Source organism: Pseudosulfitobacter pseudonitzschiae (genome assembly GCF_002222635.1).
Lineage (GTDB): Bacteria > Pseudomonadota > Alphaproteobacteria > Rhodobacterales > Rhodobacteraceae > Pseudosulfitobacter > Pseudosulfitobacter pseudonitzschiae_A.
In genome coordinates this window covers 57672-171181 of record NZ_CP022415.1, presented here as the reverse complement: position 1 = coordinate 171181, position 113510 = coordinate 57672, and the positions used below count along the sequence as shown (strand labels likewise).

Sequence of the window (113510 nt, the reverse complement as noted above, 5' to 3'; positions counted from 1 at the left end):
AAATCACTGGCCTTCTGCTGGATCGCTCGGTCGATGCGGCGTGGCTGTGCGGCTATCCATTTTTGCAACATACCGATGTCCTTGAGCTTGTCGCTGTGCCAGTCTGGCGCGGCGCCCCCCGGTATCAGTCTTACCTGATCGTCGCAGATGATGATGCCGCAACGGACCTCGCCGCCTTGCGCGGGGGAACACATGCGTTTTCCGACCCCGACTCGAATTCAGGCTATCTTGTCACCGCAACCGATCTGCTTCGAATGGGAAATCGGGTCGAGACATTTTTTGCCCGGTCGATTTTCACATTTGGCCACCGCAACGTGGTGCGCGCCGTAGCCGACGGCCTTGTCCGCTCCGGCAGCGTCGATGGCTATGTGTGGGAGGCGCTGGCCATCATCGAACCAGAACTGACCGCGCGTACACGGGTGGTTGCGAGGTCCGAATGGCTGGGTTTTCCGCCAGTCTGCACAAGACGGGACAGCATCGGGTTCGAGCCGGTTCAGTCGCTGAAAGCCGCGTTGTTGGGTCTCGAGCAGACCGAAGAGGGCCAACGTGCACTGGCAACTTTGCAACTCGACGGATTTCAGCGGGCATCGGCCGCACTGTTTGACGGTATCGCGGCGCGTATGGCTGATCTGGAGCGATAGCGCATGCGGACGCTTGGCCAGCTCCCCCTCTCCATCAAGTTGCCGCTTCTTGCGGCGGCGATGATGGTTCTTGTGGGGGCTGTCGCGTCGCAACAAGTCCTGCGTGCACTGGCGCGGGTTCAGGACGCGCGGGTTCAGGAGCTTGCGCAAATGCACGTCGAAGGGTTGTCGGTGGCTCTTGGACCGTTCGTTTTGCGCCGCGATAACTGGGAAGTGTACGACACGCTCGACCGCGCCTCGAAGGGCGGCGAAGACCAACGGATGATCTTGACAGTGGTGGCTGATGACCGTGGGCGCGTGCTGGCGGCGACTGACCCAAGACGTGTGCCGATGGATAGTGAAATCGACGATCTTGCGCAGAATGCCGTTGCGCTGGAAAACCTGACGGTCGACGGATCAAACCCCGTTCTGCGATTGTTGACGCCATTGGTCTATCAGGGCCGTGCGGTTGGTCAGATCGCAAGCGAACTGGATGTCTCTGACCTGCTATCAGAGCGACGGGGGGCCCTAATGTCGCTGATCCTCGGCAACGCACTGGCAGTCAGTTTCCTGTCGTTGGCGGGCTTTGTTGCTATCCGCAAGATGCTTCGCCCCGTCACCACGCTGGCGCGTCAGATGACCGAAACCCAAGGAGAGCCGCATCTGTTTCCAGCCGCCGAAATTCCACGCGGCGATGGTGAACTGGCGCGTCTTGCGCGCACCTACAACGCGATGGTGGACGCTGTTGCCACCAAGGCCGATGCAGAGCGCCGACTGGCCGAGCGGGAACGGTTTGTTGCGCTGGGGCGTTTGTCATCTTCGCTCGCGCATGAGATCAATAACCCTTTGGGCGGACTTTTGAATGCTACGGACACGATCCGCAGTTATCCTGACCGCCCCGAGGTGGTGCGGCAATCAGCCGACCTTCTGGATCGGGGTCTGCGCCACTTACGCGATGTGACCCGTGTAACGCTGGATCAGAACCGGCTGGATCACGAAGACCGGCCCTTGACGCCGGAAGATTTCGAAGACCTCAAACTTCTGATCCAGCCAGAGGTGTCACGATTGGCGCTGGCTCTGGACTGGTCGGTGCTCATACCGAAAAAAACCTCGGTTGACCTTGCCGCCGGACCTGTGCGCCAGATCGTCCTGAACCTGCTACTGAATGCCTGCATGGCTTCGGGGAACGGCGGAAAGGTTGGGTTGACGGCACAAAACAATGCATGCGGCCTCTCTATTGAGGTAACCAATTCAGGCCCGGAAATGCCGGAGGCTGCACTGGGCCGTCTGATGACAGACGCGCCGCTCTCGCCAGGGGGTGGTGTGGGGCTGCGGCTCGTGCGGGATCTGACGACGGGACTATGCGGGCGGATCTCGTATCGGCGCATCGATGGTCTGACATGCGTGCGCGTCACCTTCGATCGGGCACGAGGTGCTACAGATGCTCAGGAATAGATACATTATTCTGGTCGAGGACGACGAGATCATGGGCGCATCACTGGTGCAGCGGCTGGAACTTGAAGGCGCGCAGGTACTCTGGCTGAAACAGATGGTCCGGGGGCTTGGTGCGATCCGGACGCCGAAACAACCGATCGATGCGGTGATCTGCGATATTGGTCTACCGGACGGGTCCGGAGAAGAGTTGTTTGCGGCGCTGGCCCGCACCGGGACGCCGCCACCGTTCTTGTTCATTACTGGGCAAGGGGGCATAGGTCAGGCGGTTCGGCTGATCAAATCAGGGGCCGCCGATTACGTGACCAAACCTTTTGACATGGCGGTGTTTCTGGAAAGACTCAGCCTGCTTGTCAGGGCCCCTGACAAGCGTTCTCCAGAAGATGACTTTCCTCCTTTACTGGGCGTCTCACCGGCGGCACGAAAGATCGAGACGCTGATCGCCCGCGCTGCGGCAGACTCAAATCCGGCGTTGATCCGAGGCGGTCCGGGAACGGGAAAAGATCTTGTTGCGCGGCGCATCCATGATCTGTCGGATCGTTCTGCGGCACCCTTTGTCAGTGTCAACCTTGCTCGGGAAGCCGACGCGAACGAGGCGTTGTTTGCACCTGGACATGGCTTTGCCAACGTTGGGGAAGGCACGCTTTTTATCAACGCCATCTCCAGAATGACCGCGCAGGTTCAGTCAGACCTGCTGGGCAGACTGGACCACAGTTTCGATGGGCGCCTGATTGCGGCCTGTGGCAATGATTTGGAAACACTAATCGACGAGGGCCGGTTTAGTTCCGAGGTTTTCTACAGGCTGGCGCGGACCGAAATTCCCATTCCGCCACTCGCCAAACGACCCAATGATGCAGTCTGGTTGATGCAACAGCTTTTCCATAAACTTGTCCCCCGTCACGGGCCGGACGTCGAAGGGATCAGTGCGCTGTGTGAGCAGGCCATTCGCAACCACAATTGGCCGGGTGGCGGGCGCGAGGTGCGCGCACGACTGCTGCGTGGTCTTGCCATGGCGACTGGCCCGCTGCTGCAACCGTCAGACCTGTTTCCCGAACGCCTTGCCGCGCCCGATGACCTGATGTCGCTTTCCCAGGCGCGTGATGCCGCCGAAAGTGCACAGATCATCGCCGCGCTTGACCGAACCGGCGGTCAGATCGGTGAGGCGGCAAAACTTTTGCGCATTGCCCGCACCACGCTGTGGGAAAAAATGCAGAAGTTGGGCCTCTCTGGATCCTGACTGTGGCTGCAGGATGTTCGAAAATCCGAACGTGGAAATTTATCAATAAAATTCATGGTATAGCCGCAGTGCAGCATGGGATTTCAGCCCGTAGTCGGGGCTGATGGTATGCAATAGCATTCTGCAGGAGAGATTTTCTTCAGCAAGGGAGGACCCAGCCAATGAAGTGCAACCGTTTGGTCGACGCCGGGCGTCGACAGTTCATGAGAGGTGGCCTGATGGCCACCGCAGGTGCGGCGGCGGCGACCGTCATGACACCAGAACAAGCCAAGGCGCAGGCCTTGGCGCGGGTTGACTACCCGGCTAACCGTCTTGCCAATATCGCGGATCTGGAGGTGAACGAGCCGCTGGATATTGCTTATCCTGACCCTGACAGCCCCGGTATTCTTCTGAAACTCGGGCAGGCCGTCGAAGGAGGAGTAGGGCCGGATAGTGACGTCGTTGCGTACTCGGTTCTGTGCCCGCACAAAGGCTGGATGATGAGCTACAATGCTGATGACAAGACCCTGAACTGCCCAGGCCACCATTCTCGTTTTGATTGCGAAGCCAGCGGTCAACAGATCTGGGGGCATGCCACGCAGAACCTGCCGCAATTCCTGCTGCGGGTCGAGGACAACGGCGACATTTATGCTGACGGTGCAGACGAGCTGATCTACGGCCGCCTGTCGAACGTGTTGTAGGGGAGACAGTACAATGGCTTACAAAAGACAAATCGACCGCCTGCCGATCATCCCCGCGGATGCGCAGGAATTCAACGTGACGTGCCACTATTGCATCGTCGGATGCGGTTACAAGGCCTACACTTGGCCGATGAATCGACAGGGCGGAACGGCCCCAAATCAGAACAAGTTCGGCGTGGACTTGAGCGAACAGCAGTTCATGGAGAGCGAAGCCTGGTACGCGCCGTCAATGTACAACGTCGTGCGTCAGAACGGCAAGGATGTGCATCTGGTGGTCAAGCCGGATTCCGAATGTGTCGTCAATTCCGGCCTTGGCTCGGTGCGCGGCGCTCGTATGGCCGAAAACCGCCCCTCGAAAGTAACCGGTACGCAACAACAGCGCCTGTCCGATCCGCTGGTCTGGCGCAATGGCGTCTGGCAGCCGACATCCTGGGATGACGCACTTGATCTGGTCGCTCGTGTGACGGCACGCGTCATCACCGAAGGATCCGAGGATGATCTGGTCGTGTCTGTCTTCGACCATGGCGGCAGTGCGGGTGGGTATGAAAACACCTGGGCCACCGGCAAGCTGTATTTTCAGAGCATGAGCATCCGGAACATCCGTATCCACAACCGTCCGGCCTATAATTCCGAGGTGCACTCTTCGCGCGATATGGGCGTGGACGAACTGAACAACTCTTATGTCGATTATGAGTTGACCGACACTATCTTTGTCGTAGGCGCCAACCCGATGGAAACCCAAACCAACCTGTACCTCAACCATATGGTCAAGGGTATGCAGAACGGCGCGCGGTTCATCATGGTTGATCCGCGTCGCACAGTGTCTGTCAATTCGGCTGAACTCTATGCCGGCCCGGACAATGTGCTGCACCTTCCGATCAAGGAAGGCACCGATCTTGCGCTTTTGAACGCAATCATGACCGAGATCGTCGATCAAGGGTGGTCGGATTCCGATTTCATCGCCAATTCGACCTTTCAGGACGGGGCGGCCGTTGCACAAGACGAAGCACACCCCGCCAGCCTTGGCAGCCTTGACCACGCAATGGAAGAAATCCGCCTGTCGCTGGACGAGGCCGCCGAGATTTGCGGAGTTCCGGTCGAGGACATCGCCAAGGCCGCCGCATGGATCGCCAAACCCCATGACGATGGCAGCCGCCGTAAGGCCGCACTTGCCTATGAAAAGGGCATCATCTGGGGCAATGACAACTACCGCGTTGTCGGCGCAATGGTGAATATCGCACTGGCCACAGGCAATATCGGCCGTGAAGGTGGGGGCGTATGCCGTTTGGGCGGACATCAGGAAGGTTACTTCCGCCCCGACGAATCTGTTGTGGGTCGTCCGGCAGAGTATGTTGACCAGTTCTTGATCCGGGGCTTGGGCGGCGTGCATCATGTCTGGGCCTGCGACCATCACAAGACCACGATCAACGCATCCGAATTCAAGCGCGCGCACAAGCGCCGGTCGGACATGGTAAAGGATGCGATCGACTCGGCCGCTGGAGGCACCCGTGAACAGTTGGTGGATGCGATCGTCTCGGCCATCAACGCGGGCGGTCTGTTCGTGGTGGATATGGACATCATCCACAGCCAGATCGGCCAGAACGCTCATGTGATCCTGCCGGCCTGTGAATCGAACGAGATGAACCTCACCTCGATGAACGGCGAACGCCGCTTGCGACTGTCCGAGAAATACATGGACCCTTACGGTAATTCGCGGCCTGATTGCCTGATTGCCGCGGGCATTGCGCAGAACATGGAGCGGGTGCTGCGCGACATGGGACAAGATGCCTATGCCGACAAGTTCAAAGGCTATGATTGGGATACCGAGGAAGACGCCTTTATGGATGGCTACGGTGCGAAACACACCGATGTTACTTATGATCGCTTGCGAGATTCCGGCAACAACGGGGTGCAGGAACCAGTAGCGGGCTATGAGAATGGTCAGTTGATTGGAACGGAGCGGCTTTATACTGATGGCGTCTTCACCCGCCACGGTCGCGAAGATGGCAAGGCGTTGTTCTGTGCGTCGGGTTGGCGTGGTTGGCAGGCTGCGGGCAAAGCCCGTGAACAGGCCGCGCACAAGTACTGGATCAACAACGTCCGGGCCAACATCTTCTGGCAGAACCAGTTCCTTGACCAGAAGAACGAGTTCATACAAGAACGCTTCCCCTATCCGTTTATCGAAATGAATCCCGATGACATGGTCGAGGAAGGCCTGAACCCTGGCGATCTGGTCGAGATCATCAACAACAACGGTGTCACGCAGGGCATGGTCTATCCGACTGCCACGGCAAAACCCCGTCAGGTCGCGATGGTATTTGGCTCACCTGCGGGCAGTCAGGGCAACGTGATCAACGCGGGTGTGAACGAACTGGTCTTGCCAAACTACAAGCATTGTTGGGGCGATATCCGAAAGGTATCGAACGCCACGCGCGAAACGGCGGGCATTTCGTTCAAGTCCAAAGAAATTGCTCTGTAATCTCTGAAATTCATCGGCCTCACCCACCAAGGGTGGGGCCATTGCAAATCTGGGGGGGCATGCATGTTACGCCAATCTCAATGTTCCGCTGGAAAAGCGGGGCAAACACTGACCGTCGATGCAGCTCGGTTGCGGGCTATCGCTGCGGCTTGCCCGGTGGCGGATTCCGAAGTGCTTGATTTGGAGAATGCAGAGGGGCGTGTGACGGCATCGAAAATCGTTGCCGCGGCGAACCTGCCTCCGTTTGATAATTCCGCAATGGATGGCTATGCATTCTGCGTCGACGATCTGTCAGGAAACGGACCTTGGACCCTGCCGGTGGCCGACCGCATTGCCGCCGGCGACGGGCGCAACAACGCGCTGAAATCAGGCACGGCTGCGCGCATTTTTACAGGGGCCCCGATGCCGCATGGTGCGGATGCCGTGGTGATGCAGGAAAACATTGTACGAGACGGCGACACTATCACGTTGGAGCAGGCTCCGAGAGTTGGTCTGAATATCCGCCGCCGGGGCGAAGACCTGATGGTCGGCAAGCTCGCCCTTGCCCCCGGTCTGGCCTTGACCCCGCCGCGCCTGGCACTGCTGGCAGGAAGTGGTGTTCCACTTGTGGACGTGAAGCGCCAAGTACGCGTGGCGATCCTGTCCACAGGAAATGAACTGGCAGAGCCGGGGCAGCCGCTCAGACATGGCCAGATATACAACTCAAACCGGGTGCTGCTGCGCGCAACCTTGCGTCGCCTGCCTTGGGTGGATCTGACGGATCTGGGTATTCTGCCCGACGATCCTGCGATCATCCGCGCCGCGATCCGTGATGCTGCAATGCTGCATGACGTAGTGATCTCATCGGGGGGCGTTTCAGCAGGCGAAGAGGACCATATCCTCGATGCGCTTCGGGCTGAACATGCGGATATGGATATTCTTAAAGTTGCGATCCGTCCTGGCAAACCTCTCACCGTGGGTCGACTCGGCCAGTCGCTGTATTTTGGTTTGCCAGGAAATCCTTACGCCGCAGCGATCACCTTTTCCCAGATTGCCCGCCCGGCCTTGCGCCGCGTCGCGGGTCTGACCGAAGAGCCGGACACCTGGATCCCCGCCGTCGCGAGTTTCAACTACACCCGCACGACGGGTCGACGGGAATATGTGCCGGTTACATGGGACAGGCGTGATGCAATGGGCCGCCCGGTTCTGAACCGTCTGGGACAAGGCGCGTCCGCTTCGCTGTCCCCGGTTGCGCAGGCAATGGGTATCGCCGTGATCCCACCTGAGCTGTCTGTGGTGCATCGAGGTCAGCCACTTCAAGTCGAACCTCTTTGCGACTGACCGTTTCTGTACGAGGATGAAATAATTGGAAGGCGTATTTTAACAAGATCAATTTCCTGATGATGATGGTGCCGGGTAATCCAGCAGATAAGATCCAGCTTGAAAACATGCGGCGTGCGATGGGACTGGACAAGCCCGTGAACGTTCAGTTCCTGCTGTAGATCAAACAGGTGTTGGGTGGTCATTTCGGCTATTCAACGGTGAACGGCACACCGGTACTCACTCTGATCTGGGAACGGTTTGGTGTGACGGCCTTTATTGTCCTGGGGGCGATGTCGATCGCGGCCGTCGTTTCGGTTCCACTGGGTATGACAGCGAAATGGAAGCAGAACCGGCTTGCTGACATAGGTATCGTTTCCATTGCGTTCGTTGATGGCGCTCATCGAGATCGGCGTGCTTTCCCGCATGTCCCGATCGGCAACGATCGATGTCTTACGACTGCATTACATTGCCCGAGCGCTTGCCAGTTTATCTTCCAGTATCCCTATTCGTCGCTAGACCCTCGGATCAGAATAGGCGCGACAATCAAAGCAGCACTAAGGCAATCGAAGCTGGGTTCTGAAAAATCAGATCGGCGTGTTACCCAAGTGCTCAAAGACGTGTCCTTGGAGGATCTTGAACATCAGTATCCGCACGTAATGTCGGGTGGACAGCGGCAGCGCGTCGCGATTGCCCGCGCTTTGATCCGGCGTCCGGCATTTGTTGCGGCCGATGAACCCGTGTCGGCACAGAACCAAATAGTCTTGCGTGAATCCCAGCGAATGCTGGCACAGGATTAAATAATGTTCGCAGACCGCAAGGCGTCCAGCTTTTCTTGTGAAATGCCAGCCGCCCGCAGGACCGCTTCTGTATCGGCACCCAGCGACCGGGGCATCAGATCGGACGTGCTGTTTTCGCCATTAGCTTTGAAGCTCATGGTGGGAATGTGGATCGGACCGTCATGCCCGTCTATGCGGATTTCACGGGTCAAACCACGCGCGGCGACCTGTGGTTCGGCCAGCATCTCGTCTAGTCCGCGAATCCGACCCGCCGGCACTGCCGCTTCGGCAAGAATACCTTCCCAATCGGTTGCAGGTTTCGTCAGAAACGTTTGTTCAAGCGTTTCGCGCAGATTCTCCCAATTCGCGTGCCGTTCGGCCACATTTTCCCATCGGGCGTCTTGCAGGATGTCCTCGCGACCGATGGCATGACACATGTTGTGAAATTGTGTGTCATGGTTCGCTGCCAGCATCAGAATGCCGTCAGCGGTTTCAAATGCGCCCGACGAAGGGCTGGCGCTCCAGGCTTCGTTTCCGTTTTGAACGGGCTTCCAGCCGGTGGTCAGATGTGTGCTCATCAACGATGCCATAAGTGTCATCGCAGTATCCAGCATGGCCACATCCACCTGCACGGCGATATCTGTTCGCTCGACCTCGCGCAGCGCTGCGATGATTGCCATAGCAGCGTTCATGCCCGTGGCGTAGTCGATATAAGGAGCACCCACCTTGACCGGACCATCGCCGGGTTTGCCGGTGGTCAGCATGATACCACACATACCTTGAATCACATGGTCATAGGCTGGCCGGTTGCTGAACGGGCCATCCTGCCCGAATGCCGAAATGGAACAATAGACCAGTTTAGGATTGATCTCGCGCAGCGCTTCGAACCCCAGCCCAAGCCGTTCTGCAACGCCGGGTTTGAAATTCTCTACAAAGACATCGGCGTCGGCCAACAGTTGACGCGCGATTGCCAGCCCATCGGGCGACTTCAAGTCGAGCGTGACAGACTTTTTACCCGCGTTGTGCCCCAGAAACCCCAGTGCCATACGCCGTTCTGCCAACTCGGGCAAAGGACCACCGGTACGTGTCCAGTCACCTTCTCCCGGTTTTTCGATCTTGACGACCTCGGCGCCCATCAAGGCAAGTTGATAAGTGGCATAGGGCCCCGCCAGAACCTGACTGAGATCAATCACGCGAATGCCTTTAAGTGGCTGGAACATGGTTTGCTTCACCTTGGGAACAATAAAAGGAAATTAAAGATGCGGCTCAGGAAGGTCGGACAGCCCGAGCCGCAGGCGCTGGTGCGCGCCGTTTACCTGGGTTCGATTCCGGCGCTTTCAAAAATCGACCGGTTCTGCTCGTAGCTTTCGCGGATCTCGGCGGCGGCGGCATCCAGATCTTTGTAGAGGATCGGGATATTTGCCGCAGATACGACCCTGGCAAAATCAGCATCAGTTTCAGCCGCTTTCAAAGCAGTACTCAAACGCTCCAAAGCGGCACGCGGTGTACTTTTGGGAAGGATGAGCGTGGTGCGAGAGTCCATGCCCAGCGGATACCCCGCTTCGTTGATGGTTTCGACCTCGGGGGCCGATGGTTGACGGAACGTGGTCAGCGCGACGATGGATTTCAACTCATCCGGGTATTTGTAGTGAATGCCACCGGATAAAACCAAGGCCACCTGCTTGCCCAGAAGCGCATTCATCATGTCGCCACCACCTTTGAGCGGCACGATATTCACATCCAGCCCCTCTTGTTTGGCGATAACTTCCATGATCATCCGCGCCGTCGGGCTAAGTGACCCGTAACTGAAACCGGGGTTCTCTTTCCCCCAGGCAACGAATTCCGCAAGTGTGTCGTAAGGTGCGTCTTTTTGCGTCGCCAGAGACACTTGATAGGCGGTAATCATGCCGGCGTATTCAAAGTCGTCAGGCTTGAATGTCACTCGCTTCATGACGAAAGGCTCTGTGTTGATCACGCTGTTAGAGTGGAACAGGACCGTGTAGCCATCCGGCTTTGCTTTCTGCAGCTCGTGTGCCGCCAGAATGCCGCCACCGCCCGGTTTGTTAACGACATTGACCGGAACGCCAAGCTGGTCGGAAAGAACTTTGGCCGCGCCGCGCGCCACCAGATCGGTCTGCCCACCTGCCTTATACCCCACAAGCATGGTAAGCGGCCGATCGGGGTAATCCGCCGCACGGGCCGGGACTGCGTTCAGCCCGGTCAGCGCAATTAATGCCACTCCGGCGGCCTTTATAAGCTGTCTTCTGTTGGTCTTGTACATCTGTTTTCCTCCCAGTTTTCAGATTGCGATTGTTAAGTCTGGTCTGCTGTCTTGGAACCGGCCTGTACTAATTTCTGCGCAGCAAGGCGGTTGTTGGTTCGGTTAATCCAGACCACGGTAACAATGGTCAGCACAGCAAAGCCGATGGCGATCGGATGCGCCGGCAGGCGCATCAAATCGTGATCCAAGATTTGCAGAGATTGGCGAAAGGTCAGCTCGAGATTGGGGCCAATGACAAAGCCGATCAAAAAGGTGACAAAAGAGAACTCCAGCTTGCGGGCCAAAAAGCCCAACAGCGCAAAGCCCAGCATGAGATAGATCGAAAACAGCGTATTCGTATCCATGTAGGCTCCAACGCAGCACAGAAACAGCACAACCGGAATAATCAGTCTAATCGGCACACGGATGACCTGCGCGAAAATGCGTTGGCCGGTGTAGCCGACAACCAGCAGAATCAGACTGGCGCAAATCATCGCTGCATACAGATCGGCCACCATCTGCGGCTGCTCTACAAACATCATCGGTCCGGGCGTCAGTCCGTGCAACACCAGTGCCGAAATCAATATGGCAGCGATCACACTGCCCGGAATGCCCAGGGCAAACAGCGGCACAAAGCTTGCCGGCACAACCGCGTTGTCCGCGCTTTCGGCAGCTGCAACACCTTCGATCATGCCGGTGCCGAATTTTTCAGGCGTCTTCGAGGCCCGCTGCGTCGCACCGTAAGACAGAAACGAACCAACGCTGGCACCCAGCCCGGGAAGAATACCGACGAGCGAGCCGATCAACGTGCCGCGACCGATCACCGGCAGGCACCTGCGCCATTCGGACAGCGTGACCCGCCGGTCATCCGGCGTGGTGCTGTCATTGATCTTCTCCGCATCGCTGTCGATCTTGCGGGCATTTCCAGCCTGAATGACCATTTCGGAAATCGCCAGCATACCGATCGCCATCGGCACCAAAGAAATACCGTCGTCCAGTTCCAATAGGCCAAAGGTCATCCGCGGGATAAAGGTTTCGGTTTCGATTCCGATAGTGGCAAAGAAGACGCCGAACGCCGCAGCGATCAGCCCTTTGAGCATGGAACGACCCGCAAGCCCGCCTATGAACGTCAGCGAAAAGAGCAAAATGGCACACAGCTCGACCGGCCCGATCAACAACGCATAGCGCGCCAAAGGCGCCGCCAGAGCGATCAGAACCAGTGTTGAAAAGAAATCACCTATGACCGAGGCGAACAATCCCATCTTCAGCGCTTTTTGCGCCTTGCCCTGTCGCGCCATCGGATAGCCATCAAGTGTCGTGGGCGCTGAGGAAGGCTCTCCTGGTGTATTCAGAAGAATGGCCGAAACCGCACTGCCCGCAGCGCTGCCTTTTGCTATCCCGATCAGCAATGCAATGGCGGCGACCGGATGCAGGTAAAAAGTCATTGGGATAGCCACTGCTACGCCCGTGGCTTTGCCAAGCCCTGGCAAAGCCCCCAGCACATAGCCAAGCGTTACTCCGACGGTCACCCAGAACAAGGTGACCGGCGTGAGGACATTTTGAAAACCGATAAGAAGATGTTCCATACCACGATCACACGATCGCAGTACCGAGCACTTTGTAAAAAAGCGCCCAGATCGCCAGCAGTAAACCTGCAGGCATCAAAACCAATATAAGAGGCCGGTATTCACCCAGCAAAATGAGTGTCCCTGCAATCAGAACCACTCCGGCACCAAGCGGTGTGCCAAGCAAGAACAAGCCCAGACCTACAGCAAAGACCGCAGAAATCTTCAGCAAGGCAATCATCTCGCTGCGTGAAAATACGATTTCGGGCAGCAATGGCGGGTCATCCACCTTGCGCAAGGTTTTTACGATCAGCAACACCGACAGCCCAACAATGAAGATCATCGCCAGATTGGGAACCAGCCGTGGCGAGACATAACCTGCTGGGGCCTGTTCAATTTGCATCGGGATCACAAACGCCAGCATCAACAGTCCAAAGACCGCCAGTACCACCCCTGAAATAAGGTCCGCTCGTTTCACAAAATTCCTCCCGTTTGACAGGCTGTGCGGAAAACCGGTCCGGTGGATCGCACAGCGTTTGTCTTTTGCCGTTGCCAAATTCGTGGCTCCGGCGCTCCCCTACTTCAGGGGTAACGAAGGCCAGTTGAAAGGAGTAGCCGAAAGATTCTTCAATGTGATAGATATTTCTTATGACCATTTCATCCCCTCATCTCGACCGACTTCGTTTGCGCCAGCTTCGTCTGCTCGAGTTGATCGATACCCACCGTTCATTGCGCGCTGTGGGTGAAGTGATGAACCTGACGCAGCCGGCCGTATCGCAGATGCTAAAGGATCTTGAGTTTGCTTTCGGCGTGACGTTGGTAGACAGGTCGGTCCGTGGTGCAAAGCTTAGCCTATTGGGTCAGGTGGCCATGCAGCGGGCACGTACGGGTTTGGCTATTTTTGACAACCTTGCTGCGGACCTACACGCCGACCTGCCGACGGTTGTGCGCGTCGGCACCAATCCGGCTGTCATGCTCAAGCTCGTTCCTTCTGCGTTGCGTCAGATGGAAGCACATCGTGCCAACATACGCTTTCGGATCGAGGCGGGAACTGTCGGCAACATGATGTCGGGTCTGCTAAAGGGCGATCTGGATTGCTATGTCGGGCGTGTAGACTGGACCGCAACACCTGAACAAATGGCTGAAACGCTGCGGTATGAACCTCTGACCGAAACCAGCCTGGAGGTGGCATGCTCGGTCGATCACCCGCTTGCAGGCCGTTCCAGCGTTTCCGCGGCAGAACTGGCACAGTGGCCATGGGCGTTGCCATCGGGCGATACGAACAACCGCAGCAGCATCGAAACGGCTTTTCGCAACTGTGGCGTGACGGCTCCAGTTCCGATTGTCGAAGTTTCGGCCGACCCCACGTCGCTTTTGCGTCTGGCCCAGCGTATTGAACTTCTAATCTGCGTGCCAAAGATCGTTCTGGAAACGCAGGCCGCCGAAGGAAAAATTGTACCACTGGTAACCCCCGACCTTGATTTCCTGCCCATCCAGACCTGTTTTGTCACCCTACGAGAAAACGAAAACCTGCAATCGCTGCACCTGCTTCGCGAGGCGTTGTTGCACGTCTGTATGAAGCATTCGAGCTAGTCGCGAGAAGCCCGCCTTTGGCCAGCTCTTTGAGTAAGTCGTTGAGAACCAGGGCAAGGTTGTTTGTGTTCTAACCAAGCGGCCATGCGTTCACCTTCACAACCTCACGCTGACCAGCCTTGACTATGCGGGCCTCCATCAGTTCGTTAGTGATCGCCCCAATAATAAGAGGGTGCGGAAGCAGAATTTTCTCGGCAGGATAACTGAGAAGGTTCAGATGAAGAAAACATGGGTGTCCTGCGGCAGATTTAGAAGGGCGCGCACGTTTCCGGGCTGTACCGCGAATACGCATGGGCTGGCGCTACAACGATCCGGGCAAGGCGCAAACTCGCCCATAACACCGAAAGAAATCGCAAATGACGCGCTTTCATCGGCAGAGGCATGGGCCGTCGTCAGTGCCGCCTTAAGCCTACCAACTCTGAGGCGGGGACAGCGGTTTGGCTGTCATATTCAGCTCGTTCGCAGCTCTGAGCCTTGCATGGGCTGCCATGCCAAGCGCCTTGCAATCTGCCAATGCACGATCAAACCATTTCTCGGAAAACTCCGTCAACAGATCAGCGGCAAGTGCGGTCTCACCCGCAGACATAAGAACTTCGGCCGAACGCCTGACCCCCGGCAATGCGTTTTCGATGCAAGTCTCGAAGTTGCGCCAATGCCCATCGGTTTCAGGCAGAATGGTATCCTGCTTTTGAAAGGCCAGATGCATCAGTTGTTTAAAGCTGAACACCGCACTATCCCCGCTTTCGATGCCTTGCGGCACAGTCGAGACGGCATCAGGGGTCGTCGGTTCCTTGCGGCGATCCAGAAAGCGTGCGCTTTCGCCCGTCGTCAGATAGCGGTGGCGCGTGTAGGCGTCCGGCACTGAATTCTGACCCAGCCAGACGGGCATCAACGGTGCCGTGACCGGTCCGACAGGCGCATGGTACATCATCCGAAGTTCGGGGTGGGCAGGATGTTCCAGTGGCACGACTTGTCCGTATCCTGCGGTATCGCCGGTCAGCCTGCTGGTCGAGATTGACCAGAAAACGTCGCTCAAGGTGATTTTTCCGGGTTTCTCTGCGCGACGTTGCATCTCCTCCTCGATCCAGACGACGCCGTCCCAACGTCCTTTTCCATCGCCATAAACGCGGTTCACGTCGAACGGTCCCGAAGCCGGATCATACCAGCCGTGGTCGCAAGCGGTCTGGATGAAATGGGCGGGAAACAGAAAATCCTCGGTAGGTGCGCTTGGCACTTCGCCGATATAGCCGGGACGTGACGCGCGGATGCTGTCCGCACCCAGCCGCTCGGCTGCCCATAGCCCCAACCCTCCGGCAAACTCTATCACGACCCAAGCTTCGTCCGGGTCTGCGATGATGTGCGAGTTGCCGCCATAGGTCGAATAGCCGTGTTCGGCAATCAATGCCCCGATCAGATCGACACCTTCACGGGCGGTTCGGGCCCGCTCGACGACGATCCGCGCAAGGTCCGAGTAGTTCGGCCCGGACTGATCCTTCGGGGTCTGGTCGATCAACGCCTTGCTTGAGGTGGACCAGATATCGCGCACGGCGACTCCGTGTTCGTTCAATCCCCCATTCGTCAGCGGCGCAGGCACACCCAGATAATAGCTGTATTCGACACGCATGTTGCGTGCGGTCCTGCGGGCCTGGGGGATCTGGGTCAGATGGCCCGGCATGTCAGCCTGGGGCGTGACGCCCACGGTGATCGTCGCATCCTCGTCGAAGGTCCGCGCCGGTTCGATCGTCAGCCAATGGCTTGAAGGTTCGTCGCCGTAGCCCGCAAGATAGGGAGTGCCGGTGGCAGTATGGGATTTGCCGATATAGATACCGTAGCTCAAATTGTAGATCCTTCTTTTTCGGTGGTGCTGACCGTATCCAGTGGAAAATGGCAAGCATGCGTGCGCCTGTCCCCTGCGGTGACATGAGGGGGCACCACCTTGTGACAGAGTGCGCGGGCATGAGGACACCGCGAGACAAAATCGCAACCCAGAGGCCGGTTCAGCAGGCTTGGCACCTCGCCCTTGACCACCACATGCGTCCTGCGCCGGTCAGGGTCCGGTTGTGGCACACCGCGCACCAGCGTTTCGGTATAGGGGTGCAACGGGGCCGCGAACACTTCGTCTGCGGGCCCCTCTTCGACGATGCGGCCCAGATACATGATGGCAAGCCGGTCGCTTATATGGCGCACCACCGGCAGATTGTGGGTGATGATCAGATAGCCAAGCCCGTGCTCGGCCTGCAAATCCGCCATTAGGTTCAGGATTTCCCCCTGCACCGACACATCCAGCCCGGCTGTGGGCTCGTCCGCAATGACCAGTTTGGGATTAAGCGCCAATGCCCGCGCAACGCCGACACGCCGCGCCTGACCGCCGGAAAGCTCGTGGGGATAGCGCGACAAAAGCGTCTTTGGCAGCCGCACCATATCGGCCAGACGTTCAGCTTCCTGGTCGGGGTCCACATTCCTGATGCCGTGAATTTTCATCGGCTCGGTGATCAGCGCGCGCACGGATTTGCGCGGCGACAATGATCCGACCGGATCTTGAAACATCATCACCATATCGCGCCGGAAGGGTTTGAACGCACTTTCCGCCATGCCCCTGACATCCTGCCCTTCAAACTGCACGGAGCCCCCCTGCGATCCGACGAGGTTCAGGGCAGCGCGCGCCAGCGTGGTTTTGCCTGACCCGCTTTCGCCAACCAGACCCACGGTTTCGCCAGCATGTACCTTGATGCTCGCGTCGACGACAGCGGTGACCCACGGCTGTTTCACGCCGTGCACCTTGGCCCAGACCGGGCCCATCGTGTTGAACTGCACGTTGAGGTCGGCAATTTCCAGCAAGGGTTCGGACGAGATGGTCTTTGCACCGGCGGTGGCCGCAGCGCCGCGTGCCACGGTCAGCACCTCGGGCGGCGGCGGCCAGCTGCTGTCGTGTCCCGGTCCGGCCAAGAGGTGACAGCGTGCATATCCCCCCTGCCCGTCTTCGACCAGCGGCGGCGGCTGGGTCAGGCAACGTGGCATCACCCGCTGACAGCGCGAGGCAAAGATGCAGCCCTGCGGCGGCTGGACAAGATCGGGAATGTCGCCGGGGATAACCGGCAGCCGATGCGATTTCTCTTCGATCCGGGCCGGGTCACATTCCAGAAGCGCACGCGTATAGGGATGACGGGCGTGGTGAAAAATGTCGTGCACATTGCCTGCCTCGACAACCTCGCCCGCATACATCACCACCACCTCGTCGCAGAGTTCCGCGATAAGGCCCAGATTGTGCGAGACAACAACAACCGTCGCTTCGGTCTCGCGCTGCATCTCGCGCAACAGGTGGATGATCTGCGCTTCCATCGTGACGTCCAGCGCGGTTGTCGGCTCATCCGCAAGCAGCAGCTTGGGGCCGGTCAGCATCGCCATGGCAATGCCCGTCCGCTGGCGCATCCCGCCGGAAAAGTTATGCGGATATTGATCGACGCGCATGTCGGGGTCGGGAATTCCGACCTTGTCCAGCATCTCAGTCGCCATCTTGCGTTTCTGCGCCTTGCCCAGTCCGCTTCGGCGATACAGGATATCGCGCATCTGCCGTGCATAGGTCAGGACGGGGATCTGCGACGTCATCGGGTCCTGAAACACGACCGACACGTCCTCGCCCCGCAGCGCCAGCATCTGCTGGGTCGTTCGGGTCAGCATGTCGCGACCCTCAAAGCTGATCTGCCCGCCTGTCACGATGGCATTGCCTGCCAGCAGATCAAGGATCGACCAAAGCACCGTGCTTTTACCCGACCCGCTTTCGCCGACGATGCCCACGATCCGCCCCGGCTGCACCGAGAAACTGACATTGCGCAGAGCTTTGATGCGCCCACGCGCGGTGCGAAATTCGACCGACAGGTCGCGAACATCAAGTACAGGGTCCATGCGTCAGCGTCCTCTGCCCATGCGCGGATCGAAGATGTCGCGCAGCGCTTCGCCCAGAAATGTGAAACCAAGAGTGGTCAGGATCAGCGGAATTCCGGCGGCAACCACCATCCAGGGCGCATCGCGGATGACCAGATAGCCTTCGTTCAGGATCGTGCCCCAGCTTGCCGTGGGCGGCAGAACACCCAGCCCCAGAAAGCTGAGCCCTGCCTCGACCGAGACCACGACCGGCACGTCCATCGCGGCCAGGATCAGCAAGGGTCCGATGACGTTGGGCAGGATATGGTGCCACAGGATCCGAATGGTCGAGGCCCCGAGCGAGCGTTCGGCCTGAATGAATTCCGTATTGCGCAATGACATCGTGGCGGTCCGCGTCACGCGCGCATATTGCGGGATCGACGTGATGATCACGATGGCCAGCACCATTTCCATGCTGGGACCGGTCAAAGCCACCGTGGCCAGCGCCAGAATGATCGTCGGAAAGGCGCGCACCGCATCGAAAAGCAGCAACAGCAGATTGTCCAGCCACCGTGGCCCCAGCCCCGCGATCATGCCCAGCAACAAGCCGATCGCCAGTGACACCGAAACGCCGATTGCTGCGATCTTCAGCGCAACGCGCCCGCCATAGAGCAGACGTGAAAACGTATCGCGGCCCAGTTGGTCCGTCCCCGCGATATGATCCCAGACCGGCGGCGACAGACGGGAAGGAATGTCCATCGTGTTGGGCTCGTAAGGGGCCAGCCAAGGGGCAAAGATCGCGCTGATAAAGAACACCACCACCAGCACAAGCCCGACCACGCCCTGCCAGTTGTGCAGGAACGCCGTTAGTTTCTCGCGGCGCTCGCGCGCTGCGGACTCCCGGATATCGGGGGCCTCGACGATAATGACTTCAGAGGGAATCACGGACACGCGGATCAATCCAAGCAATAAGAAGGTCAGAGAAAAGGACGACGCCCAGGTAGAGTGTGGTCGCGACCAGAACGCCGCCCTGCACAATCGGGAAATTACGCGCCATTACGGAATCGAAGATCAGCTTGCCAAGTCCCGGACGGGCAAAGATGATCTCGGCGAAAACGGCAGCCGAGATCAGGCCGCCGAACCCCATCCCGATCAAGGTGATCGTCGGCAGGATGGCGACGCGCAACGCGTAGCCGAACACGATACGCCGCTGTGTCAGGCCAAAGGCGCGGGCCGACCGGATATAGGTTTCGCCCATCACCTCAAGCATCGAGGCGCGGACCATCCGGGCAAGGTATCCCACCCAACTCAGCCCGACGGCAAAAGCAGGCAGAATGAGGTGCGTGAACTGGTCCGTCAGATTGCCGGGCTCTCCTGCGCCAATGGCCGGAAGCCAGCGCAGATTGACCGCAAAGATCAGGATCGCCCAGATCGAGACAAGAAACGAAGGCACCGCGATGGTGCCCACCGACAAGACGCCGGTGATCCGGTCAACCCAGGTGTTGGGTTTCACGGCGGCCAGACAACCAAGCGGAATACCCAGCAGCATTGCCCAGCCCATCGCCGCAAAGATCAAGGCCAGCGTAAAGCCGATCCGTTCGAGGATGATCGCGGTGACCGGGCGTTCGGTGAACACGTCGATACCCAGATCGCCGGTCGCTGCATTGCCTGCATAGATCGCGAACTGCCGCCAGACGGGTTCGTCCAGATGCATCTTTTCCGCATATCGCGCGATGGCTTCAGGAGTCGCGCGCGGCCCAAGCGCCACCGTTGCCGGATCACCGGGGATCATCTGCAGCAACGAAAACAGCATGAGGACGACAAGAAACACAACGGCAACCGACAGGCCGAGCCGCTTGGTCAGATAGGCGATCACTTAACGAAGTCCCTTTCGTGGCCGATACGCTTCCAGCAATCGATGCCCCGCTGCCGGATGACAGCAGGGCATCAAAACATCAGATCCTTTGGAAACGACGATAATCCAACTCGCCGGACGGTGCCGAGCTGATCTGGATATCTGCCCCGTGCACATAGGCTTCGGGCTCGTGGTTGATCCAGACGTAAGCGCCTGTTTCTTCCATGATATCCTGCATCTTCAGATAGATCTCATTGCGCTTTTCGGGGTCGGATTCTGCCAGGCCCGCATCAAACAACCGGTCGTATTCCGGGTCGGTCCAACGCTCCCAGTTCCAGATGCCCACCTGCGAGGACACGAACCACTGTGCTGCTTCGTAGGGGTCAGGCGTGCCGGCAAAACGCATCGTCCAAAGCTGAAGATCCTGCCATGTATCGCCCGCAGATTCCGAACCCATTTCCCAGAAAGGGCCGCTGTCGAGCGGCTGAATTTCCACCGTGATGCCGATCACTGCCAGATTGGCCTGAATGATCTGCGAGGTCAGCATGCGTTCCTGATTGTTCAGCGTCCGCAACGTCAGGGTCAGCCCGGTCACACCGGACGCGTCCATCAGTTCCCGCGCCTTTTCAGGATCGTAGCTATAGGATTTGGTGGCGTCGCGGTGGCCGATCAAACCGGGACAAACGATCCCGTTGGATTTCGTGGTGGTGCCGGAATAGGCCCCCGCGAGGATCGATTCCACATCCACCGCATGCTGGATCGCCTGTCGCACCTGCTTGTTCTGCAGCTTGGGATGTTCGGTGTTCATGCCCATCCACATGTACTGCAATTCGCCCGCCGTCGTCAGAGACGAGTTGGGCGGCATGGCGGCGGCGTAGCGCGCCATCGTGTCCGCCCCCAGTTCCGTGCAATCAAGCTCGCCCGCTTCATAAGCAAGCTCAGCCGCTTTCACTTCGGTGATGACCTGCAAGGTGACGGTGTCAAAGCCGGGCTTTGGTCCCGTCCATTCCGGGTTCAACGCAAAGGTTGTGCGCTGGCCGGGGATCTGTTCGTAGGTGTACGGCCCGCAGATCGCCGGGAATTTGGTGGTGAATTTGCCGCCCGCGTCTTCTGTCGCCTTCTCGCACAGGATAGCACCCGGACCGTGGCACAGGGTGACCATGAAAAACGGCGCGAAAGGCTTGTTGAGAACAATGGTGCCCGTGCGGTCGCCGGTCACTTCGACATGGTCGAGCGCCTCGAAATAGCCGCCCCAATCGGTGCCTTTCATGCGTTCGTAGGAGTATTTCACATCCGACGCCATCAGCGGCCCGTAGCCGTTCGACCAGATCAGCCCTTCGGTCAGTTCAAAGTCGATATGCGTGGGGTCGCGCTGCTCCAGCTTTGTCACATAGTAAGTTGGTTCCCAGCCGAAGGTGTCGCCGTCACGGGTGTACTGCGCCAGAAAAGGCAAACATTGCTTTTGCGCCTCAACCTCGGTGCCGCCGATCATATAGCCGGGGTCGAGTATCTGGTTGTCGCCATCCAGCCGCAGCCGCAAAAGCTCCGTTCCCTGCGCCCGTGCGCCAAAAGGATAGGCTCCTGCCAGTCCCAAGGTTCCGACCGCAACACCGCTGGCCAGAAATCCCCGCCGCGAAAGTTCGAATTTCTTCATTGTTTGCACTCCCTGATCGCTTGTTGTTTGGTGAAAGCATGTCATATCGCAAGTGCTTCGGCTATTTCGCTCGTATTCGCGACTTGACACTGTATTGGCTTCTATGTGCGAATGGACGCATGAAGAATGATTTCGCCATCAATCTCGGTCTGCTGTGCAGCTATAGGCCCTCGATTGCCGAAGCGTGCCGCCGATTGGGTATGAACCGTCAGCAATTCAACAAGTATCTCGCAGGCCAGACGCGTCCTTCACGCGCGAACATGCGCAAGATCTGCGACTTTTTCGGTGTGACCGAAGCAGAGATTTTGCTGGAGCATCCCAAATTTGAACAGATGATCTTGCTAAGGCGAGTCCCAGAACACTCGGCCGCGCTGGAGAAACCGCTTGAAAAGCTGGAGGGCATATATCGCGAAAGCCAGAAGCTTGATCGGTATGTTGGCTTTTACTACCGCTATTTCTTTTCCTTTGGTAACAAGGGTTTGGTCACGCGGTCTCTTGCCTCGATCCACGAGGTCAGCGGCAGATATTACTGGAAGAACATCGAAGTTTTACGCGACCCCAATACCGGAAAATCAATGGGTCTGAACAAATACGAGGGCGCGCTGTTCTATTTGGCGGATCGTATCTACATCGTCGAATATGAAACACTGGAGAAGAAATCTATAACCCAAGCGACGCTGTACCCAAGTCATCAACACCGCCTGACAAGTCTCGTCGGGATTCAGACCGGCGGCCCGACGCGGCGCGGTCGCAAGCCGGGTGCCTCAAAAGTTCTTCTTGATTACCTCGGTCCTCGGATCAATGTCCGCAAGGCCCTGCAGGACACCGGCTTTTTTCACCCCACGTCCGATCGGATCAGCCAAGATATTATTCCGCTGATCACGAACCGGATGGCAGAGGACAGTTTTGTGTTTGATATCGACGAGCTTTAAAAAATACCGAAGAGCGCTCGAAGCGCTGTGCTATGGACCTACCCGTTGTAGCACTTCAATCTTCCAAGCCTTTTCAAACTGCGGAAATCCAGCGGATTATGCAAGTTAGGGCTCGAAAAATGCGCAACCCACCTTAATATATCGTTCTGCACATCTGGCACCAAATCCCAGAAATGCACTACCGTTGGGTCGGCAAAAGCGGCTTTTATTCCTTGATCACCAACAGCTCGAAGGTCACGCAAACCGGTCCTTCGCCGCGATTGAGATCGCCGCTGAAGATGGTGCCTTCGGGGTCCACACAGGCCAGCGGCAATTGCACGCAAGAGCCGTCGCACACAGTACACCCGTCTAGCAACAAAACCTCGGACAAGGGGGCGGCCATCGGGGGGGCATCGCGAAAGCCCGCTCCGATCAGGCTGCCAATGCCGTGGACTGACGCATTGTCATACGCATCGTCGCTTGCCGCTGGAACCATTGCAAGTGCGGGGACGCTTGGGATTCTCATTCCTCCGTCGATCATGCTTGTCTTTATGGGCGACCTGCTTACGTTGAATCTGGCAAAGTTGTTTGTCGCGGCGTTGATGCCGGGCCTCGCGCTTGCGGGTCTGTATCTGGTTTATTTTGTCGCGATCGCCTGGCTCCGGCCTGAAATGGCGCCTCGGGTGGTAAAGGACGGCACTGAAAAATTCGACGGATGGGGCGAACTGGTCGTGTCGCTTGGTTTGCCGTTTTTGCTGATTGTCGCGGTTCTTGGGTCTATTCTGGGGGGTGTTGCCACCCCGACCGAAGCCTCTGGCGTGGGGGTCGTTGCGGCGCTGCTCTTGGGTCTGGTACGGGGCCGGTTAACCCGTGAAGCGCTGGCCTCGGCGCTTGACGGATCAACCCGCACCATTGCGATGTTATTTTTCATCTTTGTCGGGGCGACTGCGTTCTCCTATGTCTTTCGTCTGGTCGGAGGGGAGCATTTCATTGTCACCACGGCCCGCAGTTTGTCTTTTGGCGATTGGGGCTTGCTTGCAATGATGATGCTTATGATTTTTGTCATGGGCTTTTTCTTTGACTGGATCGAAATCACGCTGATCATGCTGCCGATATTCGCTCCCATCGTGCGGACGATGGATTTTGGCGATCACGTGTCCTCGGCTGACATGATCTATTGGTTTGCCATTCTTGTTTCGGTCAACCTGCAGACCTCTTTTCTTACGCCTCCGTTCGGGTTTGCCCTGTTCTATCTGAAGGGTGCGGGCGGTGCGCATGTTTCGATGGCGGAAATCTATCGCGGCATTATTCCTTTTGTGTTGATCCAGCTTTGCGCATTGGCGTTGTTTGTCTGGCAACCAGCTATTGTCTTGTGGCTGCCAAATGTCTTGCTTGGAAATTGAGTTATGAAACGAATGAAAGACAAGCGCGTTGCTGTTATTGGCGCGGGGTCCGTAGGCAAAGGCTGGGGCAATGAAAAAGCTGCGGCAGTGCGGCTTGCCCGTGAAGGAGCAAGGGTGCTGTGCGTCGACCGCAAGGAAGCTGCAGCATCAGAAACCGCCGAGTTGATCCGGGCCGAGGGTGGAGAGGCGCAGGTTTTATGCGCCGATGTGACCGACAAAGCGGCGGGAGAAATCGTAATGAACGCGATGCAGGCCCATTGGGGCGGTGTCGACGTTCTGGATTATAACGTGGGGATCAGTCAGCGGGGCGGTGTTCTGGAAACCAGCGATGCAAGCTGGGATCAGATTTTTGAAATAAACCTGACGGCGGCCATGCGCCTGACCCGTGCAGTGTTGCCAGCGATGCGCGCGCAGAACGGGGGTGCAATCATCTATGTCTCGTCTCTAGCTGCTGTCTATTCCGCGCCTTACAGCTATGTCTCTTACGAGGTCTCGAAGGCGGCACTGGTCCGTCTGGCCCGTTCGGTTGCGCGTGAAAATGCTCAATATGGGATACGCGCAAATTCGATCCTTCCCGGGATGATCGCGACGCCGCATGTGAATGCCTATGTGGACAAGGAAACCTCGCCAGAAACACTGGCTGCGCAGCGCGCTGCAATGGTACCGATGGGTCGTCAGGGAACCGCTTGGGACATCGCGAACGCCACATTGTTTTTGGCCTCGGACGAAGCAAATTATATCACGGGCGTTGATCTGCGTGTGGACGGCGGGTTGACCGCCTGAAAAGTTGCCGCGCGGCTCTGCATGGCGGCAAAGAGCGGAAAGCCTATTACGACCAGCCAGGGCGGCTGTGATGATGTGACCGCCCCCCGACGGCATCAATGTACCAAGGTGGGTTAGCAGCGATCCACAAAGCCGCGCATTCCGTCGGAGACAATTTGCGAAACTTCACGCAATCTGCGCCTCAAGGCCGCCGCCAGCGATCGCACTTATCAATATCCAACAGGTTCACACAACCAAACGCGGAAAGTTTACATTATTACCTTTCAAGCCTGCTTATACGAACCTTGTGGCCAAGCATCCGCCCCAAAAATCAAACCACCATTATGGGCATCTTCAAGTTATTGGCGTTTCTGGCAGCGTAAGTCGGGGCGCTAGATCTTAGGCGGCCTGCAAGTCACGCGTGATGTCGTCCCAAATCCAGTGGGCATCGGCTCTGGTCTGGCGATAGACAGCAGCTGAAAGTGTATGGCGGCGTGGACGGAAGATGGTTTGAACCTGATCATGAACGGAAAGAAATTGCCGGGCTTGTTTTGGCGATTTGAATCTTCCCTTGATCTTTTCTCGCCGTCGGGTCGGCCTGTGTGATCCTTCGGATCAATTGTTGATGCCCTTGTGGCTGCAGTGCTCTATTCCCGGAGCGAGGTTTTTCAGGGCGCCCCCGTAGCTCCGGAGTTTGTCCGTGACAACAACTCGTGGTTGGCCAAACGCCTTGAACAATTTGCGAAAAGAACCGATTTTCGGCCTGTTTATTGCGCCGAGAATAACGAGGGTGTCCAGCACATCGCCATTGCTATCAACAGCGCGCCACAGCCAATACTTCTGCCCGTTCATTGCAAGGGCAACTTCGTCCAGGTGCCATTTGTCCGCCACTTTGGGCGGTCTCGGTGGATCACCCTAGCATATTGTGATCCAAATTTGGCAGCCCAAGCGCTGATGAGATATTTTGGATGTCAGAGTTTCGGGCATGCAAACACCTACCTTGGACATCAAAGGCATCTCCCTCCGCCCCTTCTCTTTGGCAGACACGCCAGCGATGCAGAAGCATTTTGCAAACTGGAATGTCGTGAAGAGTATCGGGGGCATTCCTTGGCCCTATCCGGCGGACGGCGCACGCTCGTACATTGAGCGACGCCTGAAAGACTCCGTCGAAAAGGAGATTTACTTCTGGGGTGTTTTTCAAAAGCAGCACCCTAAAGAGCTTGTTGGAACAATCGAGTACCGGTTTTTTGACGATGAGAAAGAAAACAGAGGATTCTGGCTGTCCGAGGCTCACTGGGGGAAAGGAATAATGACGGATGCGGTTTCGAAAACGCAGGATTTTGTGTTCTTTGAACTCGATAAGCCGCACTTGTTGGTGAGAAGCCTCTGCACGAATGCGGCATCCAAAGCGGTTAAAGAGAAAACGGGCGCACGTATCATCGGCAAGAGTATAGGTTCATATCACGGCGGGAAAAAAGACGAAGACGTCTGGGAGATCACACTCCCGAGCTGGGCTGTCGCAAGGAACAATCTTTGCTAAGCGACCATTCATCCAACCACAGCGAGCGGCAGCTTTGTCCCCGCACTGCCGCCGTTCATGTTAGTTGGAAGTTCACTAAGCCTTACAAAAAGTGTCAGATGACGGCTTCGATCCCAAATTGACGGGTAGCTACAATGTGAGTGAGCCGCTATTGATCCGACCGTCGAACCCGCAGCTCACCTTCGTTCCAGCCCTTGATGGTGTATCTGGCACACATGCTTACAAGTGGCGCATCCAGTTCTAGTTCTGCAATCTCTTGTAACTTATCTATCGCGCGGCGCTCTTCAAGTTCCAGAGTATGCGCAGCAGCCCAAAGTTGGACGAATAGGTCGTTATCTTCATATAGGGAAAACAACAGTCTATCAGTTCGTGTGGAAATCAAAGCCTTCAGGATCTTCAGCAGTTCATCATACGCATGATTGGTTTTTCTTGCGTCGCCTACCAATGAGAATTTGCCGTGCAGTTCAGCATTTGCCCGATAGCTGTCGACTAGGTTGTTCATAGACATGGAGAAACCTTCCACTCAGCGTTATTTGAAAATCTATCCTACTAAAGTGGCGCAGCCAATGCCCGCTTTGTCAACACTGCCGACACTCGCTCATGGCACAGCGAAAAGCTGCTTTCGACGCCGATCCCTAGGTCAGAGATAATTTCTCGTACCGAGAAATTCCACGAAGATCTGCCTTCCACTTGTCTCACCCCGCGCACCGGTGTTGAATCGGCTATTCTTACAGCGCGCAAAGAACGACCTGAAGAGGCCCTCTCGACGCCAGGCGCAGCGTGAGTTATCTATAATTCATGTTGACCACGAAATCAGAACCTCTTTCAGCTCGGATCAGTCGTGAACTGGCCAGTCGCATCATCTCGGGCCAGATTGTGCCCGGGTCACCACTGCGACAGGATCACATCGCCGAAGAATTCGGCGCCAGCCATGTGCCGGTACGCGAAGCTTTCCGCAGGCTAGAATCGCAAGGATTGGTCGAAAGCGAGCCACGCAGAGGTGTCCGGGTTTCGACGTTCACCATCGCAGAGGTGCGCGAGGTCGCAGAGATGCGCGCCTCTCTTGAGGTTCTGGCACTACGCAACGCTGTGCCAAACCTGAGCAAATCCATATTGGACGAAGCAGAAGACGCCACCCGGGCAGGTGATCATGCGGGGGACGTTCAAGCTTGGGAAGAGGCGAACCGCAGGTTCCACAGGTTGCTTCTGACACCCTGCGAGATGCCCCGACTGCTACGCACGATTGACGATCTGCATATCGCAAGCGCCCGCTTTCTCTTTTCCGACTGGCGCGCAGAATGGGAAACGCCGACAGACCGCGATCATCGGGCTATCCTTGCGGCGCTTCGTACAAACGATGTCGATGCAGCAGCAACCATTCTCGCCCGCCATGTGACGTGGATCGGACAAATGCCCAAGCGAAAGATCCCCGTTCACCATAGCTGATAGCCGAGCACCTGCCGCTACCTGACCTGCTCATAGACCAACTTTCCGAGACCTTGCAGACCAAGCCTGCAAGGTTTTCTTGAATTGTGCGACAGTCTGATGTCATTATTAGCGATAAGACACTAATATTATCTATGATTCGTGAGGAGACACGCATGACGACCGCAAACACAGGCACCGTAGAAGCGCCGACCAGCCATCTGCCCCTGAAACGCCGTTCACTGGCCTGGCAGGTCAGGGCAGTGTTCGTCGGGACGCTGTTTTTGGCGCTGTCTTCGTATATCACGGTGCCGATGTTTCCCGTTCCAGTGACGATGCAGACCTTTGCTGTCGCTTTGGTCGGCGCGCTCTACGGCTGGCGGCTGGGCGGCATCACGATCGTTGCGTGGCTGGCCGAAGGCGCGTTGGGCTTGCCGGTTCTGGCTGGTGGCGCAGCAGGCGCGCACCATTTCGTCGGACCGACTGGCGGCTATCTCGTTGCATTTCCGATTGCGGGTATGGCCATGGGCTGGCTGGCGGAACGCGGATGGAACGGGCAGCGCCTCGGACTGGCCTTCATCGGCATGCTGATCAGCAATGCATTATGCCTTGTCCTAGGCGCAGCGTGGCTGTCTGTCCTTATCGGGGTCGAACAGGCAATCATGGCGGGCGTCGTTCCATTCCTCATCGGCGCTGTTCTGAAATCGGCACTAGGGGCAATGGTCCTCAAAGTAGTGTCAGGCAGGCTGAAGCGCACGGACGTATGACAGTCCGGCTTCGTCCGCATCATCTGCTTTGTATTCTCACCTATGTCGGCAGAGGCTATAGCCCTGCCTTCACCGACAATATGAATGCGATCATTGGGCGCCTGACTGATGGAGAAACAATCGAGATCACTGGCGGTCCCGACGACATCTGCGCGCCGCTTCTCAAGGGACCAGAGCCGCATTGCCATCGCGACAGCGTGACCACGCGCGACCGGGCTGCGGCGCATGACACCAGCGTGCTGCTGGCGCTAACGATTGAACCTGGCACGCGCCTGACACTCGATGGAACACGTATTCGCAATCTGCGCCGCGCGTTTGCGACCAGCCGCATCCGGTCAGCCTGTGGCGGTTGCGAATGGAACGATCTGTGCGGGTCCGTTTCCGCATCTGGCTTTGCCGGTGCAGACTTGTGAGAAGATGGGGCCGGCTGCGGCGTTGCAAGGTAGATGCGCGTAACTGGCTGATCGGCAGCTCCGTCCCGCATCTTACCAGTTCGCGACCCGCGCAGTGAAGGTCAGCTATCGCAGATTTGTGCCAAGGGCTGTGGGTCCGCTTCGGGTTGACAGCGGTCAACCGAAGCGGCGCCGAAGGCCGGTCCGGGTCAAAACCGGGTGCCACACCTCCGCACGGCACCTGTTGAGCCCAAGGTAACCGATGCATGCCCATGCACGAACGCCTGCAATGCGCCGGCGTCGACCCTAATACTCGTTATGCGGAAGCCCGTCGGTGATTCTGTAGTAGTCGCCTTTCTCAGCCACAAAAATGTGCAAGGATAGACTGGTATCGGCTTTGCCGTCGAACACGCCCATGGCGACAGCGGTCCAATCACGATGGCTGGGGTCCCAAAACAACGCTGATCCGCAAATCGAACAGAACCCTCGCCGCACCTTTTCTGAGGAGCGGTACCACTGGACATATTTATGCCCCGTGACGGATACCGCAGAGCGCGGCACATCGACTGTGGCTCCGAAGTGACCGCTTTGCTTACGGCAGGCGGTGCAGTGGCAGGCATTTGGTTGAGGAAGGTCGCCCTGAACGGATATCTGGACGGCTTTGCACAGACATGACCCCTTATGCAATTTGAGCCTCCCCTTCACTTGCATACCGCGCCCGCCGCCGGGCACTCAGGTTGCGGATGACGGCTTTTGCCTCTGCGGGCGGCTTCTGCTCCACCCGGCGATAGTCTGATCCGTCCCGATTTCTGGTCATCAACCCGCAAGAGATCATCGTCCGCCGTAGGGTCGCCACATCCTTAAATGTGTGTTCGGTGACCAGATGCGCATTCACGACCTTCTCGCTAAGCACCTTTTCCGCCGGGAACGTCGCCCAAAGCGCCCAAAGTGCCAATGTCTGAACACTCCGCCGGGAGGGCCATTGCTGTAATCGCCCGAGCGCATCGAACTGGTTCAACGTGCGTTCAACAGAGCGGGCGTCGGGGGTGGACTCGGACTCTCGGTTTCCAATGCGGTTCCGAGCTGCGGTCGCAGCACGCATGTGCTGCAGGTTCTGGAACCCCGCAGCCCTAGCGACCATGTTCAATAGCACGAGATGGGCGGGGCTGGTGTCTCCAAGCTGCTTTGAAAGCGCGCGGGAGAAAACTGTCACGTCAGTGACGTGAAGCGGTACAGGTATTTTGGTCATCATACATCCAATTCAGGCGCTCTGATGCTTCGTCGGTCACTGGCTTAACGAAACGACGCCTTGGTGAATGCGATGTCGTTTTCTTCGATATAGTAGCAGGTTTAGCACCCCGATTGGAGCAGCGACGCCTCGGTGTCTGCCGACCGTGAAAACCGAATATACAAAACTTTGGTCCGATGCAACGAAACCTGACAATCGAAGCAGATGGACCAACGGCAACTTCGTCCCGCATCTTACCAGTTCGCGACCCGCGCGGTGAAGGTCAGCTATCGCAGATTTGTGCCAAGGGCTGATCGCCTTGTCTTTCCAGAGCACGCCGACGATCAGCCAGCCCAGAACGCCGACGAGAAACAGATAGAGATTTCAGGGCGTCCAGCCGAAACCGGTTCCGGCGCAGCCGACGATCTGGATGATCGAGGCCACCCACTTCATGATAAACGCCGTCTGGCTGTGCTCGCTGATGTTGGTTGCCTCAGACGCCACGGGTCAGTCCTCCGTCGATCCGCCAGTTCTGCCCGGTGACATAGCTGCCGCCTTCCGCAGCGAGCCAGCCGATGAGCGAGGAGACCTCTTCTCCTTTGCCGTAGCGGCCCATTGGGATGCGCGCGCGGCGGTCCTCGGTCTCCGGCAGGCTATCAATGAAACCCGGCAGAACGTTGTTCATGCGGATGTTCTGAGCGGCATACTTGTCCGCGTATAGCTTCCCGAAACCGGCGAGGCCGGCACGAAAGATGCCCGAAGTTGGAAAGAGCGGGTCGGGCTCGAAGGCGGCGAAGGTCGAAATGTTGATGATCGCGCCGCCGCCCTGCGCCGCCATGATCGGCGTTACAAGACGGGTGGGACGGATCACGTTCAGGAGGTAGACATCAAGTGCCGCATGCCACTCGTCATCGGTGATCTCGAGGATCTCGCCCTTGGGTCCATGCCCGGCCGAGTTCACCAAGACGTCAACGCGGCCCCAGCGGTCCATCGCGCTGTCGACAAGGCGGGCAAGATCCTCGACCGACTGGTTCGATCCGGTGACGCCGAAGCCGCCAAGATCTTCGGCAAGTGCCTTCCCCTTTCCGGATGAAGACAGGACGCCGACCTTGAAGCCGTCGGAGGCCAGGCGTTTCGCAGCAGCAGCTCCCATACCGCTGCCGCCTGCCGTGATGAGTGCTACTTTTTCTGTTGCCATGGTCCTATTCTCCTTACTGGCCGTAGAGTCCGGTTGCATCTGTTTCCCAGCAAGTAAGGGGTATAGGGTGCCCTGACCAGCCAGATGGGCTGTTTCATGAGTGTAGGAAATCTATCGTGTCGAACGAAAACGGCTTGCCGCCCCTTAACGGCCTCCGGGCATTCGCAGCGGCGGGCAGACATCTGAGCTTCCGCGCGGCGGCCGACGATCTAGGCGTGACCCAGAGCGCGGTGGCCCAGCACGTGCGCGGACTCGAGGAACATCTCGGGCTCCGCCTGTTCTTGAGGGAGCCGCGCGGCCTGGCATTTACCGACGAGGGGCGTGCCTACCACGCGGCGGTCTTGCGTGCTTTCTCCCAGCTCCGGGAGGCGACCGCAGCGCTTCGGTCAGCACCGTCGCGTGTGACAATCAGCGTGACACCCACCTTTGCGTCGAAATGGCTCATTCCAAGGCTCGCGGAGTTCACCCAAGCCTATCCCGACATTGATCTCCGCATCACCGCCACCGAACGCGTCTCGAGCTTCCACGCTGACGGGATCGACCTGGCGGTCCGACAGGGGCGACCGCCGTTCGGGGCGAGCTTGCGCGCCGACCTTCTGTTCCCGCAGGAGGTTGTCGCTGTCTGCGCGCCACATCTGGTTGCGGCACAGGGTCGCCCGCTCGATACGGCGGCTCTTTCGTCCATGGCGCTCCTACACGACACACACGATCTTTGGCCGAAGTTCATCGAAGTGGCCTTCGGGGGTGAAGTAGACCTGTCGCGCGGTCTTCGATTCAACCAAACGACACTGACTCTCGACGCGGCCTTGGCTGGGCAGGGTATTGCGCTGGCAAGCCGTTTCCTCGTTCAGCGGGACCTGAAGGCTGGGCACCTTGTGCAACCGCTCGACAGCACTCTCGAAGGTGGACTTGACTTCTATCTCCTGACGCCCCGACAAGGCGCGTCTGATGCCTCATTGCACGTCCGGGACTGGCTGCTCGGCATGACAAGCGAAGGAGCCTAAGTGGATCGCCCAGGTTCGTCGCGGGCAAGGCAGCTTTGTCCCGCACACTGTGAGTTCGCCCATCACCTGCACCTGAGTTTGCGTTTGCGTTTGCAGCGAATGGCTGATTTCTCAACATTGCCAGAAACGTTCAATAATTGCTTGGGTTTGGAACGGAGTTTGTGGCGGCGCTAATCAGGGTGGTTTGCGCATGGCGACGCGCCGATGTGGCCTGTTCCGAGAATACCGATTTTCATGAGTTGATACCTTTCTCTACAGTTATCGAGTGAGTTTAGGGATTGTCTGGGTCAGGAAACGCCGTTGTGCTCACGGTTCAGCCAAGGAAGGTCCGAAGGCGCAAGAGACCGGTCAAAGCTCTTGATCCGCTCGAACAAAAGATCGCGAGCTTTCAGGCGCTTTTCGTCGTCCGCCATGGTTAGCCCGCGACGCATGGTCTCCGCACCGTAGTCGCAGCAATATCCGGGTGTGCCAGGCTGATGACGCCAGCTGTCAGCCAGCGATCCGGTATCTACCGGATCGAATCCGACTGCGTTCACGATCTCCATGGCAATGCGCTTCGCATCGGCATCGTCGCCCGCCACCCCTACGGCCAGACGTTCGCGCGCGCCTTCCTTGCAGCCCTTGTTAGCCAGCGACTCCGCGAGGATGTTGTTGAACGCCTTGATGACCGGACGGCCGATCTGCTCCGAAACCCAGATGCTTTCGACCTTTCCTTCATCCAACTCCGGAATCTGGGGATCGCGCATTCCCGGATAGTAGTTGCTGGTGTCGATGATCGGGACGTCTGCGGGGACGCTATCGAAAAGATCCGCGGGCAGCTCGCTCAGGGCGGGCAGCGGGATCGACAGAATGATCGCGTTAGCTGTCTTCACTGCGCCGCGGACATCGGCCGCGACGGCGTCAATTTCTGCGGCGAAGTCCCTGACCGCGTCGGCTCCCCTCGAGTTCGCAACGCGCACCTCATGTCCCGCCGCGCGTAACTTACGGGCCAGGGTGCCACCGATGTTCCCGATGCCGATAATTCCTATTTTCATGTCGCTTCCTTTCGTGTTGTGAGGTTATGGTCTCAATCCATGACGCGCGGGTCGGGTCCATACTGCGCGGGAGCGCCGAGATGACCGCGCAGTGTGGCGCTCTCGTAGTCGGTGTGGAATAGCCCCCGCTCTTGCAGGATGGGCACCACCCCGTCGACGAAGGCATCGACGCCGTCTTCATAGATGTCAGGTGAGATCCAGAAGCCGTCTGCAGCTTCGGCCTCGAACCATTCCTGCATGTGGTCAGCCGCCTCAACGGCGGGTCCCGCAATGACAGGGTGGTAGTCAATCACGCCATGGGCCAGCACATCGCGCAGGCTCCACCCCTGCCGCGCGATCTTCAGCGCATGAGCCGATCGGGGGTCATGCGGCGAAGGACGGGCTGCGGCCAGCTGGTCCGGCGATATCGGATCGTCGAGGCGCGCCGGATCGAGCCGCACGCCCAGCATTTGCTGCAGATAGGCTGTGCGCTGCGGAAACGTCCGCCCCGTCATCGCAATCCGGCGATCAAGGGCCGTGCGCCGGTCCTTTGCGATTGTCGTCATCAGGCCAGGAAAATACTTTATCTCATCAGGGTCGCGGCCGGCACGTTCTGCTCCTGCACGGAAGGCAGCCCGTTGGGCGCGCGCATCCTCGATCGTGAAGCTCGCGCCGATCGCAACGCTTGCATAGCGTCCTGCCAAAGCATGCGCGTTCGGGCTGCCGCCCGCATGGACGACAACAGGCTGTCCCTGCTCGGACGGTGGAATGTAGAGAGGTCCGCGGGAGGCCACATATTTTCCGCCAAGGTTGATCGGGACGACGTCGTCACCCTTGGCGAATTGCCCAGTTGCCTGATCATGCACCCATGCATCTTGCCCCCAGCTGCCCCAGAGAGCCTGCACCAGCCGGACCATCTCGTCCGCACGGCCATAGCGATCGGCGCTGGACGGTATCCGCTGGCCATAGTTCGCGGCCACGTCCTCCCCGCTGGATGTGACGGCATTCCAGCCGGCCCTGCCATGGCTCATGATGTCCAGCGCCTTGAACTGCCGGGCCAGGTTGTAGGGTTCGCTGAAGGTGGTGGAGCCGGTCGCGATCAGACCGATGCGGCTGGTCTCGCGCGCGATTGCAGCCAGCGTGAGCATGACGTCGAGGTTGAAGTTCGGGGCTTCGTTGTCGATGTCGACCATCTGGCTCGGACCGTCCGGCAGGAAAAGAAACTGGAACTTTCCCCGCTCTGCCGCCTTCGCCTGCCGGACTTTCGCATCGAAGCTGACGTAGCTTTTCGGATCCACCCCCGGCATGCGCCAGGCTCCGGGCTGCGAACCGTAGCCGTTTCCCAGGTGCATTCCGATAATTATCTGTCGTTGTTTCATAATCGCTTTCTTGGCAGTGCCGGGTCTTACAAACATTCAGTTAAGATGCTAAATGAGGAGCAAGTCAGGATTACGCAAGAACCCACCAAAAAGTGGGTTACCAACCAAAAGGTAAGTTACATGGAGCGAGATTGGCGGTGCGAAGACCCCAAGCAACAGCTTGTCTGGGCCGCAGCTTCGAGTGAAACGCTGCGCGTGCTCGAAGGCAAGTGGAAGATCGTCATCATCGTTCAGCTCTTCGCCGCCAAGGCTCCGTTGCGGTTTTCTGAACTTGAGCGTCGGGTCGAAGGCGTGAACCAGAAGATGCTCATCCAACAGCTCAAGGATCTGGAAAAGGACGGCATAGTTACCCGCAAAGTCTACCCCGAGGTTCCGCCTAAGGTCGAGTATGCGCTCAGTGACATGGGCCTCGCTCTTGGCCCGGCGATAGAAGCGCTGGTTGACTGGGCCTTCCTACGCAGCGAAATGCGAGGCGAACCTGTTTCAGGCTCGTGAGAACTTGTCTGACGAAGATCTCGTCGGGTTCTCCTTGCCGACGCCTTTGATCTGGATTGAGCAACAGCGCATTCGCCATCCGGCTCCGTTTCACAATTAGGAGTAACGCACCTTTTGGTGGGTTCTTGAAATAAATGGCGTTCCTGTCAGTTTCTTATCCAGGGCACGGACTGACTTGGTCCGCGAAACGCTGAACAGGAGGACCGAAATGGAGCATGCACTCAAGACCCGGAACGCCAAGTCTGCGGCTTTTGCGGACAGTCCGAAGGAAACAAGGCGCCGAAGTTCCGGCATACTCGCACTGGCCACTGCCAGCATCGCCTTGCTTGCGTCTCTCGGCATCGCCGAGGCCCAGCAATCAGAGACCTCCGGCGCGGCGTCCTGCGACGACGGCCTCATGGCCTCGATCGCTGAAATGCCTGATACCGAAGCTTTGCTCGTGAAGTCGTTTAGGCAAGGCGAGCAGCTGCTTCTTGATCCGGGCGGTGCCTCAGGCGCCGAGGTGGTTGAGGGCGGTTCGAATGCTACAATTCCCGTTGCCGGAACCGATCTTTGTCTGGTCAAGCTCCTGGTTGGCCCCGGGAATCCAGGACCCGAAGGAGCGCCATCCACCTCGGCGGGAATCGGCATTGAAGTTCTGCTGCCGACTCCCGTTAGCTGGAACAAACGCATCCGTGCCTACGGCAACAGCGGCTGGTCGGGGACGCCGCAGACGAGTCTCTCCGTCATCGCCAGCGACGATCTGCATGCGGCCGCAGCGGCCCAAGGGTTCGTGGTTGCAACATCCGACAACGGTCATGTCGGATCGGTCATCGACCCCTCATTCGCCATGAACCCTGATGGCAGCATCAGTTCCGTCGGTTGGCAGGACTTCTCCGAGCGCAGCCTGCATGAGCTGGCTGAAAAGACCAAGGCGCTGACCCGGCTCTATTACGGGCGACCACACGAATATGCATACTGGGACGGCTTTTCGACCGGCGGCCGCCAAGGCTTGAAGCTGGCGCAGGCCTACCCAGAGGATTTCGACGGCATCCTTGTCGGCTCTCCGGCTATCAACTGGACCAGATACCACACGGCAAATCTCTATGCTCAGATCGCGATGCTGGAAGACCTCGGCCAGCTGATCTCGCCCGAGAAGCTGTCCACAGCCACCGAGGCCGCGATCGCGGCGTGCGGAGGTGCGGAACTGGGGTTCCTCATCGACCCGCTGGCTTGCAGCTATGACGTGACCGAAGATGACAATCTGATCTGTGCGGACGGGGGCAACGGTTCAGAGGGTGGTGCCGAGACATGCCTGACTCCCGCCGAAGCGGGGGTTATCAACAAGATCTGGTATGGCCAGACGGCAGACGGCGGCGCGCCGGACCCGCAGACAGATCATGGCGCAGAACTCACGCTTTCTGACGACAGGCTATGGTTCGGCTGGACCCGTGACACCAACTTAGCCACGACGTCGGCCGGTGGCGCGCCGGGCCTCGTCCTGGCTGCCGACCAGACCGCCCTGTCGTTGCAGGACCCCACGCTCGGCAGCGAGTTCTTCAAGAATGAAATCGGAGACGGCGAGAACCTTTGGCGCGAGACTCTTGGCTATGCCGGTCTGGCAAATGCACAGGCGGAGGGCGTGCGGCTACAATCCGAGTTCAGTCACATCAACACGAATGATCCCGACTTGGCTGAATTCGCCGCAGCAGGAGGCAAGATGGTGATGTATCAGGGGCTAGCGGATGAATACATTCCGGCGCAAGGCGCGATCCATTACTACGAACAGGTCATGGCCGAGATGGGCGGAGCTGAGACCGTGCAACCGTTCTTTCGCTTCTACCTGATTCCAGGCTTCACACACAGCGGGCGGTCGGAAGGTGGACCCGCTGTGCCCGTGCCGCAGCCAGCGTCGGGGCGCGACGAGATGTTCTCGGCACTGCAAATCTGGGTGGAGCAGGGCGATGCACCCGAGCGGCTTGAGTTGGTCTCGGCGGACGAGACAATGACTTTACCGACCTGCGTATACCCAAATAAAATCACGTATCGCAGTAACAGCCCCTCAACGTCTGCGGATAGCTATTACTGCAAGTGACAGGTCTCGCCATGTTCAGAGCGGACCTACGGCGGCGCTACGTGCAGTCGGGTGCCAAGGTCGTGACAATGTTTGCTCCTGAGGTTTTTCGCGCTCGCAGCGAACGGCAGGTAGGTCCGCGCTGCGATCCTTTGCCCTCGGAATATGCTGCGCGATGCACCCACGGTTGGTCTGGCGAAGCTGCGTTGCGGCATCGCATCTGACTTCGGGCGTCGGCTTCGGGCCGGCCGCTTCAAACGACTGACTTACCTACCGCACGGATCTGAACCTCCGCCTGGCCTGCACGCGTCCTAAAATGTGCGAAGGCCAATTGAGGTCTGTACGCGGCACCGATATCGAGGGCGACCGTTCGATAGTCATCAATGCCGTCACAGATATCCAGATCCCCGGCATCAACAAGGTCCTGGCGTACCGCGGGTGTGTGGCCATGCACGACCACAGTCGGCTTTTGTGCGCGCCGCTCCGGATCAGAATCGTTGACGTCCCACCCGCCGCGGTGGGTCAAAAACGTATGACGGATATTCGCCCAGTGATCTTCCATTTTGATGAAGCGGCGGGACAACCCCAGAAAAGCTGCGCGGTTCTGAAATGGGTGTATACCTGCATGCACAAACAGGAGGTCGCCAAGATAGAGATGTGTCGCCCCCGAAGCCATTGCTCTCAGATATTCAGGGTGCAGATTATCTTTCAGCTTTGCCGCTATCTCGTCCCAGCTGTGCGTTTCTGCCGACAGACCAAGCTCGGCCATGACCCTGTCACCGCCCAGCATTCCCCAGAAGTCAAGATATTTTGGACCTTCGAGCGTCAGCATCAAAACGAGATCATGGTTGCCGGGTAGGACATGCAGATCATCAACATCTGCAAGCCAACCGGCATTCATGGCGAGATCAACGGCGCGGATGGATGCAGGTCCCCGATCTATGAGGTCACCCAAAAAGACAAGATGCCGTTTGTGCGCTTCGCGTGGGGTATTCTTGATTTCTCCGAGTACCTGCTCAAGTAGCTCAGCCTGCCCGTGAACATCCCCAATTGCGAAGATATCGATGTCTTCTGGAAGAGAACCGGGAAGGTCTCGCCAAGGCAAGTAGAAGGAATTGAAGGCTGTCAGTCCATCGGGCATGTTGATCTTGTCCGTTCTGGTTGAAGCTTCGTAGCGACCCCGGTCGATGTCAACCGTAGGCGGAATCCGGTCTCCTTCTCGAACCCAAACTGCGGTCTTTTCATTGAACATTTCTGTCCCCTCCCGTGTCGTCCTGCCGGATACGGTCCCGCCAAGCCATCAAAAGTTGACCAAGCAGCGACACGTCATCAAGTGGCCGATACCCTGGCAAGTCGACCTGTACAAATCCCGAAGGGGCTTCCTCCATCCCGAGGCCCTTGGCGATCTTCGCCTCATAGGCAGAGAAGGGTTGAGCCAGAACATACCACCGTGACGCCGTACGCGCCCAAGCTCGGTCGACGTCAATTGCGACAAGCTGGGATGTCGTGATCCAGCCGCCTTTCAGCCTTGGGTGCCCAGACGCGATCCCCCAGAGTATGGGGGCGCCATGGCGCGATACATGTGGACGCCAATATGTCAGGATTGGTGCGCCGGCGAGGTCGGTTTCGGAAGGTCCGGCATCAGCAGCGGTGATGGCAGTACGTATTTTCTGAGCCCAGAAGTCTCTATTGTTCATGGGGAACTCCATTAGATTCTGATAGTGTGATTGAGGGACGGTCATTAAGGTCATGCGGACGAGACACACCTCGGCCCCGCCGACATTGTTCAGTGCAACACTGGACGGTTCATCGCCTGGTCGACAGCATCCAGCATCCGAACGACCGATCTCAGGCTGACGTTGTGCGGCTTCTTGATTGCCATGATGACGTCCTTGACGGCATCAACGGCATCTGGGGGAAGGTCACGTCGCAACCCTTCGCGCTCAGCAAATCCGAACAGGTGTTCTTGCGTCAGGGCGCGCAGTTCGGTGGGAGGGCATCGGCTCAGGAACGGCTCTGCGAGACCACGCAGGCTATTGGCTGTCAGGACCCATGTGATCCAAGACATGTCGAAATCTATACGGAAGTAAGGGCATGACCAACGACGCGCGGTGGACCTCTCAAGGAAGGGCAGCAAACCCTCAGTCAGAGAATACCGCTGACCGCCTGCTGACTGGACCTCCCCCGCTTTCTCGATCTCGTCGACCACGATCACAGGATTCGCAATCTGAGACGCCATGATCCCTTCCAGAACCTTTCCCGGGCCCGCTGATCCCCATCCCTTTTGAGACCCCGTAACCGCAAATGCGGCGGGTTCACTCGTGGCCTCTATGATTGTCGTCGGCACGGAGAGCTGCGCGCCCAGCAGGCGAGACCAGTAGCTTTTACCGATCCCGGGCGGACCGACGAGGAGCATTGGCCGGACAAGGGGCGCAGGATCACCATTGCGGACCGAGGCCCGCATATCGTGCCAAAGACGCTCTGTTGCAGGAGCCATCCAGGGCATCTCCGTGTGCAGACAACTGGCGATTTCGTCCGCGCGGTGCTCGGTCTCTACGCACTTTAGCTCTGCACCCCCTCGGAAAACTTGCAACTTTCTGCGATCTTTGTCGTCGAGATGGTCCATGCCTGATCGGCGTGAAACTGCGCTGAGATATGCTGCCGCCCTTCGCCGTACTTTTAGCCGGTCGGCTTCGGACAGCGCGTAGTCAAATTTTGGGCTCCCGATTTGTTCTCTGAAACTATCCAGGAACTTCCTTAGACGAACTTCGATGTCGTGGGCCGACGGGATGTTGTGATCCGGGAAACTGACGTCGGCAAATTGAATACGGGGCATATGGTGTCCTCTCTGAACCGGCCCGCCCATCTTTTGGGCGGCCAGCATCTGGCAGCGTTTGGCTGCCAAGGGTTTCAGTACGAGGATCCGGATCCTTGAGAACGTAATGAGAACATTTTTGCAGGTGCGTCAATGCTGGCGCTGACCCTTGGACAGCCGTCCCTGGATCAGAAAGAGCGCACAGCGCATTTCACCTTAAGCCATTGATATAAAACAAAACCACCGCCAACTAAGGTTGACGATGGTCATTTGATCTGTGTCGGAATGGTCAAAAAACTCCACGAATGGTCATTTTATGCCGGGTCTCACACTACATGAAGAACTTAGGTTTCTCTTACGCACTTGGAGTAACCGCAACCCATGCAGGACGCGCATCCTTCAACTGATCGCACATCAACCTAGCACCTAGTATCTCGATACAGCTCCGGTGGCCCGCTGCAATATCCCCGAAAACAAGGTAAGGGCAAATTCCGTGAAATCAACATATACACAAGGGGCACGACTGACGCTCTATATATAGATCTCGGGAAAAACTTAGCCTTCTCTGGGAAGAACTTAGGTTTCTCTTACAACGCCTAGTGCGTCCAGACACCGCGCCGGTTTGTGGCGAAGTTATCGCCGTAGCCGCCGGGGCGGATGTTGGCTTTGCGTTTGTTGGGGTCTTGCACCACGGCATCGATGCCATTTTCGCGGGCATAGTCTTCGGCCTGCTCGCGGGTATCAAAGCGCAGGCGCACTTGGGCTTGGGTGTCGTCAGACGATGTCCAACCCATCAGCGGGTCAACCGTGCGCGCGGTGGCGGGGATGAAATCCAGCACCCAGCCCTTGGTGCGCGCGTTGCCTGACGACATGGCGGTTTTGGCGGGTTGATAGATTCGTGCGCGCATGAACGGGCTCCTGATGTTACTGGGTGATATATCGGCAATTTCGCCCCGTGGGGCAAGATGCGTTTTGACGCGGGCGCCGAGCGGGTGCTAATCGCATTCGATGAAAGTGGTGAACGCCTTGGCGGTTTCGGCCAGTGCCACGGGCGACAACACCGGTGCGTCCGAACGTTCGGCGTGGCGCACGCCGTTCATCCGCAGATAGCGTTTGGCGACGCCGCCGCGAATGGCAAAGTTGATGTTTTGGGGAATGTCCCCAATCCGCTCGGCCAGCCGCTGCGCGTCCAGTTTCGAGACCACCACGCCAACCACCCGCCCTTGAGAGTCGACCACAGGACCGCCGGAGTTGCCGGGTTGGACGGGCGCAGTGATCTGCATGGTGATGGAATCGCCGCTAAGACCGGTGACGGCAGACACCGCACCGCGTGTCACGTTCAAGCCACCCAACAGGCCGCTGAGCGGATAGCTCAGCACCGTCACGTCCGAATTCAACCCCGCAGGCGCGGGTGCGAAGGTGGCATAGGGCAGCGACTTGGCCGCGTTGATGGACATCAGCGCCAGATCATAGGTGTCGGAAACATGGCGCAGGCTCGCGGGGCGTCCGTCGATGCGCAGGTCTGTGCAGCCGTCAACCACATGGGCGTTGGTCAGGACCAGCCCGTCCGAGCGCACGATGATGCCGGTGCCGGAACTGCTGGTGCTGCGCTTGGGGGCAGGGCGTGTGGGCACCGCTTCTGGCTGGACCACGCGGCGTGGGCGATTGACGCTGTCGCCGAGACTGGTGGGGGGCGTCGGGCGGACTGTGGGCGGGGCCACGGCGATCTGCCGCGGCGGGGAAGAGATACGCGGGCGGTTCACACTGTCCCCCGGACTGGCGGATGCAACAGGGGCGGTGGGCGTTGGTGTGACACCGGCAGGTGCCTCTTGGTCCTGACGGTCGATAAAGTCGATGGTCGCCTGAATGCTGCGATCGAGAAAGCCACCCTTCTGAAACCGTATCTGAACGGCCTGCCCTTCTTGCATCGAGGCGGTGACTGCTCGCACCAACGACACATCCCGATCATCCGCCGAGATTATTACGGTGGACCAGTGGCCTCTTAGAAAGTGCGAACGGGCATAAAGATGGCGGCCATTCGATTTCTGCACCGCCGAAACCGCAAAACCATCCTTGCTCACCGAATAGGGGTCAGAACCCGCCGCCGCCTCGGCAATGACAAAGTCATGAATCTTTTGCGCGCGGGGCGGATCGCTGGTGGTAAAGGAATAGCGCAAGCTGCTGGCGGTGTGGTCCCAATTGGTAAAGTTGACCTCCGAGCCTGCCTGTTCTGCCTGTGCTGTGGGGAACAGATAGGCCATGCCCAGCGTCGGATTGTACTGCATCTGCCAGCCGTCGCGGGCCATCTCTTCGACCAGATCAAGGGCCAGCCCCGACAGGTGCCAGTTCGCCGGAGCCTGCCCGCTTTCGCGGAACGCATAGGCCTCCAGCGCTTGCTGGCTGCGTTTGCCCCACTTGCCGTCAAGCAGGCCGTTGTAATCACCCTGAAATGCCAGTGCCAGTTGGATAAAGCGTTTGTCCTGTTGACCCATGCGCCCAGGGTCCACTGCCTGCCAGATGATGTTCGACCCTGTTGCCACCGCATCAAACCGCGCGGCGACACGGGTGTAACCTTTGCCAGCCGAACACAGCGCATCATTGGGCAGCCTGCCCGAGGCCTTGCCCTGCGCCAGAACCGTGTCAGCACGTTCCATGTGCACCACTTGGGCGGTGATGGCGTACCAGCCGTTTTGCGACAGATAGACAGTGGTGTCGCGGTCGGACCAGCGGGCACGCACATCGTCCGCCGCCAGCGCCAGCGTCGGACGCAACGACAGCACTACGGCGCAATAGCCATCGGGGATCTGGGACAAAGCACTGGTGGCCAGTGAAAGGAGGGCAAGGGTAAGCGAAATCAGGCGCATAACAAACATCCGGTAAAAACTACTGAAAAGATTAACGCGGCGTGGCGCGCTTTTCTATCTTTACGCTTTACGTGCTTGTAAATTATTCTCACGCTGCAGTTGTCCTCACTCTGCTGCTGACAATTTCTGACAGCAATGCCCCGCCACCCCCTTGCGCCCGTCGCGAAACGGGCCAAGTTGGGAGGTGAAAGCGAGATTGCCATGCCCTACGCCCACTCCGACTCGTCTGCGCCGGTGTTGTCGAACCCTGCGCCCGACGTAAAAAACCGCCCCAAGCTTGAGGGCGGAAAACGCTTTACATTGCACACAGAGTTCGAGGCCGCAGGCGACCAACCCACAGCCATTGCCGAACTGACCCAAGGTGTTCTGGCAGGCGAACAAAATCAGGTTTTGTTGGGGGCCACAGGAACAGGTAAGACTTTCACGATGGCCCGCGTGATCGAAGAAACCCAGCGCCCTGCCATCATTCTGGCACCGAACAAAACGCTGGCGGCGCAGCTTTATGGCGAGTTCAAAGGCTTTTTCCCCGATAACGCAGTCGAATATTTCGTCAGCTACTATGACTACTACCAGCCCGAGGCCTATGTGGCGCGGTCGGACACCTATATCGAGAAAGAAAGCCAGATCAACGAACAGATCGACCGTATGCGCCACTCGGCCACGCGGGCGCTGCTGGAACGTGACGATGTGATTATCGTGGCGTCGGTGTCGTGCATCTATGGCATCGGCTCGGTCGAGACCTATGGCGCGATGACGCAAGACCTGAAAGTCGGGCAGATGTACGACCAGCGTCAAGTAATCGCCGATCTGGTGGCCCAGCAATACAAGCGCAACGATCAAGCGTTCTTTCGGGGTGCCTTCCGCGTGCGCGGCGATGCGCTGGAGATTTTTCCCGCCCACCTTGACGACCGCGCATGGCGATTGTCGTTTTTTGGCGAAGAACTGGAGAGCATCACCGAGTTTGACCCGCTGACTGGCGAAAAGACCGACAAAATGGATCATATCCGGGTCTATGCGAACAGCCACTACGTGACGCCGAAACCGGCGATGAGCCAAGCGATCATCGGCATCAAGAAAGAGCTGCGGATGCGGCTGGACCAGTTGGTGGGCGACGGCAAGCTGCTGGAGGCGCAGCGGCTGGAACAGCGCACCAACTTTGATCTGGAAATGCTGGAAGCCACGGGCGTGTGCAACGGTATCGAAAACTATTCGCGCTATCTGACTGGCCGCGCCCCCGGGGAGCCGCCCCCCACCCTGTTCGAATTCATCCCCGACAATGCCATCGTCTTTGCCGATGAAAGCCACGTCAGCGTGCCGCAGATCGGCGGCATGTATAAGGGTGACTTCAGACGCAAGATGACTTTGGCGGAACATGGTTTCCGCCTGCCCTCGTGCATGGACAACCGCCCGCTGAAGTTCGAGGAATGGGACGCCATGCGCCCGCAATCGGTCTTTGTCAGCGCCACGCCCGCCGCGTGGGAGATCGAGCAAACCGGCGGCGTGTTCACCGAACAGGTGATCCGCCCCACCGGTCTGGTCGATCCGATGATCGAAATTCGCCCCGTCGAGATGCAGGTCGACGATCTGCTGGACGAAGTGCGCAAGGTGGCCGCCAATGGTATGCGCACGCTGTGCACCACGCTGACCAAACGCATGGCCGAAGACCTGACCGAATACATGCACGAACAGGGCATCCGCGTGCGCTATATGCACAGCGACATCGACACCATCGAACGGATCGAGATTCTGCGCGATCTACGACTGGGCGCCTTCGACGTACTGATCGGGATCAACCTGCTGCGCGAAGGTCTGGATATTCCCGAATGCGGGCTGGTGGCCATTCTGGACGCCGACAAAGAGGGCTTTTTGCGGTCCGAAACGTCACTGGTGCAAACCATCGGACGGGCTGCGCGGAACGCTGACGGGCGGGTCATCATGTATGCCGACCGCATCACCGGCAGCATGGAACGCGCGATGGGCGAAACCGAACGCCGCCGCAACAAGCAGCTTGCCTATAACAAGGAACACGGGATTACGCCTGCGACAGTCAAAAAGAACGTCGAGGATATTCTGGCCGGTCTCTACAAAGGAGACACCGACCAAAGCCGTGTGACAGCCAAGATCGACAAAGGTCTGGTGGGCGGAAACTTGCAGACGGTTCTGGAAGGGCTGCGCACCGACATGCGCAAGGCCGCAGAAAACCTTGAGTTCGAAGAGGCCGCACGACTGCGCGACGAAGTCAAACGGCTGGAAGCTGTCGATCTGGTCGTGGCCGACGACCCGATGGCGCGGCAATATGCTGTGGAAAAGGCGGTAGGCGACGCGCAAAAGGCCTCGGGCCGTAGCACCGGAGGCCGTGGCGGCATGCGCGGCGGAAAATCACGGTACGGAGGTAAGCGGTAGGACAGCCTACCCCTGAAAACCCGTTTCCAGCACGACCGGCACCACGATGTCTTCCTCATCGGTCAAGTGGCGTTCCAGCAGCGTGCCGAAATCGGTCAGCGTGTCGCGGAACGTACCGATCTCTCCGCCTTTAAGCACCGCATTGGCGCCATTGGCCATGCCATGCAGCAGCCCGTCCATTGCCAAATGGTCGCTTTCCAACAGATCAAAGGCCCGCTCGATCCGACCGTCCAACTGGACCAGTTGCGGAAAATAATGGGCGTCTTCGATATGGTGGTGGCCGTGCAGTTCATTCAGCAGCGACCCTGCATAATGTGACAGACGCGGGGCGTAATCCTTGAACCCGATGTTACGATCCATAAGCTGTTCGGCGTCTTGGTTCAGCAACCCGATCAGCTGGCGGAACATCATATGCCGCTGCATCCAGAACTGGATCATCTGGTTGAAGTTTTCGTGCTGCTCCCACTGTCCGCGCGGATAGGCATCGGCCAAGACACGCAAGCTGTCGGGAAGGCCATCGCGCTGATCCAGCGCCAGAGGGTTTACAGGTTTTTTCATGCCATGCGCCTATCACAGGGCTTTGGGGCGCTCAACGTGCGCCATTGCACTGCGGCTCTGCACAGATGCAACCTGGCCCCGTCAGACTGCCTTCAGTTCGAAATGGATTGAGGGTCGTCCCTGGACGGGCGAGCCGCAATGCAAAACGGCGACGGTGATAGTGGCTGCAACCTTCGTGGCAGCTCCCTTTGATTTTCCATTGAATTCATGCCCTTGCGGCCAACCGCCGCCATGCGGTGCGTTTGGTTGCCGGAAGTAGTTTTCACCATCTGCGGAACCATCAACCACAGTTCGAGGTTGAGAAGCCAGATATGCAGAAACGCAATGAAGGGAAGTCATCATGGGTTATTCATTATTCGGACTGTTGGTTCTGATCGCTGATATCTATGCGATCTACCAAACACTGACGTCTTCAGCCTCGACCGGCGCCAAGGTCATCTGGACGCTGGTCATTCTGTTCCTGCCTGTTCTGGGCTTTATCGCGTGGCTGGTTGCAGGCCCGCGCGGCAGCACCGTCAAAGTCTGAGACGACACTGGCAAGACACCCCAAGCCGGACAGCCCGACAACGGCTGTCCGGCCTTTGACGTATCGGAAAGAGGTCTACCCGTCGTAACCCGTTGTTAACCACGTTCGCCCCAAGATGCCGGTTCAATCAGAGGGAACGTCGTGCGTCTGTGGCTTGCTATATTTTGCGGTGCATGTCTTGCCGCACCGGCAGCGGACGCTGGGGGGTGGCTGCGTAAAAAAGGCGGCGGGTTCGTATCAACGTCCAACACGTTGACAGATCAGTTGCACACCAAAAGCAGTTTTTATCTTGAATTCGGTCTGACCGCAAAAACAACCATCGGCGTCGACATCGACATGACCCTGACCGGATTGGGCCAGACGGGGGCGGGTCAGATTTTTGCCCGTCGCGCCCTGCCCCTTGGCAGCGCCAAGACGGTCTGGGCCTATCAGGTGGGTCTTGGCATGGCGTTCGAGGGGGTCGCATTTGCCCCGCTGGCCCAGCTTGGCCTGAGCTATGGGCGTAGCATCAAGCTGGGCAAATATGATGGTTGGCTGGCCGTGGACACCTCCGCGCACTGGAACTTTGGCACATCCGTGCGCGCGTTGAAAATCGACACCACTGCCGGGTTGACGTTGGGCGCACGCAGCAAGGTGATGATGCAGATTTTCTGGACCGCCGACAGCCTGGGCGGTACCAGCACCACCCTGTCCCCATCCTATATCTACACCCCGAAGCGTGGCAAGTTCAGCTATTTAATTGCAGTCGAGTCCACCCAAAGCACTGCCGCCAGCTATGGGATCAAAGCGGGTCTTTGGCGCGATTTCTAATCACCGGATGGCACAAGACCCGCACCCAAGGGGCGCGGGTCTTGAACGGCAGCACACGTAAATTGCCTAGTTATCCATGCGAACAACCAAGTTGACCGTTCCCTTCATGGGCTGGTCCCACCCCAGATGAACCTGATCGCGGTTTGGCCCTTCTTCAGGATCGGTATAGGGCATGTCGAAACGGGTCACGTTGTTTTCATTGCGCAACCGGCCATGCGCCGTGACGCTGACAACCTGACTGGCCCAGCCTTCAAAGGGCAACTCACCTTTGGTGTCGATTACCCACGTTTGCGCTGTGCCGGCCTCGCCGTGGCGCAAGCGCAACGGGTTGGACACGGGCGTGTTGATCCCATGGAACGAATTGCCGTGAAATTCGACATCCTTGAAGCGCCCGCGATCCAGATCGGCAAAGGAGGTGTCCACACGTTCAACCCTGTCTATGTTGCCGCTGATCGAGCGGAACTTGTTGCCCGTGATCGACAGACCGGCCAAAAAGTGCCCCGCCCCGTGCGGCTTGACCACGATATAGCTGAACCACGGTGCGACGCCACCGGACAGGAACGTGTTGCCGGTGATCGACAACGCGCTGAACGAAAATTCCGAGCTGAACTCCGGGGCCTGATCGTGTTCGTTGGTCCATTCGATAAAGCAGTTGTCGATGTAATTGCCCGAAATCACTCCCGAACTGTGCGGCTTGGCCATGACGATGCCTGCGCTGCGGATACCGCCATCGACCGTGTCACCCTGAAAAAAATGGTTGCCGATAATGATTGACGACCCGCCCCCAATCACCGCCCAATGACGGAACTTGGTCGCACGGTTGTTGCGGATCTTGACGTCGTTGGCGTTGGTGTTGAAACCGACCGAAACGCGGTCGGACACGTTCGCACCGTCTTCGGACGACAGGAACTGGCAGCGGTCGATGATCATGCCCTGACAGCCGCCCCCATGCGAGGTGATGCCACGGTCTTTTGGCCGTGAGATAAAACAGTCCTGCACCGTAAACGTCAGGCCGGATTCCGCCAGCAATATGCCCGAGCACACGTTGTTGCACGGGAATTCAATCCCGTCGAGGCCGAACTTGGCAAGGTTGGAAAAGCCACTGAAATCCAGCAGATATTTGAACCGCTTGAACGTAAAATTCTGCGTGCCCTCCGCATCAAACAGCGGGGCTGACAAGGTAATGTGCTGCTGCGCCACGTTCTTCGAGCGCACATAGACCTCGCGGCCAACCCCGTTGCCTTCGACAAGGCTGCCGACCTCAATGTTGGCGACGTTCACCACATTGTCCAGCCGTGTGGTGTTACCCGGGTCATAAGTTGCCTGCGATGTGGTGGTATAGGTGGTCCAGGCCGCCGCGCCCGATGCCTCAAACTGGCCGTTGCGGATGATGCGGCGGGTGGCATAGCTGGTCTTGCTGGGGACGGTTGCGATCATGTCAATCGGAGCCGTCACGCTGATCTTGCGGCCGCCCATATCCAGCGATTCATGGTCGGCGTTGTTCAGCAGCGCCTGAAACGCCTTTTTGAAGGCCTCTTCTTCGTTCTCGAAGGCGTCGATGTAGGCAGGCAGATGAAAATCGCGGCGCAGCAGTAGAACAGCCTCTGCCGGCATACTCACCGTGCCCTCGAACCTTACGTGGGTGTCAAAGGTGACATCGTTGTTCAGTCGGTACACACCCGCAGGCACCAGTACATGCCGCCCGTTCGCCACTGCATTGGCGGCATCAAAGGCCGCACTGTCGTCTGTGGTGCCATCGCCAACCGCGCCAAAGTCACGAACATCCACCTGCGCCAGCATATCGCGCAGAAAAACTGCAGTTACGTCTTCGATCACGATGTCATCTATGCGCACCACGCCACCGTTCGATCCGGTCAGGTCCAGCCCGAAATGGCCATAGAGTGCCTGACGCCCCCACACCAGATCAACGCCATTGCGATTACCGGTACCGATGATCGCACTCACCTCGACGATCTTGCCATAGGTGGTCAGGGGCACGCTGTCGCCAATCTGGGCCACCCCCGAAACGTTGCCGCCACCCGCAGCCGCTGCATAGCCTGCCACGCGCACCGACGGCAGATTGCCACTGATCGCTTTAACCCGCACCGTTACGCGCAGATAGCACCCCGGCAGCAGGGGCGTTTCGCCCATGTACCGCAGCTTGGTGGTCGATGCGTTCTTCTGAAGTTCAAGACAGCCGCCAAAATCCTGATCGGCGGGAACAAAGGCCGCGTTGGCGGCGCTTGCATAGGTGTCTGATCCCGGTGTGCCGTCACCGCTGGAATACACATCCAGACCATTTGCGAACGGCGGCGGCATCAGCAGCACGCCATCGGTAATTGCCTTGTTCATAAATATCACCCTTTCCCGCAGCGTGGCAAAGGGCCGAATGGCCCCTGCCTACGCCGGTGTTGACCTGACAGGGGCGACGCCACCCGTTAAGGCGTCCGGATGTACCAATACGGGATTAACAGTGCCTCACAGCACCGTCACGGTGGACAGTCAGCGTGTCAGACGGCAACCGCGCTGCTGTCCAGAAGGGCCACACCGTTGATTTTCCACCCCTCTTGGGTCTGCAACATCCGGTAGTCCAGCACATGCACCCCGCCCTTTTGGTCGGTGATCATGACCTTTTGCCAGATCGTCCCGTCTTCTGTGCGCTGCTCGAGGTAGTCCACCTGTGCGGGTCGCCAGACCATAGGATAACCTTGGGTGACCATTCGGCGAAAGTTATCGGGCGTGCGGAACATGCTTTGCAGTGACGGACTAGCAAAACCAAAAGCCTGATCGAAGTCATCGGCCTGAAACGCTTGGATCTGACGGCTGATCGTATCTTCGATCCCCGCCTCTTGGGCCTGAGCGGACAAAGACAACGTCACGGCGATCAGGGCAGACAGAAAAAATCTCAACATGGCATACCTCGTTATGAACAACGGGCAACCTAGCGTAAATTCTTCAAACGGCAAAATGTGAACGGGCACGTCCCCGTTCACATCTGTTCGATATGTCCTCAGGCGACCAGTTCACCCGCCAAAGCCTGTTCAATCAGCGCCACGGTTTCATCGACACCGTAAAGTGCAATAAAGCCGCCAAAGCGCGGGCCCTGACTTGCGCCCAGCAGCACTTCGTACAGCGCTGTGAACCATGCGCGCAGCGGGTCGAAACGGTCACGCCCCACGGCGTAGACGATGGATTGCAATGCCTCGTCATCCAACTCACCGTCATAGGCCTTAAGCGCGTCACGCAACGCTTCCAGTGCCTCGCGTTCAAGGTCTGTTGCCAGACGGAAAGTGCGCTTGGGCTTAACAAAGTCATTGAAATACCGCACGGCAAAGCCTGCGGCCTGATCCATATCGGGATTACTCTGCGGTGTCGCATCGGGCGCATAGCGCTGGATAAAGCCCCAAAGCTGGTCCTTGTCTTCGGCCTGAGAGACGGACGCAAGGTTCAACAGCATCGAGAACGGCACCAGCATTTTAGATGTCGGAACATCACCACCGTGAATGTGCCACACCGGATTGTTCAGCCGCGCCTTGTCGTCCTGATCGACATAGGCCCGCAATTGCTGGTGATATTCGTCCACCGCCTTCGGGATCACATCAAAATGCATCCGTTTGGCGGTTTTGGGCTTTTGATACATGAAATACGACAGGCTTTCGGCGCTAGCGTAGGTCAGCCATTCGTCAATGCTGACACCGTTGCCCGAAGATTTTGAAATCTTCTGCCCGTTCTCGTCCAGAAACAGTTCATAAGTGAAATGTTCCGGCGCTTTCCAACCAAGGATACGGCAGATGCTGTCATAAATCGGTGTGTTGGTGCTGTGGTCCTTGCCATACATCTCGAAATCCACCTCCAGCGCCGCCCAGCGCGCGCCAAAGTCGGGTTTCCACTGTAGCTTCACATTGCCGCCGGTCAGCGGCAGCGTCATTTCGGTGCCGTCCGCGTCATCAAAGGTAATCGTGCCCTCGGCGGCGTTCACTTCCTTCATTGGCACATACAGAACCCGACCGGTTTCAGGGTGGATCGGCAGAAAGATCGAGTAGGTCTGGCGACGCTCTTCGCGCAAGCTTTTCAGCATGACGGCCATGATCTCGTCGTATTTTTCGGCGGCCCGCAGCAGGATTTCGTCGAATTTGCCCGAAGCATAGAATTCGGTGGCCGAGATGAACTCGTATTCAAAGCCAAAGGTATCCAGGAACCGGCGCAGCATCGCGTTATTGTGGTGGCCGAAGCTTTCGAATTTCTCGAACGGGTCCGGCACCGATGTCAGCGGCTTTTGCAGATATTCTTGCAATGCGTCGGGGTTTGGCACGTTACCCGGAACCTTGCGCATTCCGTCCAGATCGTCCGAGAAACAGATCAGCCGCGTCGGGATGTCGCTAATTTCCTGAAACGCGCGGCGGATCATCGTGGTTCGCGCCACCTCGCCAAAGGTGCCTATATGCGGCAGGCCGCTGGGGCCATAGCCGGTTTCGAACAGCACATAGCCCTTTTCGGGCGGTGCCTTTTCATAGCGTTTGAGGATGCGGCGTGCTTCTTCAAAAGGCCACGCTTTGCTGGTCATGCCAGCTTCCGTCATTTTCGCCATGTCACATATCCTTAACATCGGACGCGCATAACCGCGCAGTCCGCCGCTACCTATTGTGCAAAGGGTAGCGCGTCAATATTCTGCACCTGCAACACGCAGACCAAAGGACGGTGCCCGTGCCCCAAGACACCCAACACTCCATGACCGAACAAGACGCGCTGGTCGCCGTCATGATCGCGGTTTCCGCTTCGGATTCCGATATGGAAACCACCGAGCTGCTCAAAATCAACACGGCCATAAACACGCTGCCGGTCTTCGCGGGTTATGATGTTGACCGTTTGTCGACCATCAGTCAGGTGGTCTTTGATCTGTTCGATCAAGAGGACGGGCTGGATGCGCTGTTCGGACTGGTCCGCGAGGCACTGCCCGAACGTCTGTTCGAAACCGCCTACGCGCTGGCCTGCGACGTGGCCGCGTCGAATGCGCATCTGAACGAAAGCGAGCTGCGTCTGCTAGAAGAAATCCGCTACGAACTGAACCTTGACCGCCTGCACGCCGCCGCGATCGAACGCGGCGCCCGCGCCCGCCACGTCACGCTGTAAGTCGCAAATCAGGCACCATAAAGCGCGCCCCACCGCTCGATCAGCTCTTGCTGCATGTTTTTGGCTCGTCCGTTGTACCAACGCGCGCCTTCGGGGCGTTCGCGCTGGGCTTTTGTCAGCTTGGCGCGGCGGTCTTCATCAGCGGCGAAGATGGCAAAGGCCATAACCGTGCCGTCATTGGCCGTTACATAACCTGCCAACCCCGACACGAAATTCAGCGTGCCGGTTTTGGCGATTACCGTGATCGGTGACGCTTGCATCGGTCGCCCTTTGGCGTCGCGCAGGGGAATGTCCTTCAACAGCGGTTGCAGCACATTGTTGCCATACACTTTGACCAAGGCCGCAACCATGCCATCCGCTGTCACGCGGCTGTCCTCGCTCAACCCCGAATGATCCACCAGCGCGATGCCTTGGACACCCAGAACCTCCTGTGCCCAGTCGTTCATGGCGGCGGCAGAGTCTTTCAATGTATGCGGTGCGCCCCCGCGTTTGACAGTGGTGGCCAATCCGACCATCTCGGCGGTCAGGTTGGTGGAATACAACAGCATATCCTTAAGCAGCAGCTGTAACTCATCGCTGAAATGACGCGCCACAACCTGCCCTGAGGGCCGCGTTGCCGTGACTTTGGCCGCAGGCAGCTTGATCCCCTGTGACCGCAGCATTGTGCGAAACACATCGCCCGCGTAAATTGCCGGCTTGCGCACCGGCAACCACCGCGCACCGCCTGTGCCCAGCGCGCCCTTGGCCACGGTCCAGTCGTCACGCCCGTTGGCGTCGGCGTAGGTATAAACAGGTGTTGACCGATCTTCGATGCGCATCTGTGCCATCGCCACATCGGGCCGGTACTTGTTCGAGCGCGCGTCCATTGTCACGGCGTAGTTTCCGCCCGAACGCTTCCATTCAAAGTGGACACGGTTGTAGTTCAGCGCGATGCCCGAAACGGCAGGGCTATAGCCGACATGCGCCGGTTGATCAGGGTCGATCGTGCGCACCTGTGCCAAACCACCATCATAAACCACCAAATCGCCGCGGACCTCGCGAATGCCCGCCGCTTTGACGTTCGCCGCCAGCGTTGCCAGCGCATTGGTGTCCAGACTGGGATCCCCGCCGCCAAGCAGCACCAGATCACCCGACACAACTCCGTCGATCACTGTGCCCGTGACCACCACCTGCGTTTCGAACCGGTGATCGCCACCCAGAACGTCCAAAGCATATAGCGCCGTGATCGCCTTGGCCGTGCTTGCGGGCAGGATGGCGGTTTGCGGGTTCATCCCCTCAAGCCGCAGGCCGGTTTTCGCATCAGCCACAGAATAGCACACCTGCCCGCCCAGCTTGGCGTCGGCCACGATAACTTCGGGGCCCGCAATCGCCTTTTTGGCAAAACCTTCGCCGCGCAGACGCGGGCGCAGTGAGCCGTCTGGCGCTCCGGCAAAGGCACCCGAGGCAAGGGTCGCCGCACTTGCGGACAAAAAGAAACGTCTGGAAACCGGATATGACATGGGCGCAGAATAACCTTGCCGCGAAGAGATGGACAAGCCGCAATCAGACCGTTTTCAGTCACACAAACGTGGTCCATTCCCAATATCTTGTCCGCATGCTAGCAGCCTGCCCATGCAACGCGCCGCCCTGATCATGTTTGTCGCCATGTCGTTGATCCCGTTGGGTGACAGCGCGGGTAAACTGTTGACTTCGGTCTATGGCGTGTCGCCCCTGTGGGTGGCGTCCTCGCGTTTTTTTCTAGCCGCTACGATGATCGCACCCTTCGTGCCCCGCAGTGCCTTTGCGTTGCTGCGCAACTGGCGGATCTGGCTGCGGGCACTGATCCTGGCAGGTGGCATCACCTGTATTCAGATGGCGCTGCGCACCGAAGACGTTGCGGACGTTTTCGCCGCCTTCTTTATCGGACCGCTGATCAGCTTTGCCTTGGGCGCGTTGGTGTTGCGTGAACCGGTCACGGGTCTGCGCGTGACTCTGATTGCGCTGGGGTTTGCAGGCGTGCTGATTGTGGTCCGACCAGGCTTTGGCGGGGGGACCGGGCTGATCTGGGCCGTAGTAGCGGGCACTTGCTACGGTGTATTTCTGACCGCATCGCGGTGGCTGGCAGGGCTTGGCTCTCCGGTTGCGCTTGCCTTTACCCAATTTGCGATTGCCGCGCTGGCACTGTTGCCTTTCGGGCTGGCCAATCTGCCGTCGGCGACAGTAACCGTGGCAGGTCTTACGCTGGTCAGCGCAGCGGGGTCACTTCTGGGCAATCTTCTGTTGCTCTATGCCAACCGCATAGCACCGGCCACCCAACTGGCTCCGCTGGTCTATTTCCAGTTGCTTGCTGCTGTCGGCTTGGGCTGGGCGATTTTTGGCGCTTTGCCCGACGCACTGACGTGGCTTGGTCTGGCACTGATCGTGGGGGCGGGTGTGGCCTCGGCGCGGTTACGTCACTGACCATTCACCCGCCGCGCGGATCGCGCTAGAGGATTGCGCCACCATTGGCACATTGACAAAACACCACGCGGGCGGGCGGGCATGCCCCAACATCTGCGAATGGCGCCCCGCAATCCGGTAGGGAGAAAACAGCCGCGCCGCAGGGCTCATCCGTGCCGAAATCCGGTCGCCCGGACGGGCCAGCACACCGACTGGCACATGGGTCATGATCCACTTCCAGTCTTGCCACATATGAAGCTGTGCCAGATTGTCCGCGCCCATCAGCCACACAAACCGCACACCCCGAAACTGCGCCTGCAATACTTTAAGTGTCTGCGCAGTATAGCGGGTGCCAAGCTGCGCTTCGATGTCCGTGACCGTCACACGCGGGTGCTGCATCACCTGCCGCGCCTGCGCCATGCGCTTGTCCAGTGGCGCGGGCCCTTGCGTCTTGAGTGGATTACCGGGGCTGACCAGCCACCACACAGCGTCCAGATCAAACCGCTTCAATGCCTCGCGCGTGATATGCGCGTGTCCTGCGTGGGCCGGATCGAATGATCCGCCCAAAAGGCCTATGATTTGGCCAGGTCTTGCAAAAGGGCGTGCGCTGTTCATCATCGTTTGTTGCCCGACTGCGCAGGTTCAATCAACCACACGCACCATGTCTCCTGTTGCGACAAGGCCCGGCGTGACCACTTCGGCACACCACCCGCCATGCCCGCGCACAGCGTTATAGCCGCCGTGACCAAAAACCTCTTCCATCCGGCTGCATGGCGCGCAGATCACCGACACCCGCAGAACTGCCGCGCCAATGGCGATCTCGCGCCCTTTAAGCGCACCCAGATTAATGCCCGAGATCACCAGATTGCGCCGCAGCGTTTCGGGCGTCACCCTATCCACGCCCAGCAGTCCCGCAATAACTGGCAAATGTTCCGCCTGTATCAACGTCACCGCCCGTTTGCCCGCACGCGCACGGTCGCCCTCCAGCCCCGAAAAGGCCACTTGAACCTGCGTCTCCGCCACCACCTCTGCGCGCCGCCCGGGGCGCAACCCGATCCAGTCCACCCGACCGTTTCGGGCATGATGCGCCAGCAAATCCGCCATCAAAAGCATGGCCACGCCCCTTTGTGCTGCGCAAGACCCTATCAAAGTCTCCTGTTTAGTTTGCATGCCTCAGTATCCACGTATTTGCCTAAGAGGATTAACCATGCCCCAGATAGAATTCGTGCAATCCCGCCTCAAGATCAATCGCTGCGGCACTATATCGATCATGCCAAGATTGGGCGGCCTCGCCGATGACTTCTTAAGAACGCTATTTCGCAGCGGCCCTGCGCATCAAACCTGTTTGCCAAGTCGTGCGCCGCAGCCTAAGACACCAGACAAATCCACGCATAGGCAAGGAGGGTCCAATGGCGGCCTATCAGTACGTTTATCACATGTCCGGAGTCTCCAAGACCTATCCGGGCGGCAAGAAGACATTTGAAAACATCCACCTGAACTTTCTTCCGGGCGTCAAGATCGGCGTCGTCGGTGTCAACGGTGCGGGTAAATCCACCCTACTGAAGATCATGGCAGGCATGGACAAGGATTTCACCGGCGAGGCATGGGCTGCCGAAGGCGCACGCGTGGGCTATCTTCCGCAAGAGCCAAAGCTGGACGAAAGCCTAAGCGTGCGTGAAAACGTGATGCTGGGCGTGGCTGGCAAAAAGGCCAAGCTTGACCGTTACAACGAACTGGCGATGAACTACTCGGACGAGACCGCCGACGAGATGGCCGCGCTGCAAGACCAGATCGACGCCGAAAACCTGTGGGATCTCGACAGCCAGATCGACGTATCGATGGAGGCGCTGCGCTGCCCTCCTGACGACGCACGTATTCAGGACCTGTCTGGAGGTGAAGCCCGTCGTGTGGCCCTGTGCAAACTGCTGTTGGAAGCGCCCGACATGCTGCTGTTGGACGAACCAACCAACCACCTTGATGCGGAAACCATCGCGTGGCTGCAACAGCACCTGATCGACTACAAAGGCACCATTCTGATCGTCACCCACGACCGTTACTTTCTGGACGACATCACCAGCTGGATTCTGGAACTCGACCGTGGTCGCGGCGTCCCCTACGAGGGCAACTATTCCGCGTGGCTGGAGCAGAAAGCCAAACGGCTTGAACAGGAAACACGCGAAGACAAATCCAAGCAGAAAACACTGGAACGCGAACTTCAGTGGATGCGGCAGGGCGCCAAAGCGCGCCAAGCCAAGTCCAAAGCGCGGATCAACTCCTATAATGACCTGCTGGAAACATCCGAACGCGAAAAGCTGGCCTATGCGCAGATTGTCATCCCCAACGGCCCGCGTCTGGGCAACAAGGTGATTGAAGTCAGCGGCCTGAAGAAACACATGGGCAACAAGCAATTGATCGACGGATTGGATTTCTCGCTGCCCCCTGGCGGCATCGTCGGCGTAATCGGTCCCAACGGCGCGGGCAAATCAACGCTGTTCAAGATGCTTACAGGTCAGGAAAAACCCGATGCGGGTGAGATCGAATTCGGGGACACAGTTGAGTTGTCCTATGTCGACCAGTCACGCGACGACCTGAAGGCCGACGACAACGTCTGGCAGGCAATCACAGGCGGGGCCGAACTGATCTCGCTGGGGAACGCCGAAGTGAACAGCCGCGCCTATTGCTCGTCGTTCAACTTCAAGGGTGGCGACCAGCAGAAGAAAGTTGGCCTGTTGTCGGGCGGTGAACGCAACCGTGTCCACATGGCGCGCCTGCTGAAAGAGGGCGGCAACGTCCTACTGCTTGATGAGCCAACCAACGACTTGGACGTGGAAACCCTGCGCGCCCTTGAAGACGCGCTGGTGGACTTTGCCGGTTGTGCTGTTGTCATCAGCCACGACCGTTTCTTCCTTGACCGGATTTGCACGCACATCCTTGCCTTCGAAGGCGAGGCGCATGTGGAGTGGTTCGAGGGCAACTTCGAAGACTACGAAGAAGACAAGAAACGCCGTCTTGGGGCCGACGCGCTTGAGCCAAAGCGTCTCAAGCATAAGAAGTTCATGCGCTAAGCCAAACCAACGGGGTGCGCGCAAGCGCGCCCCGTCCCAAACCGCTGTGCCCGGCTGGTCAGGCGCCCCCCCTCTGACCTCTTGAAATCTGTACAAAAACCGACAAAAGTAATTGCATAGCGATTTTATTTGTTGGTCAGGAGCCTGCCATGCACCGCCGTACGTTTATTGCCTCAGCCCTCGCTGCCCCAGTGGCAGCCCAACTTGCGGCACCGGCCCTTGCACAACAGGTCGTCTTTGATCCGACACCGCAGATCGTCAACATCAAGAAAGAATTCCTGCCCGGTCAATTGCTGATCCTGCCGCGCAGCTATTACCTGTATTGGGTGACCGAACCGCGCACCGCCATCCGCTATGGCGTTGGCGTGGGGCGCGCAGGTCTGGAGTTTACCGGCACAGCGACCATTGACGTCAAGAAGGAGTGGCCCACTTGGCGCCCAACCGAAGAGATGATCGAACGCAGCCCTGAGACATACGGGCGCTTCAAGGACAATGACTATATCCAGCCCGGTGGCCCGTCGAACCCTTTGGGCGCTCGGGCGCTGTATTTGTTCCAGAACGGCAAGGATACCTATTTCCGCATACATGGCACCACCGCGCCCGAAAGTATCGGCAGATCCGTCAGCAACGGCTGCATCCGGATGTTGAACGAACACGTCATCGACCTTTATGGGCGGGTGCCTATCGGAACGGTTGTCACCGTCCTCTAACGCCCCTTCGAAAGCCGCGTTTCCGCCGCAGCCCCTGTTCCGTAAGTATTTGCAAGCGCACTGGTGCAAGCATCTGTCCCTGATTGAAAAATCCGGGTTAGCGCGCCACGTCGGATGCGAGAACGCAGTGCGCGACCATGTCCTCGCACGGTGCACGCACCGTAAAGTCAATGCGCCCTTTCATGACAATCGCAGATACGCTAGTATGCTTACAGTTGCGTTAACGAGTTCCCGAGATAACACTTGACGCCACAGCTTCGTGTAAAATTCACAGGTCGAAACCCAGAAAGGGTCGTTTTTGTCTGTCATTGACTTGAGCAATCTGCCGTTTCCGGGGAACAACCTGAGATCGTTTCTGGACTCTGTCTGCGAAGAGAACGAGCTGGATTTCGCGGCCTATGCAGGCATGGATCCTATCGCCCAGACTGTGCATGGCTTTGTGAACTATCCCGACGAATGGCAAACTCGATACGTCAACGAAGGGTTCCAGCACCGCGACCCCGCCCTGCTGATGGCCAGCCGCAGCATCGCGCCCGTCGACTGGCAACGCCTGCGCGGCGAGCAAACATTCCGCGACATTTTCCGTGCCGCCAGCGATCATGGTATTTCCGAACAGGGACTGACCGTGCCCGTGCGCGGCCCCTATGGCGATGTCGGCCTGTTCAGCGTCACCCGCAATTGCTCTGATCGCGAATGGGCCATGCTCAAGGACAAGATCCTGGGCGGGTTGCAGACTGCTGCCGTGCACCTGCATGACAACGTGATCCAATCGCACTCGCTGACCCGCAAGCTGACACACCCCAGCCTTTCAGCGCGCGAACTGGAAATACTGCAATGGATCGCTGCTGGCAAAACCCAACAGGATGTGGCAGATATTCTGTCGATCTCGAACCGCACTGTAGAAGTACACTTGCGGTCCGGACGCTCAAAGCTGGGTGCGTTGACCACGCCGCAGGCTGTGGGCCGCGCAATCGGTCTTGGCTTGGTGCACCCCAGCTAAAACCATCACTACGGGATTCCCCGTATAGCAGTGCAACCCCAAACACATGATGATGTCCTCAGCGAATTGGTAGCGGAGAAAACCATGATCATCGTAATCGACGGCCTCAACCGGCATCGCTACAGCCGACTCCTCGACGAAATGTACGCATTGCGTGCACGGGTGTTCGGTCAGCGTCTGGGGTGGGAAGTAGACATTACTGACGGCAAGGAAATCGACCAGTTCGATGCACTTGATCCGGCCTATGTTATTGGCGTGAACGACGAAGGGCGCGTTGTGTCCTGCGTGCGTGCCCTGCAGACCACGGGCCCGCACATGCTGTCAGATGTGTTCCACGACATTCTGGACGGTGAACCGCCCCTGCGCAGTGCGACCTTGTGGGAATCGACGCGATTTTGCGTCGACACCGACGTGCTGGATCGCGGCAAGTCGCGCAATTCGGTAAGCTATGCGACCTGCGAGTTGATGGCAGCGTCGCTGGAATATGCCAAGGCTTCTGGTATTTCCGACATCGTCACGGTGATTGATCCCGTGATGAACCGCGTTCTCAAACGGTCGGATTGCGCGCCCTATGGCTATGTCGGCTCGACCAAGCCGATGGGTAAAGTATCTGCAATGGCGGCCCTTTTGGACTGCTCGGACGAGCGTATTGGTAAAATTCGCGACTTTGCGGGGATCGAGGGCAACATCTTCGTCTCTGATCAACGCGCCTTTGAATTGTCGGACGATCACACACCGTCTGTGCAACCACTCAAAGCCGAACCGGTGACGCCCAATGTGCATATGCGCCAGTTGCTGGAAGAATACTGCATCGACCAGATCACCGATGCCCATACCGTAGAGGAACTGACAGCGGCCAGACACCTCGAAAGCTTGTTGGTCGGTGCGGGTATGATCGAACAAAGGATTTCGTCTGACACTCACGGATGACAGAGGCGAGGACACCATCGACCCTCGACGCAATGGTGTCCTCTTTGCCGCGCATCACGCGCGGGTGCGCGGCCGGCCCCACCTCACCCCAGTTCGGGGCCTAGATTTCCGCTTTCATCAGACGAAAAAGGGCCAGCGCATTGCGCTGGCCCGAATTGCTTCACGGCTGTTGGTTGGCTTAGTTCAGCGCTTTGTCCGTGATGACGTGGGTCCATGCACCTTCAGGCTCTTTCGAGATGACAGGATCCGAACCACCTGACAGCAACGATTTAACCGTGCGGTCATAGTCTGCCTCGTCCAGCGCGCCGTTGCTGCCTGCGGTCAGCTTGGCCACTTCACGCATCATGCGTTGCTGGTGCTTTTCGGTTTGTGCGCCCGAGGCATCGTTTTCCAGAACGATGTCAGCGGCCTCGTCTGGGTTCTCTTCCGCGTATTTCCAACCCTTCATCGACGCCCGCACAAAGCGAACCATTTTGTCCTCAAAGGTCGGGTCGTTCAGGTTCTCTTCCAGCACGTACAAACCGTCTTCCAACGTGGCGACGCCTTGGTCTTCATATTTGAACACCTGCAGGTCTTCGGGTGTCAGGCCCGCGTCGATCACCTGCCAATATTCGTTGTAGGTCATGGTCGACACGCAGGCCGCCTGATTTTGCAACAGCGGGTCCACGTTAAAGCCCTGCTTAAGCACGGTCACGCCCCCCTCTCCACCATCGGTGGACAGGCCAAGCTGGCTCATCCAGCTCAGGAATGGGAATTCGTTGCCAAAAAACCAGACGCCCAGCGTCTTGCCGGGGAAATCCTCGACAGAGGTAACGCCTGCATCCTTGCGGCAGGTCAGCATCATGCCCGAGGATTTGAAAGGCTGTGCAATGTTCACCATCGGCAAACCTTTTTCACGGGCGGCCAATGCGGCGGGCATCCAGTCCACAGTCACGTCAGCACCGCCACCCGCCAGAACCTGCGTCGGCGCGATGTCGGGACCGCCGGGTTTGATCGTGACGTTCAGGTCTTCCTCTTCGTAAAACCCTTTGTCGAGCGCCACGTAGTAGCCCGCGAACTGGGCTTGGGTGACCCATTTCAATTGCAGTGTGACATCATCGGCGGCCATCGCCCCCGTGCCCCACAGTCCCATTGCGGCGGTTGCCGCTGCATAGGTAAAAGTCTTCATTTTATACTCCTTGTTGGTCTTCTTGGTTTATTATTCTCATGTCCGGCCACGCTGTGAAGGGTGCCAGAATGTTACGACGCGTTCCAACAGCGCGATGCCACCATAAAAGGCAGAACCTGCGATGGCGGCCACGACGATCTCGGCCCAGACAAGGTCCAGCGCCAACTGCCCCACCGAGGTCGAAATTCGAAAACCCATGCCACGAATGGGCGAGCCGAAGAATTCGGCCACAATCGCCCCGATCAGCGCCAGCGTCGACGCGATCTTGAGCCCGTTAAAGATGAACGGCATCGCCGCAGGCAAACGCAGCTTCAGCAAGGTTTGCCAATAGCTGGACGCATAGGTGCGCATCAGATCACGCTGCATCGCGTCGGTCGATTGCAGCCCCTGCACCGTGTTCACCAGCATCGGAAAGAACACCATGACCACCACGACAGCAGCCTTGGATTGCCAGTCAAACCCGAACCACATCACCAGAATGGGTGCCATGCCAACAATTGGCAAAGCAGCGACAAAGTTCCCCACCGGTAGCAACCCCAGTTGCAGGAACGGAAAGCGGTCGATGACCACCGCCAGCACAAAGGCGGACCCGCAGCCCAGCACGAAACCTGACAACGCGCCTTTCAGAACGGTCTGCACAAAGTCCACCCACAAGATATCCCGCGACAGCCAGAACCGCGCGGCAATCTCTGACGGGGCGGGCAACAGCACGTCTGAAATCTCGAACATCCGTTCGCCAACCTCCCACATCGCAAGCAGGGTAATGCCAAAGATCAGTGGGATGACATAGCCGCCCCAGTTCCACGCGCTGCGCTGTGCAATCAGCCCGTTGACGATCCAGCCGCCAACCCAGATCGCCAGCACCAACACCAGCCGCAGATCAACCGCCGCCGCCATCGCAAAGGCCAGCGCCACCAGCGCCCAGCCCATCCACGCGGGCCGTTTGGTCGTCACAACAGCACTCATATCGCCATCCCCATACGCTTTAGCACAATCCGCTGGATCAGCCCGATCAACGCAACCATGACAGCCGCCAGTGCTGCGGCCATAATCAGCGCGCTCCAGATCTGGATCGTTTGGCCATAATAGCTGCCCGCCAGCAGACGCGCACCCAGACCGGCAATCGCACCGGTCGGCAGTTCACCCACGATGGCACCCACCAACGATGCGGCCATCGCCACCTTAAGCGAGGTAAACAGATAGGGCATCGACGCAGGCAAGCGCAGCTTCCAGAATGTCTGCGAGGGGCTCGCGTGCCAAGTGTGCATCTGGTCCAGTTGCATCACCTCGGGGCTGCGCAGCCCTTTGACCATGCCGACGACAACGGGAAAAAACGACAGGTACATGCTGATAATCGCCTTGGGCAACAGACCTGATATGCCAATTGCGTTCAGCACCACGATAATCATCGGTGCCAGCGCCAGAATGGGAATGGTTTGCGATGCAATCACCCACGGCATCACGCTCATATCCATCACGCGGTTATAAACGATACCCACCGCCAACATGATCCCCAGCACCGTCCCAAGGCCAAAGCCCAGCAAAGTCGCACTCAGCGTGATCCACGAATGATAGATCAGCGAACGTTTCGAGGTAATGTTTTTTTGAACCGTGGTTTCCCAAATCTCAATCCCTACCTGATGCGGTGCGGGGAGCTTGGGTTTTTCCTGGCTCCAGGTATCAGCGACAAGGTCGTTGAGCGACAGCTCGACACCAGCGCGCTTGGCCTTGTCATAGGCCCACGGCGCATTCATCGGCACGGCCGCGATATACCAAAGCGCCATGATGGCGGAGATCACGGTCAGGACGGGAACAACAGAACGCATCAGATCCGGCCCCCGACTGCATAGACGGCATCACGCATCATCATGCCCCGCCCGCAACCCTTCACGCACACGATGTGCAACCCCCAGAAACTCAGGCGTCTCGCGAATATCCAGTGGGCGGTCTTTTGGCAGGGGGCTGTCAATCACATCGGTGATCCGGCCCGGACGCGGGCTCATCACCACGATTTTTGTGCTGAGATACACCGCCTCGGGGATCGAATGGGTGACAAAGGCAATCGTCTTTTCCGTACGTGCCCACAGCTTCAACAACTGCTCGTTCAAATGGTCGCGCACAATCTCGTCCAGCGCGCCAAAGGGTTCGTCCATCAGCAGAATGTCCGCATCAAAGGCCAGCGCACGGGCAATCGACGCCCGCTGTTGCATCCCGCCCGACAGCTGCCACGGGAACTTTTTCTCGAACCCTGCAAGCTCGACCAGTTCCAGCACGCGTGCCACACGCGCACGCTGATCCTCCTTGGTGTATCCCATAATCTCCAAGGGCAGGCTGATGTTGCCTCCGATGGTGCGCCACGGATACAGCCCCGCCGCCTGAAACACATATCCATAGGCCCGCGCCGCCCGCGCGTCTGCCGCGCTGACACCGTTGACGGTGATGCTGCCACCCGTGGGCTGCTCAAGATCGGCCATACAGCGCAGGAACGTCGTCTTGCCACAGCCCGATGGGCCAATAAAGCTGACAAAATCGCCCTTTTCAATGTCCAGCGACACGCCTTTCAGCGCATGCACGGGGCCGTCGTTGGTCTGAAACGTCAGGTCGAGATCTTTGGCCGAGATAACGGCCCCGCCGCGCACTTCAGAGTGCTTGGCCAGATTGCCCGCGTCTTTCAGTTCAGTCATTGCCACGAATCAGATCCCCGCCGGAATGTTCATCGGATCGCGCTTGATCATCTTGGGGCTGGTCAGCTCTTTCCACTTTGACAGCGCCACGTTTGGCGCGGCAAAAGCTGGGCGCGGTACAAATTTGCCCCGTCCCGGTTGAGGCTGGCTGTTCTGTCCCCATGCCCAGATCACCTCGCCGCGGCTCAGCGTATACCGGCTCTGCGCCGTCACCTCGAAACCCTCGAAGACGTTGTAATCCAGAATCGAATGGTGGTTCGCAGGGCTGATCGTCTTGGTAATCTTCGGATCCCACACCACAATGTCCGCGTCCGCACCTTCGACGATGGCCCCCTTCTGTGGATAGATGTTCAGGATTTTGGCCACGTTGGTAGACGTCGCCGCCACGAACTCGTTCGGCGTCAGACGGCCCGTTTCGACTCCTTCGGTCCACAACACGGCCAGACGCTCCTCCAAACCGTTCGACCCGTTGGGAATGATCCGGAAATCATCACGCCCCGCACGCTTCTGCGCGGTCGAGAATGCGGCGTGGTCGGTAGCAACCACCTGCAACGATCCAGCCTGCAAACCGGCCCACAAACTGTCCTGATGGTCCTTGCTGCGGAACGGCGGCGACATGACGCGCCGTGCGGCATGGTCCCAATCCTTGTTGAAATACTCGCCCTCGTCCAACGTCAGGAACTGGATCAACGGCTCGCCGTACACCCGCATTCCCTTTTGACGCGCCCGACGGATCGCCTCGTGCGTCTGCTCGCACGACACATGCACGATATACAGCGGCACACCGGCGGTGTCGGCAATGGTAATCGCACGGTTGGCGGCCTCGCCTTCCAGTTCGGGCGGACGCGAATAGGCATGCCCCTCGGGGCCGGTGATCCCCTGATCGAAATACTTCTGCTGCAACTCGGCCACCAGATCGCCGTTCTCGGCATGGACCATCGGCAGCGCGCCCAGTTCGGCACAGCGCTTGAAGCTCGCGAACATCTCGTCGTCCTCGATCATCAACGCGCCCTTGTAGGCCATGAAGTGCTTGAACGAATTCACCCCCATATCAACCGCGTCTTTCATCTCGTCAAAGACGTTCTCGTTCCAGCCGGTGATGGCCATGTGATAGCCGACGTCCGAACAGATCTGCGGTGCCGACTTGCGGTGCCATTCGTTGATCGCGTTCTTGATGCTGCCATCCGCACCCGGCAGGCAGAAATCCACGATCATCGTGGTCCCGCCCACAGCAGCGGCCCATGTGCCGGTCTCGAAGGTCTCGGCGGCGATGGTGCCCATGAACGGCATTTCCAGATGCGTGTGCGGGTCGATGCCACCGGGGATCACATAGGCGCCTTCGGCGTCAATGTACTCGTCGCCCACCAGATCCTCGCCGATGCGCACGATCTTCTCGCCCTCGATCAGAACGTCCGCTTTCCACGTCCGGTCCGCCGTGCAGACCATTCCGCCTTTGATCACCTTGCTCATCTCGTCTCTCCTGTCGTCTCTTTTGTGTGGCCCGCTTCTTTTGGCCTTAAACATCCCGGGTCCGGGGCAGCGCCCCGTCTTACACGCTGGCATAGCACCCCATCGCCGGCCCGTGGACACCAATATCCAACGGCCCGAAATCGCTCTCGACACACAACGCAAAATACCCCGCGCGCGGCATGTAAATCACCCTGTAGTCGCCATCCGTGCGCGTCACGGTCCAGCAGATCTGGGTCAGCCCGCCGGAAAAGTTCACTGTAGTGGCAAAGGGCCTGACCAGTGCCGCGCGAAAGGCCGTCAGATAGGCGCGGTCTTTCGGTGTCTCTACCGGCGCTTCATCCACCTCGGCCTGAATCAACAGGCCGATGCGGTCTGCAATGCTCAGATCAGGGTCGATCATGGCAGACCAATCCCTATCCGACAATCTGTGCCGTCTCGACCACCGCGTGCAACAGCACATCCGCAGACGCTGTGGCCCACTCCTTCGAGATTTCCTCGGCCTCATTGTGGCTCAGACCATCGACGCAAGGGCACATCACCATCGCAGTGGGCGCCACGCGGTTGACCCAGCAGGCATCGTGCCCTGCACCCGAAATCAAATCCATATGCGAATAGCCCAACCGCTCGGCGGCATTGCGCACAGCATTCACACAGCCCTCATCAAAAGCCACCGGATCAAACCCGCCGACCTTCTCAAAGGCAATCTCAAGCCCCATGTCATCGCAAATCTTCTGCGCCTCGACCTTCAGCCGCGCCTCCATATCCTCGATCACCGACAGGTCCGGCGAACGGAAGTCGACGGTAAAGACCACCTTGCCGGGAATCACGTTGCGCGAATTGGGATAGACGTCGATATGGCCCGCAGCGCCCACGGCATGGGGCGCGTGGCTCCACGCGATCTCGTCCACCTTTTCCAATATCCGCGCCATACCCAGACCTGCGTTCTTGCGCATCGGCATCGGTGTCGATCCGGTGTGGGAATCCTTGCCCATCACAGTGACTTGGGTCCACGACAGGCCCTGACCGTGCGTGACAACGCCAATGGCCTTGCCTTCCGCTTCGAGGATCGGACCCTGTTCAATGTGTAATTCAAAGAACGCATGCATCTTGCGCGCGCCCACCTCCTCGTCTCCCCGCCAGCCGATACGCTTCAGCTCGTCACCAAAAGTCTTTCCGGCCGCGTCGGTCTTGGCATAGGCCCAGTCCTGCGTGTGAATGCCCGCGAACACACCCGACGACAGCATCGCGGGCGCAAAGCGTGTGCCTTCTTCGTTGGTAAAGTTGGTCACCACGATGGGATGTTTGGTTTTCACATCCAGATCGTTCAGTGTGCGCAAAATCTCCAGCCCGCCAAGCACTCCCAGAACACCGTCGTATTTTCCGCCCGTGGGCTGCGTGTCCAGATGCGAGCCGACATAAACCGGAAGCGCGTCAGGGTCCGTCCCCTCGCGCTGTGCGAACATATTGCCCATCTGGTCCAGCCCTATCGTGCAGCCCGCAGCCTCGCACCATGACTGGAACAGCGCGCGGCCTTCGGCGTCTTCGTCTGTCAGCGTCTGGCGGTTGTTGCCGCCTGCCACGCCGGGCCCGATTTTGGCCATGTCCATCAGGCTGTCCCACAGCCGCTGTCCATCAATCCGCAGGTTTTCCCCAGGTGCTGCCATGTCTCTCCCCCTCGCGCTCTTCGGCGCGTGTTTTTGACCATTTGGTAAATACACGATTGCGCTCTGCACCTTTTGAGTCAAGAACTGACTGAGCCGCAATGCGTATCCCTTGCGCATTTGCCCGAAATAGCAGCAACCAAAAAGGCGAGCATTTTGGCAGATCAGATCCAGAAGAAACCCAGCCGTATTCAGCAGCGCAACAGACGTCGGATTCTAGATGCAGCACTTGATGTTTTCTCGGCCCACGGCTTTCGCGGCGCGACGTTGGACCAGATCGCCGAACAGGCGGGCCTGAGCAAACCGAACATCCTTTATTACTTTGATGGAAAAGAGGAAATTCACGTCACCCTGCTGAGCCAGCTAATGGAAACATGGTTGGATCCGTTGATTGAACTGGACCCAGAAGGCGACCCGCTGACCGAGCTTTTGGCCTATGTTCAACGCAAGCTGGACATGTCCCGTGACCTGCCCCGCGAAAGCCGTTTGTTCGCCAATGAAATCCTGCAAGGCGCGCCGCGCATGGACCCGCATTTGCGCTCTGATCTCAAGCCGCTGTTCGACGACCGCTGTGGTGTGATTCAGGCGTGGATGGATGCGGGTCAGCTGGCACAGGTCGATCCGCGGCACCTGATTTTCTCGATCTGGGCCACGACACAGCACTATGCCGACTTTCAGGCACAGATCGAAGTGCTGCTGGAGGGACAAGAGCCCACCGACGCGGCATCGCAGTTTTTGCAGACCATGTTTCGCAATGTGCTAACGCCGGGGCAGACGATCACCCCGACGTAAAAGCATCGCTTACTCGGCCGCCGTCGCGGACGGGTTGTTGGGGTGCGTCGTCCAGTTGGCATAGGACGGATCGACCACCTTGCCGGTGCGCGGATCGGTGGCGCCTGCGTCCATCGGAACCATGCTTATGCAATCCTCGACAGGGCAGACGTTGACGCACAGGTTGCAAGCGACGCATTCCTCGTCGATCACGGTGAACGTGCGATCTTCGGACATCGCGATGGCTTGGTGCGAAGTATCCTCGCAGGCGGCAAAGCAACGACCGCAGGAAATGCAGGCATCCTGATCAATCTTGGCCTTGGCGACATAGTTCAGGTTCAGCTGGTTCCAATCAGTCACATTCGGCACCGCCTTGCGCACCAACTGGTCAACCGAAGTCATGCCCTTGCTGTCCATATACTCCGACAGGCCCGAGATCATTTCCTGAACGATTTTAAAGCCATAGGTCATTACCGCCGTGCAGACCTGCACGTTGCCAGCGCCAAGCGCCAGAAACTCTGCCGCATCGCGCCATGTGGTGACGCCGCCGATACCGCTGATCGGCATGTCGGCGGTGGCGGGGTTGCGGGCAATTTCGGCTACCATGTTCAGGGCGATGGGTTTCACCGCAGGGCCGCAATAGCCGCCGTGCGTGCCCTTGCCGTCGATCATCGGTTCGGGCGCAAAGCTGTCCAGATTGACCGAGGTGATCGAGTTGATCGTGTTGATCAGCGACACCGCATCCGCCCCGCCGCGCTTGGCCGCTTCGGCGGGATACAGCACGTTGGTGATGTTCGGCGTCAGCTTCACGATCACCGGCATCCGCGTGTACATCTTGCACCAGCGGGTGACCATTTCGATGTATTCGGGCACCTGCCCCACCGCGCTGCCCATGCCACGTTCGGCCATGCCGTGCGGACAACCAAAATTCAGCTCGATCCCGTCTGCACCGGTGTCCTCGACATGGGGCAGAATCGCCTTCCACGCCTCTTCCTCGCAGGGGACCATGATCGACGCGATCAGGGCGCGGTCGGGATAGTCGCGTTTCACCGCCTTCATCTCGCGCAGGTTCACCTCCAGCGGGCGGTCGGTGATCAACTCGATGTTGTTCAGCCCCAGCAGACGCCGGTCCGCCCCCCAAATCGCGCCATAGCGCGGGCCGTTGACGTTGACGACCGGCAGCCCTTCCATGCCCAGGGTCTTCCAGACCACCCCGCCCCAGCCAGCGTCAAAGGCACGGCGGACGTTGTATTCCTTGTCCGTAGGCGGGGCCGAGGCCAGCCAGAAGGGATTCGGGCTTTTGATACCAACGAAGTCGCTTTGCAGATTTGCCATTACTATATCTCCTCAAAGTGGGCCGCAGCCCGACCTCAGCCCATCAAAGCCGAATGAATGTCCATCGCCGCATCGCGGCCTTCGGCAACGGCTGTCACCGTCAGGTCGTCCCCGCCCGAGGCACAGTCGCCCCCTGCCCAAACGCCATCGACGCTGGTGCGCCCTGCGCCGGTCACAGCGATCTTGCGTCCCTCAAGATCGGGTAGCCCATCGCCTTGCAACGTCTGACCAATGGCCTTGAACACCTGATCCGCAGGTAAGCGCAGCATTTCGCCGGTGCCTTTCATCGCTTCATCAACATATTCAAACTCGATCTCGCACACCGTGCCGTTGCCATGCACGGCAACAGGCACCGCATGGTTCACGATCCGCACGCCCTTGCTGGCGGCCAGATCCTGCTCGAACGGGCTGGCGTTCATCCGGTTACGGCCACGACGGTAGACCAGCGTGACGTTCAGCGCGCCTAGCAGTTTGGCCTGCACGGCAGCGTCCACCGCTGTCATGCCGCCACCAATCACAACCACGTCGCGCCCGATGGGCAGCGCCGTAAGGTCGGTCGACTGGCGCAGTTCCGAGATGAAATCGACCGCGTCCGACACGCCGCTCTTGTCCTCGCCCACGGCCCCCAGCGCGTTCACGCCGCCAAGGCCCATGCCCAGGAACACCGCGTCATGATCCGCCTTCAGCTGATCCAGCGTGAGGCCCGCGCCCAATGCCTTGCCGGTCTCGATGCGGATGCCGCCGATTTGCAGCAGCCAATCGACCTCGGCCTGCGCATAACCGTTGGGTGTCTTGTAGGCGGCGATGCCGAATTCGTTCAGCCCGCCGGGTTTGGGCCGCGCGTCATAGACCACGACGTCATGCCCCAGCATCGCCAGCCGGTGCGCGCAGGACAGACCCGCAGGCCCGGCGCCGACGACGGCGACAGTCTTGCCCGTCGCCTCGGCCCGCACAAAGGGATGAATGCCCTGCTGCTGCAGATGGTCGGTCGCATAGCGCTGCAACTGGCCGATCAGCACCGGCTTGCCCTCGGCGATTTCACGCACGCAGGCCTGTTCGCACAGCTGCTCGGTCGGACAGACGCGGGCGCACATGCCGCCCATGATGTTCTGGCTGAGGATCGTCTTGGCTGCCGCATCGGGCGTGCCCGTGGCGATCTGGCGAATGAACAGCGGAATATCAATGTCAGTGGGACAGGCCGCAATGCACGGCGCATCGTGGCAGAAATAGCAGCGATCGGCGGCGACCAGCGCCTCGTGCCCATCCAGCGGCGGATGAAGATCTGAAAACTGCGCGGCATAGGCACCCTGTTCCAGCCGCCCTGCCCTGATCCCCGGTGTGAACACATCATCAGCCATCTTCGTACTCCCAAGACTTTTTTGCTGTCATCTTTGTAAAAACGGTCACACGGAATTATTTTTTTATCAACTGGTAAAAAATAAAACTGCCGGAAAATGAGTGTACTTTCCGCCTCCAACGCTTAAAAACAGGGCAATGCAGACCATCGGCGCGGTCTTGCTCATAACGGGCCAGAGTCGGATTTTACTTGATTTCAATGCCAATAATGCGCATATGAAAACTGCGACGTTACGCCTATCGACCACACTGCTCCTTTACCGGCCCAGTCTCTCGATCTGTCTAGACTTTGCCGACCTGCCGCATTCCGTGGGCAGTTAACTAAAGGAGAACGACGATGGCTACTGGCACCGTCAAATGGTTTAACACAACAAAAGGCTACGGCTTTATCGCACCCGATGGCGGCAGCAAAGATGTGTTCGTGCACATTTCTGCTGTTGAGCGTTCGGGCCTGACCGGTCTGGCCGACAACCAAAAAGTCACTTTCGACATCGAAAATGGCCGCGACAACCGCGAAAGCGCGATCAACATCGCACTGGCATAAGCCTTTTTGTTGATATGATAGATGAAACGGGCGCTTCGGCGTCCGTTTTTGTTTGTGCATCAGGCGATTCGCTCTGACCGGCGGCGGCCGTCAACCCGAAGGCACCTGCGCAATCAGTTCCAGCACCTCTGGACCCAATCCTTCCACGATTTGCACCACCCCGTCTGCATTGGGATGAATGCCATCCGGTTGCATCAGCCCACGCACGGATGCAGGATCAGTGCCGATCTCACCCATTCCCTCAAAAAAGCTGGGGGCAAAAAGCGTGCCGTATTGCGTCGCCAACTCGGGATACATCGCATCAAAGGCTGCCTTATACTCGGGCCCGTAGTTACCCGGCGCCTGCATACCCACCAACAAAACCTGCACACCGGCCTGAGCCGCAGCCTGCAAAATCCCGTCCAGATTGACACGGCTGACCGCCGGATCAATGCCACGCAACAGATCGTTACCGCCTAACGCGACAATCATCGCATCCACATCCGGCGTCAGCGTCCACGCTGCCCGCGATAGACCGCCCGCAGTGGTGTCGCCCGACACACCCGCGTTCAACACCTGCACATCGGCACCGTGATCGCGCAACCAGCTTTCCAGCTGCGGGACAAATCCATCCTCTTGTGGCAGCCCGTACCCTTGGGTCAGGCTGTCGCCCATAGCTGCGATTACCAGCGGTTCGGCCATCGCCGGTCCTGACAAAACAGCAAGAATGCCGACTATCGCCTTGCGCATCGTGATCCAGCCTCCATATCCAAGCGTACCCCATATAAAGGTACGCATTCATGTCCAATCCAGTCCTGACCCTTGAAAATGCGATGTTAGCGCTGGATGGCAATGCCGGACGGATCGAAATTTTACATGGAATCAGCTTGCAGGTAGAGGCCGGCGAGACGGTCGGGCTGGTTGGGCCGTCGGGATCGGGCAAATCGTCGCTGCTGATGCTTATGGGCGGGCTGGAACGCGTAACCGGCGGCACGGTCATGGCGCTGGGCAATGACCTGACACAAATGAGCGAGGACGCACTGGCCCGCTTTCGCCGCGACAACATGGGCGTGGTGTTCCAGTCGTTTCACCTGATCCCGACCATGACCGCGCTCGAAAACGTGGCCACACCGCTGGAACTGGCCGGGGTCAGTGACGCCTTTGCGCGGGCCGAGGCAGAGCTGGCCACCGTGGGCCTTGCCCATCGCATCGGGCACTATCCTTCGCAGATGTCGGGCGGCGAACAGCAACGCGTGGCGCTGGCGCGCGCATCAGTCACACGGCCACGCATCCTGCTGGCGGACGAACCTACGGGCAATCTGGATCTGGCCAACGGTGATGCGATCATGGACATGCTCTTTGATCTGCGCGACCGGCACGGCGCGACGCTGGTTCTGGTGACACATTCCAACGCTCTGGCCGAACGCTGCGACCGCGTTGTGCGTCTGGTCGATGGCCGCATCGCGCAGGCGGGCGCATGAGCCTGCGTATCGCCGCACGTCTGGCCCGTCGCGAGCTGCGCGGCGGCTTGCACGGGTTTCGCATTTTCCTTGCGTGCCTTGCGCTTGGTGTCGCTGCCATTGCCGCTATCGGGTCGGTACGGTCCGCGATCGAAGCGGGTCTGGCCCGCGAGGGTGCCGCCTTGCTGGGTGGTCAGGCCGAGATGGACTTTACCTATCGCTTTGCCACCGATGCCGAACGCGCGTGGATGGGCGAAGTGGCCGACGAAATCTCTCAGATCGTTGATTTCCGCTCGATGGCCGTCGTGGACCGTGATGGCTCCTCCGAGCGCGGGCTGACGCAGGTCAAGGCCGTTGATGACGCATATCCGCTGATCGGTAGCGTTGGTTTGACCCCCGACATCCCGCTGGCGCAAGCGCTTGGCGATCAAAACGGCCTGCCCGGTGCGATCATGGAACAGGTGCTGGCCGACCGTCTGGGCCTGACGGCAGGCGACACCCTGCGGCTGGGCACACAAGACTTCCACCTCAGTGCCCTGCTGACCCGCGAACCTGACAGGGCTGGCGCGGGCTTTGGCCTTGGCCCGCGCACCATTGTGCGTACACAGGCGCTGGAGGCATCGGGGTTGCTGGCAACCGGAACGCTGTTCAACACGAAATACCGCCTGATCCTGCCGCCACAATCAGATCTGGACACGTTGGAACAGACCGCCGAGAGCAAGTTCGGAGACGCGGGCATGCGCTGGCGCGACTCCCGCAACGGCGCGCCGGGTGTTGCACGGTTCGTCGAGCGGCTGGGGGCATTTCTGGTACTGGTCGGTCTGTCTGGTCTGGCCGTGGGCGGCGTTGGCGTATCGGCAGCAGTGCGTGCCTATCTGGCCGAGAAAACCAGCGTCATCGCAACCCTGCGCACTTTGGGGGCCGAGCGCGCGACGATCTTCCAGACCTACTTTATCCAGATCGGCGCACTGTCACTGCTAGGTATTTTTATTGGCCTTGTTCTGGGCGCTGTCGCGCCCCTGCTGCTGGCCCCTATGATCGAAGCTCGCCTGCCGATACCGGCGAAAATCGCCGTCTACCCCCGCCCGCTGGTCGAGGCCGCGATTTACGGCGTGCTAACCGCGTTCATCTTCACCCTATGGCCGCTGGCCCGTGCCGAAGATGTGCGCGCCGCCACCCTGTTCCGCGACGCCTTGGGCAGCACGCGACTGCTGCCCAAGGCCCGCTATGTCATCGCTGCCGGTGTCGGGCTGGCGCTGCTGGTCGGACTGGCGGGGCTGTTCTCTGGCACATGGCGACTGACACTATGGATGGCGGGCGGCATCACTGGCGCACTGGTGTTGCTGGCGTTGGCGGCGTGGGTCATCCGCTGGACCTCGCGGCGTGGCGCGCGCATGGCACAAGGGCACCCGGCTCTGCGATGGGCGCTGGCGGCCATCTCCGGCCCGCGCGAAGGTGCGACATCCACAGTGTTGTCACTGGGCCTCGGCCTATCGGTGCTGGCTGCGGTGGGCCAGATTGACGGCAACCTGCGCACCGCCATCGCGGGCAACCTGCCCGACGTCGCCCCGTCCTACTTCTTCGTCGACATCCAGAAAGACCAGATGGACGGCTTTAATGCACGGCTGGCCTACGACCCCGACGTGCGCCGCGTCGACAGCGCCCCGATGCTGCGCGGCGTCATCACCCGCATCAACGACAAACCCGCCAGAGAGGTCGCCGGTGACCATTGGGTCACGCGTGGCGACCGTGGCGTGACCTATGCCACCAACTTGCCCGAGCGCACGAAGATCACCGCAGGCGAATGGTGGGCACCCGACTACACAGGCCCGCCCCTGATCAGCTTTGCCACCGAAGAAGCTGACGAAATGGGCCTGCGCCTTGGCGACACAATGACGATCAACGTCTTGGGCCGCGAGATCACCGGCACCATCACCTCGTTCCGCGAGGTCGATTTCTCCAATGCTGGCATCGGCTTTGTCATGACAATGAACCCCGCCGCCCTGTCCGGCGCGCCGCACAGCTATATCTCGACGGTCTACGCAGAACCTGAAGCAGAAGCCGCCATATTGCGCGATCTGGGCACCGCCTATCCCAACATCACCGCTATCCGCGTGCGTGACGCGATTGATCGCGTCGCCGAGGTGCTGGCAGGCGTTGCAGCCGCCAGTTCCTATGGTGCTGCGGCGACTCTGCTCACCGGATTTCTGGTGCTGATCGGGGCCGCCTCGGCGGGCACCCAATCGCGCACCTATGAGGCCGCCGTTCTGAAAACCCTCGGCGCGTCGCGTAGACGTATCCTGATCAGCTTTGCCATTCGTGCCGCCCTGCTGGGCCTAGCCGCAGGACTGGTCGCTTTGGGTGCGGGCATCGCAGGCGGCTGGGCCGTGTCGCGCTTTGTGATGGAAACCGGCTATCAGGTGATCTGGCCCTCGGCTCTGGCGATCATCGCGGGTGGCGTTCTCGCCACTCTGATGGCAGGGCTTGCCTTTGCATGGGGCCCGCTCTCGGCCCGACCGGCCCACGTGCTTCGGGCGCGGGAATGAAACTTTTATGCCTCCGGCGGGGATATTTTCCAGCCAAAAGAAGACACGAAATATTAACCAATTTGCGATGAACTGATGTGACGGTACAGGCGGGGACGCCGATGACCGTGCCAGAAGAAACGACTTACCGTTTCGGGCGGGGGGCGCTGTCACCAACGCCTCCCGTCATTCTTTTGGCTGGAAAATATCCTGGGGGAGGCCCGACAGGGCCGGGGGCAAAGCCCCCTATTCAGCGGCCTCGGCGTAGGTTTCCATCGGCGGACACGTGCAGATCAGGTTGCGGTCGCCGTGCACGTTGTCGACGCGGTTCACCGGTGGCCAGTATTTGTCCACGCGGAACGCGCCGGGAGGAAAGCAGCCCTGTTCGCGCGTGTATGGACGGTCCCAGTCGCGCACCAGATCTTCCATCGTGTGCGGCGCATTCTTCAGCGGGTTGTTGGCGCTGTCGATCCGGCCTTCCGTGATGTCGTCGATCTCGGCGCGGATCGCCAGCATCGCATCGCAAAAGCGGTCCAGCTCGGCCTTGGTTTCGCTCTCTGTCGGCTCGACCATCAGCGTTCCCGCCACAGGCCAGCTCATCGTCGGCGCGTGAAAACCGCAATCGACCAGCCGCTTGGCGATGTCCTCGACCGTAACACCCGCCGCCGCGTCAAATGGGCGGACATCCAGAATGCATTCATGTGCCACCCTGCCCGAAGGCCCCTTATAGAGCACGTCAAACGCCCCTTCGAGCCGCTTGGCAATGTAGTTGGCGTTCAGGATCGCCACGCGTGTCGCCTGCGTCAGACCATCGCCGCCCATCATCAGGCAATAGGCCCAGCTGATCGGCAACAACGATGGCGACCCGAAGGGCGCGGCGCTGACCGGTCCTTCGGTGCCGCCGGTAGACGGATGCCCCGGAAGGTGCGGGATCAGGTGGCTTTTGACACCGATGGGGCCCATGCCCGGACCTCCGCCGCCATGCGGGATGCAGAACGTCTTGTGCAGGTTCAGGTGACTGACATCACCACCCAGATCGCCGGGGCGCGACAGGCCGACCATTGCATTCATGTTGGCCCCGTCGATATAGACCTGACCGCCATGTTCATGCGTAATCGCCGTCACCTCGTTCACTGTTTCCTCGAACACCCCGTGGGTCGACGGATAGGTGATCATGCAACCGGCCAGTTTGTCGGCGTGCAGCTCGGCCTTGGCCCTGAAGTCGTCCAGATCGATATCGCCATTGGCCGCAGACTTGATCGGCACCACCTTCCAGCCGACCATCTGGGCGCTGGCGGGGTTGGTGCCATGCGCGCTCATCGGGATCAGGCAAATGTTGCGATGTCCCTGCCCGTTCTCGCGGTGATAGGCCGCGATGGTCAGCAGCCCCGCATATTCCCCCTGCGCACCCGAGTTCGGCTGCATCGAGATCGCGTCATAACCGGTGATCTGGCACAGCTTGTCACTGAGATCGGCAATCATCTCGGCATAGCCTTCGGCCTGATCGGCAGGCACGAACGGGTGCAGCAACGAGAACTCATCCCACGTCACCGGCATCATTTCGGCCGCCGAGTTCAGCTTCATCGTGCACGAGCCCAGCGGGATCATCGCGCGGTCCAGCGCCAGATCACGGTCGGCCAGACGGCGCATATAGCGCATCATTTCCGTCTCGGCGCGGTTCATATGAAAGATCGGGTGGGTCAGGTAATCTGAGGTGCGCACCAGATCGTCGGGCACACGGTATTCCGGTTCAAAGTCGCTGTCCTCGGCCTCCAGACCAAACGCGCGCCAGACCGCTTCGATGTCTGCGGGGCGGGTCCGCTCGTCCAGACTGATGCCGACGCGGGTTTCACCGACGCGGCGCAGGTTGATGCCTTCGTCTACCGCGGATTTCATCACCGCCGATTGCAGCGGTCCCACATCCACCGTCACCGTGTCGAAATATACCTTGGGATCGACGGTAAAACCTGCGGCCTCAAGGCCCCGCGCCATGCGCACGGTTTTGCGGTGGATGCGTTGGGCGATGGCCTTCAGCCCCTGCGGCCCGTGAAACACCGCATACATCGACGCCATCACGGCCAACAGCGCCTGTGCGGTACACACGTTCGACGTGGCCTTTTCACGGCGGATATGCTGCTCGCGGGTTTGCAGCGACAACCGGTAGGCGCGGTTGCCGTGGCTGTCGATGCTGACGCCCACAATCCGGCCCGGCATGGCGCGTTTCATCTCGTCACGGCACGCCATATAGGCGGCGTGCGGCCCGCCGTAGCCGACAGGCACGCCAAAGCGCTGCGTGCTGCCCACCGCAATATCCGCGCCCATCGCGCCGGGTTCTTTCAGCAATGTCAGCGACAGGGGGTCGGCACTGACGATACCGATGGCCTTTGCCGCGTGCAGCGCCTCCATCTGGGCGGTGAAATCACGCACGTGGCCATAGGTGCCGGGATACTGAAAGATCGCCCCAAAGACGGCATCGGGGTCCATATCTTCGGGCTTGCCCACGATCACCTCGATGCCCAGAGGGGCCGCGCGGGTCTGCATCACCGCGATGTTCTGCGGGTGGCAGTCGCGATCGACGAAAAACCCGCGGACCTTGGACTTGGACACCCGCTGCGCCATCGTCATCGCCTCGGCGCAGGCGGTGGATTCGTCCAGCAGCGAGGCGTTGGCAACTTCGAGCCCAGTCAGATCGCTGATCATCGTCTGGAAGTTCAGCAGCGCCTCAAGCCGACCTTGGGAAATCTCGGGCTGGTAGGGCGTATAGGCCGTGTACCACGCCGGATTTTCCAGAATGTTGCGCTGGATCGCGGGGGGCGTCACCGTGCCGTAATAGCCCTGCCCGATCAGGCTGGTCAGCACGCGGTTCTTGCCCGCCACTTCCGCCATGTGGTGCAGCAGCTCGCGTTCCGACTTGGCCTTGCCGAAATCCAGCGGTTCCTTTTGCCGGATGGCTTTGGGCAGCGTGTCGTCAATCAGCGCCTCAAGTGTCCCGGCCCCAACCACTTTGAGCATATCGGCCATCTCTTGTGGCGACGGGCCGATGTGACGGCGGTTGGCGAAATCATATGGCAAATACTCGGTCGGCGTGAACGACATGCGAACATCCCCTGCATTGGTGTTACGGTAACGGGGCCGCCCCTTTTCGAAGGGCGGCATAGTTGGTCTCAGGCGATGAACTTCTGATAGGCGGCCTCGTCCATCAACTCTTCAAGCTGCGACGGGTCGCTGACGGTCATCTTGAAGAACCATGCTTCGCCCTGCGGGTCGTCGTTGACCTTGCCGGGGTTATCGACCAGCATCTCGTTCACTTCCGTGATCTCGCCGTCGACGGGGGCCAGAATGTCCGACGCCGCCTTAACGGATTCGATCACGACAATCTCGTCGTCCTTGCTAACCACTGTGCCGACTTCTGGCAGTTCCACGAACACCACATCGCCCAGTTGCTCTGCCGCGTGAACGGTAATGCCCACAACCATTTCGCCGTCTTCATCGCGCAGCCATTCGTGTTCTTCTGTGAATTTCATTGGTTGGTCTCCTGATGGTTTATCTTTTGAAATTGGCAGGCACAAAAGGCAAAGCTGCCACCTGTACCGGCATCCGTTTGCCACGCACCTCGCCCCACAGGGCAGTGCCGACGCTGGCCTGATCGACACTGACATAACCCATTGCAACAGGTCCACCGACAGTGGGACCAAAACCGCCGCTGGTCACATGGCCAACCGGATCGGTCGCCGTTTCATCCGCGTAGATGGCCACACCTTCGCGCATCGGCGCGCGACCTTCGGGCAGCAGACCAACGCGTTTGCGTGCGGGGGTTACCAGCGCTGTGCCAGCGCCGGGAAACCCGCCAGCGCGATCACCACCGGCGCGGCGCACCTTTTGCACCGCCCACATCAAGCCACCTTCGGCGGGTGTGGTGGTGGTGTCGATATCATGTCCATAAAGGCACAGCCCCGCCTCGAGCCGCAGCGAATCCCGCGCGCCCAGCCCAATGGGGGCTACGCCGTCTTGTGCCAGAAGCCTGCGCACCAGCGCCTCGGCCTCGGTTGCTGCCACCGAAATCTCGTATCCGTCCTCGCCGGTATAGCCCGAGCGCGACGCCCAGACAGCGACGCCGTCCAACTCCAGATCGGCCACATCCATAAACCGCATCCTTGCGGCCCGTGTATCCAGACCGGCCACAGCCGCCTCGGCCCCCGGCCCCTGCACCGCGATCAACGCACGGTCGTCCAGTTCGGTCACCGTCACCGCAGGCTCCAGCGCCGCCCGCATCCGCGCAATATCCGCGCCCTTGCAAGCGGCATTGACCACCACCAGCAGATCGTCGCCCCGCCGCGCGAACATCAGATCATCCTCGATCCCGCCTGCGTCATTGGTGAAAAACCCGTAACGTTGCCGCCCGTCGCCCAGTCCCAGCACGTCCTGCGGCACCAAGGTCTCGAACGCCTGTGCGACCGCCTCCCACGACGCGCCCGACAGGGTCACCTGCCCCATGTGGCTGACATCGAACAGGCCCGCAGCACTGCGTGTGTGGTTGTGTTCGCCCATCACGCCCATCGGATATTGCACTGGCATGGCGTAACCCGCAAAGGGCACCATCTTGGCGCCCAGTTCCACGTGCAGATCATAAAGCGGCGTGTGCAGATCGTCAGACATCGGTCTCTCCTTTGACCGGGTCCGTTGGAACAACAGGCCGGCATCATACGACGCGCCAAAATGGCTGCGCCTGCGATGCCCCCTCTGTCCTGTCGCCTGAGATCGTTATCCCTTCGGCGGGTGCTTGGCACCACTCTCCAGAGTCCTCATATCCTGTCACGGTCCTGTTGCCTGAGAGTTTCCGGGGCGGTTGCTCCTTCGGCACCGGCACCTTAGGCCGGTTCTCCCATGACGGATGGTCGGATAAGTAGCCAAGAGCGTCGGTTACAGTCAATAGCCGATAGCTGCATCTTGACACTGCGCGCCCGGCAACTGACACAAGCGCTCATGAAAGCACCATACTTCTTTGGTTACGGAAGCCTCGTCAACCGCGCCACGCACGCATACCCCGAAGCGCAAACCGCCACCCTGTCAGGATGGCGTCGTGCATGGGTGCGCGCCCGTGAACGCGACGATCTGGTCTTTTTGACAGCGGTTCCCGATCCGGCAGCGCGAATCTCCGGATTGATCGCAGCGGTGCCAAACGCTGATTGGGTGGCGCTGGATACCCGTGAAACCGGATACCGTCGCCGCGATGCAACAGATGCGGTCACCCATGTTGCAACGCAAGCCGAGTCAATCGCCGTCTACGCTATCGACCCGCGCGACATGCGACGCGAGGGTCAGCACCACATTCTGCAAAGCTATCTTGATGTGGTCGTTCAGGGGTTCCTGAACGAATTTGGAGAAGAGGGCGTGGCCGAGTTCTTCGCCACCACCTCGGGCTGGGACACGCCCGTGCTGAATGATCGTGCCAAACCGCTCTATCCCCGCGCCCAAGTGCTGACCACATTCGAAACCGCGCTGGTCGACCATCACCTCGCCCGCGCCAGGGTTGGCCTTTAAAGCAAAAGGGCCACGCAAACGCGCGGCCCTGTGACTTCATCTTGCCCGAAAACTCCACCCGGAGGGTCGGCTTGCGCCATGCGCCTCAGCCGCGTGCTTTCACAACCTGCAACAGCGGCATCACCGCTGACATGTCCGGCCCGTGGCTCTGCCCTGTCAGCGCCTTGCGCAGCGGCATGAACAGCCCGCGGCCCTTGCGGCCCGTGGCCTCTTTGACGGTGGCAGTCCATGTTCCCCAAGTGCTTTCGTCGAACGGACCTTCCGGCAGCAGGGTCATCGCTTGGGCAACAAAATCCGCGTCCTCGGCGTCAATCTCGGGGTCTGCGCCATCGCGGAACATCACCCACCAAGCGTCCATATCTTTCAGCGTGTTGATGTTTTCGCGGGTCACCGCCCAGAACGCAGGTGCCAGTTCCGCAGGTACGCCCAAGGCTTCGATCTCCGCGCGAACTTCCTCCAGCGGCAGCGTCTGCAAATAGCGTCCGGTCAGCGGATACAGGTCCGCCTCGTCGAACTTGGTCGGGGCCGAGCCAAAGCGGTTCACGTCAAAGCCGTCGATCAGCGCGCTCAAATCGGTACGCAATTCGACCGGATCGGACGACCCCAGACGCGCCATCAGCGACAGCAGCGCCATCGGTTGAACCCCGGCCGAACGCAGATCGCGCAGCGACAGCGTGCCCAGACGTTTCGACAGAGCCTCGCCCTTCGGGCCGGTCAGCAGCGAATGGTGGGCAAAGGCAGGGGGCGTGCCACCCAGCGCCTTGATGATCTGGATCTGTGTCGCAGTGTTGGTCACATGGTCCGACCCGCGCACCACATGGGTCACGCCCATTTCAACGTCATCCACCACCGAGGCCAGCGTATACAGCATCTGGCCATCACCGCGGATCAGCACCGGGTCCGAGACGCTGGCTGCATCAATCGAGATGTCACCCAGAATACCGTCAGTCCATTCGATCCGTTCGCGGTCCAGCTTGAACCGCCACACGCCATCGCCGCGTTCCGTACGCAAGGCGTCACGTTCGGCATCGCTCAACGCCAGTGCAGCGCGGTCATAGACTGGCGGTTTGCCCATGTTCAGTTGTTTCTTGCGCTTTAGATCCAGTTCGGTGGGCGTCTCGAAGGCTTCATAAAACCGACCCGCCGCCCGCAGTTTGTCCGCGGCTTCCTCGTAGCGGTCCAGCCGATCGGACTGACGCTCGACGCGGTCCCAATGCAGCCCCAACCATTCAAGGTCTTGCTTGATGGCGTCCACATATTCCTCTTTTGAACGCTCGGGATCGGTGTCGTCGATGCGCAGGATAAAGCTGCCGCCCGACTGTCGCGCGATCATGAAATTCATCAGCGCCGTGCGCAGGTTGCCAACGTGGATGTATCCCGTGGGCGACGGGGCGAAACGGGTGGTGATCTGATTGGACATGGGCGCTCTCCTGTTAGGCGCCGAAGTGTCACAGGGCGCGGGATTTGTCCAGATCAGCCAGCGCACCGGCACAAGCGCGCACACCGCCACCGAAACGCAAAAGGCCCGAACCTCTGTCCGGGCCTTGCGCGTGTCTCGCCCTTATCCGCTTAGCGAATGACTTGCACGATGGCGTTGGTCTGTGCGCCAACCACAACGGTCTGGCCGTTGATTGTCACATAACGCAGGCCCTCTTGCGGCACTTCGTAGGTTGTCACGTTGTCTGGCACGGTCGCGCCCACCACAACTTCGCCGTCCAGATAGACAGTCTCGACCGGATTGGTCGTGACATATGTAACGGTTTCGGTCGTCGGCTCAACTGCAGCCGATCCTGCCGCACCACCGACAATTCCCCCTGCGATGATGCCACCGATCGGGCCACCCACCGCGTAGGCGGCCAGTGCACCGATCGTCGCACCAGCAGCGGCCCCGGCGTTTTGGTCAGATTGCGTTTGGGCGGCGTCTTCGTAGGTCACGCTGTTGACTTCAACAGTTGCCGGACGCGTGCTGAGCGCAACGGCCTGTTCCTCAACCGAAACAGCCAGATAGTCGGAAGAAGACCAACCGGTTTTGCCTTCAAAGTTGATCTTGCACCACGATGCTTCGCTCAGGCAGCCTTCAAGCGCGGCGGCCTGACCGCCGGGAATAACGCCGACCACTTCATATTTCGGGCCGGGGCCGCTGCGAATGTTCAAATCAGTTGCGGCAATCGCTTCGCCGGTCTGTGCAAAAGCCGGGACCGCTGCTGTCAGGGCAATGACGGATGCCATGCCTATTTTACCGAGTGTCGAAAAGTTCATCTTAATTCCTCCGCAACGGTCGGGCCCCGTTCTGGGTGCCACCTGTTTCCCATTGCTTGACTGAGGGCACAACGGCGCAGAGCGGCACGAGTTCCGGACAGAATTTGCAGCATTGGCGGACAGCGGTCACAATTACACCATTTGCGCAAACTCCCGCCAACGCACCGAAAACTATCGGCAAAAACTGTCCTGCCTCTAAAAGAGCGGGAACCGGATCATCCCGTCGGGTTTTCGTCAGCTTTTGTCGCGCCAGCGGTTCACGATGGGATAGCGCCGGTCCAACCAGAAGGCATGTTTGGTCAACCGTGCACCCGGGGCCGACTGGAACCGCTTATATTCACTCAGAAACAGCAACCGCTCGATCTTTTGCGCGGTCTCGCGGTCAAATCCGGCGGCAACGCAATCGACGATGCTGCCGTCCTGATCCACCAGAATTTCCAGAATCGCATCCAGCTCAGGGTAATCGGGCAGGCTGTCGCTGTCTTTTTGATCGTCGCGCAGCTCGGCGCTGGGAGGTTTGGTGATGATCCGCTGCGGGATCACTTCACCTGCATTGCCCATCATCCAGTCGCGGTGATTGGCGTTGCGCCATTCGCAGGTGGTGAAAACCCGAGTCTTGTACATATCCTTGATCGGATTGTACCCACCTGCCATGTCGCCATAGATCGTGGCATAGCCCACCGCGACTTCGGATTTGTTGCCGGTGGTCAGCAGCATTTCCCCGAACTTGTTGCTCATCGCCATCAACAACAGACCGCGCAGGCGCGACTGGATGTTTTCTTCGGTCAAGTCGGGCTCCATCCCTTCGAACAGCGGCGCCAGCGTGTTGGTGATCGCCGCGCGCCCTTCGGCGATGGGGACATAGTCATAGTGACAGCCCAGCGCCCTGGCACAGCTTTCGGCATCTTCCAGACTGTCGGGGCTGGTGTATTCCGACGGCAGCATCACACAGCGCACATTCTCGGGGCCGATGGCATCGGCGGCAATGGTCGCGACCAGCGCACTGTCGACGCCGCCCGACATTCCCAACAGCGCCTTTTTAAAGCCTGTCTTGGCCATGTAGTCGCGCAACGCCATGACCATCACGTGATAGTCCTGCTCCCAGTCATCCGGCTGCGGGGCAATCTCGCCCTCGACCACGCGCCAGCCTTCGGGGCCACGCAACAGATCCACGTGGGTAATAGCCTCGGCCATCACCGGCATCCGCATCGCCAGTTTGCCACCGGGATTCAGCGCAAAGGAAGCGCCGTCAAAGACCTGATCATCCTGACCGCCCACCATATTCAGATAGATCAGCGGCAAGCCGGTTTCGACCACGCGGGCGACCATATGGTTCAGCCGCGTTTCCATTTTGCCGCGGTAGTAGGGCGATCCGTTAGGCACCAACAAGAACTCGGCCCCTGTCTCTTGCAGGGTTTCGGCCACATCCTCGTGCCACGCATCTTCACAGATCGGGCTGCCCACGCGGGCATTGCCCACGCTGTACGGACCACCCAGAGGGCCTGCATCAAAAACACGGACCTCATCAAAGACGGTCTCGTTCGGCAGGTGATGTTTGAGCACGCGGCTGACGATACGCCCGCCACGACAGATCAGATAAGCGTTGAACAGCTCGGTTCCCTCGACCCACGGGCTGCCGATGGCCAGTGTCGGACCATCGGCGCAATCGCGCGCCAGATCCTTGACCGCCTGAATGGCTGCGGTGTGAAACGCGGGCTTCATCACCAGATCCTGCACGTTATAGCCGATGATGAACATCTCGGGCAGGGCCACCATATCGGCTCCGGCCTCGCGTCCGGCTTCCCATGCGGCACGGGCCTTGGCGGCATTGCCGTCGATGTCACCGACAGTGGGGTTCATCTGCCCCAGCGTGATGCGAAAAGTGTCGGCCATGTTTGCGCTCCGAAAATATCCTCGTGCCCCTATACGGTCTGGCAGCATCACGTAAAAGACCCCAGCAGGCAATTCCCCGTGCCCACGCGCTTGTGTTGTCACCAAAGGGTGCAAAGCCATTGCGACCCCCTCACGGTTTCTTTACCCTTCGGGCACGATCCACGGGGCCTGCCCCTTCATCGCCATAGGTGCCAAATGACCACACGCAGTCTGATCTTTTGCCTCGCCCTGCTTCCTGCCATTGCCCATGCGCAGGACGGCCAGGTGCTGACCAAGCAATATGACGACGGCGGCATTTACGAGGGCACATTCAAAAACGGCCTTCAGAATGGCACCGGCACCTACAGGTTGCCCAACGGCTATGAATACACCGGCGCGTGGATCGACGGCGAAATCAAGGGCGAAGGCGTCGCGCGTTTTCCCAATGGTTCGGTCTATGAGGGAAATTTTGAAAAGGGCAAACCGGACGGTTTTGGCAAGATCACCTTTGCCGACGGCGGCACCTACGAGGGCGACTGGAAGGCCGGCGCGATCGTAGGTCAGGGCGTGGCACTCTATGCAAACGGCGTGCGCTATGAGGGATCATTCCGTAACGCCAAACACCACGGCAAGGGCGTCATGCAAAGCCCCGGCGGCTATGAATACAAAGGCGACTGGGTCGACGGTGTCAAACAGGGTGTCGGCACGATCACTTACCCCGATGGCGCGGTCTATGACGGCGAAATTGCAAACGGCGAACGCGACGGCACCGGAACGCTGACCATGCCTGACGGTCTGGTCTATGAGGGCAAATGGGTCAATGGGCAGATCGACGGCACCGGCAAGCTGACCCAGCCCAACGGCGATATCTATGAAGGCGATCTTGTCGCTGGTCGCCGCGAGGGCAAAGGCCGCGTGACCTATGCCAATGGCGATGTCTACGAGGGCGAATTCAAAGACGACCGCCGCGACGGCACGGGCACTTTTATCGGCAATGACGGCTATACCTATATCGGCAACTGGGTCGCCGGTCAGATCGAAGGGAAGGGTCGCGTGACCTATCCTGACGGATCGGTCTACGAAGGTGATTTCCGCGATGATCTGGCCGACGGCACCGGCAAGATAACCTATTCGGATGGTGCCACATATGAAGGCGGCTGGACCGCTGGCGTGATCGAAGGACAGGGCAAAGCCGTCTATCCCAACGGCGTCGTCTACGAGGGAGGCTTCAAAAACGCCAAGAACGACGGTCAGGGCGTGATGACCTATGCCGATGGCTACCGCTATGAAGGCAGTTGGCAAGACGGCCAACGCCACGGCACCGGCAAGGCGACCTATCCCGATGGCACGGTCTACGAGGGCAACTTTGAAGATGGCCAGCGCCACGGCACCGGCAAGATCGTGATGTCCGACGGATTTACCTATGAGGGTGAATGGGTCCGTGGTGAAATCAGCGGCACCGGCACGGCCACCTATGTTAACGGCGATGTCTACGAGGGCACCTTTCGCGCGGGCAAACGTCAGGGTGACGGCACCATGCGGTATGCAACGGGCGAAGAAGCCTCGGGCGCTTGGGACAACGGCGCGTTGAAACCGGAAGGTTAAACCACCTCGCCCGCGTCCAGCCGTTTAAGAAACCGCGCCGCGTCAGACAGAACCGCATCGCGGTGGTCCTGACGCATCCGGTCCCATGTGCGGTACATATTTCCCATGCGCGCATTGTTTTCAAACCGGTCGCGGTGGCGGTTCAGAAAATCCCAATACAACAGATTAAACGGGCACGCCCCTTCGCCTGTTTTCTTGCTGACCTTATAGCTGCATTTCTTGCAGTGGTCGGACATGCGGTTGATGTATGCTCCGGACGATACATAGGGTTTCGACGCGATCACACCGCCATCGGCAAACTGGCTCATGCCGATTGTATTTGGCGCCTCGACCCATTCGAACGCATCCGCATAGACCGACAGATACCAGTCATGCACCTGTGCCGGATCGGCACCTGCCAGCAAGGCAAAATTGCCCGTCACCATAAGCCGCTGGATATGGTGCGCATAGGCGTTGGCTTTGGTCTGTCCGACAACCTGCCGGACACACCGCATCCGTGTCTCCGCGCCCCAGTAGAACGCAGGCAGGTCGCGGCTGTGGGCCAGCACATTGCGCTGTGTGTATTCGCGCCCTTCCAGAAAGTAGATGCCGCGCACATATTCGCGCCATCCGATGATCTGGCGGATAAAGCCCTCGGCCGCGTTGACCGGCACATCGCCTGCGTCAAATGCCTTTTGCACCGCGTCGCACACCTCAAGCGGGGTCAGCAGGCCGATGTTCATATAAGGCGACAGCACCGCGTGATACAGATAGGCCTGCCCGTCCAGCATCGCATCCTGATAATCACCGAAACGCGGCAGCGCGTGTTCGACGAAATGCGCCAGCGCGCCCAGCGCACCATCGCGGTCGGTGGCAAATTCAAACGGCTCAAGATCGCCAAAATGGTCACCGAATTCCCGTGCCACCAGTTCCAGCACGTTGCGCGTAATGTCATCCGGTTCGAACGTTAGCGGCCCTTGTATCTGTATATCCCCGGGTGCAGGCTTGCGATTGTCATGGTCGAAATTCCACTGCCCGCCAGCGGGGGCATCGCCATCCATCAGCAACCCTGTCTTGCGCCGCATCTCGCGATAGAAATACTCCATCCGCAGGGTCTTGCGCCCCTTGGCCCACTCTTCGAACATCGCGTGGCTGGCGATAAACCGGTCGTCGTCGTGCAATGCGATTTTCAGTGGCGCAAAGCGTAGTTTGTCGACCAACCGCCATTCGCCGGGCTCGGTGGCGATCACCTCGGATGCGCCGCGTTGTTCGGCACGACGCAACAATTCACCCACGACACTGCCCGCGTTTTCAGGGTCGTCCAGCGTGGTATAATCCACTGTCCAACCCGCATCGCGCAGGTCACTGGCAAACTTGCGCATTGATGTCAGCACCAGCGCAATCTTTTTGGGGTGGTGGCGCACATAGGTGCCCTCTTCGCGCACCTCGGCCATAACCACGACATCTTGCGTTTTATCTGCGGCGCGCAGCGCTGCGACATCCATGCTCAGCTGGTCGCCCAAAACCAGTACCAGACGGCTCACCAAGGAACCTCTTTTCCCGCCCAATCGAAAAAGCGGCCTGTGTGATCGCGGGTCATCCCGTCCATCACCATCAGCAGGTTGATCGCAGCCTTCTCGGGTGGGACCGATGGGTGCCGACCAAGATACTTTTCGGTAAATGGCGTGGCCACCGTACCGGGATGCAATACCACAACCGCCGCGTGCCTGTGTGTCCGCGCCAGTTCAATCGCCGCCGTATGCACAATCTGGTTCACCGCAGCCTTGGCGCTGCGATAGCTGATCCATCCGCCAATCCGGTTGTCGCCAATCGACCCTACACGGGCAGACAGCACGGCAAACACCCCGTCCGGCTTCAGCAGGTCATGCGCATGAGCCAGCACCAGCGCAGGACCAATGGCGTTCACCGCATACTGGTCGGCCATCGCCTTGGCCGTTACTGCGCGAATCGTCTTTTCCGGCTCTGCGCCTGCAATCTCCAACGCACCCGTCGCCACAATCACCCGATCAAAGGGCCCCAGCCCCGCCAGCGCACCATCCACCGACGCAGGGTCTGTTACGTCAAACCCATCGCCCGATCGCGACAGGGCCGTCACAGCATCGCCGCGCCCCGCATGTGCGGCCTGCAATGCCGACCCGATCCCGCCCGAGGCGCCCAATACCAATACATTTGCCATGACACCCGAATTAGCGCCCCGCGCACCCCCGTCCATCTTCTGAAGCACGAAAATTTCCCGCCAAAGAAACCGTGACCCGCACCAGCGCGGCGCAAATAATAAGTCTGCCCCCTTTTCATTCAATCAAAGGCCGGTATAAGCTTTGTTCATGACACAAGTCGCACATATCCCTTCCGCCCGCGCATCGCGTGCGATCCTGCGCGACCTACTGATCCTAATTCGCCTCTGAGCGTGCCATCTGGCGCGCCCGCTCAGAGGGGAGTGCCGCGCGCCACAGGCTTTAGGACAAAAAAGAGATCACACATGACCCAAGAACAAGACCGCGTTGTCATTTTTGACACGACCCTGCGTGACGGCGAACAATCGCCCGGTGCCACCATGACCCACGCCGAGAAGCTGGAAATTGCCAGCCTGCTCGACGAAATGGGCGTCGATATTATCGAGGCGGGTTTTCCCATCGCCTCGGAAGGCGACTTTGCCGCCGTCTCCGAGATTGCCAAGAATTCAAAGAATTCGGTGATCTGCGGTTTGGCTCGCGCGCAACTGCCCGACATCGACCGCTGCTGGGAGGCCGTGAAACATGCGGCGCAGCCACGGATTCACACGTTCATCGGCACCTCGCCGCTGCACCGCGCCATTCCGAACCTGACGATGGACGAAATGGCCGAACGTATCGACCAAACCGTCACCCACGCACGCAACCTGTGCGACAACGTGCAATGGTCGCCCATGGACGCCACCCGCACCGAGGCGGATTATCTTTGCCGCACGGTGGAAATCGCGATCAAGACAGGTGCCACCACGATCAACATTCCCGACACCGTCGGCTATACCGCACCGCGCGAAAGCGCGGCCTTGATCCGCATGTTGCTGGAACGGGTTCCGGGCGCGGACGAGATTATCTTTGCCACCCACTGTCACAACGATCTTGGCATGGCGACTGCCAACAGCCTTGCCGCTGTCGAGGCGGGCGCGCGCCAGATCGAATGCACGATCAACGGTCTGGGCGAACGCGCAGGCAATACCGCGCTGGAAGAGGTCGTAATGGCCCTGAAGGTGCGCAACGACATCATGCCGTTCCAGACCAGCGTGGACAGCACCAAACTGATGAACATCTCGCGGCGGGTTGCGGCTGTGTCGGGTTTTCCTGTGCAGTTCAACAAGGCCATCGTCGGCAAGAACGCCTTTGCCCACGAAAGCGGCATCCATCAGGATGGCATGCTGAAAAACGCCGAAACCTTCGAGATCATGCGCCCTGAGGATGTGGGCCTGACCGAAACCAACATTGTGATGGGCAAGCACTCGGGCCGTGCCGCCTTGCGGTCCAAGCTGGAAGACCTTGGTTTCGAATTGGGTGACAACCAGCTTAAGGATGTGTTCGTGCGGTTCAAGGAACTGGCCGACCGCAAAAAGGAAATCTACGAAGATGATCTGATTGCCTTGATGCGCACCACAACCGACCCCGAAGAGGACCGGATCAAGCTGGTGTCGATGCGTGTCATCTGCGGGACAGAAGGCCCGCAGCAGGCCGATATGACGCTTGAAGTAGATGGCGTTGAACACAGGACCAGCCAGACCGGCGATGGCCCTGTGGATGCGTCATTCAACTGCATCAAGGCCTTGGTCAGCCACACAGCGCGGTTGCAGCTTTATCAAGTGCACGCCGTCACCGAAGGCACCGACGCCCAAGCCACCGTTTCTGTACGGCTTGAGGAAGACGGGCGCATCGTGACCGGTCAGTCTGCCGATACCGACACCGTTGTCGCATCGGTCCGCGCCTATGTTCACGCGCTGAACCGCCTGCTGGTACGCCGCGAAAAAGGCGGCACTGACAAACGCGAAATCAACTATAAAGACGTCGGCTGAGCCAGACGCAGCAGACAGATAAGTCAAAAGGGGCAGAGGTGTAACCTTTGCCCCTTTTTTGTCGGCCAACGCCGCGGGAACATAAAAAAAGGGCCGGATGTTTCCATCCGGCCGCTTCATCGTTTGATAATCTGTCAGGCAGATCAGAAGTTGGTAAGGTTCGCAAAGCTGCCTGTTGCGCCGCTGATGACGTTACCCAGTGTGCGACGTCCGGATGTGCGACCACCCAGTTCGTAGTTCAGACCAAAGCTGACGTGATCGATGTCGACGAAATCTGTCGAGATACGACCAACAGACAGTTCAACGTTTGCACCTTCGGTGAACTCGTACTGACCACCGATGGTCACCGATGTGCCGTCAAGACCGGCCAAATCAAAGTAGGACAGCGAACCGATGGCCGAGAAGCCATTGCCAAAGCTGTAGCCGCCAGCGACGGCTGCCAGATCCAGACCGTCGGTCGAAAGCAAGTCGGCCTGCACTTGGTATGTGTCTAGATTATAGTCGGCAAAGGCTGCAAAAAAGGTCTCGCCTTCGATGCGAATGATGTCCATGCCAACGGTGCCCACCGGAGACACGTCCCACGAACCGCACAGGGTATAAACCGTGTTGTTCAACTCCGAAAAATGACCAATAGCGGCACCCAGTGTATAGGCGCCCATGTCGCAATGTGCCAGTTCACCCAAAAACGTCCATGCGTTGGCTGTATACTCGATCCCACCGCCCGAAACGGTCAGATCCAGCGCGTCCGCACCGTCCACGTCCAAACGGTGCTGCTTGATGAATACCTTGCCTATGTAAGTTCATTCGTGACGTCGCTGCCACAAACTACCCTACTCTCTATTAACACTTCCCGCATTAATATTAATTAACAATGTCTTAGGTGGAGGGACTCCTAATAGGGGTTCTTCGCCTCTCTATTTTCGCTCAGCGACGCTTGCGACCGCGCGACAATGCGCTCGACGGCATCGGCCAGATGCACTTCGGCGATGTGATCATCCCCTGCGGCCACGCGAATCTTGTGCGCCTCCATCAGCACGGCGGCATGACTGGATCCGCGCGGCGGGATGAATTTGTAGCACGCCAGTTCGATCAACAACCCGCAGGGGTCTTTGAAATAGATCGAATCCATGAACCCGCGGTCTTTCACGCCTGAATTGCCGATACTGCGCGCCTTCAACCGCTCGGGGACCTGGGCGAATGTGGCGCGGTCCACCTCGAAGGCAAGATGGTGAACACAGCCCACATCCATCGGAGTGCGGCGGTTGTCAGCCTTGCGATTGTCATCGGTAAAGACGGTGATCAGCCGCCCGTCACCGGGATCGAAATACAGATGGCCCTGTTCGGGATCATCCAGATTGGGTTGGTCAAAGATGAAAGGCATCCCCAAAACCCCTTCCCAGAAATCAATCGTGGTCTGGCGGTCGGCGCCGGTCAAAGTAATGTGATGAACGCCCAGAACCTGAAGTTTGCGCATGATAAATCTCCCCTACGTTGCCTGAATCCTAGCACACAGAGCCACGCCCGCCACATCCCCAAGCAAAGCTGCACGCTTTTGCGCCTCCGGCTGCAAATTACACATAACTTCAACTGCGCGGGAACCCGCGTAACCAACAATCAATCGGCTCTTTCGTCTGCTTCTACACATCCCTATAACTCGAGCGCCCGCAGCAATCATGACTCGCGGGCCAAAACGTATTGACGAAGGGTTCGCGCATGTCGTGGTTTGGAAATTTAGGTGGTCTGTTTTCTTCGGATATGGCCATTGATCTCGGAACGGCCAACACTCTGATATACGTAAAAGGCAAGGGCGTCGTGCTGTCCGAGCCTTCGGTGGTGGCCTATCATATCAAGGATGGTGTCAAAAAGGTTCTCGCCGTGGGCGAAGACGCCAAGCTGATGCTGGGTCGGACGCCCGGCAGCATCGAGGCGATCCGCCCGATGCGCGAAGGTGTGATTGCCGACTTTGACACAGCCGAAGAGATGATCAAACATTTCATCCGCAAGGTTCACAAACGGTCGACCTTTTCAAAGCCCAAGATCATCGTATGCGTGCCGCATGGCGCGACACCCGTTGAAAAACGCGCGATCCGTCAGTCGGTTCTGTCCGCAGGCGCGCGCCGTGCGGGACTGATTGCCGAACCGATTGCAGCGGCCATCGGGGCCGGCATGCCCATCACCGACCCCACCGGCAACATGGTCGTGGACATCGGCGGTGGCACCACCGAAGTGGCGGTTCTGTCGTTGGGCGACATCGTTTACGCCCGTTCGGTCCGTGTTGGTGGCGACCGCATGGACGAGGCGATCATCAGCTATCTGCGCCGCCAACAGAACCTGCTGGTTGGTGAAACCACGGCCGAGCGTATCAAGACATCTATCGGCACCGCCCGTATGCCCGACGACGGGCGCGGCACGTCGATGCAAATCCGTGGCCGCGACCTGCTGAACGGTGTGCCCAAGGAAATCGAAGTGACCCAAGCACAAATCGCCGAGGCGCTGGCCGAGCCCGTGCAGCAAATCTGCGAGGCGGTGATGACCGCACTGGAAACCACGCCACCCGATCTGGCCGCCGACATTGTCGACCGCGGCGTGATGCTGACCGGTGGCGGTGCGCTGCTGGGTGATCTGGATCTGGCCCTGCGCGAACAGACGGGGCTGGCCGTGTCCATTGCGGACGAATCGCTCAATTGCGTTGCATTGGGCACCGGCAAAGCGCTGGAGTTCGAAAAACAGCTGCGTCACGCCATCGACTACGACAGCTAAGCCTAAGGCCCCTTTGCAAAAAGGGGCCACTTGCGGCACAGTTAATGCACGATCCCGCCGCGCCGATCAAACCGCAGGTGAGACTTCACATTGGCAAAAGACCGCTCTTCATCCTCTGACTTTGTCGCCCCGATCCGGCGGTTGTTGACGGCTGTGCTGGTCTTGGCGCTGATCGCCACCTTTATCGTCTGGCGCATCGACAGCCCGCGCGTCGAACGGTTCCGTGCGCAGGTCACAGACCGGATCGTGCCGAATTTCGACTGGGCAATGGCCCCCGTCACCGGCACCATCAATCTGGTGCGCAATTTCCGCAGCTATCAACGTATCGCCGAACAAAACGCCGAACTGCGCCGCGAATTGCGCAAGATGCAGGCATGGAAAGAGGCCGCCGTTCAATTGGAGCAGGAAAACGCACGGCTGCTGGACCTGAACAATGTGCGGCTGGACCCGCGTTTGACCGTGATCTCGGGCATGGTGCTGGCCGACAGCGGCTCACCCTTTCGGCAATCGGTGCTGCTGAACGTAGGCGCGCGTGACGGGCTGGTGGATGGCTGGGCCACGATGGACGGTATCGGCCTTGTGGGGCGGATTTCCGGGGTGGCAGAGAACACCGCCCGAGTGATCCTGCTGACGGACGCATCCAGCCGTATTCCTGCGACCATCCAGCCATCAGGCCAGCGCGCCATCGTGGCAGGTGACAACAGCGCCACACCGCCGGTCGATTTTCTGGAAAGCCCAGATCTGGTCCGCCCCGGTGACCGTGTGTTCAGTTCGGGTGATGGCGGCGTATTTCCCGCAGGCCTGCTGATCGGCGAGATTGCCAAAGACCCCGGCGGGCGCTTGCGTGTGCGTTTGGCTGCCGATTACGAGCGGCTCGAATTTCTGCGGGTGTTGCGCCACTATGGAAACGAGCCGGTAAGCGACACCGCCCAGATCATCGCCCCCCACTCACCACCGGCAGAGGTGGGCGAATGAACAAGCCGTCGCAAATTCACCTGTGGCTGATGCGTGCCGCATTTTGCGTGCTGGTGCTGATGATTCTGTTCTTTCAGCTTCTGCCCCTGCAAACCCAACCCGGCCAATGGGCACCGCCCGATCTGCTGATCGGCTTTGCCTTTGCATGGTCGGTGCGACGGCCCGAGTTTGTGCCACCCCTGATGCTGGCAGCATTGTTGTTGCTGGCCGACCTGCTGCTGCAACGCCCGCCGGGATTATATGCGGCGCTGGTGCTGCTTGCCTGTGAAAACCTCAAGGGACGGGCGCGGGCGCTGCGCGCCTCGACACTAGTAGCCGAGTTGCTGACAGCGGCCATGCTAATGATCGGGGTGGCTATCGCCTACCGGCTGGTGCTGAAACTGATGTTGATTGATACTGCCCCGATGGGCCTGTCGCTGCTGCAACTAGGGTTGACGATACTCAGCTATCCTATTGTGGTGCTTGTCACGCACGGCATCATGCGCGTCCGTAAAACCGGACCGGGCGATCTTGAGACGGCAGGAGGCCGCATATGAAACGCACCCGCGTCGATACCGAAGCCAGCCACCGCAAGATTTCACGCCGCGCTGCCGTTCTGGGCGGCGTGCAGCTGGCCTTTGTAGCGGGGTTGGCAGCGCGGATGAACTTTTTGCAGGTCGATCAGGCCGACCAGTTCCGCCTGCTGGCTGAAGATAACCGGATCAAAGACAGTCTGATTCCACCCGTGCGCGGCGAGATTTTTGACCGAAACGGCGTGCAACTGGCCAAAAACATCCCGTCCTACCGTATCGTCGTAAAACGCGAGGATATCGGCGATGTCGATGAAGCGCTGGAACGGTTGAGCCGCGTGGTCAAACTGGACCCTGCCGAGCTGGAACGCGCGATGCTGGAAATGAAGCGTTCGGCCCCGTTCCATCCGATCACCATCGCGGAAAACGTGTCGTGGGAGGACATCAGCCGCGTCAGCGTCAATGCCCCCGCCCTGCCCGGTGTGACACCCGAGGTCGGTTTAAGCCGTATTTACCCGCTTGGGTCCGATTTCGCCCATGTTCTGGGTTATGTCGGGCCGGTCAGCGACTATGACCTGCAACAGATCGAAGCGCCGGACCAGTTGTTGCTGATTCCACGCTTTCAGATCGGCAAGGTCGGCATCGAAGCCAAGCAAGAGGACCGCTTGCGCGGCAAGGCCGGTGTGAAACGCGAAGAGGTAAACGCCACAGGCCGCGTGATGCGCGAACTGGATCGCCGCGAAGGGCGTCAGGGTTCGGACGTTCAGTTGACCATAGACGCAGCTTTGCAAAACTATGTGCAGGCGCGACTGGGCGAGGAAAGCGCGAGTGCGGTGGTGATGGATTGCGAAACCGGCGATCTGGTGGCGATTGCCTCCTCTCCGTCCTTTGATCCCAACCTGTTCGTGCGCGGCATTTCGGTGGCCAACTACAGGGAACTGACCGAAAACACGTTCCGCCCGTTGGCGTCCAAATCGGTGCAGGGGGCCTATCCCCCCGGATCGACATTCAAGATGATGACAGCACTGGCCGCATTGGAAGAGGGCATGGCCCAACCCGAAGAGACGGTCTATTGCCCCGGTTACCTTGAGGTGGCCGACCGCCGCTTTCACTGCTGGAAACGCGGCGGGCATGGCTATGTCGATCTGCAAAACAGCCTGAAACAGTCTTGCGACGTCTACTACTACGATCTTGCACTAAAGGTAGGCATCGAGAAAATCTCGGCAATGGCGAAACGCTTTGGTCTTGGGGTACGTCATGACGTGCCGATGTCGGCCATTTCCCAAGGTCTGACCCCGACCAAGGACTGGAAACGCCGCGTGCATGGGCAGGACTGGGTGATTGGTGACACGGTCAATGCCTCGATCGGTCAGGGTTATATGCTGGCGTCGCCGCTGCAACTGGCAGTGATGGCCGCGCGTATCGCCACGGGGCGCGATGTGTCGCCACGTCTGGTGAAATCCGTGGACGGAGTTGAAGAGCCCTCGCTTGCGGGCGAAAGCATGGGCCTGAACGAAAACAACCTGCGCAAGCTGCGCCGCGCGATGTATGATGTGGTGAACGACCGGCGCGGGACGGCCTATGGCAGCCGGATCATCGCCGAAGGCATGCGCATGGCGGGCAAGACCGGTACCAGTCAGGTCCGCAATATTACCGCAGCTGAACGCGCGCGCGGCGTCATCAACAACCGCGATTTGCCGTGGGAGCGGCGCGACCATGCCCTGTTCGTGAACTTCGCGCCATTCGAAAACCCCAAATATGCTGTTTCTATCGTAGTGGAACATGGCGGCGGCGGATCATCGACAGCCGCGCCCATCGCCCGCGACATCACGCTGCAAGCACTCTATGGCGGCGAACCGCCACTGGACGCCTACCCGTCCAAGGACCGTGGCCGCATCAAGACCCAACAGGAAGAACTGCGCGCGGTGCGTCCATTGGCCGATCTGGGCGGATCGGATCAGGCATGAGCTATCTCGAATATACGGTCAAATCCGTCCCTTCCGGATTTCGCAAGATCCTGTTCCTGAACTGGCCGCTGATGATCCTGCTGACATCCGTGGCCGGGGTCGGGTTTTTGATGCTGTACTCTGTGGCAGGCGGATCATACTCGCCTTGGGCCGAGCCACAAATGAAACGTTTTGGCGTGGGTCTGGTGCTGATGGTTCTGGTCGGGCTGGTGCCAATCTGGTTCTGGCGATCCGTGTCTTCTGTCGCCTATGGCATTTCAGTAATCTTGCTGATCGGGGTCGAGTTTTTTGGTTCGATCGGGATGGGGGCGCAGCGGTGGATTGATTTGGGGTTTATGCGCCTGCAACCTTCCGAGTTGATGAAGGTCACACTGGTGATGTTTCTGGCGGCCTACTATGACTGGCTGCCACCGGCCAAGAAGTCACGCCCCTTCTGGGTGCTTTTGCCGGTGCTGTTCATTCTGGCACCCACGGCACTGGTGCTGCGCCAGCCCGACCTTGGCACAGCGATCCTGTTGCTGGCCGCTGGCGGCGGGCTGATGTTTCTGGCCGGTGTGCATTGGTCCTATTTTGCAGCCGTTCTGGCAGCCGGTATCGGGTTGATTACCGCCGTTTTCCAGTCGCGCGGCACCTCGTGGCAGTTGATCAAGGATTACCAGTACCGCCGCATTGATACGTTCCTTGACCCGTCGTCCGACCCCTTGGGCGCGGGCTATCACATTACACAGTCGAAAATCGCACTGGGGTCCGGCGGCTGGACAGGGCGCGGGTTCATGCAAGGCACGCAATCGCGGCTGAATTTCCTGCCCGAAAAACACACCGACTTTATCTTTACCACGCTGGCAGAAGAGTTCGGCTTTGTCGGCGGGGTCTCCTTGTTGGTGCTTTATGCGCTGATCATATTTTTCTGCGTGGTCTCCGCCATGAACAACCGCGACCGCTTTTCGTCGCTGCTGATCCTCGGGCTGACGCTGAACTTTTTCCTCTTTTTCTCTGTGAATATGTCGATGGTCATGGGACTGGCCCCTGTTGTGGGTGTGCCTTTGCCGCTGGTCAGTTATGGTGGCTCGGCGATGCTTGTTCTCATGCTCGCATTCGGCTTTGTTCAAAGCGCCCACATCCACCGACCAAGGTAATATATGATCAACGTACTTTTCGCCGCCCAGCCCGACGGTTGGGACAGCTATGAAACCCCTCTGAAAGAGGCAATCGCCAATGCGGGCGTCGAGGCATTTCTGGCCACAGATATCCCGCCCGCCGATGTCGATTACATCATCTATGCGCCGAGTTCGCCCCTGCAGGACTTTACGCCCTACACGCGGGCCAAAGCGGTGCTGAACCTGTGGGCCGGTGTGGAAAAGATCGTTGGCAACCCGACACTAAAAATTCCGCTGACGCGGATGGTCGACAGCGGGCTGAGTCAGGGCATGTCTGAATGGGTCACCGGCCACACCCTGCGCCACCATCTGGGTATGGACGCGCACATCAACTGCGCCCCCGGCGTGTGGATCAACGTCGCACCCCCACTGGCATGGGACCGCAAGGTAACCGTGCTGGGACTGGGCGAATTGGGCACCGCCTGCGCGAAAATGCTGTCACAGGTGGGCTTTGATGTGACCGGCTGGTCCCGCAGCGCCAAGGATGTCGACGGCATCCGCTGCCTGTCCGGTGACGCAGGCCTGACCGAGGCACTGTCGGGGGCAGAGATCGTCGTGCTGCTGCTGCCCGACACGCCAGCCACCGAAAATACGTTAAACGCAAAAACGCTCGCCCTGCTTGCCAAAGGGGCGTGCATCATTAACCCCGGACGTGGCCCGCTGATCGACGACGACGCGTTGCTGGCGGCACTGGACTCAGGCCAAATCGGACATGCGACGCTGGACGTTTTCCGCATTGAGCCGCTGCCTGAAAAGCACCCCTTTTGGCACCACCCGCGCGTCACCGTCACCCCGCATGTGGCCGCCGAGACGCGGGCGAAATATTCTGCCCTGACCGTCGCCGAAAACATCCGGCGGGGTGAGGCGGGCGAGCCGTTCCTGCATCTGGTAGACCGGTCTGCCGGATACTGAGGCATAGGCGATGTCGCAAATCACACCCGTTAAATCGGGCCTGCAATTGGGCCTGATCGGTGACAACATCGCGCAATCGCGCGCGCCCTTGCTGCACCGACTGGCGGGAGCGCAAAATGGCATCGCTGTGCAATACGACCGTCTGGTGCCACCGGATCGGGGCGAAAGCTTTGATCGGGTCTTTGACCACTGCGCGGCAGCGGGATTTCGCGGCATAAACGTCACCTATCCCTACAAAGAACGCGCAGTCGCCCGCACGCAAATCGTTGACCCGTTGGTGCGTGCCATCGGTGCGATCAACACGGTGATCTTTGAGGGTGACACGCCGCAGGGCTTCAACACCGATTATTCCGGTTTCATGACCGCCTATCAATCGGCGCGGGGCACGCAGGCCCCGGGTACGGTTCTGATGATTGGCACGGGTGGCGTGGGCCGTGCTGTGGCCTTCGGATTGGCAAGTCTTGGCGTGTCGGAACTGCGTCTGGTGGACCGCGACTTTGCCAAGGCCAAAGCATTGGCCGCAACCCTGCGCTCAAGCGCACCCGACGCCACGATCAGCGTCAGTACCGATGCCGAACAAGCCGCCAAAGGCGTATCCGGTGTGATCAATTGCACGCCGGTGGGCATGGTCGGCTATGATGGCACGCCGCTGCCCCGAACCGCCATGAGCGGGGCAGAGTGGGCCTTTGACGCCGTATATACGCCGAAGGACACGCATTTTCTGACCGATGCCGCCGCCGAGGGGCTGCGGATCATTTCGGGGTGGGAGCTGTTCTTTCACCAAGGCGTGCATGCGTGGGCATTGTTTTCAGGCACGCCGCTGGATGAGGCTGCCTTGCGTCAGGCACTGGAACAGGCCGACTGACACCGATACGGGCTCAATCGTCGATCCCGCCCTCAGCCAAGCGTTGCGACAACCGCAACTTGATCTCGGACGGTTCGGCCCCGATCGCCTGCATCACCTGTTCAAGTCGGCTGTGGGCACCGTGCAACTGATCCAGCAGCGACATAATGATCACAAGCGCATCCTCGTTCACTTCGAAATCATCCGTCAGTTCGCAAAGCAGCGTAATTCGGCGGACGTCCAACGTGCGATAGCGCGGCCCCTCTGATGTGCTCACAGGGGTCACAATGCGCAATCGCTCGAAATGGCTCAGGCGTTCTGCGGTCAACGAGGTGACGCTTTCGATCACCTGCTCGGGGGCATATGCATCAGTCATGATCGCTCCTTTCCAGCGCGCGGGTTGTAGGCGTGATCTGCCCGCCAGCCTTCCATGAAGGTTTTTAACGCGGCGTCGATCTTGGGCGGGCTAACAATGCGCAACGTGATCCGCTGGTCGCCCTTGCCACTGCGCCCCTTAAGGCCGCGCCCCTTCAACCGCAGAACCTGACCAGAACTGGCACCGGACGGCACGCTGACATTCACCGTTCCCGACACGGTGCGCACGGGCACCTTACCGCCCAAAATCGCCTCGTCGATGGTGATGGGCAGGGTGACAACAATATCATCCCCGTCCCGCTCAAAGTCGGGGCTTGGAGTAACATCCAGCGTGATAAAGGCATCGCCAGGCTGGCCCGCACCAAAGCCGGACGTGCCCTTGCCGCGCAATCGCAATGTCTGCCCGTCGCGTGCCCCTTCGGGGATCGTCACCTCAAGCGCACTGCCATCGGGCAGGGTGATCCGCGTCTTGGCGCCTAGCGCAGCATCCAGAAACGGCACGCCAAGGCGGTATTGAACGTCCTGCCCAAGCATATCACCGGGCGCGCCACGACCATAGCCCGCGCCACGGCCGCGGGCAAAGTTGGCAAAGAAATCATCCGCGTCAAAACCGTCCTGGAACGGGTTGCCGCCCGAAGACGTCCGGCTTTGTGTATAGGGGTTTTCCGGCCTGCGCGCCTCGTCACGGTAATAGCCACGCGGCGCCTGCTCTGCGCCCGATGCGTCGATCTCTCCGGCGTCGAACCGGCGGCGCTGTTCGGGATCTTTCAGCAGGTCATAGGCCCGCCCCGCATCCTTGAACCGCGCTTCGGCCCGCGGATCATCGGGGTTCAGGTCGGGGTGATCGGTACGCGCGATCTTGCGATAGGCCTTCTTGATTTCGTCCGCAGTAGCGTCTTTGGTCAAGCCAAGTGCGGCATAGGGATCTTTTATCATTCAGTGCTCCGCTTATGACGAGTAATCTGTCGGCGACCGCTCGCAAAGACGAGGGCAGCCGCTGACGAATTCTAGCATATGGTCGTAGGGACAGCACCCGACACCTACACCAATCAAAACAGGACTGACAGAACCAAGCAACCGACCTTGCGAGGCACGGGACCACACCAAACGGGTGTCCCCGAAACGCTTATGCCACCAGACCACGCCCCTTAAGCAACGCCTCGACGCCCGGCAAACGCCCACGGAACGCCGTATACAGTTCTGCCGCATCGCGGCTGCCGCCAGTGCTCAGAATGTTCTCTTCCAACGCTTTGGCCACGTCTTCGTCAAACGCGCCGCCTGCCTCTTCGAAAGCTGCAAATGCGTCGGCGTCCATCACCTCGGACCACATGTAACTGTAATAACCCGACGAATAGCCGTCGCCCGAGAACACATGCGCAAAATGCGGCGTGGCGTGGCGCATCCCGATGGCTTGCGGTATGCCCAGCCCTTCAAGGATATCGGCCTGTCGCGCCATCGGATCGGCGGGTGCGGCGCCATCGTGAAACTCAAGATCAACCAGCGCCGAAGCCACATATTCCACCGTCTGGAACCCCATGTCATAGGTCGCAGCAGCCAGCACTTTTTCCAGCAAAACCTGCGGCATGGGCTGCCCCGTCTCGGCATGGGTGGCAAAGGTGCTCAATACCTCCGGCACGCCCAACCAGTGTTCGTAAAGCTGGCTGGGCAGCTCGACAAAATCACGCGACACCGACGTACCGGACACGCTTTCATAGGTCACATCCGACAACATCTGGTGCAGCGCATGGCCAAATTCGTGAAACAGCGTTCGCGCGTCATCATATGACAACAACGCCGGATCGCCCTTGGCAAAGTTGCACACATTGATCACCACCGGTGTTTGTACCTGTGGATGTTTCGCCTGCGACCGCATCGCCGAACACCACGCGCCCGACCGTTTCGATCCGCGTGCGAAATAATCACCGATAAACACCGCAATGTGCTCGCCACCACGGGTAACGTTCCACGCACGGCAATCGGGGTGATAAAGCGGCACGTCCAGCGGCTCGAACGCCAGCCCGAACAACCGCGACGCGCAGTCAAAGGAAGCCTCAATCATCCGGTCGAGTTGAAAATAGGGCTTTAACTCGGCTTCATCCAGATCGTGCAACTGCTGGCGGCGGCGCTCAGAATAAAACCGCCAATCCCACGCCTGCAAGTCATCGTTGACGCCATCCTGTTGCATCATCTGCGCCAGCACCCAAGCGTCCGCTTCGGCCTGCGCCTTTGCCGGTTGCCAGACCTGCATCAGCAGATCGCGGACCGACTCGGCATCGCCTGCCATTTCTGTTTCCAGCTTGTAGGTGGCAAAGTTCTTGTACCCCAAAAGCTTGGCCCGCTCTTCGCGCAACTTCAGGATTTCGGCGGCAATCTCGCGGTTGTCGGTCTTGCCTCCGTTGGCTCCCCGAGCGGTCCACGCCTTATAGGCAATCTCGCGCAGGTCGCGCCGTGTGGAGAACTGCAAGAATGGCACGATCAGCGACCGCGACAGAGTGATCACGGCGCCATTCGCCCCGACCTCTGCACCCGCAGTATGAGCGGTGCGGATTACGAACTCGGGCAGACCTGCCATATCGGTCTCGGGCAGATCCATGTGCCAGTCCCGTTCATCCGCCAGCAGGTTCTGGGTGAACTCGGTGCCCAGAACCGCCAGACGGCCCTTGATTTCTTTCATCCGCTCGGCTTGGGCACCCGTCAGCGCAGCACCGGCGCGAACAAATCCACGGTGCGTCAGCATCAGCACGCGGGATTGCTCGTCGGTCAGTTCCAGCGCGCCACGCTGGTCCCACACGGCGGCAACGCGGGCAAACAGCGCCGTGTTGGCCGAAATCTCGGAAAAATGCGCCGCCAGCTTGGGCGAGAATTCGCGCTGCAATGCCTCGCGGGCGGGATTGCTGTCGGCCCCTGCAACGGTGAAAAACACGCCCAGAACCTTGTCCAGATCACGCCCTGCCGCCTCCAGCGCGCCAATCACATTGTCAAAGGTCGGCGCATCGCCATCCTGCGCAATTGCGTCAATTTCCACATTATGTGCCGCCAGCGCCCAATCCAGCGCGGGGGTAAAATCATCGTCGGAAATGGCGTCGAACGGGGCGATCTGAAACGGCGTGTCCCAGTCGGCAAGCAACGGGTTGGTCATGTTGGGTCTCCTTTGGTCTCAACCTAAGCCTTGCCCCGCCACTTGCAATCGCATCCGTCCACCGAAGCCCCGGAAAGTCCCGATCAATCGCCGCAAACCGGACAGTCGCCGCGCCGCGCCAGAGTTATCTTGCGGCTTTCGCCGTAAAGCGCGTCATAAATCAACATCTCGCCCCGCAACGGCGTGCCTGCACCGGTCAGCAGCTTGACCGCCTCGACCGCCATCATCGCGCCCACGACACCGGGCAATGGACCCAAAACGCCCGCCTCAGCACAGCTAGGGGCCAGCCCGGGGGCGGGGGCTTGTGGAAAAACACACTGATAACAGGGCGCGCCGCGTGCTGGATCAAAGACGCTCAATTGCCCCTCCCACTGGCTCAATGCACCCGAAACCAGCGGAACACCTGCGGTGAAAGCCACACGGTTGACCAGATAGCGTGTGGCGAAATTATCGGTGCCATCCAACACCAAATCATATTCTGCAACCAGTTCGGCGGCGATCTCTTCGTCAAAGCGCCGTTGATACGGGCGCACTGTCACAAAGGGGTTCAACGCCTCAAGCGCGGCTTGGGCCGAGAACACCTTAGGCATCCCGATACGTGCGTCAGTGTGGATCACCTGGCGCTGCAAATTGCTGCCTTCGACTACATCGGCGTCAATCACGCCAAGCGTCCCCACACCCGCCGCCGCCAGATATTGCAGGGCAGGCGCACCCAGCCCTCCGGCCCCAACGACCAGCACCCGCGCATTCTTCAACGCCACCTGCCCCGGCCCACCGATCTCTCGCAGCACGATGTGGCGGGAATAACGGTTCAGCTCGATCTCGCCCATCGGCCCCTGATGCGCTTGCACCGGTATGTCGGCTTGCCCCTTCGCGGCCCGCGCCCGTAACCGCCGCAAGCCCCAGCGATAGGCCAGAACCAGCACCACAAATCCGCCAAGGATCAACCAAAGCGCGGCACTTTCGCCTGTCGCCAAGCGCAGCGGATGCCCGTCGGGCAGCACCAGATGCAAAGACAGCACAGCCACATAAAGCAACCCCATCATATTCAGCCGCACCGAACGCGGCGCACCCATCACTGCGCCCACAGCCCAAAGCGTCAAAGCAAGGCCCAGAACCAGTATCATTGCGCGCCAGTCGAGCCAAAGCCGCCCGCGCCGCGCACAGTGTCGTCCAGTGCCTCGACCAGATCAAATCGCGCCTGCACCACAGGGGCCACCACCATTTGCGCAATACGCATCCCGTGTTCGACGACAAAGTCAGCATCGCCCAGATTGATCATAATCACCCCTAACGGCCCGCGATAATCGCTGTCGATGGTCCCGGGCGTGTTCACCAGCGTCACGCCATGCTTCAGCGCCAATCCCGAACGGGGTCGCACCTGCACTTCGAACCCGTCGGGAATTGCCAGCCGAAGCCCTGTCGGCACCAGCGCCCGCGCGCCCGATGGCAAAACAACAGACCCGCGATCCGCAAAATTCGCCCGCAGATCCGCGCCCGCCGCACCAGAAGTTTCGTAAGACGGCATGCCCAAAGCGATATCCGCGCCCGTGTCCCAGACAAATTGCAATGTCACTGAATTGGTCTTCATCTTGCCAGAAAAACTCCCGCCGGAGGCATTAAGGTATTAGTTCAAGGCAGCGGCAATCCGCCCCGCCAGTTGCTGTGCGACCGCATCCTTGCCCATGCGTGGCCAATCCTCGACGCCCCCATCCCAGATCAGATGAACGGCATTCTCGCTGCCCCCCATGATACCGGTTTCGGGCGACACATCGTTGGCCACAATCCAGTCGCATCCCTTGCGCTGAAGTTTGGCGGTGGCGTTTTCGATCACGTCATTGGTCTCGGCGGCAAAGCCCACTACCAGTCCAGGCCGCCCTGTGGTCATCTGCGACACGGTCGCCAGAATGTCGGGGTTTTCCACGAACTCCAGCTCTGGCATCCCGTCTTTGGTCTTTTTCAGCTTCCGGTCCGAAGCAGTCGCCACCCGCCAATCCGCCACAGCCGCCGCAAAGATTGCCGCATCACAGGGCAAGGCGGTCTGCACCGCCGCCAACATCTGCTGCGCAGTCTGAACCTTGATCACCTGCACACCCGCAGGCGGCGGCACATCTGCGGGGCCGGTGACAAAGACCACCTCGGCCCCCAGTGCTGCAAGAGCCACCCCCAGTGACGTGCCTTGTGCACCCGACGAGCGGTTGGCGATATAGCGCACCGGATCAATCGGCTCGTGCGTCGGCCCTGAGGTGACCAACACCCGTTTGCCCGCCAGCGGCCCGCCGCCCAGCGCGCCTTCAAGGGCTGCAACAATTTCTAACGGTTCCGCCATCCGCCCCGGTCCGAATTCGCCACAGGCCATATCACCGTCATTCGGTCCGATCACCGCAATGCCATCGCCGCGCAGCGTTGCCAGATTGCGACGGGTTGCGGGATGATCCCACATCCGCACATTCATCGCAGGAGCAACCATCACCGGCGTGTCCGTTGCCAACAGCAATGTCGAGGCAAGATCATTCGCCAGCCCCTGCGCCATCTTTGCCATCAAGTCCGCAGTGGCGGGTGCCACCAGCACCAGATCCGCCGAGCGCGACAGCTGGATATGGCCCATCTCGGCCTCGTCCGTCAGATCGAACAGATCGCGATACACCTTTGCGCCTGCCAGCGCAGAGACAGACAAGGGTGTGACAAATTCGGATCCCGCCTGTGTAAGCACCGGTGTGACCACCGCGCCCCGTTCGCGCAGACGCCGGATCAAGTCCAGCGATTTGAATGCCGCGATCCCGCCGCCGATAATCAAGAGAATTCGTTTGCCGTTCAGCATCCTGCGTCCCCGCTGCCGTAAATTTCAGCCAACCATAGGCCGCGTCTGCACATTCTGCCAGCCCGTAAGGACCGCGTTATTTGAACGCCGTGCATGGGTCGGGGCGCGTCTGCGCGGGTGCATCCCAAATCACGTCAAAACCACCGTCGGGCGCATTGCCGTCCTCGCCCTGACCAATGGCCCAAACTATCGCATCAGGCGCAACCCGCACCAGATAGCTTGGTACGCCCCAATCCTTGCGCGCGTGGCCATTGCCAGTGATTACAACCACCGGCCCGCCCGTGTCCGCCAACGCCTGCACCGCAGCCTGTGCCAACACCGCATCGCGCAACCGCTGGGCCTTGACCATTCCGGGCACGAGATCCTGGGGAAGTGCATTGCAATGAGCGGCGAATTGCAGCGCCTCTCGTGCGCGCTGTTCTGCGATGCTCAGATCGCGGTCCAGCCCATAGGCGGCAGCGGCGTCAAAAGCATCCTCCAAAGATCCCTTTACCACGCCAGAGACTACGTCGCGCGGCACAGCAGCGCCATAGGTTGCGGCATGGGGGGCAGCCGCAAAAACAGGGTGATACATGGCAAAATCAGGCCATCTCGCCTCGGCCCAGCCCAGCGTTTCGGCCATTCTTCCGACATCCTGCACCAACGCAGGCGTAACAAGCGCCGCTTGCACGGGTGTCAGCATTTCCCAGACAATCGCCTTGGGCTGCGCTTGCGCCACGACCAAAGCCTGCGCCGCGTGATGGATCGGATTATCATGCACCTCACCCACAATCATGATGTCAGCGCGTGGCACATCAGCAGCGTCAAAAGCAAAGGCCGCCCCGCAAAGGACGGCCCACGAAAGCAGTGCGGGAATCATATATCTCATACAAGAAAGTGATGCACCTCCCGGCTTTGGGTTTCCAGAGATTTCCGCATCTTGGCAAAGGCCGCAGCTTCAAGCTGGCGCACACGCTCTTTGCTCAGCGACAATTCCTGCCCCAAACTTTCCAGCGTGCGTACTTCGTCGCGTAACTTCCGTTCGCGCACGATGAACCGTTCACGCTCGTTCAGCGCATTCATCGCCAGTAGTAACCATTCACGCAATTGCGCTGTATCATGTTCATTCTCGACCAGTTCCGCCGCCTGTGCGCCATCATCTTCCAGCGCATCAATCCATTCGCGACCTTCGTCTTCAGAGGATTGTGTGGCGTTCAGCGAATAGTCAGCCCCGCCAAGCCTGCCTTCCATCATTTCAACATCACGCAGCGGCACGCCAATCTCGGTCGAGATCATCTGGCGCAGCTGATGCCGGTCCAGTGTTTCACCCGCCGAGGCGCTTTCGCGCTCCAACCGTGCCTGAACGCGGCGCATGTTGAAAAACAGCGACTTCTGCGAAGACGTAGACCCGGTGCGTACCATCGACCAGTTGCGCATGACATAGTCCTGAATCGAGGCTTTGATCCACCAGACCGCATAGGTCGAAAACCGCACCCCGCGATCGGGGTCAAACTTGTCCGCGGCTTTCATCAGTCCCAGACCTGCCTCTTGGATCAGGTCGTTCATCGGCGCACCATAGCGCTTGAACTTCGACGCCATCGAAATCGCTAGGCGCATATAGGCCGTAATCAGCCGGTGCAACGCAGCCTCGTCACGCTCGTCCCGCCAAGCATAGGCCAGTTTCAATTCAGTTTCCGCGTCCAGCAATTCAGCTTTCATCGCGATGCGGGACAGTGAAACTTCCCTTACGTTGTCCAGTGCCATAGTGACGTCTCCCCGATCGCTGCTTGTCATGCGGTGTTGACTTAATTACGCATCAGCACAGGGTTTGGTTCACTCCAAAGGTGAAAAATATGTTGCCTTCGATGACATTCGTTTTAGGTGGGGCTGCCTCTGGAAAATCCGTGTTTGCTGAAAATATAATAATTAACAGTGCGTTAACGCCTGTCTATCTGGCCACGGCGCGCGTCTGGGACGCCGAAATAAAAAAACGGGTACAGGTCCACCAAAACCGGCGCACATCCGTCTGGGCCAACTTCGAGGCAACGCATGATCTGGCACCTGTGCTGTCGGATCGCCACAAGGGCGAGGCCGTCTTGATCGACTGCGCGACGATGTGGCTGACGAACCACGTGATGGACGGCACCGATCTGGCACAGGCGCAGTCGGAACTGCTGCAAGCGCTGGCAGGCTGCCCAGCGCCCGTGGTGATCGTGTCCAACGAACTTGGCCAAGGGATTGTACCCGCTGACGCCGACACCCGCGCGTTCCGCGAGGCCCAAGGCAGGCTGAACATCACACTGGCCGCACATGCCGATACCGCGATTCAGGTGGTTGCGGGTCTGCCCAACGTCCTGAAAGGCGCACTATGACCACATGGCACTGGGTGCGGCATGGCCCGACCCACCAAAAAACCTTTGTCGGCTGGCGCGACGTCCCCGCCGATCTGTCCGACACCGCCCGGATTGAACGGGTGCAGGCATTTCTACCTGATGATGCTCTGGTGATCTCCTCCGACCTCATCCGCGCACACGACACGGCTGATGCGATCGCAGGCGGGCGCACCCGCTTGCGGTCCGACCCGATGCTGCGCGAATTCCACTTGGGCGCATGGGACAACTGGCATTTCACCCGCGTCAGCGATGCCTACCCCGACCTTAGCCGCGCCTATTGGGAATATCCGGGCGACATCCTGCCGCCCGGGGGTGAAAGCTGGAACATGGCCGCCGCCCGTGTTGCCACCGCCGTACGCCGGATCAGCGCGCAGCATCCCGCACAGCATATCATTGCCGTTGCACACATCGGGGTGATCCTGACACAGGTGCAGGCGGCGATGGGTTGGACTCCAAAGCAGGCACTTGCCCACAAAATCGACAACCTGTCGGTGACACGTATCGACGGACCGCTGGCCGCTTCACCCGTGCCGCTGCTCAATCACCTTGTGTGATGGATACCCCCACAAAACAGCGTTTTACCGCAGCCGGTTACCACGTCTAACATCCACGCTATGACATATGACCTATATATAGCTGACCGCACGTTTTCGAGCTGGTCCTTGCGCGGCTGGCTGATGCTCGAGAAATTCGGCCTGCCCTATCGCACCCACCTTGTCGGTCTCTACGCTGGCACCATGGCCGCTGACATGGCCCATCTGGCACCAGCGCGTCTGGTTCCGGCGCTGCAACTGCCCGACGGCACGGTCGTCGGTGAGAGCATGGCGATCGCCGAAACTCTGGCTGAACGGCATCCTGAAGCGGGACTGTGGCCCAAAGATGCCGCCGCCCGCGCCACCGCCCGGATGCTTTGCGCTGAAATGGCTGCGGGCTTCAGCGCGCTGCGCAGCGCCTGTCCGATGCAACTGCAACACGTCAACAAGGGCTTCCAACCCTCCGACCAAACGCGCGCCGATCTGGCACGGATCGAAGCCTTGTGGACCCACGCCCGCAGCTTTGCCATCGAAGGGCCATGGCTCTTCGGCGCCTACAGCCTTGCCGATGCCTTTTACGCCCCGGTGTGCGCCCGCATAACAGGCTATGACTTGCCGGTTTCGGACGCCGCCCGCGCCTACTGCGGCACCACTCTTGCCGACCCTGCCTTTCAGGCATGGCGGGCCGAAGGGCTGAAAGTAACCTACGACCCCTTCCCCTATGACATGGGCACCCCGACCGCAGAGTGGCCCGCATAACCGGCTTCACCCTTCTTTTGGCTTTATATATCCAAATTCCAACGCCGCCTCAGACGCATTCGCCGGTGACCCTTGTGCGTATTAACCATTCGTAAACGCCCAGCCTCTACCGATTAACCATATCGCAGAGGGTCAAAATGGTCGCACGCGCCTACACCGTGGCATTCCAAGGGGTCGAGGCCCGCTCCGTCGAGGTGCAATGCGCCCTGTCGCCGGGCCTGCCTGCCTTTGCCATCGTGGGCCTGCCGGACAAAGCGGTCTCGGAAGCCCGCGACCGCGTCCGTGCAGCACTTGGCGCGATGGCCATCGCCCTCCCCTCGCGCCGGATCACTATCAACCTGTCCCCCGCCGACCTGCCCAAGGAAGGCTCACATTTCGACCTTCCCATTGCATTGGCGCTGCTCGCGGCACTGGACATCATCCCCAAGGACACCGCCGAGGGTGTCGTGGCCTTGGGGGAATTGTCCCTTGATGGTACGCTTGTCCCCGTCATCGGAGCATTGCCCGCCGCTATGGCAGCAGCGACCGACAACCGCACGCTGCTCTGCCCTGCGGCCTCGGGTGCCGAAGCGGCATGGGTGTCCGCCACCAAGGTGATCGCCGCGCCCGATCTTGGCGCGGCTGTACGCCACTTCACCGGCCAATCGCTGATTGAGCCCAGCCTTCCCGGAGAAGTCACACCCGACGCCCCCCTGAAAGACATGCGCGACGTCAAAGGGCAGGAACGCGCCAAACGTGCGCTGGAAATCGCCGCTGCAGGGCGGCACCATCTGATACTGGTGGGCACGCCCGGATCGGGAAAATCCATGCTGGCGGCACGCCTGTCAGGTATCCTGCCACCGCTGACCCCCACCGAAGCACTTGAAACCTCGATGATCCACTCTCTTGCCGGTCTGCTTGACGCAGGCGGCATTTCCCGCGCGCGCCCGTTCCGAGAACCGCACCACACGGCGTCAATGGCCGCAATCATCGGCGGCGGTCGCAATGCAAAACCTGGCGAAGTATCACTGGCGCACAACGGCGTGCTCTTTATGGATGAATTTCCCGAATTTCCCCGCACCGTTCTGGAAACCCTGCGCCAGCCCATCGAAACCGGCGAGGTGATGATCGCCCGTGCCAATGCCCACGTTAAATATCCTTGCGCCTTTATGCTGGTGGCCGCCGCCAACCCCTGCAAATGCGGCTATCTGACCGATCCCGACCGTGCCTGCGCCCGCGTACCGACATGCGGCGAGGATTACATGGGCCGCATTTCCGGCCCGCTGATGGACCGCTTTGACCTGCGCGTCGATGTCCCGCCCGTGCGCTACACCGATCTGGACCTTCCCGCATCGGGCGAGACATCCGCACAAATTGCACTGCGGGTTCAAGCCGCCCGCGACATCCAGATTGCACGGTTCGAGGGGCGTGCCGACATGCGCTCGAACGCCGATGCCGAAGGTGAAATTCTTAAACAAATCGCAACCCCCGATGCCAAAGGCAGCGCCCTGCTCAGCCGCGTCGCAGAACGGTTTGCCCTGTCGGCCCGCGGCTATCACCGCGTGTTGCGCGTCTCGCGCACCATCGCGGATCTGGACGGATCACCAGATGTGTGCCACCGCCACGTTGCCGAAGCGGTCAGCTACCGCGTGCCTCAATCCATCGGCTCGTGATCCATCGGGCCAGATTGTTCAACGTCGTCCGCGCCTCGGGCAGGGTGTTGTGGAACATCGGCCAGACATGCGGCAGATCGTGGGCAATGTTCATCTGTACCGCCACACCCTGTGCTTTCATGCGCGGTACGATCCGACGCGTATCGTCCAGCAGGATTTCAGTGTCCCCCACAGTGATCCACACAGGCGGCGCACCTTTGAAGTCAGCAAACAGTGGGCTGGCCTGCGGGTCGGTGGCGCGCGCGCCTGCCAGATAGCGGTCCGCCAACTCTGTAACGCGACCGGCAGGCAGCATCACGTCACACTCCGCGTTCACCTGTATGCTGGCGCCCGAAAACGTAAGGTCCGTCAGCGGCGACAAGGCAAAAACACCTGCAGGCAAATCAGCGCCAGCATCAATCAGTCGCGCCAACAGCGCCAGAACCAGACCACCGCCGGCGCTGTCGCCTCCCATCACGATGTTCCCCGCCGGAACACCCGAAGCCAGCAGTGCATGATAGGCGTCTTCGGCGCGCTCTACGGCTGCGGGGAAGGGATGCTCTGGCGCAAGCGGATAGACTGGCAACACCGCGCGCGCGCACGCCGCCTTTGCCAAAACCGAGACCATCGCCGCATGGGTGCGCGGACTGCCAAAGATATAGGCCCCTCCGTGAAAGTAGAGCAAAACACGGTCATTTTCCGCGCCCGAAGGCTCTAGCCACAGCGCTTCGCCCTCACCCAGATCACGCCATTCCTGCGCCACGTCGCGCCGACCGTGAAAGAAAAAACGCGCGTTGCGTTCCAACCGGTTGCGCATGGCCCCATGCGTCGCAGCGTGGGCAAGACGCGGCTTTTCCAGCAAACGCAGCCAGCGGTTCAGCGCAATACGCTGCCAACTCACGCGCGCTTGGCCTCGATCGCCTCCCAGATTTTGGCGGCAATATTGACGCCGTCGAACCGTTCCAGTTCCTGAATGCCGGTGGGCGATGTCACGTTAATTTCCGTCAGATAATCGCCGATCACATCAATACCGACAAAAACCTGCCCCCGTTCTTTGAGCAATGGGCCGATGGCCGCACATATCTCAAGGTCGCGGTCGGTCAGGCCAACCTTTTCAGGCCGCCCGCCCACATGCATATTCGACCGCGTTTCCCCCTTGGCAGGCACGCGGTTGATTGCACCCACGCCGACCCCGTCCACCAGAATGACCCGCTTGTCGCCCTTGCTGACTGCTGGCAGAAACTTCTGAACAATCAAAGGCTCGCGGCTGAAACCGGTGAACAATTCGTGCAAGCTGCTGAGGTTGCGGTCGTTCTCGTCCAGCCGAAACACGCCAGCCCCGCCATTGCCGTAAAGCGGCTTGAGAATAACGTCGCCGTGCTTGGCCTTGAACGCTTTGATGGTGCCCAGATCGCGCGCAATCGTAGTGGGCGGGGTCAGTTGCGGGAAATCCAGAACCAGCAGTTTCTCAGGAAAGTTGCGCACCCAGAATGGATCGTTCACCACCAACGTGGTTTCTTTAAGCCGGTCCAACAAATGGGTCGACGTGATGTAGTGCATGTCAAAGGGCGGGTCTTGACGCAGCCAGACGACGTCAAACTCCGACAGATCAACTTCGCGCATCTCGCCCAGTTGCGCATGGTCCCCCTGCACACGTTGCACGGAAAAATCCTGCCCCAGCGCGGTGATGCGCCCCTCTTGATAGGCCAGATGGTCCGGCGTGTAGAAAAACAGCGAATGCCCTCGCGCCTGCGCCTCTTCGGCCAGCCGAAAGCTGCTGTCTGCGTTGATATTCACGTCCCTGATCGGGTCCATCTGAAAGGCGATCTTCATCGCGGCACCTCGCGTTGCTGAGATTCCTTGATGGATCAGCCACGCCCGAGGCGCAATGGGTCAGTCCAACCCAAAAGCGTTTTCTATGATCCGCGTTTCGCCCTGACCGTTCACCAATGCCACATCAAAACGCACTTCGGTCAGGCTGCCGCGCGGCATATGCCCAAGGTATTCTTCGGCAGCAGCATAGATGCGCCGCATTTGCGCTGCACTCAGGCGGGCAGCAGCGCGGTCGAATGTCTTGCTGTGTTTGACCTCGATAAAAACCAGCCCGTCACCATCCTGCGCGATAAGGTCGATTTCACCTTTTTTGCCACGCCAGCGTCGCTGCACGATGGGAAATCCCCGCCGTTCATAATCGGTGGAAATCCGGTCCTCGGCGGCAATACCCGCATGATAGGCCATCTCACCACGCGAACGTTTTCTGTCGGAGGCATGCGGCACCGTAACAACGGCAGAAGCATGTGCCGCGACAGCCGTTGACGGTGAAAATTCAAATGCCAACTGTTTCATACCGC

At 59.3% G+C, this 113510-nt stretch carries 106 protein-coding genes, 1 pseudogene and 2 riboswitches (1 of these 109 only partly in view); of the genes and pseudogenes, 45 read left to right on the top strand and 62 right to left on the bottom strand.

Going from position 1 to position 113510, the window contains the following annotated elements; genetic code table 11:
- From SULPSESMR1_RS00780 to SULPSESMR1_RS00750, 7 genes are all read left to right on the top strand, one after another.
- On the top strand, window positions 1-641 hold the 3' portion of the coding sequence (locus SULPSESMR1_RS00780) for a PhnD/SsuA/transferrin family substrate-binding protein (protein WP_157728939.1). 208 nt of this gene lie to the left of the window's left edge; the window shows 641 of its 849 coding nt (coding positions 209-849); its start codon lies off the left edge, out of view; its stop codon occupies window positions 639-641.
- A 3-nt stretch (window positions 642-644) separates the two neighbouring features.
- Window positions 645-2075, top strand: coding sequence for a sensor histidine kinase (locus tag SULPSESMR1_RS00775; protein WP_089419109.1), 1431 nt, complete (start codon window positions 645-647; stop codon window positions 2073-2075).
- A complete protein-coding gene (locus SULPSESMR1_RS00770) occupies window positions 2062-3309 on the top strand; it encodes a sigma-54-dependent transcriptional regulator (RefSeq protein WP_089419108.1) in 1248 nt (415 codons plus the stop codon). Before SULPSESMR1_RS00775 ends, SULPSESMR1_RS00770 begins: the two co-directional genes overlap by 14 nt.
- A gap of 218 nt (window positions 3310-3527) precedes the next feature.
- Window positions 3528-3989 carry an arsenate reductase (azurin) small subunit gene (locus tag SULPSESMR1_RS00765; RefSeq protein ID WP_240311433.1) on the top strand — a complete coding sequence of 154 codons (462 nt, stop codon included), beginning with the start codon at window positions 3528-3530 and terminating at the stop codon, window positions 3987-3989.
- A 13-nt stretch (window positions 3990-4002) separates the two neighbouring features.
- Window positions 4003-6468, top strand: a complete 2466-nt coding sequence (locus SULPSESMR1_RS00760; RefSeq protein ID WP_089419106.1) for an arsenate reductase (azurin) large subunit — start codon at window positions 4003-4005, stop codon at window positions 6466-6468.
- Between the two features lie 63 nt (window positions 6469-6531).
- Window positions 6532-7788, top strand: coding sequence for a molybdopterin molybdotransferase MoeA (locus SULPSESMR1_RS00755; protein WP_089419105.1), 1257 nt, complete (start codon window positions 6532-6534; stop codon window positions 7786-7788).
- Window positions 7789-7961: 173 nt separating this feature from the next.
- The gene (locus SULPSESMR1_RS00750; protein ID WP_198362826.1) at window positions 7962-8567 is read left to right on the top strand and encodes an ATP-binding cassette domain-containing protein; all 606 of its coding nucleotides are present in this window, start codon (window positions 7962-7964) and stop codon (window positions 8565-8567) included.
- Here SULPSESMR1_RS00750 and SULPSESMR1_RS00745 read toward each other — a convergent pair.
- The 5 genes from SULPSESMR1_RS00745 to SULPSESMR1_RS24855 all read right to left on the bottom strand — a co-directional run bounded on the left by SULPSESMR1_RS00745 (window position 8564) and on the right by SULPSESMR1_RS24855 (window position 13027).
- A complete protein-coding gene (locus tag SULPSESMR1_RS00745) occupies window positions 8564-9766 on the bottom strand; it encodes a CaiB/BaiF CoA transferase family protein (protein ID WP_089419104.1) in 1203 nt (400 codons plus the stop codon). The two genes, SULPSESMR1_RS00750 and SULPSESMR1_RS00745, sit on opposite strands and share 4 nt — an antisense overlap.
- 92 nt (window positions 9767-9858) lie before the next feature.
- Complete coding sequence (locus tag SULPSESMR1_RS00740) at window positions 9859-10827, bottom strand: Bug family tripartite tricarboxylate transporter substrate binding protein (protein ID WP_089419103.1); 969 nt, start codon at window positions 10825-10827, stop codon at window positions 9859-9861.
- Window positions 10828-10859: 32 nt separating this feature from the next.
- A complete protein-coding gene (locus SULPSESMR1_RS00735) occupies window positions 10860-12392 on the bottom strand; it encodes a tripartite tricarboxylate transporter permease (protein WP_089419102.1) in 1533 nt (510 codons plus the stop codon).
- A 7-nt stretch (window positions 12393-12399) separates the two neighbouring features.
- Window positions 12400-12795, bottom strand: coding sequence for a hypothetical protein (locus tag SULPSESMR1_RS00730; protein WP_157728938.1), 396 nt, complete (start codon window positions 12793-12795; stop codon window positions 12400-12402).
- On the bottom strand, window positions 12764-13027 hold the full coding sequence (locus SULPSESMR1_RS24855; RefSeq protein ID WP_157728937.1) for a hypothetical protein: 264 nt from the start codon (window positions 13025-13027) through the stop codon (window positions 12764-12766). The genes SULPSESMR1_RS00730 and SULPSESMR1_RS24855 overlap by 32 nt, the downstream gene beginning before the upstream one ends.
- Here SULPSESMR1_RS24855 and SULPSESMR1_RS00725 point away from each other — a divergent pair.
- Entirely contained in the window at window positions 13020-13964 is a 945-nt protein-coding gene (locus SULPSESMR1_RS00725; protein WP_089419100.1) for a LysR family transcriptional regulator, read from the top strand. The two genes, SULPSESMR1_RS24855 and SULPSESMR1_RS00725, sit on opposite strands and share 8 nt — an antisense overlap.
- A 409-nt stretch (window positions 13965-14373) precedes the next feature.
- Here SULPSESMR1_RS00725 and SULPSESMR1_RS00720 read toward each other — a convergent pair whose 3' ends face one another.
- The 5 genes from SULPSESMR1_RS00720 to SULPSESMR1_RS00700 form a co-directional block, all read right to left on the bottom strand.
- Window positions 14374-15801 (bottom strand): C69 family dipeptidase, encoded by a 1428-nt coding sequence (locus SULPSESMR1_RS00720; RefSeq protein ID WP_089419099.1) that lies wholly within the window; start codon window positions 15799-15801, stop codon window positions 14374-14376.
- On the bottom strand, window positions 15798-17867 hold the full coding sequence (locus tag SULPSESMR1_RS00715) for a dipeptide ABC transporter ATP-binding protein (RefSeq protein WP_089419098.1): 2070 nt from the start codon (window positions 17865-17867) through the stop codon (window positions 15798-15800). Before SULPSESMR1_RS00715 ends, SULPSESMR1_RS00720 begins: the two co-directional genes overlap by 4 nt.
- A 3-nt stretch (window positions 17868-17870) precedes the next feature.
- On the bottom strand, window positions 17871-18776 hold the full coding sequence (locus tag SULPSESMR1_RS00710) for an ABC transporter permease (protein ID WP_240311434.1): 906 nt from the start codon (window positions 18774-18776) through the stop codon (window positions 17871-17873).
- Entirely contained in the window at window positions 18757-19701 is a 945-nt protein-coding gene (locus SULPSESMR1_RS00705) for an ABC transporter permease (RefSeq protein WP_162791908.1), read from the bottom strand. The genes SULPSESMR1_RS00710 and SULPSESMR1_RS00705 overlap by 20 nt, the downstream gene beginning before the upstream one ends.
- Window positions 19702-19780: 79 nt before the next feature.
- On the bottom strand, window positions 19781-21334 hold the full coding sequence (locus tag SULPSESMR1_RS00700; RefSeq protein ID WP_157728936.1) for an ABC transporter substrate-binding protein: 1554 nt from the start codon (window positions 21332-21334) through the stop codon (window positions 19781-19783).
- Window positions 21335-21453: 119 nt separating this feature from the next.
- On the opposite strand from SULPSESMR1_RS00700, the gene SULPSESMR1_RS00695 reads away from it, so the two are divergent.
- Window positions 21454-22266 (top strand): helix-turn-helix domain-containing protein, encoded by an 813-nt coding sequence (locus SULPSESMR1_RS00695; RefSeq protein ID WP_089419096.1) that lies wholly within the window; start codon window positions 21454-21456, stop codon window positions 22264-22266.
- Window positions 22267-22471: 205 nt separating this feature from the next.
- Here SULPSESMR1_RS00695 and SULPSESMR1_RS25360 read toward each other — a convergent pair whose 3' ends face one another.
- Window positions 22472-22771 carry a hypothetical protein gene (locus SULPSESMR1_RS25360; protein ID WP_240311491.1) on the bottom strand — a complete coding sequence of 100 codons (300 nt, stop codon included), beginning with the start codon at window positions 22769-22771 and terminating at the stop codon, window positions 22472-22474.
- Here SULPSESMR1_RS25360 and SULPSESMR1_RS00690 point away from each other — a divergent pair.
- Window positions 22689-23648, top strand: coding sequence for a TRAP transporter large permease (locus tag SULPSESMR1_RS00690; RefSeq protein WP_240311435.1), 960 nt, complete (start codon window positions 22689-22691; stop codon window positions 23646-23648). The genes SULPSESMR1_RS25360 and SULPSESMR1_RS00690 overlap by 83 nt on opposite strands.
- Before the next feature lie 3 nt (window positions 23649-23651).
- Window positions 23652-24431, top strand: coding sequence for an SDR family NAD(P)-dependent oxidoreductase (locus tag SULPSESMR1_RS00685; protein ID WP_089419094.1), 780 nt, complete (start codon window positions 23652-23654; stop codon window positions 24429-24431).
- 594 nt (window positions 24432-25025) lie between these two features.
- On the opposite strand, the gene SULPSESMR1_RS25925 is transcribed toward SULPSESMR1_RS00685, so the two are convergent.
- Window positions 25026-25301, bottom strand: a complete 276-nt coding sequence (locus tag SULPSESMR1_RS25925) for a DDE-type integrase/transposase/recombinase (protein ID WP_421086553.1) — start codon at window positions 25299-25301, stop codon at window positions 25026-25028.
- Between the two features lie 94 nt (window positions 25302-25395).
- Between SULPSESMR1_RS25925 and SULPSESMR1_RS00675 the strand changes: the two genes are divergently transcribed.
- Window positions 25396-25950 (top strand): GNAT family N-acetyltransferase, encoded by a 555-nt coding sequence (locus SULPSESMR1_RS00675; protein WP_089419093.1) that lies wholly within the window; start codon window positions 25396-25398, stop codon window positions 25948-25950.
- Between the two features lie 148 nt (window positions 25951-26098).
- Here the strand turns inward: SULPSESMR1_RS00675 and SULPSESMR1_RS00670 are convergent, their stop codons facing one another.
- Window positions 26099-26458: a DUF2019 domain-containing protein gene (locus tag SULPSESMR1_RS00670; protein ID WP_089419092.1), complete on the bottom strand. Its 360-nt coding sequence runs from the start codon at window positions 26456-26458 to the stop codon at window positions 26099-26101.
- A 290-nt stretch (window positions 26459-26748) separates the two neighbouring features.
- On the opposite strand from SULPSESMR1_RS00670, the gene SULPSESMR1_RS00665 reads away from it, so the two are divergent.
- The 3 genes from SULPSESMR1_RS00665 (at window position 26749) to SULPSESMR1_RS00655 (ending at window position 28555) form a co-directional block, all read left to right on the top strand.
- Entirely contained in the window at window positions 26749-27396 is a 648-nt protein-coding gene (locus SULPSESMR1_RS00665; protein WP_089419091.1) for a GntR family transcriptional regulator, read from the top strand.
- 155 nt (window positions 27397-27551) lie between these two features.
- Window positions 27552-28142, top strand: a complete 591-nt coding sequence (locus tag SULPSESMR1_RS00660) for a biotin transporter BioY (protein WP_089419090.1) — start codon at window positions 27552-27554, stop codon at window positions 28140-28142.
- Window positions 28139-28555: a DUF1284 domain-containing protein gene (locus SULPSESMR1_RS00655; RefSeq protein WP_089419089.1), complete on the top strand. Its 417-nt coding sequence runs from the start codon at window positions 28139-28141 to the stop codon at window positions 28553-28555. Before SULPSESMR1_RS00660 ends, SULPSESMR1_RS00655 begins: the two co-directional genes overlap by 4 nt.
- Before the next feature lie 285 nt (window positions 28556-28840).
- Here SULPSESMR1_RS00655 and SULPSESMR1_RS00650 read toward each other — a convergent pair whose 3' ends face one another.
- The 4 genes and pseudogenes from SULPSESMR1_RS00650 to SULPSESMR1_RS00635 form a co-directional block, all read right to left on the bottom strand.
- Window positions 28841-29245: a GFA family protein gene (locus SULPSESMR1_RS00650; protein WP_198362825.1), complete on the bottom strand. Its 405-nt coding sequence runs from the start codon at window positions 29243-29245 to the stop codon at window positions 28841-28843.
- Window positions 29214-29783 carry a DUF2087 domain-containing protein gene (locus tag SULPSESMR1_RS00645; RefSeq protein ID WP_089422059.1) on the bottom strand — a complete coding sequence of 190 codons (570 nt, stop codon included), beginning with the start codon at window positions 29781-29783 and terminating at the stop codon, window positions 29214-29216. The genes SULPSESMR1_RS00650 and SULPSESMR1_RS00645 overlap by 32 nt, the downstream gene beginning before the upstream one ends.
- Window positions 29784-29819: 36 nt before the next feature.
- Window positions 29820-30215 (bottom strand): annotated as a pseudogene (locus SULPSESMR1_RS25920) (DUF6552 family protein).
- 40 nt (window positions 30216-30255) lie between these two features.
- Window positions 30256-30960: an SDR family oxidoreductase gene (locus SULPSESMR1_RS00635; RefSeq protein WP_089419087.1), complete on the bottom strand. Its 705-nt coding sequence runs from the start codon at window positions 30958-30960 to the stop codon at window positions 30256-30258.
- 116 nt (window positions 30961-31076) lie between these two features.
- Here SULPSESMR1_RS00635 and SULPSESMR1_RS00630 point away from each other — a divergent pair, with 116 nt between their 5' ends.
- Window positions 31077-31964 (top strand): LysR substrate-binding domain-containing protein, encoded by an 888-nt coding sequence (locus tag SULPSESMR1_RS00630; protein WP_089419086.1) that lies wholly within the window; start codon window positions 31077-31079, stop codon window positions 31962-31964.
- Window positions 31965-32251: 287 nt separating this feature from the next.
- Here the strand turns inward: SULPSESMR1_RS00630 and SULPSESMR1_RS00625 are convergent, their stop codons facing one another.
- Together SULPSESMR1_RS00625 and SULPSESMR1_RS00620 are read right to left on the bottom strand one after the other, a co-directional pair.
- Window positions 32252-32998, bottom strand: a complete 747-nt coding sequence (locus tag SULPSESMR1_RS00625; protein ID WP_089419085.1) for an NADPH-dependent F420 reductase — start codon at window positions 32996-32998, stop codon at window positions 32252-32254.
- 32 nt (window positions 32999-33030) lie between these two features.
- Window positions 33031-34356 (bottom strand): NtaA/DmoA family FMN-dependent monooxygenase, encoded by a 1326-nt coding sequence (locus tag SULPSESMR1_RS00620; protein WP_089419084.1) that lies wholly within the window; start codon window positions 34354-34356, stop codon window positions 33031-33033.
- Between the two features lie 120 nt (window positions 34357-34476).
- Between SULPSESMR1_RS00620 and SULPSESMR1_RS00615 the strand changes: the two genes are divergently transcribed.
- Entirely contained in the window at window positions 34477-34851 is a 375-nt protein-coding gene (locus SULPSESMR1_RS00615; RefSeq protein ID WP_089422058.1) for a winged helix-turn-helix transcriptional regulator, read from the top strand.
- A gap of 208 nt (window positions 34852-35059) precedes the next feature.
- Window positions 35060-36925, top strand: a complete 1866-nt coding sequence (locus SULPSESMR1_RS00610) for a tannase/feruloyl esterase family alpha/beta hydrolase (RefSeq protein ID WP_089419083.1) — start codon at window positions 35060-35062, stop codon at window positions 36923-36925.
- A 232-nt stretch (window positions 36926-37157) separates the two neighbouring features.
- On the opposite strand, the gene SULPSESMR1_RS00605 is transcribed toward SULPSESMR1_RS00610, so the two are convergent.
- The 5 genes from SULPSESMR1_RS00605 to SULPSESMR1_RS00585 all read right to left on the bottom strand — a co-directional run bounded on the left by SULPSESMR1_RS00605 (window position 37158) and on the right by SULPSESMR1_RS00585 (window position 42583).
- Window positions 37158-38156: a metallophosphoesterase gene (locus SULPSESMR1_RS00605; protein ID WP_089419082.1), complete on the bottom strand. Its 999-nt coding sequence runs from the start codon at window positions 38154-38156 to the stop codon at window positions 37158-37160.
- A complete protein-coding gene (locus tag SULPSESMR1_RS00600; protein ID WP_089422057.1) occupies window positions 38146-38601 on the bottom strand; it encodes a DUF6634 family protein in 456 nt (151 codons plus the stop codon). The genes SULPSESMR1_RS00605 and SULPSESMR1_RS00600 overlap by 11 nt, the downstream gene beginning before the upstream one ends.
- A gap of 89 nt (window positions 38602-38690) precedes the next feature.
- Window positions 38691-39740, bottom strand: a complete 1050-nt coding sequence (locus tag SULPSESMR1_RS00595) for an AAA family ATPase (RefSeq protein ID WP_089422056.1) — start codon at window positions 39738-39740, stop codon at window positions 38691-38693.
- A gap of 575 nt (window positions 39741-40315) precedes the next feature.
- Window positions 40316-40627 (bottom strand): ETC complex I subunit, encoded by a 312-nt coding sequence (locus tag SULPSESMR1_RS00590; protein WP_089419081.1) that lies wholly within the window; start codon window positions 40625-40627, stop codon window positions 40316-40318.
- Between the two features lie 87 nt (window positions 40628-40714).
- Complete coding sequence (locus SULPSESMR1_RS00585) at window positions 40715-42583, bottom strand: S1C family serine protease (RefSeq protein ID WP_240311438.1); 1869 nt, start codon at window positions 42581-42583, stop codon at window positions 40715-40717.
- Between the two features lie 201 nt (window positions 42584-42784).
- On the opposite strand from SULPSESMR1_RS00585, the gene uvrB reads away from it, so the two are divergent.
- Window positions 42785-44986 carry an excinuclease ABC subunit UvrB gene (gene uvrB / locus SULPSESMR1_RS00580; RefSeq protein ID WP_089422054.1) on the top strand — a complete coding sequence of 734 codons (2202 nt, stop codon included), beginning with the start codon at window positions 42785-42787 and terminating at the stop codon, window positions 44984-44986.
- A 6-nt stretch (window positions 44987-44992) separates the two neighbouring features.
- Here uvrB and SULPSESMR1_RS00575 read toward each other — a convergent pair whose 3' ends face one another.
- On the bottom strand, window positions 44993-45544 hold the full coding sequence (locus SULPSESMR1_RS00575; RefSeq protein WP_089419080.1) for a hemerythrin domain-containing protein: 552 nt from the start codon (window positions 45542-45544) through the stop codon (window positions 44993-44995).
- A 340-nt stretch (window positions 45545-45884) separates the two neighbouring features.
- Between SULPSESMR1_RS00575 and SULPSESMR1_RS00570 the strand changes: the two genes are divergently transcribed.
- On the top strand, window positions 45885-46070 hold the full coding sequence (locus SULPSESMR1_RS00570; RefSeq protein WP_089419079.1) for a PLD nuclease N-terminal domain-containing protein: 186 nt from the start codon (window positions 45885-45887) through the stop codon (window positions 46068-46070).
- 264 nt (window positions 46071-46334) lie between these two features.
- Complete coding sequence (locus SULPSESMR1_RS00565) at window positions 46335-46880, top strand: hypothetical protein (protein ID WP_157728935.1); 546 nt, start codon at window positions 46335-46337, stop codon at window positions 46878-46880.
- Between the two features lie 66 nt (window positions 46881-46946).
- Here the strand turns inward: SULPSESMR1_RS00565 and SULPSESMR1_RS00560 are convergent, their stop codons facing one another.
- The 3 genes from SULPSESMR1_RS00560 to SULPSESMR1_RS00550 all read right to left on the bottom strand — a co-directional run bounded on the left by SULPSESMR1_RS00560 (window position 46947) and on the right by SULPSESMR1_RS00550 (window position 51468).
- Window positions 46947-49232 carry a glycosyl hydrolase family 28-related protein gene (locus tag SULPSESMR1_RS00560; protein WP_089419077.1) on the bottom strand — a complete coding sequence of 762 codons (2286 nt, stop codon included), beginning with the start codon at window positions 49230-49232 and terminating at the stop codon, window positions 46947-46949.
- Window positions 49233-49390: 158 nt separating this feature from the next.
- Entirely contained in the window at window positions 49391-49792 is a 402-nt protein-coding gene (locus SULPSESMR1_RS00555; RefSeq protein ID WP_089419076.1) for a DUF4864 domain-containing protein, read from the bottom strand.
- A 98-nt stretch (window positions 49793-49890) separates the two neighbouring features.
- A complete protein-coding gene (locus SULPSESMR1_RS00550) occupies window positions 49891-51468 on the bottom strand; it encodes a lysine--tRNA ligase (RefSeq protein WP_089419075.1) in 1578 nt (525 codons plus the stop codon).
- Window positions 51469-51608: 140 nt separating this feature from the next.
- On the opposite strand from SULPSESMR1_RS00550, the gene SULPSESMR1_RS00545 reads away from it, so the two are divergent.
- Window positions 51609-52010: a tellurite resistance TerB family protein gene (locus SULPSESMR1_RS00545; protein WP_198362869.1), complete on the top strand. Its 402-nt coding sequence runs from the start codon at window positions 51609-51611 to the stop codon at window positions 52008-52010.
- Between the two features lie 8 nt (window positions 52011-52018).
- Here SULPSESMR1_RS00545 and dacB read toward each other — a convergent pair whose 3' ends face one another.
- Window positions 52019-53509, bottom strand: a complete 1491-nt coding sequence (dacB, locus tag SULPSESMR1_RS00540) for a D-alanyl-D-alanine carboxypeptidase/D-alanyl-D-alanine endopeptidase (RefSeq protein WP_089419073.1) — start codon at window positions 53507-53509, stop codon at window positions 52019-52021.
- Between the two features lie 112 nt (window positions 53510-53621).
- On the opposite strand from dacB, the gene SULPSESMR1_RS00535 reads away from it, so the two are divergent.
- Complete coding sequence (locus tag SULPSESMR1_RS00535) at window positions 53622-54449, top strand: DMT family transporter (RefSeq protein ID WP_089419072.1); 828 nt, start codon at window positions 53622-53624, stop codon at window positions 54447-54449.
- Here SULPSESMR1_RS00535 and SULPSESMR1_RS00530 read toward each other — a convergent pair.
- Together SULPSESMR1_RS00530 and SULPSESMR1_RS00525 are read right to left on the bottom strand one after the other, a co-directional pair.
- Window positions 54438-55043 carry a nicotinate-nucleotide adenylyltransferase gene (locus SULPSESMR1_RS00530; protein WP_089422053.1) on the bottom strand — a complete coding sequence of 202 codons (606 nt, stop codon included), beginning with the start codon at window positions 55041-55043 and terminating at the stop codon, window positions 54438-54440. The genes SULPSESMR1_RS00535 and SULPSESMR1_RS00530 overlap by 12 nt on opposite strands.
- A gap of 27 nt (window positions 55044-55070) precedes the next feature.
- Window positions 55071-55541, bottom strand: a complete 471-nt coding sequence (locus SULPSESMR1_RS00525) for an MOSC domain-containing protein (protein ID WP_089422052.1) — start codon at window positions 55539-55541, stop codon at window positions 55071-55073.
- Between the two features lie 296 nt (window positions 55542-55837).
- On the opposite strand from SULPSESMR1_RS00525, the gene ettA reads away from it, so the two are divergent.
- The 4 genes from ettA (at window position 55838) to SULPSESMR1_RS00505 (ending at window position 60133) form a co-directional block, all read left to right on the top strand.
- Entirely contained in the window at window positions 55838-57493 is a 1656-nt protein-coding gene (gene ettA / locus SULPSESMR1_RS00520; RefSeq protein ID WP_089419071.1) for an energy-dependent translational throttle protein EttA, read from the top strand.
- Window positions 57494-57642: 149 nt separating this feature from the next.
- Window positions 57643-58203, top strand: coding sequence for a L,D-transpeptidase (locus tag SULPSESMR1_RS00515; RefSeq protein WP_089419070.1), 561 nt, complete (start codon window positions 57643-57645; stop codon window positions 58201-58203).
- A gap of 298 nt (window positions 58204-58501) precedes the next feature.
- Window positions 58502-59203, top strand: a complete 702-nt coding sequence (locus SULPSESMR1_RS00510; protein WP_089419069.1) for an autoinducer binding domain-containing protein — start codon at window positions 58502-58504, stop codon at window positions 59201-59203.
- A gap of 84 nt (window positions 59204-59287) precedes the next feature.
- Window positions 59288-60133: an acyl-homoserine-lactone synthase gene (locus SULPSESMR1_RS00505; protein ID WP_089419068.1), complete on the top strand. Its 846-nt coding sequence runs from the start codon at window positions 59288-59290 to the stop codon at window positions 60131-60133.
- 178 nt (window positions 60134-60311) lie between these two features.
- Here SULPSESMR1_RS00505 and SULPSESMR1_RS00500 read toward each other — a convergent pair whose 3' ends face one another.
- The 7 genes from SULPSESMR1_RS00500 to SULPSESMR1_RS00470 form a co-directional block, all read right to left on the bottom strand.
- Window positions 60312-61301 carry an ABC transporter substrate-binding protein gene (locus SULPSESMR1_RS00500; RefSeq protein WP_089419067.1) on the bottom strand — a complete coding sequence of 330 codons (990 nt, stop codon included), beginning with the start codon at window positions 61299-61301 and terminating at the stop codon, window positions 60312-60314.
- Window positions 61302-61337: 36 nt separating this feature from the next.
- Window positions 61338-62198, bottom strand: coding sequence for an ABC transporter permease (locus tag SULPSESMR1_RS00495; protein WP_089422051.1), 861 nt, complete (start codon window positions 62196-62198; stop codon window positions 61338-61340).
- A gap of 65 nt (window positions 62199-62263) precedes the next feature.
- On the bottom strand, window positions 62264-63127 hold the full coding sequence (locus SULPSESMR1_RS00490; protein ID WP_198362824.1) for an ABC transporter permease: 864 nt from the start codon (window positions 63125-63127) through the stop codon (window positions 62264-62266).
- Window positions 63128-63157: 30 nt separating this feature from the next.
- On the bottom strand, window positions 63158-63985 hold the full coding sequence (locus SULPSESMR1_RS00485; RefSeq protein WP_089419065.1) for an ABC transporter ATP-binding protein: 828 nt from the start codon (window positions 63983-63985) through the stop codon (window positions 63158-63160).
- 9 nt (window positions 63986-63994) lie between these two features.
- On the bottom strand, window positions 63995-65455 hold the full coding sequence (gene hydA, locus SULPSESMR1_RS00480; RefSeq protein ID WP_089419064.1) for a dihydropyrimidinase: 1461 nt from the start codon (window positions 65453-65455) through the stop codon (window positions 63995-63997).
- Window positions 65456-65534: 79 nt separating this feature from the next.
- The gene (locus SULPSESMR1_RS00475; protein ID WP_089419063.1) at window positions 65535-65855 is read right to left on the bottom strand and encodes a hypothetical protein; all 321 of its coding nucleotides are present in this window, start codon (window positions 65853-65855) and stop codon (window positions 65535-65537) included.
- Between the two features lie 13 nt (window positions 65856-65868).
- On the bottom strand, window positions 65869-67119 hold the full coding sequence (locus SULPSESMR1_RS00470; protein WP_089419062.1) for a Zn-dependent hydrolase: 1251 nt from the start codon (window positions 67117-67119) through the stop codon (window positions 65869-65871).
- Between the two features lie 153 nt (window positions 67120-67272).
- Here SULPSESMR1_RS00470 and SULPSESMR1_RS00465 point away from each other — a divergent pair, with 153 nt between their 5' ends.
- Complete coding sequence (locus tag SULPSESMR1_RS00465) at window positions 67273-67908, top strand: TetR family transcriptional regulator C-terminal domain-containing protein (protein ID WP_240311439.1); 636 nt, start codon at window positions 67273-67275, stop codon at window positions 67906-67908.
- A gap of 9 nt (window positions 67909-67917) precedes the next feature.
- On the opposite strand, the gene preA is transcribed toward SULPSESMR1_RS00465, so the two are convergent.
- A complete protein-coding gene (gene preA, locus SULPSESMR1_RS00460) occupies window positions 67918-69222 on the bottom strand; it encodes an NAD-dependent dihydropyrimidine dehydrogenase subunit PreA (protein WP_089419060.1) in 1305 nt (434 codons plus the stop codon).
- 35 nt (window positions 69223-69257) lie between these two features.
- Entirely contained in the window at window positions 69258-70580 is a 1323-nt protein-coding gene (locus SULPSESMR1_RS00455; protein WP_089419059.1) for an NAD(P)-dependent oxidoreductase, read from the bottom strand.
- A gap of 335 nt (window positions 70581-70915) precedes the next feature.
- Here SULPSESMR1_RS00455 and SULPSESMR1_RS00450 point away from each other — a divergent pair, with 335 nt between their 5' ends.
- Window positions 70916-71122 (top strand): cold-shock protein, encoded by a 207-nt coding sequence (locus tag SULPSESMR1_RS00450; RefSeq protein ID WP_028955124.1) that lies wholly within the window; start codon window positions 70916-70918, stop codon window positions 71120-71122.
- Between the two features lie 90 nt (window positions 71123-71212).
- Here the strand turns inward: SULPSESMR1_RS00450 and SULPSESMR1_RS00445 are convergent, their stop codons facing one another.
- Entirely contained in the window at window positions 71213-71899 is a 687-nt protein-coding gene (locus SULPSESMR1_RS00445) for an arylesterase (RefSeq protein ID WP_421086554.1), read from the bottom strand.
- Between the two features lie 2 nt (window positions 71900-71901).
- Here SULPSESMR1_RS00445 and SULPSESMR1_RS00440 point away from each other — a divergent pair, with 2 nt between their 5' ends.
- Window positions 71902-72582, top strand: a complete 681-nt coding sequence (locus SULPSESMR1_RS00440) for an ABC transporter ATP-binding protein (protein ID WP_089419058.1) — start codon at window positions 71902-71904, stop codon at window positions 72580-72582.
- Window positions 72579-75107, top strand: coding sequence for an ABC transporter permease (locus SULPSESMR1_RS00435; RefSeq protein WP_089419057.1), 2529 nt, complete (start codon window positions 72579-72581; stop codon window positions 75105-75107). The genes SULPSESMR1_RS00440 and SULPSESMR1_RS00435 overlap by 4 nt, the downstream gene beginning before the upstream one ends.
- 225 nt (window positions 75108-75332) lie before the next feature.
- Here the strand turns inward: SULPSESMR1_RS00435 and gcvP are convergent, their stop codons facing one another.
- The 3 genes from gcvP to gcvT form a co-directional block, all read right to left on the bottom strand.
- Window positions 75333-78182 carry an aminomethyl-transferring glycine dehydrogenase gene (gene gcvP, locus SULPSESMR1_RS00430; protein ID WP_089422049.1) on the bottom strand — a complete coding sequence of 950 codons (2850 nt, stop codon included), beginning with the start codon at window positions 78180-78182 and terminating at the stop codon, window positions 75333-75335.
- 68 nt (window positions 78183-78250) lie between these two features.
- Entirely contained in the window at window positions 78251-78610 is a 360-nt protein-coding gene (gene gcvH / locus SULPSESMR1_RS00425; protein ID WP_089419056.1) for a glycine cleavage system protein GcvH, read from the bottom strand.
- A gap of 19 nt (window positions 78611-78629) precedes the next feature.
- Window positions 78630-79742, bottom strand: a complete 1113-nt coding sequence (gcvT, locus tag SULPSESMR1_RS00420) for a glycine cleavage system aminomethyltransferase GcvT (protein ID WP_089419055.1) — start codon at window positions 79740-79742, stop codon at window positions 78630-78632.
- 74 nt (window positions 79743-79816) lie between these two features.
- Window positions 79817-79891: riboswitch (glycine riboswitch) on the bottom strand.
- A riboswitch (glycine riboswitch) is annotated at window positions 79892-79981 on the bottom strand. It lies immediately after the preceding riboswitch.
- A gap of 88 nt (window positions 79982-80069) precedes the next feature.
- Between gcvT and SULPSESMR1_RS00415 the strand changes: the two genes are divergently transcribed.
- On the top strand, window positions 80070-80627 hold the full coding sequence (locus SULPSESMR1_RS00415) for a gamma-glutamylcyclotransferase family protein (RefSeq protein ID WP_089419054.1): 558 nt from the start codon (window positions 80070-80072) through the stop codon (window positions 80625-80627).
- An 85-nt stretch (window positions 80628-80712) separates the two neighbouring features.
- Here the strand turns inward: SULPSESMR1_RS00415 and gltX are convergent, their stop codons facing one another.
- The 3 genes from gltX to SULPSESMR1_RS00400 all read right to left on the bottom strand — a co-directional run bounded on the left by gltX (window position 80713) and on the right by SULPSESMR1_RS00400 (window position 84779).
- On the bottom strand, window positions 80713-82047 hold the full coding sequence (gene gltX / locus SULPSESMR1_RS00410; protein WP_089419053.1) for a glutamate--tRNA ligase: 1335 nt from the start codon (window positions 82045-82047) through the stop codon (window positions 80713-80715).
- Window positions 82048-82196: 149 nt separating this feature from the next.
- Complete coding sequence (locus SULPSESMR1_RS00405) at window positions 82197-82886, bottom strand: DUF1236 domain-containing protein (RefSeq protein ID WP_240311440.1); 690 nt, start codon at window positions 82884-82886, stop codon at window positions 82197-82199.
- Window positions 82887-83120: 234 nt separating this feature from the next.
- Window positions 83121-84779 carry an NAD+ synthase gene (locus SULPSESMR1_RS00400; protein ID WP_089419051.1) on the bottom strand — a complete coding sequence of 553 codons (1659 nt, stop codon included), beginning with the start codon at window positions 84777-84779 and terminating at the stop codon, window positions 83121-83123.
- A gap of 195 nt (window positions 84780-84974) precedes the next feature.
- On the opposite strand from SULPSESMR1_RS00400, the gene SULPSESMR1_RS00395 reads away from it, so the two are divergent.
- On the top strand, window positions 84975-86363 hold the full coding sequence (locus SULPSESMR1_RS00395) for an MORN repeat-containing protein (protein ID WP_089419050.1): 1389 nt from the start codon (window positions 84975-84977) through the stop codon (window positions 86361-86363).
- Here SULPSESMR1_RS00395 and SULPSESMR1_RS00390 read toward each other — a convergent pair.
- On the bottom strand, window positions 86360-87886 hold the full coding sequence (locus SULPSESMR1_RS00390) for a cryptochrome/photolyase family protein (protein WP_198362823.1): 1527 nt from the start codon (window positions 87884-87886) through the stop codon (window positions 86360-86362). The genes SULPSESMR1_RS00395 and SULPSESMR1_RS00390 overlap by 4 nt on opposite strands.
- Window positions 87883-88539: an SDR family NAD(P)-dependent oxidoreductase gene (locus SULPSESMR1_RS00385; RefSeq protein ID WP_089422048.1), complete on the bottom strand. Its 657-nt coding sequence runs from the start codon at window positions 88537-88539 to the stop codon at window positions 87883-87885. Before SULPSESMR1_RS00385 ends, SULPSESMR1_RS00390 begins: the two co-directional genes overlap by 4 nt.
- A gap of 303 nt (window positions 88540-88842) precedes the next feature.
- Here SULPSESMR1_RS00385 and SULPSESMR1_RS00380 point away from each other — a divergent pair, with 303 nt between their 5' ends.
- Window positions 88843-90405 (top strand): 2-isopropylmalate synthase, encoded by a 1563-nt coding sequence (locus SULPSESMR1_RS00380; protein ID WP_089419048.1) that lies wholly within the window; start codon window positions 88843-88845, stop codon window positions 90403-90405.
- A 143-nt stretch (window positions 90406-90548) separates the two neighbouring features.
- Here SULPSESMR1_RS00380 and SULPSESMR1_RS00375 read toward each other — a convergent pair whose 3' ends face one another.
- Both SULPSESMR1_RS00375 and SULPSESMR1_RS00370 read right to left on the bottom strand, forming a co-directional pair.
- A complete protein-coding gene (locus SULPSESMR1_RS00375) occupies window positions 90549-91169 on the bottom strand; it encodes a hypothetical protein (RefSeq protein ID WP_089419047.1) in 621 nt (206 codons plus the stop codon).
- Window positions 91170-91297: 128 nt separating this feature from the next.
- Window positions 91298-91879, bottom strand: coding sequence for a VOC family protein (locus SULPSESMR1_RS00370; protein ID WP_089419046.1), 582 nt, complete (start codon window positions 91877-91879; stop codon window positions 91298-91300).
- 239 nt (window positions 91880-92118) lie between these two features.
- On the opposite strand from SULPSESMR1_RS00370, the gene SULPSESMR1_RS00365 reads away from it, so the two are divergent.
- The 7 genes from SULPSESMR1_RS00365 to SULPSESMR1_RS00335 all read left to right on the top strand — a co-directional run bounded on the left by SULPSESMR1_RS00365 (window position 92119) and on the right by SULPSESMR1_RS00335 (window position 99550).
- On the top strand, window positions 92119-93165 hold the full coding sequence (locus tag SULPSESMR1_RS00365; RefSeq protein WP_089419045.1) for a rod shape-determining protein: 1047 nt from the start codon (window positions 92119-92121) through the stop codon (window positions 93163-93165).
- 90 nt (window positions 93166-93255) lie between these two features.
- Window positions 93256-94140 (top strand): rod shape-determining protein MreC, encoded by an 885-nt coding sequence (gene mreC, locus SULPSESMR1_RS00360; protein WP_089419044.1) that lies wholly within the window; start codon window positions 93256-93258, stop codon window positions 94138-94140.
- Window positions 94137-94676: a rod shape-determining protein MreD gene (locus SULPSESMR1_RS00355; protein ID WP_089419043.1), complete on the top strand. Its 540-nt coding sequence runs from the start codon at window positions 94137-94139 to the stop codon at window positions 94674-94676. The genes mreC and SULPSESMR1_RS00355 overlap by 4 nt, the downstream gene beginning before the upstream one ends.
- Window positions 94673-96616 (top strand): penicillin-binding protein 2, encoded by a 1944-nt coding sequence (mrdA, locus tag SULPSESMR1_RS00350; protein WP_089419042.1) that lies wholly within the window; start codon window positions 94673-94675, stop codon window positions 96614-96616. Before SULPSESMR1_RS00355 ends, mrdA begins: the two co-directional genes overlap by 4 nt.
- Entirely contained in the window at window positions 96613-97752 is a 1140-nt protein-coding gene (gene rodA / locus SULPSESMR1_RS00345) for a rod shape-determining protein RodA (RefSeq protein WP_089419041.1), read from the top strand. The genes mrdA and rodA overlap by 4 nt, the downstream gene beginning before the upstream one ends.
- A 3-nt stretch (window positions 97753-97755) precedes the next feature.
- Complete coding sequence (locus SULPSESMR1_RS00340; RefSeq protein ID WP_089419040.1) at window positions 97756-98685, top strand: 2-hydroxyacid dehydrogenase; 930 nt, start codon at window positions 97756-97758, stop codon at window positions 98683-98685.
- Between the two features lie 10 nt (window positions 98686-98695).
- On the top strand, window positions 98696-99550 hold the full coding sequence (locus SULPSESMR1_RS00335; protein ID WP_089419039.1) for a shikimate dehydrogenase family protein: 855 nt from the start codon (window positions 98696-98698) through the stop codon (window positions 99548-99550).
- A 13-nt stretch (window positions 99551-99563) separates the two neighbouring features.
- Here SULPSESMR1_RS00335 and SULPSESMR1_RS00330 read toward each other — a convergent pair whose 3' ends face one another.
- From SULPSESMR1_RS00330 to SULPSESMR1_RS00295, 8 genes are all read right to left on the bottom strand, one after another.
- Window positions 99564-99905: a chaperone modulator CbpM gene (locus tag SULPSESMR1_RS00330; protein ID WP_089419038.1), complete on the bottom strand. Its 342-nt coding sequence runs from the start codon at window positions 99903-99905 to the stop codon at window positions 99564-99566.
- Window positions 99902-100840, bottom strand: coding sequence for a DnaJ C-terminal domain-containing protein (locus SULPSESMR1_RS00325; RefSeq protein WP_089419037.1), 939 nt, complete (start codon window positions 100838-100840; stop codon window positions 99902-99904). The genes SULPSESMR1_RS00330 and SULPSESMR1_RS00325 overlap by 4 nt, the downstream gene beginning before the upstream one ends.
- Before the next feature lie 190 nt (window positions 100841-101030).
- Window positions 101031-103043, bottom strand: a complete 2013-nt coding sequence (locus SULPSESMR1_RS00320; RefSeq protein ID WP_089419036.1) for a M3 family metallopeptidase — start codon at window positions 103041-103043, stop codon at window positions 101031-101033.
- Between the two features lie 83 nt (window positions 103044-103126).
- The gene (locus tag SULPSESMR1_RS00315) at window positions 103127-104170 is read right to left on the bottom strand and encodes a HesA/MoeB/ThiF family protein (RefSeq protein WP_089419035.1); all 1044 of its coding nucleotides are present in this window, start codon (window positions 104168-104170) and stop codon (window positions 103127-103129) included.
- The gene (dut, locus tag SULPSESMR1_RS00310) at window positions 104167-104634 is read right to left on the bottom strand and encodes a dUTP diphosphatase (RefSeq protein WP_089419034.1); all 468 of its coding nucleotides are present in this window, start codon (window positions 104632-104634) and stop codon (window positions 104167-104169) included. Before dut ends, SULPSESMR1_RS00315 begins: the two co-directional genes overlap by 4 nt.
- Before the next feature lie 36 nt (window positions 104635-104670).
- Window positions 104671-105864: a bifunctional phosphopantothenoylcysteine decarboxylase/phosphopantothenate--cysteine ligase CoaBC gene (coaBC, locus tag SULPSESMR1_RS00305; protein WP_089419033.1), complete on the bottom strand. Its 1194-nt coding sequence runs from the start codon at window positions 105862-105864 to the stop codon at window positions 104671-104673.
- A 76-nt stretch (window positions 105865-105940) separates the two neighbouring features.
- The gene (locus SULPSESMR1_RS00300) at window positions 105941-106732 is read right to left on the bottom strand and encodes a ChaN family lipoprotein (protein ID WP_240311441.1); all 792 of its coding nucleotides are present in this window, start codon (window positions 106730-106732) and stop codon (window positions 105941-105943) included.
- Window positions 106729-107607, bottom strand: coding sequence for an RNA polymerase factor sigma-32 (locus SULPSESMR1_RS00295; protein ID WP_089419032.1), 879 nt, complete (start codon window positions 107605-107607; stop codon window positions 106729-106731). The genes SULPSESMR1_RS00300 and SULPSESMR1_RS00295 overlap by 4 nt, the downstream gene beginning before the upstream one ends.
- A gap of 101 nt (window positions 107608-107708) precedes the next feature.
- Between SULPSESMR1_RS00295 and cobU the strand changes: the two genes are divergently transcribed.
- From cobU to SULPSESMR1_RS00275, 4 genes are all read left to right on the top strand, one after another.
- Window positions 107709-108215 carry a bifunctional adenosylcobinamide kinase/adenosylcobinamide-phosphate guanylyltransferase gene (cobU, locus tag SULPSESMR1_RS00290; RefSeq protein WP_250161462.1) on the top strand — a complete coding sequence of 169 codons (507 nt, stop codon included), beginning with the start codon at window positions 107709-107711 and terminating at the stop codon, window positions 108213-108215.
- On the top strand, window positions 108212-108790 hold the full coding sequence (locus tag SULPSESMR1_RS00285; protein ID WP_089419030.1) for a histidine phosphatase family protein: 579 nt from the start codon (window positions 108212-108214) through the stop codon (window positions 108788-108790). The genes cobU and SULPSESMR1_RS00285 overlap by 4 nt, the downstream gene beginning before the upstream one ends.
- A gap of 60 nt (window positions 108791-108850) precedes the next feature.
- The gene (locus tag SULPSESMR1_RS00280; protein ID WP_089419029.1) at window positions 108851-109528 is read left to right on the top strand and encodes a glutathione S-transferase; all 678 of its coding nucleotides are present in this window, start codon (window positions 108851-108853) and stop codon (window positions 109526-109528) included.
- Window positions 109529-109665: 137 nt separating this feature from the next.
- A complete protein-coding gene (locus tag SULPSESMR1_RS00275; RefSeq protein ID WP_089419028.1) occupies window positions 109666-111180 on the top strand; it encodes a YifB family Mg chelatase-like AAA ATPase in 1515 nt (504 codons plus the stop codon).
- Here the strand turns inward: SULPSESMR1_RS00275 and SULPSESMR1_RS00270 are convergent.
- The 3 genes from SULPSESMR1_RS00270 to SULPSESMR1_RS00260 are packed head-to-tail and all read right to left on the bottom strand — an operon-like array spanning window position 111146 to window position 113505.
- Window positions 111146-112060, bottom strand: a complete 915-nt coding sequence (locus SULPSESMR1_RS00270; RefSeq protein WP_240311442.1) for an alpha/beta hydrolase — start codon at window positions 112058-112060, stop codon at window positions 111146-111148. The two genes, SULPSESMR1_RS00275 and SULPSESMR1_RS00270, sit on opposite strands and share 35 nt — an antisense overlap.
- The gene (gene gshB, locus SULPSESMR1_RS00265) at window positions 112057-112992 is read right to left on the bottom strand and encodes a glutathione synthase (RefSeq protein WP_089419027.1); all 936 of its coding nucleotides are present in this window, start codon (window positions 112990-112992) and stop codon (window positions 112057-112059) included. The genes SULPSESMR1_RS00270 and gshB overlap by 4 nt, the downstream gene beginning before the upstream one ends.
- Window positions 112993-113052: 60 nt before the next feature.
- Entirely contained in the window at window positions 113053-113505 is a 453-nt protein-coding gene (locus SULPSESMR1_RS00260) for a YraN family protein (protein WP_089419026.1), read from the bottom strand.
- Between the last annotated feature and the right edge of the window lie 5 nt (window positions 113506-113510).

Excerpts from the sequence above, each read along its gene's own strand:
- SULPSESMR1_RS00775 (WP_089419109.1), top strand. The coding sequence starts at position 645 with ATGCGGACGCTTGGCCAGCTCCCCCTCTCCATCAAGTTGCCGCTTCTT.
- SULPSESMR1_RS00770 (WP_089419108.1), top strand. The coding sequence starts at position 2,062 with ATGCTCAGGAATAGATACATTATTCTGGTCGAGGACGACGAGATCATG.
- SULPSESMR1_RS00765 (WP_240311433.1), top strand. The coding sequence starts at position 3,528 with ATGGCCACCGCAGGTGCGGCGGCGGCGACCGTCATGACACCAGAACAA.
- SULPSESMR1_RS00760 (WP_089419106.1), top strand. The coding sequence starts at position 4,003 with ATGGCTTACAAAAGACAAATCGACCGCCTGCCGATCATCCCCGCGGAT.
- SULPSESMR1_RS00755 (WP_089419105.1), top strand. The coding sequence starts at position 6,532 with ATGTTACGCCAATCTCAATGTTCCGCTGGAAAAGCGGGGCAAACACTG.
- SULPSESMR1_RS00745 (WP_089419104.1), bottom strand. The coding sequence starts at position 9,766 with ATGTTCCAGCCACTTAAAGGCATTCGCGTGATTGATCTCAGTCAGGTT.
- SULPSESMR1_RS00740 (WP_089419103.1), bottom strand. The coding sequence starts at position 10,827 with ATGTACAAGACCAACAGAAGACAGCTTATAAAGGCCGCCGGAGTGGCA.
- SULPSESMR1_RS00735 (WP_089419102.1), bottom strand. The coding sequence starts at position 12,392 with ATGGAACATCTTCTTATCGGTTTTCAAAATGTCCTCACGCCGGTCACC.
- SULPSESMR1_RS00730 (WP_157728938.1), bottom strand. The coding sequence starts at position 12,795 with ATGCTGGCGTTTGTGATCCCGATGCAAATTGAACAGGCCCCAGCAGGT.
- SULPSESMR1_RS00725 (WP_089419100.1), top strand. The coding sequence starts at position 13,020 with ATGACCATTTCATCCCCTCATCTCGACCGACTTCGTTTGCGCCAGCTT.
- SULPSESMR1_RS24855 (WP_157728937.1), bottom strand. The coding sequence starts at position 13,027 with ATGGTCATAAGAAATATCTATCACATTGAAGAATCTTTCGGCTACTCC.
- SULPSESMR1_RS00715 (WP_089419098.1), bottom strand. The coding sequence starts at position 17,867 with ATGGACCCTGTACTTGATGTTCGCGACCTGTCGGTCGAATTTCGCACC.
- SULPSESMR1_RS00700 (WP_157728936.1), bottom strand. The coding sequence starts at position 21,334 with ATGAAGAAATTCGAACTTTCGCGGCGGGGATTTCTGGCCAGCGGTGTT.
- SULPSESMR1_RS00695 (WP_089419096.1), top strand. The coding sequence starts at position 21,454 with ATGAAGAATGATTTCGCCATCAATCTCGGTCTGCTGTGCAGCTATAGG.
- SULPSESMR1_RS00690 (WP_240311435.1), top strand. The coding sequence starts at position 22,689 with ATGCCGTGGACTGACGCATTGTCATACGCATCGTCGCTTGCCGCTGGA.
- SULPSESMR1_RS25360 (WP_240311491.1), bottom strand. The coding sequence starts at position 22,771 with ATGAGAATCCCAAGCGTCCCCGCACTTGCAATGGTTCCAGCGGCAAGC.
- SULPSESMR1_RS00685 (WP_089419094.1), top strand. The coding sequence starts at position 23,652 with ATGAAACGAATGAAAGACAAGCGCGTTGCTGTTATTGGCGCGGGGTCC.
- SULPSESMR1_RS00675 (WP_089419093.1), top strand. The coding sequence starts at position 25,396 with ATGCAAACACCTACCTTGGACATCAAAGGCATCTCCCTCCGCCCCTTC.
- SULPSESMR1_RS00670 (WP_089419092.1), bottom strand. The coding sequence starts at position 26,458 with ATGTCTATGAACAACCTAGTCGACAGCTATCGGGCAAATGCTGAACTG.
- SULPSESMR1_RS00665 (WP_089419091.1), top strand. The coding sequence starts at position 26,749 with ATGTTGACCACGAAATCAGAACCTCTTTCAGCTCGGATCAGTCGTGAA.
- SULPSESMR1_RS00660 (WP_089419090.1), top strand. The coding sequence starts at position 27,552 with ATGACGACCGCAAACACAGGCACCGTAGAAGCGCCGACCAGCCATCTG.
- SULPSESMR1_RS00655 (WP_089419089.1), top strand. The coding sequence starts at position 28,139 with ATGACAGTCCGGCTTCGTCCGCATCATCTGCTTTGTATTCTCACCTAT.
- SULPSESMR1_RS00650 (WP_198362825.1), bottom strand. The coding sequence starts at position 29,245 with ATGCAAGTGAAGGGGAGGCTCAAATTGCATAAGGGGTCATGTCTGTGC.
- SULPSESMR1_RS00645 (WP_089422059.1), bottom strand. The coding sequence starts at position 29,783 with ATGACCAAAATACCTGTACCGCTTCACGTCACTGACGTGACAGTTTTC.
- SULPSESMR1_RS00635 (WP_089419087.1), bottom strand. The coding sequence starts at position 30,960 with ATGGCAACAGAAAAAGTAGCACTCATCACGGCAGGCGGCAGCGGTATG.
- SULPSESMR1_RS00625 (WP_089419085.1), bottom strand. The coding sequence starts at position 32,998 with ATGAAAATAGGAATTATCGGCATCGGGAACATCGGTGGCACCCTGGCC.
- SULPSESMR1_RS00620 (WP_089419084.1), bottom strand. The coding sequence starts at position 34,356 with ATGAAACAACGACAGATAATTATCGGAATGCACCTGGGAAACGGCTAC.
- SULPSESMR1_RS00615 (WP_089422058.1), top strand. The coding sequence starts at position 34,477 with ATGGAGCGAGATTGGCGGTGCGAAGACCCCAAGCAACAGCTTGTCTGG.
- SULPSESMR1_RS00610 (WP_089419083.1), top strand. The coding sequence starts at position 35,060 with ATGGAGCATGCACTCAAGACCCGGAACGCCAAGTCTGCGGCTTTTGCG.
- SULPSESMR1_RS00605 (WP_089419082.1), bottom strand. The coding sequence starts at position 38,156 with ATGTTCAATGAAAAGACCGCAGTTTGGGTTCGAGAAGGAGACCGGATT.
- SULPSESMR1_RS00600 (WP_089422057.1), bottom strand. The coding sequence starts at position 38,601 with ATGAACAATAGAGACTTCTGGGCTCAGAAAATACGTACTGCCATCACC.
- SULPSESMR1_RS00595 (WP_089422056.1), bottom strand. The coding sequence starts at position 39,740 with ATGCCCCGTATTCAATTTGCCGACGTCAGTTTCCCGGATCACAACATC.
- SULPSESMR1_RS00590 (WP_089419081.1), bottom strand. The coding sequence starts at position 40,627 with ATGCGCGCACGAATCTATCAACCCGCCAAAACCGCCATGTCGTCAGGC.
- SULPSESMR1_RS00585 (WP_240311438.1), bottom strand. The coding sequence starts at position 42,583 with ATGCGCCTGATTTCGCTTACCCTTGCCCTCCTTTCACTGGCCACCAGT.
- uvrB (WP_089422054.1), top strand. The coding sequence starts at position 42,785 with ATGCCCTACGCCCACTCCGACTCGTCTGCGCCGGTGTTGTCGAACCCT.
- SULPSESMR1_RS00575 (WP_089419080.1), bottom strand. The coding sequence starts at position 45,544 with ATGAAAAAACCTGTAAACCCTCTGGCGCTGGATCAGCGCGATGGCCTT.
- SULPSESMR1_RS00570 (WP_089419079.1), top strand. The coding sequence starts at position 45,885 with ATGGGTTATTCATTATTCGGACTGTTGGTTCTGATCGCTGATATCTAT.
- SULPSESMR1_RS00560 (WP_089419077.1), bottom strand. The coding sequence starts at position 49,232 with ATGAACAAGGCAATTACCGATGGCGTGCTGCTGATGCCGCCGCCGTTC.
- SULPSESMR1_RS00555 (WP_089419076.1), bottom strand. The coding sequence starts at position 49,792 with ATGTTGAGATTTTTTCTGTCTGCCCTGATCGCCGTGACGTTGTCTTTG.
- SULPSESMR1_RS00550 (WP_089419075.1), bottom strand. The coding sequence starts at position 51,468 with ATGGCGAAAATGACGGAAGCTGGCATGACCAGCAAAGCGTGGCCTTTT.
- SULPSESMR1_RS00545 (WP_198362869.1), top strand. The coding sequence starts at position 51,609 with ATGACCGAACAAGACGCGCTGGTCGCCGTCATGATCGCGGTTTCCGCT.
- dacB (WP_089419073.1), bottom strand. The coding sequence starts at position 53,509 with ATGTCATATCCGGTTTCCAGACGTTTCTTTTTGTCCGCAAGTGCGGCG.
- SULPSESMR1_RS00535 (WP_089419072.1), top strand. The coding sequence starts at position 53,622 with ATGCAACGCGCCGCCCTGATCATGTTTGTCGCCATGTCGTTGATCCCG.
- SULPSESMR1_RS00530 (WP_089422053.1), bottom strand. The coding sequence starts at position 55,043 with ATGAACAGCGCACGCCCTTTTGCAAGACCTGGCCAAATCATAGGCCTT.
- SULPSESMR1_RS00525 (WP_089422052.1), bottom strand. The coding sequence starts at position 55,541 with ATGCTTTTGATGGCGGATTTGCTGGCGCATCATGCCCGAAACGGTCGG.
- ettA (WP_089419071.1), top strand. The coding sequence starts at position 55,838 with ATGGCGGCCTATCAGTACGTTTATCACATGTCCGGAGTCTCCAAGACC.
- SULPSESMR1_RS00515 (WP_089419070.1), top strand. The coding sequence starts at position 57,643 with ATGCACCGCCGTACGTTTATTGCCTCAGCCCTCGCTGCCCCAGTGGCA.
- SULPSESMR1_RS00505 (WP_089419068.1), top strand. The coding sequence starts at position 59,288 with ATGATCATCGTAATCGACGGCCTCAACCGGCATCGCTACAGCCGACTC.
- SULPSESMR1_RS00500 (WP_089419067.1), bottom strand. The coding sequence starts at position 61,301 with ATGAAGACTTTTACCTATGCAGCGGCAACCGCCGCAATGGGACTGTGG.
- SULPSESMR1_RS00495 (WP_089422051.1), bottom strand. The coding sequence starts at position 62,198 with ATGGCGGCGGCGGTTGATCTGCGGCTGGTGTTGGTGCTGGCGATCTGG.
- SULPSESMR1_RS00490 (WP_198362824.1), bottom strand. The coding sequence starts at position 63,127 with ATGCGTTCTGTTGTTCCCGTCCTGACCGTGATCTCCGCCATCATGGCG.
- SULPSESMR1_RS00485 (WP_089419065.1), bottom strand. The coding sequence starts at position 63,985 with ATGACTGAACTGAAAGACGCGGGCAATCTGGCCAAGCACTCTGAAGTG.
- hydA (WP_089419064.1), bottom strand. The coding sequence starts at position 65,455 with ATGAGCAAGGTGATCAAAGGCGGAATGGTCTGCACGGCGGACCGGACG.
- SULPSESMR1_RS00475 (WP_089419063.1), bottom strand. The coding sequence starts at position 65,855 with ATGATCGACCCTGATCTGAGCATTGCAGACCGCATCGGCCTGTTGATT.
- SULPSESMR1_RS00470 (WP_089419062.1), bottom strand. The coding sequence starts at position 67,119 with ATGGCAGCACCTGGGGAAAACCTGCGGATTGATGGACAGCGGCTGTGG.
- preA (WP_089419060.1), bottom strand. The coding sequence starts at position 69,222 with ATGGCAAATCTGCAAAGCGACTTCGTTGGTATCAAAAGCCCGAATCCC.
- SULPSESMR1_RS00455 (WP_089419059.1), bottom strand. The coding sequence starts at position 70,580 with ATGGCTGATGATGTGTTCACACCGGGGATCAGGGCAGGGCGGCTGGAA.
- SULPSESMR1_RS00450 (WP_028955124.1), top strand. The coding sequence starts at position 70,916 with ATGGCTACTGGCACCGTCAAATGGTTTAACACAACAAAAGGCTACGGC.
- SULPSESMR1_RS00445 (WP_421086554.1), bottom strand. The coding sequence starts at position 71,899 with ATGCGTACCTTTATATGGGGTACGCTTGGATATGGAGGCTGGATCACG.
- SULPSESMR1_RS00440 (WP_089419058.1), top strand. The coding sequence starts at position 71,902 with ATGTCCAATCCAGTCCTGACCCTTGAAAATGCGATGTTAGCGCTGGAT.
- SULPSESMR1_RS00435 (WP_089419057.1), top strand. The coding sequence starts at position 72,579 with ATGAGCCTGCGTATCGCCGCACGTCTGGCCCGTCGCGAGCTGCGCGGC.
- gcvP (WP_089422049.1), bottom strand. The coding sequence starts at position 78,182 with ATGTCGTTCACGCCGACCGAGTATTTGCCATATGATTTCGCCAACCGC.
- gcvH (WP_089419056.1), bottom strand. The coding sequence starts at position 78,610 with ATGAAATTCACAGAAGAACACGAATGGCTGCGCGATGAAGACGGCGAA.
- gcvT (WP_089419055.1), bottom strand. The coding sequence starts at position 79,742 with ATGTCTGACGATCTGCACACGCCGCTTTATGATCTGCACGTGGAACTG.
- SULPSESMR1_RS00415 (WP_089419054.1), top strand. The coding sequence starts at position 80,070 with ATGAAAGCACCATACTTCTTTGGTTACGGAAGCCTCGTCAACCGCGCC.
- gltX (WP_089419053.1), bottom strand. The coding sequence starts at position 82,047 with ATGTCCAATCAGATCACCACCCGTTTCGCCCCGTCGCCCACGGGATAC.
- SULPSESMR1_RS00405 (WP_240311440.1), bottom strand. The coding sequence starts at position 82,886 with ATGAACTTTTCGACACTCGGTAAAATAGGCATGGCATCCGTCATTGCC.
- SULPSESMR1_RS00400 (WP_089419051.1), bottom strand. The coding sequence starts at position 84,779 with ATGGCCGACACTTTTCGCATCACGCTGGGGCAGATGAACCCCACTGTC.
- SULPSESMR1_RS00395 (WP_089419050.1), top strand. The coding sequence starts at position 84,975 with ATGACCACACGCAGTCTGATCTTTTGCCTCGCCCTGCTTCCTGCCATT.
- SULPSESMR1_RS00385 (WP_089422048.1), bottom strand. The coding sequence starts at position 88,539 with ATGGCAAATGTATTGGTATTGGGCGCCTCGGGCGGGATCGGGTCGGCA.
- SULPSESMR1_RS00380 (WP_089419048.1), top strand. The coding sequence starts at position 88,843 with ATGACCCAAGAACAAGACCGCGTTGTCATTTTTGACACGACCCTGCGT.
- SULPSESMR1_RS00370 (WP_089419046.1), bottom strand. The coding sequence starts at position 91,879 with ATGCGCAAACTTCAGGTTCTGGGCGTTCATCACATTACTTTGACCGGC.
- SULPSESMR1_RS00365 (WP_089419045.1), top strand. The coding sequence starts at position 92,119 with ATGTCGTGGTTTGGAAATTTAGGTGGTCTGTTTTCTTCGGATATGGCC.
- SULPSESMR1_RS00355 (WP_089419043.1), top strand. The coding sequence starts at position 94,137 with ATGAACAAGCCGTCGCAAATTCACCTGTGGCTGATGCGTGCCGCATTT.
- mrdA (WP_089419042.1), top strand. The coding sequence starts at position 94,673 with ATGAAACGCACCCGCGTCGATACCGAAGCCAGCCACCGCAAGATTTCA.
- rodA (WP_089419041.1), top strand. The coding sequence starts at position 96,613 with ATGAGCTATCTCGAATATACGGTCAAATCCGTCCCTTCCGGATTTCGC.
- SULPSESMR1_RS00340 (WP_089419040.1), top strand. The coding sequence starts at position 97,756 with ATGATCAACGTACTTTTCGCCGCCCAGCCCGACGGTTGGGACAGCTAT.
- SULPSESMR1_RS00335 (WP_089419039.1), top strand. The coding sequence starts at position 98,696 with ATGTCGCAAATCACACCCGTTAAATCGGGCCTGCAATTGGGCCTGATC.
- SULPSESMR1_RS00330 (WP_089419038.1), bottom strand. The coding sequence starts at position 99,905 with ATGACTGATGCATATGCCCCCGAGCAGGTGATCGAAAGCGTCACCTCG.
- SULPSESMR1_RS00325 (WP_089419037.1), bottom strand. The coding sequence starts at position 100,840 with ATGATAAAAGATCCCTATGCCGCACTTGGCTTGACCAAAGACGCTACT.
- SULPSESMR1_RS00320 (WP_089419036.1), bottom strand. The coding sequence starts at position 103,043 with ATGACCAACCCGTTGCTTGCCGACTGGGACACGCCGTTTCAGATCGCC.
- SULPSESMR1_RS00315 (WP_089419035.1), bottom strand. The coding sequence starts at position 104,170 with ATGATACTGGTTCTGGGCCTTGCTTTGACGCTTTGGGCTGTGGGCGCA.
- dut (WP_089419034.1), bottom strand. The coding sequence starts at position 104,634 with ATGAAGACCAATTCAGTGACATTGCAATTTGTCTGGGACACGGGCGCG.
- coaBC (WP_089419033.1), bottom strand. The coding sequence starts at position 105,864 with ATGCTGAACGGCAAACGAATTCTCTTGATTATCGGCGGCGGGATCGCG.
- SULPSESMR1_RS00300 (WP_240311441.1), bottom strand. The coding sequence starts at position 106,732 with ATGAGATATATGATTCCCGCACTGCTTTCGTGGGCCGTCCTTTGCGGG.
- SULPSESMR1_RS00295 (WP_089419032.1), bottom strand. The coding sequence starts at position 107,607 with ATGGCACTGGACAACGTAAGGGAAGTTTCACTGTCCCGCATCGCGATG.
- cobU (WP_250161462.1), top strand. The coding sequence starts at position 107,709 with ATGACATTCGTTTTAGGTGGGGCTGCCTCTGGAAAATCCGTGTTTGCT.
- SULPSESMR1_RS00285 (WP_089419030.1), top strand. The coding sequence starts at position 108,212 with ATGACCACATGGCACTGGGTGCGGCATGGCCCGACCCACCAAAAAACC.
- SULPSESMR1_RS00280 (WP_089419029.1), top strand. The coding sequence starts at position 108,851 with ATGACATATGACCTATATATAGCTGACCGCACGTTTTCGAGCTGGTCC.
- SULPSESMR1_RS00275 (WP_089419028.1), top strand. The coding sequence starts at position 109,666 with ATGGTCGCACGCGCCTACACCGTGGCATTCCAAGGGGTCGAGGCCCGC.
- gshB (WP_089419027.1), bottom strand. The coding sequence starts at position 112,992 with ATGAAGATCGCCTTTCAGATGGACCCGATCAGGGACGTGAATATCAAC.
- SULPSESMR1_RS00260 (WP_089419026.1), bottom strand. The coding sequence starts at position 113,505 with ATGAAACAGTTGGCATTTGAATTTTCACCGTCAACGGCTGTCGCGGCA.